Source organism: Calothrix sp. PCC 6303 (assembly GCF_000317435.1).
Classification (GTDB): Bacteria; Cyanobacteriota; Cyanobacteriia; order Cyanobacteriales; family Nostocaceae; genus PCC-6303.
This window is the reverse complement of the sequence record NC_019727.1, coordinates 1-80757: the sequence shown is the minus strand read 5'-3', so window position 1 is coordinate 80757 and position 80757 is coordinate 1. Positions and strand designations below refer to the sequence as shown.

At 39.4% G+C, this 80757-nt stretch carries 55 protein-coding genes and 3 pseudogenes; 33 read left to right on the top strand and 25 right to left on the bottom strand.

The window, feature by feature from the left end:
• Positions 1-181: 181 nt before the first annotated feature.
• The 4 genes and pseudogenes from CAL6303_RS28870 to CAL6303_RS27790 all read right to left on the bottom strand — a co-directional run bounded on the left by CAL6303_RS28870 (position 182) and on the right by CAL6303_RS27790 (position 11258).
• Positions 182-1848, bottom strand: a pseudogene (locus CAL6303_RS28870) (IS1634 family transposase).
• Positions 1849-2512: 664 nt separating this feature from the next.
• Entirely contained in the window at positions 2513-8764 is a 6252-nt protein-coding gene (locus CAL6303_RS27800; protein ID WP_015173939.1) for an AAA family ATPase, read from the bottom strand.
• Between the two features lie 96 nt (positions 8765-8860).
• Positions 8861-10291: a radical SAM/SPASM domain-containing protein gene (locus CAL6303_RS27795; RefSeq protein WP_015173938.1), complete on the bottom strand. Its 1431-nt coding sequence runs from the start codon at positions 10289-10291 to the stop codon at positions 8861-8863.
• 253 nt (positions 10292-10544) lie between these two features.
• Positions 10545-11258 (bottom strand): hypothetical protein, encoded by a 714-nt coding sequence (locus CAL6303_RS27790; RefSeq protein WP_015173937.1) that lies wholly within the window; start codon positions 11256-11258, stop codon positions 10545-10547.
• A 424-nt stretch (positions 11259-11682) separates the two neighbouring features.
• Between CAL6303_RS27790 and CAL6303_RS27785 the strand changes: the two genes are divergently transcribed.
• Together CAL6303_RS27785 and CAL6303_RS27780 are read left to right on the top strand one after the other, a co-directional pair.
• Positions 11683-12534, top strand: a complete 852-nt coding sequence (locus CAL6303_RS27785; RefSeq protein WP_015173936.1) for an SAM-dependent methyltransferase — start codon at positions 11683-11685, stop codon at positions 12532-12534.
• Between the two features lie 285 nt (positions 12535-12819).
• Positions 12820-14487, top strand: coding sequence for an IS1634 family transposase (locus CAL6303_RS27780; protein WP_015173935.1), 1668 nt, complete (start codon positions 12820-12822; stop codon positions 14485-14487).
• 242 nt (positions 14488-14729) lie between these two features.
• Here CAL6303_RS27780 and CAL6303_RS27775 read toward each other — a convergent pair whose 3' ends face one another.
• Positions 14730-17036 carry a TOMM precursor leader peptide-binding protein gene (locus tag CAL6303_RS27775; protein WP_015173934.1) on the bottom strand — a complete coding sequence of 769 codons (2307 nt, stop codon included), beginning with the start codon at positions 17034-17036 and terminating at the stop codon, positions 14730-14732.
• 1235 nt (positions 17037-18271) lie between these two features.
• Entirely contained in the window at positions 18272-19627 is a 1356-nt protein-coding gene (locus CAL6303_RS27770; protein ID WP_415748913.1) for an AAA-like domain-containing protein, read from the bottom strand.
• Positions 19628-20287: 660 nt separating this feature from the next.
• On the opposite strand from CAL6303_RS27770, the gene CAL6303_RS27765 reads away from it, so the two are divergent.
• The 12 genes and pseudogenes from CAL6303_RS27765 to CAL6303_RS27715 all read left to right on the top strand — a co-directional run bounded on the left by CAL6303_RS27765 (position 20288) and on the right by CAL6303_RS27715 (position 33507).
• Positions 20288-20809 carry a helix-turn-helix transcriptional regulator gene (locus tag CAL6303_RS27765; RefSeq protein ID WP_015173932.1) on the top strand — a complete coding sequence of 174 codons (522 nt, stop codon included), beginning with the start codon at positions 20288-20290 and terminating at the stop codon, positions 20807-20809.
• Positions 20810-21523: 714 nt separating this feature from the next.
• A complete protein-coding gene (locus tag CAL6303_RS27760; RefSeq protein ID WP_015173931.1) occupies positions 21524-23278 on the top strand; it encodes a peroxidase family protein in 1755 nt (584 codons plus the stop codon).
• Between the two features lie 137 nt (positions 23279-23415).
• On the top strand, positions 23416-23748 hold the full coding sequence (locus CAL6303_RS27755; protein WP_051036844.1) for a hypothetical protein: 333 nt from the start codon (positions 23416-23418) through the stop codon (positions 23746-23748).
• A 427-nt stretch (positions 23749-24175) separates the two neighbouring features.
• Entirely contained in the window at positions 24176-24598 is a 423-nt protein-coding gene (locus CAL6303_RS27750; protein WP_051036842.1) for a transposase, read from the top strand.
• Between the two features lie 150 nt (positions 24599-24748).
• Positions 24749-25660 (top strand): hypothetical protein, encoded by a 912-nt coding sequence (locus CAL6303_RS27745; protein ID WP_015173930.1) that lies wholly within the window; start codon positions 24749-24751, stop codon positions 25658-25660.
• 105 nt (positions 25661-25765) lie between these two features.
• Complete coding sequence (locus CAL6303_RS27740; RefSeq protein WP_144051164.1) at positions 25766-27700, top strand: GMC family oxidoreductase; 1935 nt, start codon at positions 25766-25768, stop codon at positions 27698-27700.
• Entirely contained in the window at positions 27697-29448 is a 1752-nt protein-coding gene (locus tag CAL6303_RS27735) for a patatin-like phospholipase family protein (RefSeq protein ID WP_158333195.1), read from the top strand. The genes CAL6303_RS27740 and CAL6303_RS27735 overlap by 4 nt, the downstream gene beginning before the upstream one ends.
• Positions 29449-29492: 44 nt before the next feature.
• Positions 29493-29909 (top strand): hypothetical protein, encoded by a 417-nt coding sequence (locus tag CAL6303_RS27730; RefSeq protein WP_015173927.1) that lies wholly within the window; start codon positions 29493-29495, stop codon positions 29907-29909.
• A gap of 45 nt (positions 29910-29954) precedes the next feature.
• Positions 29955-30743: pseudogene (locus CAL6303_RS31315) on the top strand (IS5/IS1182 family transposase); the annotation flags it as partial.
• A gap of 70 nt (positions 30744-30813) precedes the next feature.
• Entirely contained in the window at positions 30814-30957 is a 144-nt protein-coding gene (locus CAL6303_RS30570; RefSeq protein WP_015173926.1) for a hypothetical protein, read from the top strand.
• Between the two features lie 477 nt (positions 30958-31434).
• Positions 31435-32913, top strand: coding sequence for a peptidoglycan-binding protein (locus tag CAL6303_RS27720; RefSeq protein ID WP_015173925.1), 1479 nt, complete (start codon positions 31435-31437; stop codon positions 32911-32913).
• A gap of 225 nt (positions 32914-33138) precedes the next feature.
• The gene (locus CAL6303_RS27715; protein ID WP_015173924.1) at positions 33139-33507 is read left to right on the top strand and encodes a hypothetical protein; all 369 of its coding nucleotides are present in this window, start codon (positions 33139-33141) and stop codon (positions 33505-33507) included.
• A 66-nt stretch (positions 33508-33573) separates the two neighbouring features.
• Here the strand turns inward: CAL6303_RS27715 and CAL6303_RS27710 are convergent, their stop codons facing one another.
• A complete protein-coding gene (locus tag CAL6303_RS27710; RefSeq protein WP_015173923.1) occupies positions 33574-34548 on the bottom strand; it encodes a tyrosine-type recombinase/integrase in 975 nt (324 codons plus the stop codon).
• Positions 34549-35116: 568 nt separating this feature from the next.
• On the opposite strand from CAL6303_RS27710, the gene CAL6303_RS27705 reads away from it, so the two are divergent.
• The 7 genes from CAL6303_RS27705 to CAL6303_RS27675 all read left to right on the top strand — a co-directional run bounded on the left by CAL6303_RS27705 (position 35117) and on the right by CAL6303_RS27675 (position 43645).
• Positions 35117-35743 carry a hypothetical protein gene (locus tag CAL6303_RS27705; RefSeq protein WP_015173922.1) on the top strand — a complete coding sequence of 209 codons (627 nt, stop codon included), beginning with the start codon at positions 35117-35119 and terminating at the stop codon, positions 35741-35743.
• Positions 35744-35940: 197 nt separating this feature from the next.
• A complete protein-coding gene (locus CAL6303_RS27700; protein WP_015173921.1) occupies positions 35941-37173 on the top strand; it encodes a DNA cytosine methyltransferase in 1233 nt (410 codons plus the stop codon).
• A gap of 74 nt (positions 37174-37247) precedes the next feature.
• Positions 37248-37883 carry an Eco29kI family restriction endonuclease gene (locus CAL6303_RS27695; protein ID WP_015173920.1) on the top strand — a complete coding sequence of 212 codons (636 nt, stop codon included), beginning with the start codon at positions 37248-37250 and terminating at the stop codon, positions 37881-37883.
• A gap of 205 nt (positions 37884-38088) precedes the next feature.
• Positions 38089-40227 carry a GNAT family N-acetyltransferase gene (locus CAL6303_RS27690; protein ID WP_015173919.1) on the top strand — a complete coding sequence of 713 codons (2139 nt, stop codon included), beginning with the start codon at positions 38089-38091 and terminating at the stop codon, positions 40225-40227.
• Between the two features lie 21 nt (positions 40228-40248).
• Complete coding sequence (locus tag CAL6303_RS27685) at positions 40249-40743, top strand: hypothetical protein (protein WP_015173918.1); 495 nt, start codon at positions 40249-40251, stop codon at positions 40741-40743.
• A gap of 38 nt (positions 40744-40781) precedes the next feature.
• On the top strand, positions 40782-42413 hold the full coding sequence (locus CAL6303_RS27680; protein WP_015173917.1) for an McrB family protein: 1632 nt from the start codon (positions 40782-40784) through the stop codon (positions 42411-42413).
• The gene (locus CAL6303_RS27675) at positions 42410-43645 is read left to right on the top strand and encodes an McrC family protein (protein WP_015173916.1); all 1236 of its coding nucleotides are present in this window, start codon (positions 42410-42412) and stop codon (positions 43643-43645) included. Before CAL6303_RS27680 ends, CAL6303_RS27675 begins: the two co-directional genes overlap by 4 nt.
• 445 nt (positions 43646-44090) lie before the next feature.
• Here CAL6303_RS27675 and CAL6303_RS27670 read toward each other — a convergent pair whose 3' ends face one another.
• From CAL6303_RS27670 to CAL6303_RS27635, 7 genes are all read right to left on the bottom strand, one after another.
• Positions 44091-44975 (bottom strand): DUF4351 domain-containing protein, encoded by an 885-nt coding sequence (locus CAL6303_RS27670; RefSeq protein ID WP_015173915.1) that lies wholly within the window; start codon positions 44973-44975, stop codon positions 44091-44093.
• 502 nt (positions 44976-45477) lie between these two features.
• Positions 45478-47715, bottom strand: coding sequence for a hypothetical protein (locus tag CAL6303_RS28745; RefSeq protein WP_015173914.1), 2238 nt, complete (start codon positions 47713-47715; stop codon positions 45478-45480).
• A gap of 462 nt (positions 47716-48177) precedes the next feature.
• Positions 48178-48879, bottom strand: a complete 702-nt coding sequence (locus CAL6303_RS27655) for a hypothetical protein (RefSeq protein WP_015173913.1) — start codon at positions 48877-48879, stop codon at positions 48178-48180.
• 401 nt (positions 48880-49280) lie between these two features.
• Positions 49281-49718, bottom strand: a complete 438-nt coding sequence (locus CAL6303_RS27650; protein WP_015173912.1) for a hypothetical protein — start codon at positions 49716-49718, stop codon at positions 49281-49283.
• Between the two features lie 5 nt (positions 49719-49723).
• On the bottom strand, positions 49724-50017 hold the full coding sequence (locus tag CAL6303_RS27645; RefSeq protein WP_015173911.1) for a hypothetical protein: 294 nt from the start codon (positions 50015-50017) through the stop codon (positions 49724-49726).
• Between the two features lie 595 nt (positions 50018-50612).
• Positions 50613-50861 carry a hypothetical protein gene (locus CAL6303_RS27640; protein WP_015173909.1) on the bottom strand — a complete coding sequence of 83 codons (249 nt, stop codon included), beginning with the start codon at positions 50859-50861 and terminating at the stop codon, positions 50613-50615.
• Complete coding sequence (locus CAL6303_RS27635; protein WP_015173908.1) at positions 50858-51982, bottom strand: ParM/StbA family protein; 1125 nt, start codon at positions 51980-51982, stop codon at positions 50858-50860. The genes CAL6303_RS27640 and CAL6303_RS27635 overlap by 4 nt, the downstream gene beginning before the upstream one ends.
• 318 nt (positions 51983-52300) lie before the next feature.
• Between CAL6303_RS27635 and CAL6303_RS27630 the strand changes: the two genes are divergently transcribed.
• Positions 52301-52486, top strand: a complete 186-nt coding sequence (locus CAL6303_RS27630; protein ID WP_015173907.1) for a hypothetical protein — start codon at positions 52301-52303, stop codon at positions 52484-52486.
• Between the two features lie 1587 nt (positions 52487-54073).
• On the opposite strand, the gene CAL6303_RS30085 is transcribed toward CAL6303_RS27630, so the two are convergent.
• Positions 54074-54370 carry a hypothetical protein gene (locus tag CAL6303_RS30085; protein ID WP_144051160.1) on the bottom strand — a complete coding sequence of 99 codons (297 nt, stop codon included), beginning with the start codon at positions 54368-54370 and terminating at the stop codon, positions 54074-54076.
• A 92-nt stretch (positions 54371-54462) separates the two neighbouring features.
• On the opposite strand from CAL6303_RS30085, the gene CAL6303_RS27615 reads away from it, so the two are divergent.
• From CAL6303_RS27615 to CAL6303_RS27605, 3 genes are all read left to right on the top strand, one after another.
• Positions 54463-57609 (top strand): DUF3854 domain-containing protein, encoded by a 3147-nt coding sequence (locus tag CAL6303_RS27615; RefSeq protein WP_015173904.1) that lies wholly within the window; start codon positions 54463-54465, stop codon positions 57607-57609.
• 233 nt (positions 57610-57842) lie between these two features.
• Positions 57843-58097 carry a GNAT family N-acetyltransferase gene (locus tag CAL6303_RS27610; protein WP_051036839.1) on the top strand — a complete coding sequence of 85 codons (255 nt, stop codon included), beginning with the start codon at positions 57843-57845 and terminating at the stop codon, positions 58095-58097.
• A complete protein-coding gene (locus tag CAL6303_RS27605; protein ID WP_015173903.1) occupies positions 58094-58741 on the top strand; it encodes a hypothetical protein in 648 nt (215 codons plus the stop codon). The genes CAL6303_RS27610 and CAL6303_RS27605 overlap by 4 nt, the downstream gene beginning before the upstream one ends.
• A 165-nt stretch (positions 58742-58906) precedes the next feature.
• On the opposite strand, the gene CAL6303_RS28740 is transcribed toward CAL6303_RS27605, so the two are convergent.
• The gene (locus CAL6303_RS28740) at positions 58907-60589 is read right to left on the bottom strand and encodes a relaxase/mobilization nuclease domain-containing protein (RefSeq protein WP_015173902.1); all 1683 of its coding nucleotides are present in this window, start codon (positions 60587-60589) and stop codon (positions 58907-58909) included.
• A 261-nt stretch (positions 60590-60850) separates the two neighbouring features.
• Between CAL6303_RS28740 and CAL6303_RS27595 the strand changes: the two genes are divergently transcribed.
• On the top strand, positions 60851-61558 hold the full coding sequence (locus tag CAL6303_RS27595) for a DUF4145 domain-containing protein (protein WP_015173901.1): 708 nt from the start codon (positions 60851-60853) through the stop codon (positions 61556-61558).
• A gap of 2 nt (positions 61559-61560) precedes the next feature.
• On the opposite strand, the gene CAL6303_RS27590 is transcribed toward CAL6303_RS27595, so the two are convergent.
• Together CAL6303_RS27590 and CAL6303_RS27585 are read right to left on the bottom strand one after the other, a co-directional pair.
• Entirely contained in the window at positions 61561-61716 is a 156-nt protein-coding gene (locus CAL6303_RS27590; protein WP_238993849.1) for a hypothetical protein, read from the bottom strand.
• A 434-nt stretch (positions 61717-62150) separates the two neighbouring features.
• Positions 62151-62546: a plasmid mobilization protein gene (locus CAL6303_RS27585; RefSeq protein ID WP_015173899.1), complete on the bottom strand. Its 396-nt coding sequence runs from the start codon at positions 62544-62546 to the stop codon at positions 62151-62153.
• Positions 62547-62614: 68 nt separating this feature from the next.
• On the opposite strand from CAL6303_RS27585, the gene CAL6303_RS30565 reads away from it, so the two are divergent.
• The 4 genes from CAL6303_RS30565 (at position 62615) to CAL6303_RS27565 (ending at position 70099) form a co-directional block, all read left to right on the top strand.
• The gene (locus CAL6303_RS30565) at positions 62615-62890 is read left to right on the top strand and encodes a hypothetical protein (RefSeq protein WP_015173898.1); all 276 of its coding nucleotides are present in this window, start codon (positions 62615-62617) and stop codon (positions 62888-62890) included.
• A gap of 136 nt (positions 62891-63026) precedes the next feature.
• Positions 63027-64319 (top strand): ParM/StbA family protein, encoded by a 1293-nt coding sequence (locus CAL6303_RS27575; RefSeq protein ID WP_015173897.1) that lies wholly within the window; start codon positions 63027-63029, stop codon positions 64317-64319.
• Positions 64320-64411: 92 nt separating this feature from the next.
• Positions 64412-64822, top strand: a complete 411-nt coding sequence (locus CAL6303_RS27570; protein WP_015173896.1) for a hypothetical protein — start codon at positions 64412-64414, stop codon at positions 64820-64822.
• Positions 64823-65395: 573 nt separating this feature from the next.
• Positions 65396-70099 (top strand): DEAD/DEAH box helicase, encoded by a 4704-nt coding sequence (locus tag CAL6303_RS27565; protein WP_015173895.1) that lies wholly within the window; start codon positions 65396-65398, stop codon positions 70097-70099.
• A 99-nt stretch (positions 70100-70198) separates the two neighbouring features.
• Here the strand turns inward: CAL6303_RS27565 and CAL6303_RS27560 are convergent, their stop codons facing one another.
• On the bottom strand, positions 70199-70528 hold the full coding sequence (locus CAL6303_RS27560; RefSeq protein WP_255348468.1) for a hypothetical protein: 330 nt from the start codon (positions 70526-70528) through the stop codon (positions 70199-70201).
• Between the two features lie 208 nt (positions 70529-70736).
• Here CAL6303_RS27560 and CAL6303_RS27555 point away from each other — a divergent pair, with 208 nt between their 5' ends.
• Positions 70737-72392, top strand: a complete 1656-nt coding sequence (locus tag CAL6303_RS27555; RefSeq protein ID WP_015173894.1) for an ISKra4-like element ISCasp2 family transposase — start codon at positions 70737-70739, stop codon at positions 72390-72392.
• On the opposite strand, the gene CAL6303_RS28735 is transcribed toward CAL6303_RS27555, so the two are convergent.
• From CAL6303_RS28735 to CAL6303_RS27540, 3 genes are all read right to left on the bottom strand, one after another.
• Positions 72389-73423 carry a ParB/RepB/Spo0J family partition protein gene (locus CAL6303_RS28735; RefSeq protein ID WP_015173893.1) on the bottom strand — a complete coding sequence of 345 codons (1035 nt, stop codon included), beginning with the start codon at positions 73421-73423 and terminating at the stop codon, positions 72389-72391. The genes CAL6303_RS27555 and CAL6303_RS28735 overlap by 4 nt on opposite strands.
• A gap of 167 nt (positions 73424-73590) precedes the next feature.
• A complete protein-coding gene (locus CAL6303_RS27545) occupies positions 73591-74781 on the bottom strand; it encodes a ParB/RepB/Spo0J family partition protein (protein WP_158333194.1) in 1191 nt (396 codons plus the stop codon).
• A 4-nt stretch (positions 74782-74785) separates the two neighbouring features.
• Positions 74786-75559: a ParA family protein gene (locus CAL6303_RS27540; RefSeq protein WP_015173891.1), complete on the bottom strand. Its 774-nt coding sequence runs from the start codon at positions 75557-75559 to the stop codon at positions 74786-74788.
• 188 nt (positions 75560-75747) lie between these two features.
• On the opposite strand from CAL6303_RS27540, the gene CAL6303_RS27535 reads away from it, so the two are divergent.
• Positions 75748-76131: a helix-turn-helix domain-containing protein gene (locus tag CAL6303_RS27535; RefSeq protein WP_015173890.1), complete on the top strand. Its 384-nt coding sequence runs from the start codon at positions 75748-75750 to the stop codon at positions 76129-76131.
• Between the two features lie 242 nt (positions 76132-76373).
• On the opposite strand, the gene CAL6303_RS27530 is transcribed toward CAL6303_RS27535, so the two are convergent.
• Genes CAL6303_RS27530 through CAL6303_RS27520 form a run of 3 tightly spaced genes read right to left on the bottom strand, consistent with a single transcriptional unit; the run spans position 76374 to position 79555 of the window.
• Positions 76374-77345, bottom strand: a complete 972-nt coding sequence (locus CAL6303_RS27530; RefSeq protein ID WP_015173889.1) for an ExeA family protein — start codon at positions 77343-77345, stop codon at positions 76374-76376.
• A complete protein-coding gene (locus CAL6303_RS27525; protein ID WP_083866410.1) occupies positions 77335-78981 on the bottom strand; it encodes a DDE-type integrase/transposase/recombinase in 1647 nt (548 codons plus the stop codon). Before CAL6303_RS27525 ends, CAL6303_RS27530 begins: the two co-directional genes overlap by 11 nt.
• Before the next feature lie 4 nt (positions 78982-78985).
• Complete coding sequence (locus CAL6303_RS27520) at positions 78986-79555, bottom strand: recombinase family protein (RefSeq protein WP_015173887.1); 570 nt, start codon at positions 79553-79555, stop codon at positions 78986-78988.
• A gap of 469 nt (positions 79556-80024) precedes the next feature.
• On the opposite strand from CAL6303_RS27520, the pseudogene CAL6303_RS27515 reads away from it, so the two are divergent.
• Positions 80025-80684, top strand: a pseudogene (locus CAL6303_RS27515) (IS630 family transposase); the annotation flags it as partial.
• Positions 80685-80757: the final 73 nt, after the last annotated feature.

The following is an 80757-nucleotide window of genomic DNA, read 5'->3' as shown; positions in this document are numbered from 1 at the left end:
AGTAAAAAGTCAGGATGATGAAGAAATAGAATGCTGAATGAATATACTTTTAAAAATAAATAATCAAAGACAAAAAGATTGACCCATAAAATAGATTACGTAAGCACTAAAAATTTGAGGAGCAATTACTGCTCCTTGAAATTTCAATAAATTTTTATTTCCTGTCCAAATCTTGTTTAAGTTAAGAAAGTAAATAATATTTTTGACAAGATGAGGGCAGACAACTCAAAATAAAATGACGTTCTGATGTTAAATTAACAATTTGATTAAGACCATCTAACATTAAAAAATGAATTCCTTGAAAACATTGAAATACCCATCTTAATGTCGGAGATAAAGTTAGTTTTCCTAATTGATTCTTGATTCCGATTTTGATTCTTTTTAAGCTATTTCTCAGTTCCCTTTGACCAAGGTTATAGACTAGCAAACATAAAGACATTAAAAATAGCATAGTTTCGATTCTTTCAGGGTTTTCAAGAAAAAAACTATCTGCAAAAAACAAGGGGTCTTTTAGAAATCTAAATCCTCGTTCACAAGACTGTTGATTTTTATAAGTCGTAATAATTTCTTCTGGTTTTAATTTATCGTCGTCATTAACTAGGTTAGTTGCTAAAATAAACCTTCCAGCTTCCTTTCTTTGTATTTCTATTTCTTCGGGTTTTTCATAACTTACTCCTTCCATTTTATAAATAGTTTTATTATTTTTTGATTTACTTTCAATAAAATTAGCTTCTTTAATTTCATGGAATTTTAGCTTTTTATTGATACCTTTTAGTTTATATCGTGCTTGCTCTGGAGTTTCAAAATCTTCTCTTTTTAACTCTTTAAGCAACTTTTCAACTTTATCTTTTTCTTTTATTAGCTTTTTATCTAGCTTTTCTAAATCGCTATCTTTTCTTTTTTGACTTTCTACTATTAGCCAAATTTGTTTAATACCACCATAATTAACTATTTCTTCTTTCCACTTGTATCCGTCTAAATCTTGATATGTCTTTTTCTTCTTTTCTTCCGTTTCTATCTCCTTTTCTTCTGTTTCTATCTCCTCTATCTCTTCCATCTCCTCTGTATTTACAGACTGAACTAATTCTTGTGCTTTCTTAATCGTCATCGGCACTCGACTTATCCATTTTAAATTCTCAATTAATTTGAGATTCTCTTGGCTATATAATGCGCTGTCACAGACCATAATACTGTCAAAAACTATTTGTTTTTAAATTCTATTAAGATTTTTCCAAATACTGCTTTATCTGCTTCGTTCCCATCTCCTGCTCTCATTAATAATGGTATATCTCCATCACTACTCGTGATTAAATCTAAAACACATTGCTTTAAATCTGGTCTATGGTCACGAGAATATCCTTTGGTTATGAATATTGGTCTTTCTTTAGTGATTTCTTCTTCTTTTTCTTGATTCATTTCTCTTTTATACTTCCCGTGTAAATGAAATGAAGTTGCATCTAAATGTGAGTATTTTGTATCTATTTTAAATTTCTTAATTACTGATAGGACAATTTCTATAAATAAATTATTCAATCCATATTTATATAAATCATCCATGACTCTTCCAATTTTATCGTCGTTGAGATAATTACTTTCTACACCTTCTCCCAATAATAATTCAATTGCTTTATCATCAAAAAACTGCTTGAATAAATATAAAGGTCTTGATACAAATCCTAATCCATTGATTAAAACAGCTTTTACCAATACTCCTGCTGTAATCTTCTCACGGGAGTCTACTCCTAATTTGGAATTAATTGTTTCAACTATTCCTATTTCATCAATTAGCCCAGCTACTATTCCGAGATGATCTATATTTTTAATTTCTGCAATTGAAGTTGGTGACATTTTTACCTCTCAAATATTTTTGAGTTTTTTTAATTGTCTCACTTTTGCTATCTAAGTAATTTGGCACGATAAAACAATATATATTAACTTTTCTCAAAAGCTTGAAACCAGTATTAATCGCCTACGCAATTTTCTGTATACTTAATAACCTTTGGCTGATTCTTAATACTGTCTTACTTGAATTTTACGAGTATTTTTATTTACTCGTGCCAGAGAGTTCTAATGTAGCATAAAATGCTACATTCTGAAGTGCGGAATGTGGGTTGTAAATTTCCCCGCCGACTTACTTATAGCAATTGAGATCATTGAGACAATGAGGTGAGAAAATTTGATGCAGAAGCACATACGATGGCTAATAGGAGTAGCTTGTGGTGCTACTGTTGTAGTTTAGAGTCAAACATTGTGTTCGCAGTTAATATGTTAGCTTTGATGACTGATATTCTTGTGGATTGACATACAACGAGCAAACCTTCAATACATGCTCACAGCGGCTGGGTTGTGGAACTTTTACTTAGAAGCAGGGGCACTGGCGGCGCACCGCCGGCAATAAATGAAAGAAACAGTAATAGCAGGATATCTTTAGAATGTTTGAAAGACATAAATACATAGCTACTGTACACAACTTTACACTGTGATAAATTTTGCGCGTATCTTGTCTTTACCCCTAAATGTGCAAATCAACCCAACTGCGGTTAAAAATCAATTTATAAATACGGTTCTGGACTCTCAAAATTCCCTGCTGTTTGACTACTAAACCTGACAAGAGCAATTGCTTTTCTTCTGGGCTGTCAACGGCGATAACTTCTCCTTGGTGCAAAACTTGTCGAAAAATTTCTATTAGTTGAACAGACTTGTTACTTTTGAGAAGACGATCGCGGATGGTCCTCAAATGTTCTGGCTCATCCTGGGATTCCCAATTGTCTATTATATTCGTCCGCACTAAATTTTCAATCCAGGAGACTTCACCGCCATTGGGAATAGGAGATGAAGTATTACGGATGAGCTTACAGAGTTTTTGGGTAAGAAAAGGCTGCCCGTTCGTCCAGGCTAAGATTTCTTTAAGCACGGTTTGCGGATTGCTCACTTTTTCTGCCAATCCTTGCAGCAACGGTTGGGCTTCATGCTCTTTAAAGCCCTCCAGTTGAATAAACTGACCAATGTTAAAGGGGGTTGTTTGGATATTACTAATTAAATCTGAGGGGGTAGCGACACCAAAAAAAGCAAAAGTCAAACGCTGGTACTGTGGATTGAGACTGCGCTGGTTGTAGCAGTAGCGAATCAAGGCAAAAAAGTCATTAACTGCGAAATTCAAACTTAGGACACTATCAATTTCATCGATAAAAATGACCAGTTGTTTGGAGGGAATGTCATTTTCTATCCCGACTTCTACTAGCAGGACTTCTTCAATAAATTCACTCAACCTCTGAACTGGAGAAATATCATCTCGCTCTTTCCACCAAGCTTTTAGGTTAACTTTGCTTCGTAAACCTAAACGTCGCCCTAATTCAGAGGCTAATCCCTTATACCATTGATCCGGGGTAACATTTTCGCTGCCAATGCGGGTCATATCAATCGGCGCACAACAAACCCCTTCGTGCTGGAGGTAGTGAATCATGCGTACCATGAGACTGGACTTTCCCATCTGCCGGGGATTGAAAACGTAGCAAAACTCTCCGCGCTTCAAAGCTTTGTAGAGGTAACGATCTGCGGAACGCACTACATAAGTGGAAGCATCCATCTGCAAGCTTCCTCCCACTTGATAGTCAAAGGTGCTGGCTTGTTCGGTACTTCTAAGTAACTCGTTTTCAAATAGCAGTTCTGCTTGGGTGGCTTTGAGAATATCTAGTGTTTGTGACAGTTCTTGTGTGCGTTCTGAGACTTTTTGTTCTAGAGTCCGGCTATATCCTTCTATTTCATCTTTGGCTCGTTCTAGAGCAAGATTTTTGAGAGCTAGCTCTTGGGTATACTGAACCCGATCCGCTTCGGCTTGTTTGCGTTCGGTGATATCTTGAAAGGCAGCGATCGCATAGATAATTTGTCCCTTCTCATCGTAAACAGGGGTAGCTGATACTTCTAAAGGAATTGTTTTATCAACTTGGTGAATTTCTATATCATCCGTAGTCGTACTTTCGCCATTTAAAGCTCGTACAATGGGTTGTTGTTGAGTTGGGTATAATTGGTCTGTCCCTGCTAAATAAGCCTGATAAGTTTCGGTCAATCGATCATCTGTGGCTCCAGTTACAATTCCCTTGCCAAGGATTAGCTGGGCAGCCTGATTTGCATAGTAGGGTTCGCCCTTAGCATTAAGTGCAAAGACACCTATGGGCATAGCTTCTAAAAATTGAGCTAATCTTTTCTCGTTCTCATATAGTGCAACATAAAGTTGAGCATTTTGAAGAGAAATTGCGGCTTGAGAAGACAGGAGTTTTAGAACTTCTAGGCGATCAGGTGTAAAAGCACCAGTAGTCAAATTGTTTTCCAGATATAAGATGCCGTTAAGCTTGCCTTGATTGAGTAAGGGTGTGCAAAGAAGGGATTTAGGTTGAGTGGCAACAATATATGGATCACGAACAAATTGTCCCTCATGGGCAGCATCATTTAAAATTACGCTTTCCTGCGTGCGAGCAACATAGTTGATAATGGCAGATGACAAGAGGGGAAAGTTAGTGGACTCATCTACGAAGTCTACTGAAATTGATTGTAGTGTATTAACATTATCAGAATCTAATGTCCCTTCAGCTTCGATCGCCCATTTATTATCTTTTTCTAGGAGCAGAAAGCCTTTTTGAGCGCCTCCATTTTCAATTACAGTTTTCATCAACTTAGCCAGCAGTTGATCCAGTTTAATTTCGCTAGCTAATACTTGAGAGGCTTTGGTAACTGTTATCAGATCGAGTGCTTGTGGATTTGTACCACCACTAGATTCAGTTGTCTTAATGCTTTGGTCTGCTTTTCCTTTGTTTATATCCATTAGAAACTGTGGATACTCCGATTCTAGGGCTTTAACTTTGGCTTTTGCACCCCAACGAGAATAACAATGATGGGCATTTCTCAGATATAGTCGTCCTATTTCTTCTCTACCCAGAGAGAGATAAAATTCTGCTGCGCGTTCGTAAGCTATAGCTTCTTCGTGGATAAATTCATGTTTTTTAGCACCTTGAATTGCTTTTTCATACAATTCTTCTGCTTGCCAATTTTGTCCGAATACTCTAGCTTTTTCTGCTTCTACTAAGTCATATTTGTGCTGAAAATTTTCTGGGCAGTAGCTAGACCAGTTTTTCATATCTTCCTGGTTTTTTTCTACTAGCTTCAAAAACTTATTTTGTGAGTATACATCTAGAATATCATAATTGGCAAGCAGTGATAGAGAAGAGAAAAAATTATATTGTGATAAATTTAAGTGTGAACTAAGATATTCAACATAGTTTTCAATTTTCAATACATTACCAATAGCCGATTCGTATTCTTTAAAAATATAATGTGTAATTATTTTGGCGATACACAACCAACACAAAAGCCAAGTATTAGCCGTTTTTATACATTCCTCTTCTTCTTCTTGATTACAACCAATTACCAAGCAAAAGTTGTTTTCATACCCTTCAATTAAATTAATAGTGGTTTTTTCATATATAATTACAGAAGAGTAACTATATTCCTGTTTTAATTTCTTCATTAGCTTAGTATATTTTGTAAGCTCTTGAGAAACTTCTTCTAAGTGATACCCTCCAAAGAATTTAATAAGACAAAAACTTGCAGATGCAAAACAAGCATATTGATAATCCCCAGTCTCTAATCCCCTTTGAAAAGCCTTGATTAACCGTTCTAATGCAATATTATTTCTGAGGTAGTTCTTCCATTGATATATAAACGCATAGTAAATATGAATAACTAAAGTCTCTATTTCAGGAAGTTGAGATTCAGATAGTAAATTAATAGACAATTCTCCAAATTCATTACCTAAATGAATATCTCTCATTAAACCAATATTTTCTATTCCCTTACAGAGAAACGTTCCATAAAATATATAAGGACAGGGTGCTTGAGGAGGATTACCATATTTTAGACAAAGGTTAAGTTGAATTAAGACAACTTCAATATGCAAGAGAAAATTAGTGATTATTGTAGAGGCTATAATTTGTTGCAATAATGGTACAGCCCTTAATTTATATGGATCAGTCATTGGAGAGAGATTCGCTAAACTTTGAACTGGTACTTCTTTCAATAATCTATCTAGAAATATTTGTTCTTGCTTAATTTTCTCTTTTATTTTGCTAGGGTCTTGAGATATTTCTATACCTAGTTCTGCTAAAGCTTTAAGAGCAGTATCTATTGCTTTCTGCTCCTGGGATTTAGAATTGTATACTAGTATATTTACTTGATACACTTTTACTTTATCCAGAATTTCCTGCGTGTGTTGCAGAATAAATATGGAAAGCTCTTCTACTTCCTCAAATTTTGTATTTAAGTAAAGCACTTCAAGTGTTTCCAAATAAAGCTCTATAGTCAATTCATACTGGCTTTCCCAACTATTTTTTGTTAAAAGTTTTAATCCAGTCTCTAAATATTTTAATGCTGGTTCGTAAGCAGCTGATGCCTTGGCTTTTTTACCTACGTAAAGATTTAATTGAGCTAGCTCATCTTTTTCTAATTGGTCAGTGATTAGAGATGCTGCTTCATTAAGTTGATTGACAATATCAAAAATATTTTCCTCATTGTTATCTTTTCTCATATTCTTCAGCAGAAGTCTTCCAACTTGCAGATGAATGAGCTTCTTTTCTTCTTCTGCAATTAGGCTATAAGCCGCTTGCTGAATTCGGTCATGTAAGAATTTGTAGGGAATAACTGAAGGAAAACTAGGAATAAAATTAGAAGAGACGGCCGAAGAATCACTTGAAATTTCTTCTTGTTCCCAAAGCAAGGGAATTTTGTAATCATAACTCAGTGGGATAATTAACCCTTCCTGAAGAGCTGGTTGAATATCTTGAGCTATAGAGGTTTTAGATTTGTTTATAATGCTGGAGAGGAGTTCTATGTTAAATCTATTACCAATACATGCTGCCAACTTTAAGGCATTCCGAGTGTTCTCACTAAGTTTATTAATTTTACTAACCATCAAGTCTATGACATTATCAGTAATGCCTGTCTTTAGAATCTGATCAATATTCCAACACCATGAGCGTCCAGTATAATCAAACGATATAAGGTTTTCATCGTACAGAGATTTTAGCAGTTGAGTTAAGAAAAAGGGATTGCCCTGAGTTCTATTGGCTAGTAATTCTGCTAACGGTGTTGACATTTCTGTAGAACAAAGTAGTGTATCAGCAAGTAATAGATTTATTTGCTCTAATTTTAAGGGCTTTAGGCTGACTTCATTGACCCTAACACCTGCTTTTTTAATTGATTCTAACGTCAGAATTAAAGCATGAGTCGGGTTGACTTCATTATTTCTATAAGCTCCTATAATTAATAAATATTTGCTATCAAAATCGGTAATTAACTGTTCAATTAACTTCAGTGAAGGCAAATCTGCCCACTGTAAATCATCAAGAAAAATGACTAAAGGATGTTCTTGCTGACTGAAAACGCTAATAAATCTTTGAAAAGATAAGTTAAATCGATTTTGAGCTTCATTAGCTCCAAGTTTTTCAACAGACGGCTGTTTACCAATAATTTTTTCTAGTTCAGGGATTACGTCAATTATGACCTGCCCATTAGGTTCCAAGACTTCTAAAATTTTTGCTTTCCAATTTTCGATGTCTGCGTCAGACTCACTCAGAAGTTGACGGATTAAGTCCTGGAAAGCTGTGCTAATAGCAGCATAGGGAATATCGCGCTTGAATTGCTCAAATTTTCCAGTTATAAAATAACCTCGTTGCCTTACAATTGGTTTGTGAATTTCCTGAACTAAGGCAGATTTCCCAATCCCTGAATAGCCAGCAACCAATATCATCTCAGTGGTACCTTGGCTAACTCGCTCAAAGGTGTCGAGTACTTGAGAAACTTCTTGTTCCCGTCCGTAGAGTTTTTTGGGAATGTGAAACTTATCGGAAATATCTTGTTCTCCTAGTGGAAAAGGTAGAATTTGTCCCTGAATTTGCCACTGTTTAAAACAAGTTTCCAAATCAGCTTTTAGCCCCCAAGCACTTTGGTATCGTTCCTCTGGAGTTTTAGCTAACAACTTCATGATGATCTTGGATACCGTTAAGGGAATAGTAGGAATGAGTGTATGAGGCGGGTCTGCTTGTTGTGCAAGATGGCAATGAACCAGTTCTATTGGGTCAGTGGTTGCAAAGGGGAGTTGATGTGTTAGGAGTTCATAGAAGGTTGCACCAAGGGAATAAAAGTCACTGCGGTAATCTATTCCTCGATTCATTCTGCCAGTTTGTTCTGGTGCAATGTAGGCTAAAGTACCTTCTAGTTGATTTAAGTTACAAAGGGTTTGGTTTTCTTGGAATAAACGGGTAGAAATGCCGAAATCAATAATCTTCAGTTGTTTAGTTTCTGGATTATAGACAATATTGGATGGATTAATGTCTTTATGGATAATATTGGCTGCATGAATAGCAGCTAAACTTTCAGAGGTCTTAATGGCAATGATGAAAATTTCTTCTATACTAAACCTGCGTTCCGACATTAACAGTTTTAGGGATTTCCCGCCAAAATCCTCTAAGAACATAACTAGGCTATTTTCATATCGCTGTAAGTCGTAGGCTTTGATAATGCTATCTACGTTCAGATGTCGTATGATTTCATATTCCTGTTTATATCGAGTCAATTCTGAAGGAGTTGGGTAGTTCTCTTTCAGAATTTTAAGAATAATTGGTTGATTATCTCGCTTGAGATTAGCCCGATAGACTAGCGAATTATCACTTTCATATATCTTCTGACTAATGTGATATTCTGCTATCGCTCTCATACTAAGACTCCTAACTCACCAATCTCTTTCTTTCTGATTGTATGGTATGGCGTTTCTCGGAGTCATGAAGTTACAGCTTGATCTTAGATATTGCACTTAATTTGAAGATTTCTGTTCCCCCTTTTCCATTTTCTGTTGCCTAAAACCAGAGTGATAAATCTCGGTTACGGTGCTTGTCATAACCTCAAACCCATTTTTAGACTCTCTAGATAAAACCTGTGCCATCCATAGTTCGCAACTTTTACAGGCTGATCTATGTTCTAACTGGTTAAGGAGCAAATCTCGTCTAAGCTGCTTGAATAACTCCCCATGCCAAATCTCTTGTAATGTTTGTTGATTATAATCTCCTAAACTTTCAAGATTCTGATCAAAGCCCAATCTAAATAAGGTTTCAACACAGTAATAAATTCTGCCATCAGGTAAAACAGCCATTTCAGTAAAGGGAAACAGGCATGGCCAACGTCCCTGAGATTTTTTAAGATAGTGTTTTAGTGAAGCTTGTACAGTCTGGTTAGTTTTACCGAGGCGTGTATTATTTTCTTGATATTGGGCTACGTTATTGATAAATACGCCATCAGCTTTTGCAAGCCAACGTTCTCGGAATCTTTCTTCTTCATCTAATGTAACATTCTGATTTCTCACAAAAGATGTTCTTACATAACAGGGAATATCTAACTCATCCCGCAGCTTCAAAAAATTGAAGACATTTGTTTCAACTCGGTTGAGGTCAGCACCCCGAATTTTGAGATAGGTATCTGGATCTGCGGCATCAATGCTAATATCAATACTGGTTAAGCCTGCTTTCAATAACAACCTAGCTCGATTTTCATCTAGGAGTTGACCATTGGTCGTCAAATGAACTCCAGGAACCCCTTGCTGCCGACAAAGTTCGACAAATTTGACAAGGTTGGGGTGTAGCATTGGTTCTTCGACATTCCCAAGAATAATCATGATTTTTGCTTCTCCACAATCTTTGGCGAGACGCTCCATCATTTCCCAAGACATTGTTTTGTTGCTTTTAAAGAAGTCTGTTGTGTGAGTTAATTTCAGCGAAGTGCTGTGATAAGGACACATGACGCATTTGAGATTACAGGTATTGCTTACGACAACTCTGATATAGGATGGCTTTGCCGCTATTCCATAGAAATCACCAAAGTAATGTAGCTGCTCTTCAATATCAATTTGGGAAATTAGGGTAAATTGATTTAAAGCATCAAGGGTATTCTGCGCTATCTTGCCAGATTTCTGTAATAATTGCTTCTCAATATCTTCGTTATGATTTAACTTTTGAGGATACAAGTAGGCTAACGTAGGATAGGGTGGACATAAACCTAAGTCAGATGCAATTGGGATGAAAGGTCTGAAAGCTACCGCTTGCTCCCCAGATTTGATGGCGGTACAAAGTTTTTCTATACTTTTTGGATGTAAGGGGATATTATGGGGAGGAATTTCCAGTATCATGTCCCCCATTTCCCCCTCAAATTTAATTTGACTTGGTAACATTTTTTGGGGATCTTTAATAATCATAATTTTTACCTATTGATATCATCTATCTCTACCTTTCTCAGTGGCAATATCTATACAAAAACCCACAAGCAGTTCCTAGCTGTGGGTCAATCAATATTTAACTTCTAGCAATTTCCAACCTGGTGAGGTATGTTTTTAAAGCTGTTTCTTTTGCTAGAAAAGATTTAGGTGTATCTAAGTTGCTTAAGAAAACTTATGATAACGCTAAATCATAATTTTCCTAGCTTAGGGCTATAAGTTTCTAATGCCTTTCTTAAGTGGTAAAGGGTATAAGTTGGTTAGGAGGATATAGATCATTTTCATTTGAAATCCATCTTTCATAGATATCATTATCTACTCCAGGAGGGCGTATAGGAATTGGAATTATATATATATATTTCAACAGTGAATTTTCCTTTTCTATAACTATTTCAGGGTCAGTAAGTTTACCAAATTTTGTACCGCTAGTATCAATTTTAAATTCGTAACGTGCAAGATTATTTCCGTCTTCTAAGCCCAGTTCAGTAGAATTGAATATAGGAGAAAGGTATGTTTTTTCGTTACAAATACGATCTCGACCAAAGATTGTTATTAGCGCCTCAACAGATATTTCCGGTTTTTCTTCATTAATATGTAATCTGGGATCAGCTTTAAATAGGTCAATTAAAGATAGGCGAGGTAAAGATTGGTCAGTTAAAGATTGAGACGCGGGAAGCTTACTTTCGGTTTCAAATAGGTTAATTAAAGATTCAGACGGGGGATTCTCATCTGGTGTAGGACCACCAGGAACACCGGGACGACTTATATAGTTTGGAAAGAAACATTCGCTTAAAAGCTTTGCTATCTCCATTTTCTTTCTATCATTTTCTGTTGTTTTTGGGTTACGATCATATCGCCACCAAAATACAATGAGTTGAGAAATTATCTTACCCTGTAATAAAAAACGCTTGAAAAAATCTTCAGATTCTCTCCAATTTTGGGATTTCATTTCAATTTCCTATTTTCATAAATTTACTAAATGTTGAAGTGATGAAAAACCCTCAAATCACTCATCTCACAGAGAAATCATAACCAGTGATGCTCTTTAATTGGGTGCATTCTCAAATTCGATAACCTAGCGTGCAAGTGCGTTAAAGGAAAGCGATCGCATTCAAAATCAATATAAAGAAACAGAAATGTTTTTCAAAAACTGTTTAAGGCAATATTCCCTTATGGATGTAAGGAAAACTTGCGATTTCTTAGGGAAGGGTTAATAAATGACTAGGCAATTATGAAAAAATTAGGCTTTTAACTGTTAGTTAGAGAGAGTAAAACATTATCTCTAACTAATAGTTAAAATAATGAGCAATAAATAGCAAATTGCCTGTTATTGACATAAAATTACCATGATGAACTAATTTTGTCAATTATTTATGTTGAGTTCTGTGGGACTTACATCTCTATATGTTGCAGCAGCACGAGCCTATGAAACTGAGTATCGACAACGGCTATTTGTAGATACATACGCTCGGTCTTTTGCCGGTGACAGGGGGTTTGCACTGTTCTCAGATTTGAGGGCATTTTCTCCTGGGTTGTCAGCTAATGATCCACATCCTGGTATTTCTATTCGGACTCGTTTTTTTGATGATGCTTTACTGATGGCTGTCCATGAATTATCTCTCAAACAGGTTGTTATAGTAGCAGCCGGAATGGATGCCCGTGCTTTCCGCTTGCCCTGGATGGATGATGTTCAGCTATTTGAAGTAGATCGTCAAGAAATATTTCAATACAAAGAGCCTATCCTTCTAAATTTAAATGCTAGAGCAAAGTGTGTACGAAAGGTCGTAGTAACAGACTTGGAACAGGATTGGGCAAATGCTCTTACCAAAAATGGCTTTGACCGACATAAACCCGCAGCATTTCTGTTCGAGGGACTGATGTTTTACCTAAAACCTGCTACTGTGGCGACTGTGCTTGAGACACTACAAAGTCTTGCCTGTCCAGGTAGCTGGCTTGGGATGGACTTCGTTGAAGCAGAGCTTTTAAACTCTCCCTATGCACAACCATTTCTCTCTAAGCTCAGAAAACTGGGATGTCCTTGGCTTTTTGGTGTCTCCAATCCTGAGCAATTCATTTTGCAATATGGATGGCAGCCAAGGCAACCAAAGATTGTAGTTCTAGGAGAGGCAGAAGCAAACTACGCTCGTTGGGCTTCCCCTGTATCGAGTACAACCTCAAGTGTTTTTAATCACTATCTCGTTTCTGCCAGACGTATGAATTTCTGAGATGGGATAAGTTTAGTTTTAACCCACATTCCGCACTTCAGAATGTAGCATTTTATGCTACATTAGAACTCTCTGGCACGAGTAAATAAAAATACTCGTAAAATTCAAGTAAGACAGTATTAAGAATCAGCCAAAGGTTATTAAGTATACAGAAAATTGCGTAGGCGATTAATACTGGTTTCAAGCTTTTGAGAAAAGTTAATATATATTGTTTTATCGTGCCAAATTACTTAGATAGCAAAAGTGAGACAATTAAAAAAACTCAAAAATATTTGAGAGGTAAAAATGTCACCAACTTCAATTGCAGAAATTAAAAATATAGATCATCTCGGAATAGTAGCTGGGCTAATTGATGAAATAGGAATAGTTGAAACAATTAATTCCAAATTAGGAGTAGACTCCCGTGAGAAGATTACAGCAGGAGTATTGGTAAAAGCTGTTTTAATCAATGGATTAGGATTTGTATCAAGACCTTTATATTTATTCAAGCAGTTTTTTGATGATAAAGCAATTGAATTATTATTGGGAGAAGGTGTAGAAAGTAATTATCTCAACGACGATAAAATTGGAAGAGTCATGGATGATTTATATAAATATGGATTGAATAATTTATTTATAGAAATTGTCCTATCAGTAATTAAGAAATTTAAAATAGATACAAAATACTCACATTTAGATGCAACTTCATTTCATTTACACGGGAAGTATAAAAGAGAAATGAATCAAGAAAAAGAAGAAGAAATCACTAAAGAAAGACCAATATTCATAACCAAAGGATATTCTCGTGACCATAGACCAGATTTAAAGCAATGTGTTTTAGATTTAATCACGAGTAGTGATGGAGATATACCATTATTAATGAGAGCAGGAGATGGGAACGAAGCAGATAAAGCAGTATTTGGAAAAATCTTAATAGAATTTAAAAAACAAATAGTTTTTGACAGTATTATGGTCTGTGACAGCGCATTATATAGCCAAGAGAATCTCAAATTAATTGAGAATTTAAAATGGATAAGTCGAGTGCCGATGACGATTAAGAAAGCACAAGAATTAGTTCAGTCTGTAAATACAGAGGAGATGGAAGAGATAGAGGAGATAGAAACAGAAGAAAAGGAGATAGAAACGGAAGAAAAGAAGAAAAAGACATATCAAGATTTAGACGGATACAAGTGGAAAGAAGAAATAGTTAATTATGGTGGTATTAAACAAATTTGGCTAATAGTAGAAAGTCAAAAAAGAAAAGATAGCGATTTAGAAAAGCTAGATAAAAAGCTAATAAAAGAAAAAGATAAAGTTGAAAAGTTGCTTAAAGAGTTAAAAAGAGAAGATTTTGAAACTCCAGAGCAAGCACGATATAAACTAAAAGGTATCAATAAAAAGCTAAAATTCCATGAAATTAAAGAAGCTAATTTTATTGAAAGTAAATCAAAAAATAATAAAACTATTTATAAAATGGAAGGAGTAAGTTATGAAAAACCCGAAGAAATAGAAATACAAAGAAAGGAAGCTGGAAGGTTTATTTTAGCAACTAACCTAGTTAATGACGACGATAAATTAAAACCAGAAGAAATTATTACGACTTATAAAAATCAACAGTCTTGTGAACGAGGATTTAGATTTCTAAAAGACCCCTTGTTTTTTGCAGATAGTTTTTTTCTTGAAAACCCTGAAAGAATCGAAACTATGCTATTTTTAATGTCTTTATGTTTGCTAGTCTATAACCTTGGTCAAAGGGAACTGAGAAATAGCTTAAAAAGAATCAAAATCGGAATCAAGAATCAATTAGGAAAACTAACTTTATCTCCGACATTAAGATGGGTATTTCAATGTTTTCAAGGAATTCATTTTTTAATGTTAGATGGTCTTAATCAAATTGTTAATTTAACATCAGAACGTCATTTTATTTTGAGTTGTCTGCCCTCATCTTGTCAAAAATATTATTTACTTTCTTAACTTAAACAAGATTTGGACAGGAAATAAAAATTTATTGAAATTTCAAGGAGCAGTAATTGCTCCTCAAATTTTTAGTGCTTACGTAATCTATTTTATGGGTCAATCTTTTTGTCTTTGATTATTTATTTTTAAAAGTATATTCATTCAGCATTCTATTTCTTCATCATCCTGACTTTTTACTTTTTCCTTACTTGTAATCTTTTTGTACTTCAAATTGAAGTGCGGAATGTGGGTTTTAATTTTTACATCCACATCGGGAAAGGATTAAGTTCATCTTCTGTTAAGGTTTCTTTCAACCAACCCATTTTGACCGGAATATTATATAATCTCCCTGCACCTAACCGACTCCACCAGTGCCTCATCCCCGGAACAATTACCTTAGCTACTCTTAGTCCAATATCAGGACGAGTTTGATCTAAAAGCAGCATTTCCATACCGTTTTTCTCAACAATTTGTTGACACAACTGAATATCTTCTAAAAGATTATCACTGGCGATTTGAGGATAATTCACAGCGATTTTAGCAGCAACTCGCTCATCGGGAACTAGATAAGATTGATTTTTCAAAGTCGCAGTTGTCCACCAGTCTATAGCCAAGGGATCGGCTGATGGAGGATATTGGGTATTGCCATCGGCTTGTGTTAATAAAACGTTGGGCAAAATTTGGTTAACTTCCGTTAAGGCCCGACTAATAGCAATCTTGGCATCAAAATGAGCGCCATAACCCAAAACAATATCTTCTACTTCGCGATCGCTTCTGCGACTAACAGCAGCAAAAACTGGAATATTGAGATCGCTGGTAATATCTAAAACCCAAAGTTCCCGATTAATAGTTTGATAATATTGCTTCAGGCTTTGAAAATAAGGCTCGTCGAAACTATCTAAATGCACTTGCGGCTTTTGCAGGGAGTTATACCACCATAAGGCGACAGCATCACGCTCTACTAACTCCATAAACCCTTGCAGAATAGCTTCTTCAAGAGTATTACCTGCGGCACACCCATTGGAATCAGCCCAACAGTCGGGTTTATAATCCGGTTGATAGCCATAATAACAGTAAGCCGTTGGCAGATACTTAAATTCCGCGTTGGTTAAAGACCAAACAGGAGTCCAGTCAATTTCTCTTTCCTCATCAAATGGTTCTGGAACCTTTTGAAACCAGCCTTGATATGAACTGTTCCACTGCTCTCTATTTTGATATTGTTGTTGACTAAAGTTCATGCAAGCATTGGGGTGAATCGCTTTATGCCCTATTTGTTGGTAACTGCCTTTTTCTCTAATTTCATCCCCTTGAAACACCCCAGAATATCGCTCGATCGCTTCACAGAAACCGCTAGCTCTAGCTTGGGAATCAGTCCTACCTTTCCCTGCGCTTCTTCCCCCTAAATTTTGGCGCAAGCCGTTGAAATCGTCAAAAATACTGTGAAAATGATGTTTAGCAATGTAGTTATGAGTTAATCCATTCCCAGGAATTTTATTCAGTTCTCGCACAACCCCAGTAATGGGGCTAATATGATGTTGATATTTCCTGAGAGTTTCTTGTGGCGAACAAACACGGTGTCCTCCATCGACAATAAAGGTTTTCTGGCGGTGTTCTAAAATAAGAGGTAGAGGGTTTTTGGTTAACCCATTTACCATCTCTCCACAACTAGAACATTGAGGACGCTTCACCCAGCCATGATTTTGAGTTTGCAGTGCGATCGTATCGTAAGTGATTAGATTGCTTTCTAATTGTTTATTTTCCCCTTGCACAATCCATTTAAACACCTCTGTGGCTGCCATTCCTAATGCAGTTTGTACAGTAGATGCCAAAAATCCTAAAGGAGGAGCTAAAGATGGATAAATGGGCTTGTTTCTCTGAATAAATCCTTCAATTGGTCTATTATCTCGTAAACGCTTGGCTAAACATTCCCAACACCCAGTTTTTTTAGGATCTAATAAAGGGCCGAGCCAGACTATTGTTCCCAATGGTTTAACTAATATCCAGGGAGATTGCGATTTTAAAGCTTCTTGATTGAACTTATCTAGCTCAGGATTGAGATAATCATCGGTTAAAACTACTGTCAAATCACCTTTGTCTGCTACTTGAATTTGGAGAGACTCAAGCACAGCAATCAAGTCAGATGCAGCAACCGAACCTAATGCTTTTACTGCTACTCTAGTTGAGCGCAATCGTTGATGGGCTATGGTGGGAGTGATATTGAGATGATAACAAAAAATCTTTAAATGCGATGGCAAAGAGTGATCTGGTTTGACAAGATAACCCTTTTGTTCCATTTGGTACAAAGCATATTGGGCTTTAATACTGACATTGAGAACTTCTTGAAAAAAGGTAGCAGCTTCCTCAAAAGATTTTGGATCTTGCAGTAGCGACTGTTGAATGGTATCAATAATTTCATCAATACTTAGATTGCTATCGATTAAAGCAGCTAAACTACAAGAAAGCTGATCACTTAGCCAAATTGTCTCCCTCTCTGATAACAAAAATACTTGTTCGGGTTCTATAGTTGCAACAGAATAATAGGGGTTGAACTGTGGTTTATCTAGCATAGTTTTTATTCATTTATTGGGACTCATATTTAATTTTTGAAAAAACTCAGTACACCTTAATTTTTTGTAATCATTTTGGGTTGTGCTTTTTACCTCTTGTCTGTGTACGCAAACAATTTCAAGAATCAAACCGGATTCCTATATTTGACATCGCTAGTAACAGTAAATTAAAAAGTTTTTTCAAATAGCGATCGCTAATCATACTTATTGCTTTTTTGTTACCTTCAGCAGAGAATAATCCTCAACACCTATTTTTACGTTTATTTTCAACAAAGGGATTTAGATGACAAAAGAAATATGCGTTCGCCCTTGGCGTTGGCGCAGCCATCGCTCAATTCTTTATTTTATTTAGCATTCAAAGTTTGGGCTATATTTTTCTCTCCTCGTAGTAACAAAAGAAGGCTTATACCAATTTAATATAAAGCTGCTTAAAAGCTTGTAAATAAACTTATAGCAGAAAATAGATATTATCTACTCATTATGTAAATTGATCGAAAAATTGTTGTATGTAATACATACATTAGGCTATGGCTATGCGTAAATTTTGTAGAAAAGAAAATAGTTTTTTTTGAGTGTTGTTTTCAATAACTTCCAAAGCCTCTCTGTGACTTGAACCATATTTTGTCCAAATGGTCACGATATACTTCTTCTTCACTTAGGACAGGATATGCTTCAAAATTATAAATGGAGTTGAAAAACTTTAAAGCTTAATTACAGCAAGCAATACGGGCTTTATAGTTCAGTTGTACGTGTTCATGAGCGAGAGCAATAAAAACCAAGATATCGAGCGATAGCGAAGCGCCGACCTGTCGGTTCGCTTAGTCACTCAATTTTTGACCAAACATGTTTTTGAACCATATTGTGGGCGTTTTGAATCATATTTTGACCGAAAATTTCAAATTTTCGACGAAGTTAGTGTGTCTTGCTCTGCATTTTTTACCAAGTCCAAAAATAAAACTTTTGGTCACGATATGGTTCTCATTTGAAACACGCGGTCATAATTTGATTCATAATTACATATCAAATATTGGCTCAAAACCTTGATTTGACGTGAATTGTTGGTCACGATATGGTTCACAATTTGGTCATGCGAGGGGTAAAATCACACTCTCGCTCCGGTTAAATTAAGGAAAACGTGTTGGTTGAAGCTCTTGAACAATATTTTCTGGACATAGACAAAAGTATGACAATTCAAAGACGCAAGCACAGATTGAAGGTTTGAGTGTACATAATACTTAATTAGACAAAAATGTATTACATTCGCCAATAGTATCCATTAAGGTTGTCACGTAAAACTGCCGATACAACTTACAGCTTGGTATTACTTTATTTCCTAACTGTTTAATCAGCCCCATACTGCTTAACTTGTAAGCCACGATAGCCTCTAATTCTACTGGCTCAGTGGTACACATGACACAATTAAGGGATTTGGCTAATTCCGGCCGTTCTTGCAGTATTACCAAATGGTGTTGCAGGTGATGAGAATAAATTCCGGTGGCAGTTGGGGCAGTTTCCAGCAGATGCTCCAGAGTTATCTCCCTTTGACTAAGATGATAGATAGCAGTGTGTACTAGTGAGGGATGTCCCCCAATCATATCCATCAGTTGCCTAGCTTCATCACCATCTGACCAGTCAAGTTTGTAGCGTTGAGCTAACTGCTGCACCTCCTCCTTACTAAAAGCATTTAGCTGAATCGGCAGCCCTACATTAAAAGGGGATTGGTTAAGTTGAAGGGGAACGTAAATCTCCGTCGAGTGAACCACAATCAAGCGGAGCTTTTGCCAAATCGGCAATGTTTTGGCTTCTTCGTACCATGATCGCAACAAGGGTAAAAAATCTTTTGCCACTTGAGGATGCTCAAAAATTTGATTTACCTCATCTAACGCCAAAACGAGGGGAGTCTCAATTGATTTTAGTAGATACTCTTCAAAGTAGGAAGTACAGCTAATTTTGCTCCCCAGATCCTCATCCCAATATTCATCTAGCTTCGCTTCTAGCTGGAGCTGACGTGCAATGTTGGCACACAGCCAACGCAAAAATTGATTCAAATCACTCAAAATAACCTGATCAACTTGCTCCAGGTTCAAGCTGACAGTGCGGTAGCCCTGGCGTTTAGCAGAGTCAAGAATTCTCATTAACAGAGAAGTTTTGCCCATCTCTCTGGGTGCTTTAATCCGTACTAAGGCTCCTGGTTTTCTTATTTCTTGATAAACTTGCTCTTCAAGAGGAGCGCGTTCTAGGTAAAAAGGGGAAGCCAGAGGAACTGAGCCATTGGGATAGCGGGGCGAGGTATCCTGGTTTGCATCACTCAACTCAGAAATTTTAGGATTTTTATCTATAGTCTGGGATGAAACCTCAAAATCCAGATTTGCAATTTCTCTCCAGTCAAGTGTCAATTTCTGACAAAGTTCTTCAAAAGTCACATAGTCAACAGGCTTACCAGTCAGGAAGTTGCTGACTGTAGCTAGAGCGAATCCTGCATCTTCAGCTAAAGAGCGTTGGCTGGGAAAGCCGTTACGTATAAGTGCAAGTTTGGCTTTGTCAAGATAATTCTGCTTAACTCTAAGTGATCTGGGCATAAAGAATTTTATGACAACTATATGGATTGTACCAGTAACACAATAAAAGTCAGTCACAAGTCAGTAATTCTCAGGCGATAAGTCAGTATGCGGTGGGATTTAATGAATATATCAGGTTCAAAGCAAAGGGAAGTAAATATAAGTAAATACAAGTATAAGAATGTAAATATTTGTAGTTGGGATAAGGCAGAGAGAAGAGTATTTTACACTAGTTAAACTTTTTGTTTCTTCAGTTCCTTTTATGGTTAATAAACATTAAATACAATGTGATCAACGGCTATATCTTTTGTTCAGAGAGCTTTTAAACACATTATTTTAATGCCCTTGTACAACTGGATTTACACTAACTTAATAAGAATTAATGGTTGAAAATACTGTCTTTTTAATGCTTCTAACTAGTTAAATTTGTTTTTTCACCATAAAAATATCGGAAGAACAAACTTTTTTATACTGCGAGCGGTTAGATGTTCGCGATTAGCTAAAGCCTTAATAATCAACACTAATTGCGATTTCAGAAGTTTAATTTCTAGCCATTCTTAGTATAATATAGTTTTGTTTTTTCCCAGCACCTTACTGCTCCTTAAGTATTTTCGAGAATGCACTCTAAATATACGGGTTTGCAAGTAATGAAATCTAATCAGGATATAAACTTATTAAATATTAGGATATAGAATGCTCAATATTTTAATAAATGATGCTAGTAGTGAAACCCAAAATCTATTAATTAAATGCTTAAAAAAAGCAGGTTTTGAGATAATGATAGCGGAGAAAGATTTTGTGAAGGTTCATCTCATCCATGAGAAATTCCCTATTATCACTGAGAGTAAAACATCAAATAGTCAAGACTTTGTATTTCCATCCATTCTAAAACTGCATAAGGTCTTTGAGTTCATTGAATTGAATTATCATCAAAGTATTAGACTAAAAGAAGTAGCTCAAGCAGTTGGTTATTCCTCAGCTTATTTAACCGACTTAGTGCGAAGACTTACCGGGAAAACTGTCAATAATTGGATTATTGAGCGCCGACTAGCATCTGCAAGCTCCTTACTTTTAGAAACTAATGATTCCGTTGAAGAGATTGCTTTAAAAATAGGCTATCAAAATATCAATCATTTCTACTGTCAGTTTCGTGATTACTATAAAAATACTCCCCGTGCTTGGAGAGAGACACAGCGTTCTCATGCATTGTTATAACGGCATCAAAATATTACCTAAGTAGTTGTGCAAAATTAATTAGACATTCCGAAAACCTGAGAATATTGGCATTGCTTCGTTCCTAGCAATGACAATATATAATTAATTTTGCCTATGCACTTATTAACTGCTAATTAATCAACTAATATGGTTCTTCATTACTTGTTATGCTAAAAATGCTTATAAAATAGCTCATATTCCTTACGGGGCAAGAAAGATAGCTTTTAAACTTGGATTTTGAGCTTTTGGAATAAAATTAAGGTTAAAACTACCCAAAAGCTTTCCTATTCAAGGTAAATCCCGAATTATTGTTTCAATTTCAGCATAACACCTATGGAAGAGCCACTAATATATTATCTCAATGCGATACTAGATTATGTTATTTACTAATCTAGTATTTTTTATTTAAAGATTTATGGAAATCATCAACTCTCAAAATGAGGGGACGCTTAGAAAATATTAAATATTTGAGTTACATTTTGAGAAGAATCTAAAAATACTGAATATTTCATTATAATTTTATCGAAAAATAATTAATTATCAAGCCTATTTGCTCAAGATAATATATGTATATGGAAAAGAAAAGAGCGTTAGCAAACAAACTAAAAAACTCTTTTTACATCTGGAAAATTAAAGATTATTTCTCTGATTCTTCACTAAAAACTTTCCTTCAACTTCTGTTCAAGATTTAAGCACAATAAAGGAGATATTTCAATGTTTGGAATTCCTTGGCATAAGTTACCTACTCCCCTTGGATTATTAAAAGTAGTTCAATTTCGCGGTCGATTGCGTAAGAATAACCTTCAGGATACGTCGCAATTGGCGGATACTACTAAGCTACCTGAAACGATGAAGTGTCCTTATCATAATTATTTGAAGGCTCGCACTCCTGATGGTAGCTATAATGACCTCAAGCATCCAGAAATGGGGATGGTGGGAACTCGCTTTGGACGCAACATACCTTTGGAAGATGTCAAAGTTGATGAAGCAAATTTGCTAACGCCTAATCCTCGGACTGTTAGTCGGATGCTGTTGGCCAGAGAGGAATTTCAGCCTGCGACTATTCTCAATTTGCTTGCGGCTGCGTGGATTCAATTTCAAACGCATGACTGGTTTAGCCACGGTAATAACCAGCCAGATAACAAATTCCAGATTCCTATTGATGCGGATGATTCTTGGCCGCAAGAACACCGTCCAATGGAAGTGAGTAGAACTTTAGAAGACCCTACTCGTTCTGGAGATACTAAAAATCCTGCTACTTTTATTAACCACTGTACTCATTGGTGGGATGGTTCACAGGTTTACGGTAACGATAAGAAAACTATTGAAGAAGTTCGCTCCCGTGTCAATGGGAAGATGCGGTTAGAGGAAGACGGTTTTTTACCACTGGACCCAAAATTAGGAATTGACAAAGTAGGCTTTCCTGGTGCTTGGTGGGTAGGGTTAAGTATGCTGCATACCCTATTTGTTAAAGAACACAATACTATCTGTGACCATTTGAGCAAATTATATCCTGAGTGGAAGGATGATGAACTTTTTGACCATGCGCGGTTAATTAATGCTGCTTTGATGGCTAAAATTCATACAGTTGAATGGACTCCTGCTATTCTTCCCCATCCTGTGACTGATATTGCTTTAAATGCTAACTGGTGGGGAATATTAGGGCAACAAGTTAAAGACACTGTAGGACATATTGGTGATAGCGAGTTGCTGAGTGGAATCATCGGTTCGCCAACAGACCACCATGCTGCTCCTTATTATTTGACAGAAGAATTTGTGTCTGTATATCGGATGCACGCTTTAATTCCGGATGATTTCGATTTCTATTCGCTTAAAACCCGTAAATTACTCCATAAAAAATCTTTTCCTGAAGTCGCTGGTAGTAAAACTCGCGCTTTCATGGAAGAAGTTCAAATGTCCGATTTGTTTTACTCTTTTGGAATTTCCCACCCTGGGGCTGTTCGGTTACATAACTATCCCAAGTTTTTACGCCAACTGACCGGGGAACTCACGGGCGATCCAAATGGTGCTTTTGATTTGGCTGCTGTTGATATCCTACGCGATCGCGAACGAGGTGTTCCCCGTTATAATCGTTTCCGGGAGTTAATAGGTCGGGGTAAAGTTAAGAGTTTTGAGGAGATTACCAGTAATAAGCAATGGGCTAAGGAATTACGCGAAGTTTATAACAACAATATAGACAGTGTAGATCTAATGGTTGGTCTATATGCTGAGGATATCCCTGAGAAGTTTGGATTTAGCGATACTGCTTTCCGCGTGTTTATCCTTATGGCTTCTCGAAGACTAAAGAGCGACCGCTTCTTTACTAAGGATTATACGGCGGAGGTTTACACTCAGTTTGGTTTAGATTGGATTGATAGAAACAACTTAGTAACTGTTTTGAAACGTCACCATCCTGAATTAGCACCCGTTTTAGTTAATGTGACTAATGGTTTTAAGCCTTGGAAATAGTTAGCTTAGGACACGAAGAAGTAGGGGAATATTTTAATATTTAATATTTTACTCCTCTGTACGGGACAAAAGCTTGCAAAGTGTTAGAGGAAAAGGGTTTCATAAAAAATAAGAAATAAAAATAGCATGAAACCCTTATGAATCAGGTTAATCTAATACGGGAAAAATTACGACCACACTTGGGATGGCATGGAGCAAGATTAAGCTTTCTAGCAGGGTTTCTAATCGCGCTATTACGGGTTAGAACAGTAAATTTGAGCGATTTGGCAGCAGCATTTACAGGAAAAGCACTCCAGGATTCGCATTACAAGCGGTTACAAAGGTTTTTTAGAAATTTCGAGATAGATTATTCTGCGATCACTCACACAGTAGTCAATTTGATGAATATTCCTCAACCGTGGATACTCTCGATTGACCGTACCGAGTGGAAGTTTGGTGAGCCACTCCGTTGCGGGGGTTCCCCCCGTTGAAGGAAGTGGCGAACCCGCAAGGGTAAAACAACATTTAATATCCTAATGTTGGGAATAGTGCATCAAGGGATTGCATTTCCAGTTGTATGGTGTTTGTTGGATAAGCGAGGTAATTCTAACACATGTGAGAGAATGCAGCTATTTCAACGGTTTTAGGACTTACGCACTGTACAAAAGGCTATGTTGTGTATCAACGTAAATACGTTGTTTCAGGCTTTTGTAAATTACCCTTTCTTGGTTGCGATATGCCTTCGGCATTAAGCTCCGCTTATCGCATGGTGCGGAACAGAAAAATCAAGCTCAAAGCGTGGAAACCTATACCCCTATTTTGATTTTTCTGTCAATGCGTAAGTCCTAGGTTTTTAGAATATTTTCCCGAACAGAAAATCGATCATTTGAGCGCAGATAGGGAATTTGTCGGTCAAGATTGGCTTTGTTATCTGCTTGCAAACCCCAGTACTCAAAACTGTATTTCAAGACTTGCAACCAGGACAAACTAAAGTTTTACGTCGTCAGAGACGATTATGGGGACTTTGGCTATACGTTGCAGCTTTACGTCTTGAAGGATGGTTCTTTACTTGTTGTCGCCACTCAAACTGCTCCAAATAAAGCGATCACAGATTATGCTCATCGTTGGGGTATTGAGACATTATTCGGTATTTTCAAGACAAGGGGTTTTTGCCTCGAATCTAACCATCTTCAAGATTCTGAGCGTTTGAGTAAACTGATTGCTATTTTAACTTTAGCCTTATGTTGGGCTGTTTTAATTGGGGAATGGTTACATCAAAATAAGCCTCTTATGCTTAAAAGCACGGTCGTCGTAGTAAAAGTATTTTTCGTTATGGCTTAGATTTTCTTCGTTCTATTGTTCTCAATCTGTGACTCTAAAATGGGTAATTTTATTTATGTTATAAAATTTTTGTCCTGTACTTAGATTTCACTCTCCTACTTCCTCACAAAAGTCAACTATTGTTATAAAAACATCAAATTCAATCAAACAATGAAAGACTTAAATTCGATTCGTAAATATTGGCATAACGCTCAAGATAATGGTTCTTTACCTGAAGATTATCAATCCTGGAAAGCTCATAGAAAGCAAGAATTTTTGTGGAATGAAAAAATTATCAAATCTAAATATGACGAACTTCCTCCCTTAAAGAAAATAGATATTTTGGGTTTATTTTCAACCGCATTAAAATCAAAGATGGGTCGTCAATCCGACGAAGTAGAGGCAAATTGGAAAAAAACAATACACGCCCACGGGAGTGTAGCTAAAATTAAATTAGTCCCGACAGAAAATACATTCACAGGTTTATTTAAAGGTGCGTCATACGGACTTTTACGATTATCCGTAACAGGAGACCCAGCAGATAGAGGATTTGCTCCTGGTCTTGCACTCAAATTATTAGTCGATGGTCATCCTTCAGGTAACTTCTCAGCTTTAGTCTCTTTAACAGGACAAGGTAAAAATTATAATTTATTTGCGAACGAACTTTCAAATATTGTTCCAGTTGTTAAAGAAGTTGGACCAATTTTGATTAACTTAATTTTTAGTCGAGTTACAAAATATCCAACGAAGCTGTATTTAGAAGACTTAGCAGAAATTAATCAACAAGGGGAAAAAGAGAGTAAACCTTATTATCCTACACAGATTTTTCTCGTTCCCAATCCAAAGATTCAATTTCCCGAAACACCGCACGACTTTAGAAATGACCTTGCGACAATACCAGCGGGAACATTTTTATTTTCCATTTATGGTGTTGATTCTGAAGCGATGAAACAAATGAACCCAACAGAGTTAAGACAACAAGCTCAACTAATTGGGTTTATTGAAACAACATCAGAATTTGTATCATCATTTTACGGTGATAGCCAACTATTTTTTAGACATCAGCGTTTCCGCAATCGGTAATTAATAGTAGATAACAGGATTTACGCGGTTCGATTATTCCGTAACTTCTGCGTAAGTCCTAGATAAATTTAGTTCTAAACTTGATTGGATTAAGGTAATATGCAAATGTTAGAAAATCTAGAATTTGATTATATCGTTGTTGGTTCCGGTGCTGGGGGTGGTCCTTTAGCAGCAAATTTAGCTTCTTCAGGTTATAAAGTTTTGCTATTAGAAGCAGGTGGAGACCCCTTGCGCGACGAACAGGGCAAAGAACGCGAACGCTATACTTACTCAGTACCAGCTTTCCACGCTCGGTCAACAGAAGACGAGGATTTAAGGTGGGATTTCTTTGTCAAGCACTATTCTAATGAAGAACAACAACGCCGCGATTTAAAGTATGACAAACAATATCAAGGTATTTTATATCCCAGAGCCGGCACTCTTGGTGGATGTACTGCCCATAATGCAATGATTACAGTGTATCCCCACAACAGTGACTGGGATAAAATTGCCAGCATCACTGGCGACTCTTCATGGCGCAGCGAGAATATGCGAAAATATTTTGAGAGATTGGAACGCTGCGAGTATATTGACCGCCCAATTAATCCCAACGAAAACCCCACCCGTCACGGTTTTGATGGATGGCTAACGACTAATCGCGCCGATTTCAAGTTATTAACTGGCGATTGGCAGTTATTGAGTGTAATTATCAAGGCTGCTTTAACCACATTCCAAGAAAAGCGTAAAAATCCCTTAAGTCTGGTTTATAACTTATTCGATAGATTCTTTGATAATCTCAAAACTTTTTTCAGAGGTAGAAACGAAGACTCACTGGATTTTGTCGATGAACTTTTAGACCCTAATGATTGGGAAGTCGCGCAAAAAAGTTCTGAAGGTGTGTTTTTCATTCCCCTTGCTATCAACGGTGGTAAGCGCAACGGTACAAGAGAATATATCCGGAAAGTTGAAAGCCAGTTTCCTGACCGATTAATTATTAAAACCCATGCATTCGTTACCCAAGTCTTGTTTGGCGATAGCAATACTGCAATTGGCGTAGAGTACCTGGAGGGAAAACATATATACAGAGCTGACCCGAAAGCCGATACAGAAAATAACCCCCAAACGATACGCAGGGTATATATAAAAAGAGAAGTAATTCTTTCTGGTGGTGCTTTCAATACCCCTCAATTACTTAAACTATCTGGGATTGGACCGAAAGAAGAACTATCCGAATTAGGAATCGAAGTCCGCGTAGACCTCCCAGGAGTTGGTGCTAATTTGCAGGACCGCTATGAAGTTGGTGTGGTAAGTCAAATGAATGAAGATTTCCCTATCTTGGAAAATTGTACATTTAAAGAACCACAACCTGGTGAGGAAATAACTGACTCCTGTCTTCTCCAATGGAAAGCGACTAAATCTGGTGTGTACGCAACCAATGGAGCGGTAGTAGGTATTATTAAAAAGTCCCACGAACAGAGAAAAGACCCAGACTTGTTTATTTTTGGGTTGCCAGCATTCTTTAAAGGTTATTTTCTCAAATATTCAGAAGAAATTAGTAAAGCACAGAATATTTTTACTTGGGCGATTCTGAAAGCTCATACAAACAATACAGCAGGTACGGTAACTTTAAAAACAGCAGACCCTCGAGATGTCCCGGTAATTAATTTCCGTTACTTTGATGAAGGAAATGATGTCAAGCAAGAAGATTTGCAGTCTGTTGTTAAGGGAGTTGAGTTTGTCAGACGCATTACCAATAAAAGTAAGCTGTTTACAAAAGCCGAGTTACTACCTGGGAAAATTATTGACGAACCAGAGGAAATTAAGCAATTTGTAAAAGATGAAGCTTGGGGACACCACGCTTGCGGAACCTGTAAAATTGGACGCAAAGAAGACAGAATGGCTGTTTTGGATAGCAATTTTAGAGTATATGGAACGCAGAATTTGCGCGTAGTTGATGCGTCTGTTTTTCCTTATATTCCCGGCTTCTTTATTGTTACAGCTATTTACATGGTTAGTGAAAAAGCGAGTGATGTTATTATTAAGCACGCTCAAGGTAATTGATTTATTTAACTGAAGTCCGAGCGAAGAACATACTTGAAATCAAAAAAGATAAAAAGAAATTTATGCAAGATAAATCTCCTGCTTTTGAAATTGGTTTAGTTATGGCTGGTGCAGTTTCTGCTGGTGCTTATAGCTCAGGTGTTATTGATTTTTTAATTGAGGCTCTTGATAATTGGTATCAAGAGAAACAAATGCAACAGCAACTGCACGGCGAGGATTATTCTCAATGGGAAATTCCTTGCCATGATGTTATTATCAAAGCTATTTCTGGAACTTCTGCTGGTGGAATTACCGCTGCTATAACTGCTGCTTCTTTGTTTGATGACATTACACCTGTTACCCAATATCCAGGGGAGAAACCTGTAAATAATAAGTTCTACGAGGCTTGGGTACAAAAAATTGATATTTCTGAATTCTTGAAGACTAAGGATTTAGCCGATCCTAAAGCTCAATTCTTATCAGTTTTAGACTCTAGCATTCTTGATGCTATTGGTAAGGATGTTATTCATAGTGTTATTAATAACAAAAGCGCATTAAAAAAACGACCTTATTTCGCTGACCCACTTCAAGTTTATATGTGTGTCACCAATCTGCGTGGTGTTCCTTATACAATATCAACACAAGGAGCAGACCCTGGTATTAAAGGGCATAAAATGGTTCTCCATGCAGATTACATGCATTTTGCTTTAGGGACAAATACTGAAATTGTTGGTAATGCAATCGCTCTCAATCCAGATGGTAGTGATGCAAGTAAATGGCAACTAATGGTTCAATCAGCTTTAGCCAGCAGTGCGTTCCCAGGTGCTTTAGCGGCTCGTGATTTAGTAAGAGTTAGTACTGAGGAATACGAAAAGCGCTTGTGGAAAGTACCTACTTCGATTTCAACGTGTCAATATTACTCATATCGCTCTATTAGCCCAGATATATCATCAGTCGATACAGGTTCTTACCAATTCCTTGCAGTTGATGGGGGTTCACTTAACAACGAACCAATAGAACTTGTACGCTCGCATTTACAAGTTGATGAACAGCATAACTCTCGAGATCCACAACAAGCAAAATGGGCTACTGTTTTAATCGATCCTTTCCCTGATGATGTAGCAGCTGTAAATCCTGACACTAATTTACCCAGTATCATGTTGCGGTTGTTCTACGCTCTCATGGCTAATGCTCGGTTCAAACCTGAAGAATTAATTTTAGCTCAAGATGAAAATATCTACAGCCGTTTTTTAATTAGCCCCGTTAGAGAAAGCGATCGCTTAAAACCGTTAGCTTCTGGTAGTCTGCGTGCTTTTGGTGGTTTCCTGCACCCGAGTTTTCGCCACCACGACTATATACTTGGCCGCCGTAATTGCCAAAAGTTCCTCAAAGAATATTTTGTTTTATCAGCCTCTAACCCGCTATTTAATTCCTGGTCCCCAACACTAAAGAATAATCCAAAATGGCAAGTTTTCAAACAGAATAAAGATGAATCTTACTTTTTGCCAATTATTCCTCTAGTTGGTTCAGCAGAAAAAGAAATTGCCCTACCAGAGTGGCCAAGATATCCAAAAGAACAACTTAATTCCCTAGAAAAACAAATAAAAACTCGCTCGCAGGATATTTTTTCTCACCTTAACAATCACTTAGTTAACGATTGGTTACTCCACAATACCTTGAATTTACTCTGGAATTTTAAGCAAGGAATGTTAATCAAAAGAATACGAGCTTATATCGAAGACGAGTTAAAAAAGCGCGGACAACTATAATTCTTTGACTTGTATTTCTCTATATTTATTAGGAGCATTTTACCATGTTCGCCATTCTTATCGTCACCTTCTTCCTTGGAATTGTATCAGGTTTACGAGCATTTACGCCAATCGCAGCCCTTTTGATAACTCGCGGTGGTATTGTTGGTATTCTCTGTGCGATTGCTGCTTTTGCCGAATTGATCGGCGACAAGCTACCGTTCATACCTTCCCGCACAAGTTTACCTGCTCTTAGTTTACGTCTCTTTAGTGGTGCGTTTGTGGGGTCAAGTTTTTCTGGGAGACACGGTGCATCTCCTATCTTTGGTGGGATTCTTGGTGTTATCGGTTCACTAATAGGTACTTATGGGGGTCGTGCTGTACGGGTTGCTGCGATCGCTAAAATTGGTAATTTCCCATCTGCGATTCTTGAGGATGCGATCGCTGTTGGTTTGGCGGCATTTATCGTTACACGTTTTTGATCGGAATAGCTGAATCCGGGATAAACCTCGTCCATTACGACAATACCTTATCTACAGTACTTTATAGGGATGTCAAGCTATAGTAATGTTACCCCATTTAATGCATCAATGTTAGTTCATTTTCGTTCAAGAATAAATGTAGATTTGGTAAATAAAGTAAATAAGAGAATGGTTTTGAAGATGGAAGAAATGACATCTTTTCAACAGGAATCAGCAGCGAGTAAGATAGATATAGAGGATGTAAAAAAAGGATATTCAGAAGAAATCGAAAACAATGGGAAATTAATACTAGATGCGAGTTTTACACCGGGAGATATTAGTTATCCCAGAGATATAGAACTACTCAACCAAGCAAGAAAACAAATAGAAATAATCATATATAGACTGTATAAGCAACTGAAAGGCAGAGTAAAAAACAAACCGAGAACATATCGTCAAGTTGCTAGAAAAAATATTTAAAAATCGTAAAAAAACGTCGATTTTTGAATAAAGAGAGAAGAAAATAAATAAACAACTGAGATATATCAAAATAAATTTAGCTTATACTGATGAGTTAATCATCTGGGGAGGGAGTCTAGAAAAGTTAAGTAAAAGAGAATATAAAATGTTGTTGGTAGTTGGAGAAGTTTATCGCCAACAACTATGTTTGTACGAAGAGAATAAAACAAGTATAGACGACTGAATAGTAAGCATAAGCCAGCCACATATTCGCCCGATATTCAGAGGCAAAGCCGGCAAAAAGGTAGAATTTGGGGCGAAAAATCTGCAAGTTTTTTTAATGGTTATGTATTTTTAGATAAAATCAGTTGGGATAATTTTAATGAATCAGGAGAGGGAGCATCTCACCTTTGCAAAAACATGTGTAAATCAGGGAAGATAGTTACATTCTACAAGTACATCTACTATGACTCCTGAAGACTGCCAACGTCTGGAAGCCTGTTTGCTTGAAGCAGCAGAAATTCTTTATCGAAACACTCAAACTGAAGAACTGACAAGCTTTGAGAGTTTAGAAAAAGCTGTACACGGAGTTTTTTCAAAAATCAAATAGGATTCCTATATGAAGCTACATATAGTTGCTGAAAAGTAAATAATATAGAATACTATTTGATTTGGAAAAAACCTACTCATATCTCCGACTTATTTAATAAGTTGGAGATTTTGATTTTTATTCATGACTTACGCAAGCACTATTTGTCATTACAATCGAAACGTAGTTCAGGAAAGCAATACCAGAGTTTCTGATATTACCCTGCGGGAAGCCGCTGCGCGTAGACGCGCAGATCATAATGACGCAAAATCGTAGTTATTGTGTAAGTCTTATTATTATCTAAAAATAATGAATTATTATTGTTTCTTGCCGAAAAATAGTTAATTAGCAATCTGATTTCACCAAGATAATATATGTATATAGAAGGCAAAGAAGGTTAGCGAATCAGCTCCTCTTCCTTAAATATCTTAAAGCTTACCAAAATATTTTTTTCAGCCGTAACTTCAGTTTCAATAAAAATAAAAGGAGAAAATGATCATGAATACACATCCTAATGGTGTATGGATTTGGAATTTGTTAGAACTCGAAAATAACTACCTTGACAGCTTAGTTAAATGTCAGGTAAAGCGAGTCTACCTCAAAGTTTTTGATGGTAAAAGTAGACCAATGTTTTGGAGCCATCAATGTTCTCCAGAAATAATTAAGGAATTCACATCTCGCGGTGTCGAAGTTTACGGATGGGGATATCATTACGGAACTGATAATATCGTTGAACAGATATCAGCAGTAAAGCAAGCTCTTGATTGCAAATTGGATGGCTATATCCTTGATTTGGAAAAGGAAGTTGAAGACAACACCACTCACATTTATGTAGACAAACTTCTGTTTGAGCTTCGTCCTTTGGTTAAGGAAGGAACACTTGGATATACCAGTTTCGGTCATCCTGGACTTCACCCTAATGTTCCTTGGAAGATTTTGGATAAGTATTGCGATATAGCTTTACCGCAGATTTACTTTGAAAAATTCACTTTCAAGCCTACCACTTCACAAGAGGTTAAGGATTGCTTAGATGCACATCAACGCATAGGTTTGCAAAAACCAATTCTGCCAATTTGGGGTTCGGAAAGTGATACACAAAAGCCTGCTACAAAAGCAGAACTTCAAGATTATTTAAATAATTATCCAGGCTCATCAATTTGGCGTGTTCCTAATGCAGGTGAACGTGGCGAGGCGTTGAATTTAAAATATTCTGGCTTTTCTGCCTTTGAATTACCTACTCTTACCCGTTATCTTCGTCTAGGAGTTGAAGGAGAGGATGTCAAAGCACTGCAAAGAGTCCTGAATGCTAAAGGGTTTAATGCAGGAGAAGTAGATGGAGAGTTTGGTTCTCAAACTGAAGCTGCTGTGAAGAACTTCCAAAAAGCAACCAGAATTGATGTAGATGGGGAGGTTGGTTTACAGACTTGGACTGCTCTTGGTGGTAAATTTGATAACAAGCTGCCGCCAGACATTCGTGCTAAACTCGCTGACTTTGCTGAACAGGAAGCAGCTAAGGAATTGGTATGGAAGGGAGCAAATAGTGAAGCTGAGAAGTATCTCAAGCCTTTCCGCGAACCTATGCGTAGATTAGCTCATATTGGTTCAGAACCAGTCTTTTATAACTGGTGTGCTGCCTTTGTGGCTTATTGTTGTAGGGAAGTAGGAATTGAAATTCCAGATATTCCTAGTCAAGGATTCGATGCCACAATGGCTTTAGTTCAATCTTGGAAGTACTGGGCTAAAAAGAATGGGTATTGGTATCCAAAAGGAAGTATCACTCCTCAGCCTGGAGACATCCTTGTTTTTGATTGGCAAAGAAACAATTCACAACTAGATCACATAGGCATTGTTAGGGGATACGACAAATCTAGGAGTTCTGAGATTCAAACCTCTGAAGGTAATCACAGCGATGAGAATATTAGCGGTAACTTTACGCAAAACATGGCAAATGTCGCCGGATTTATCAGAATAGGTTGAATTACATTTACGCCACTCAGTCGCTACCTCCTTAAATTAGAGACGTAGCGACTGTCTTGAAAGTCAAGCGATCGCTCTGGATTGGCGATTGGATGAACAAATAGCAAACATCAATTGTCTTGGCTGTTTACTTAAAAATAGCCCTTTTCTCTTTGAATTAAAGCTTTAATTCAATTTGGAGTTTAAAAATAAGCGAACCCACAGTATTAACTGAAGGAAATTAAAATGTTAAATCTATTTGGTGCATTTGAATCTGGTTTTAAATTATCTGAAAAAGCACTTGATTATTTAATGGAATGGAATAATGAAGCTGAAATTGCTTCAAGTATTTCTAAAACAACACAACAAGTTATTGAAATATTGGTCAATGTACCTGGTATGACTATGGCTCATAGTAGAGATTTTCAAAGAGCAGTACCCTTGTTCACATTGAAAGATAAAACATTAGTTAAAATTTACATAAATCCGGCACAAGTAAAACACCTATTTTTAGCAGATTCCAACAACAAAATGATATTTGGCGGTTATGTAGGTTGGATGCATAACAAAAATTTAAATGAAGTTATCGATAATATAAAGAAAGTATATAGTTAACTGAAACATTCACGACTTCAGTACCGAACCTGGTAAATTTCAACCTCAACGATACGATGTAAATTGTTAAATCAAATCATCAAGCTGCCTAGTCAAAGCACCCTGCAAATCAACACGGTTATCATCATAAATAATCACAGTCCTGGGGTCAGAATGGCGGCTTAACTTTTGAGTAGCCCGAATATTACCATTATTTTGGTTCAACGCTTCGGTAATCGCACTATGCCTTACCCGGTGGGGACTCATCTGCTTTTCAATCCCCGCCAACTTACAATATTTAACAACAATTAAACGTATCGCTTCCCCAGTTAACCGATTCCCAAACCGTACCGGATCGAGGGAAATAAAAATGGGTTCATTAGGCTTATCAGCAGCATTAGATGCTTGCAACCAATCAGAAATTGCAGCAGCCGTTTTTTGAGAAATTGTCACCAACTCCCGTTCCCCATTGCGTCCCTTACCGCTAACCTCGATTTGACATCTGGCATATTTAAAATGCTTCACATCTAAACTGGGAATCTCCCCGCGCCGCAGGGCATTACTCCAAAGCAGCCGCATGATGGAATAATCGCGCTTCCCCCCCAGAGTCGAAGTATCGATCGCCTCAAATAGCTTAATCACCTCTGGAACCTCTATCCCCTTAGTATCCCGATAGGGTCTAACTTTCTCATTTTTAATCACTTCCAGGTCGTAATTGCAGATGTCAAAAATCTGCCCCATTTCCACCAAAGACTTAATCGCGCTGATTCTGCGGTTAATTGTCGCTGGCGCTAAACCTTGCTCGAAAAGATGGTTGCGGTAGGCAACCACCACCGAAATTGCCTGGGTTTTTGATAGCCCTAAAAATTCGCGGGCGAGGTCGGATGTTAATTCACGACCGGGAGCAATGAGACTAAAGAAATTCCGCAAGTCATGGGAATAAGCCCTGCGGGTGTGTTCCGACCGTTTTTGCGTCAGTAACACTTCGAGAATTTGTTTACTATCGCTCTGTGTAATTGCACTGACATAGGTAATAGAGCGGAGGGTGATGATACCAGACATAGACGAAAACCGTTGATTTAGGCGGGTTGTGCGCGTTAAGAGCTTGTTAAAACGTACATTCTCACAATCACTTTACATTACAATCGACCTTATTTTCCCCTCGCGTTGGCTTTTCATCGCAATTAATCCGCAGTCGTAATGATTTTGCTTTTTATGGGTTTAAAGTGCTGCTAGATTGGTAGGAAGTCACAATCAGTAGACCGAAAAGTTTTCCAGAACTCTTACCAGTCGTTTATTTGAGTTGAGGAACACAATTTGTCGTAATCCTGTTATAGTCCGCTTTTCAAGGGACGGACGTTCTTGATGGGTTAAGAGTGCAATGCAAGCGTAGGCGCAGCCCGTCGTAGACATCGCGACGTTCAACCCCAAAACGTCGGCTGAAACCCTTATTCTTTCGTCAACTTACAAAAGTTTTCAATCTACTGACAATGCAATTCTCTCGCGCATTACTCTGCATTAAAAATGGTCGATTGAACAATCTGACTTTTCCCGATCCAATTCCTGATACTCTGATATCAATGCTATCAAGTAGATAGCGTGATTCATTGCTAGCAATTGCGATATCACTATGTCCGACGAGAACAAACCCAGCCAAATGTTGCGCGTACCCACTCCTTTAATTGATGCGGTGAGGGAATTATCCCGGTTGCATCGACAGGGACGCACAAGGGAGGTGCTTTCTGGGTTGGATGATTTGATATTTACCTTGGATGATGGCAGTGGTAGTCTCCAAAATTCTGCCTCTCAAACTATATCGGAGATTTGCGATACTCGTTTCGAGTCGCTATGCGATCGCTTGGATAATTTAGAATCCCAACTGTCGGGTTCTTCAAATAGCAATGAGGTTCCATCGACTAAACGTATATATGATTTAGAGCAAAAAATCGATTCTATAAATAATCGGCTAGCACAATTTGCTGAGGCAATTATCCAGATTCAAAGTAATATTAATAATCAACCTCGGCGAAGTAAGTCATACTATGGCAATTCTTATAATCAAGGGCAACCTGTTAAGTTTCAGCCCATTACAGAAGAAAGTTTGGCTTCAAGGTTGGGGGTAACTCCAGAAAGTTTACGCAAGGAAAGGGAAAGTCAACCCGCACCACTTTTTTTTGCTTGGTCTAAGCGCAAGGATACTTCTGGTATTGGCTGGGAATTTAATGATAAAACGGGATTATATCATCCGATTACTTGACAAAAATGAAAACCATTGCTTCCAGCTATACAATAATTTAAGTGAGTGAAGGATAATTAGAGTGATTTAATCTCAACATAAATTTAGATATTTGATAGATAATTTTCATTCCCCAAAAAAACTGCTATATCATAAGTTGGGTTAGAAGAAGATTTTAGAGAAATATGTTTTACAATATCCGCTTCTAAATTAAAAAAGTGAAATCAGTAGAGTTATTTACGGGTGCTGGAGGTTTGGCGATCGCAACAGCTAAGGCTGGCTTCCATCATTTAGCACTCGTCGAACGCGATAAGCACAGTTGCCACACCATTCGGGAAAATCAACAGCGCGGGGTATCTGTTGTTAGAGATTGGTGCGTCCATCAGATGGATGTGGTGGATTTCGATTTTTCTACTGTTGGTGGGGAAATAGATTTATTGGCTGGTGGTCCACCCTGTCAACCGTTTTCGATTGGTGGTAGGCATGGTGCCCATCTTGACGAACGGGATATGTTTCCCCGGTTTTTTCAAGCGGTGCGGGAGTTACGTCCCAAAGCCTTTTTGATTGAGAATGTGCGGGGGTTGCTGCGTCAAAATTTTATCAATTATTTTGAATACATTACGTTGCAGCTCGCCCATCCCGAATTACAGCCCAAACAGGATGAGTCCTGGGTTGACCATTTGGCACGCTTGGAACGCCATCACAATAGTGGTGCTAGTGATGACCTTGGTTATCGGGTTACTTTTAGGTTGCTGAATGCGGCTGATTATGGTGTACCGCAGAAGCGGGAACGGGTTTTTATCGTGGGTTTTCGTGACGATTTGAATGCTAATTGGTCTTTTCCCGAACCAACCCACACCGAAGAAGCTTTGATTTGGCACAAGTGGGTGACGGGTGAGTATTGGGAGAAGCACGGTATTTCTAGTCATGACCGTCCAGAAATACCAGCGAGATTGCGATCGCGTCTACAACGATTTGGAGCAAATTTGTTAGGTACGGTAAGCGAAGCTATCCCGAAGGGAATCGCCTCTCCCTGGTGTACGGTCCGGGATGCTATTTCTGACTTGCCACCGCCTGAAAACGTCGATCTAGCGGCATCGATACCCAACCATGTTTACATACCGGGGGCGAGAAGTTATCCAGGACACACTGGTAGTCCTTTGGACGAGCCTGCGAAAACTTTGAAAGCAGGGGTACATGGTGTTCCTGGTGGAGAGAATATGCTAGCTTTGCCTTCTGGGAAAGTGCGTTATTTTACGGTGCGGGAGGCGGCAAGATTGCAGACTTTCCCCGATGATTATTATTTTCCCTGTACCTGGGGTGAGTCGATGCGTCAAATTGGTAATGCGGTTCCCGTTACCCTTGCTTATATTATTGCTGCCAGCATCCGCAACCATTTGCAGGAACTGACAGTTGGGAAAAAAGTTGTCAGTCGTTCGGGGAAAATTTGAACTTAGTTGCTTGAAAATTTGCACTCATTGGCAGTTGGCAGGAAGATGATAGGTGCTGTCTAGTTTTAATTATCATGCCCTTAGAGGTTTTTCAGGCACCTGCCACTTTACGCGACCAATTAATTGAGTTTCAATCTAGACAGCAATGCCATCCTCTCACCGAACTGGAAGATTTTAAAGAAGAGTTGGCTGGCTATGTGGGTATCTATTTACTTTATTACAGGGGAGAATTTCCCTTGTATTCAGGTATTCGGGTTGCGAACCAAAATTCTTGCTGTATGCCGATTTATATTGGCAAGGCTGAGAATCCAGGCAAGCGTACTGGTAAGGGAAGCGTTGCGGGAGGGTTAATTGGGCGTTTGCGGGAACATCGCAGTTCCATCCGCCAAACCACAAATCTTGATGTTGCGGATTTTGATTTTACGGTGTTGGCGATGGCGGTTGATTTGGTTGCTTGGGGGGAAGCTGTTTTGATACGGCACTTCCAACCCCTATGGTGCAGCGTTATTTCTGGCTTTGGTATCCATGCACCCGGTAAGGGACGAGGGGCACAGATGCGTTCGATGTGGGATGAAATACATCCCGGACGGTTGTTTGCGGTACAGTTACCAGGGAATCCGGTTACAGTTGGGAGTTTGCAAACCCAGGTAGGACAACACTGTCAGAATTTAGCGGTGCGGTTGGGGTGTCCGGTGGAGGATGGGGGTTAAAAGAAGAAGCAGATGCATCGATTTCATTCATTTATCTGGCAATTAGATGGGAATACGTTTATGTGAAGAGAAATTATGTCATTTTTATGATGCCGTTGCGTTTGGCTTTAAAAAGGAGTGGAGTGTGTAAAAAACCACACTGGAAACAAACAGGGATTTACCATTAAATCAGAAAGCTAAAAATAACTGTTCAAGGCAACTAAAAGTGACAACTGACGCACAAATCAAAATTGAATCGATAGATAATTATTCTCAACACTTAGCAACAGTCATAAAACTGTGGCGAGCGAACTCAAAAACACTTGGTAACTTGCCCAAAGGAGCATTTGAGGAACGAGCAGCGCATCGTCAAATCCTTGTAGCGCTTGATTCTGAAGGTAGCTGCGTTGGGTATCTATTATATCGACGTTCGCGGGACTGGTTTGCGATCGCTCATCTATGTATCGATCCAGATTGTCGGGGTAAGGGAGTAGCCAAACAACTTGTTGATCGCCTCAAGCAAATAACAACATCTTCTCGCGGAATTAGGCTCAGTTGCCGTCGAGATTATAACCTACAAGGAATGTGGTCGAGCTTTGGTTTTATTGCCTGTAAGGATACAGAAGGTAGGAGTAAAAAGAAGAAAACAATTCTTACTCGCTGGGTATTTGAACACAATCCCCTTCCTCTATTTTCTACAATGATTCAGCAACAACTTGAGTCTAGGTTGTGTGCTGTAATTGCTCCTGATATTTTCTGGGATTTATATACTCTTAAAAATGACGATTCGATTGATAGTGAAGAGGGAAATATATTACTAGCTGACTGGGTACAGACTGAATTGAATTTGTGCATAAATGATGAAATTTTGAATCAAATTAACCGAATTGATAACAGTCAAGAGAGGGATAGTCAGCGTTGTTTTGCAGAATCTTTTACTTGCTTACCTTGCAACAATCAAAGATTGGAGGATAATTTCAATCTTTTACAAGAAATAATCATCAGATATAATTTGAAAATTCATGAATCTAACTTACGTTATATTGCTAGGAGTATCACATCCGAATCTAATGTATTTTTAACTAGAGATAAGCAATTATTAGACTTAGCAGATGTAATCTATGAAAACTTTAGGTTTTCGGTTATTCATCCTGAAGAACTTATTTTGCGGCTAGATGAACTGAGGGATAAACCTGACTACCAGCCTGTACGTCTTTCTGGTACATCCTTAGAACAAATACAGGTTCAAAGTGGACAAGAAGAATTTTTAGCTAATTATTTTCATAACTCTAAATTAAAAGAGAGTCAAGTAGAGTTTCAGCAGAAATTACGACGTTATTTAGCTGAACATAATAAATTTGAATGTGTTGTTGTGAGAGAGTCTGATACTAGTACATTTGCTTTAATTGTGTATGGAAAGCAGAAAAAACATGAACTAGAAATCCCGATACTTAGAGTTGGAAATCATAATCTCTCGTCTACTCTTGCACGTCACATAATTTTTAAATCTATATTGAAATCTGCTAGCGAACAGCGACATTTTACAAGAATAACTGACCCATATCTAGAAGATGCTGTTACCGAAGCTATTCAAGAAGATGCTTTTGTAAAGGTTCTGAATGGGTGGCTGAAAGCAAATTTATCGGTTGTAAAAACTTCCTCTGAATTATCAGAGTATATTACTAGTTTAGTCTCTAATTTTGGAGATGAATATGATTTTATTAGGAAACTTGCTAATAATCTTAATAACGAAAATATAGTTATAGATGCTCAATCATCAGTAGATATTGAACGATTTCTTTTTCCGGCAAAAATTACTAATTATGAAATTCCTACCTTTATTATCCCTATTCAACCTAGATGGGCTTCATGTTTATTTGATGAACATTTAGCGAATCAAATGCTTCCTTTGGATGGATTTGGAGCTAAACCAGAATTAGCATTTAATCGTGAAGCAGTTTACTATCGAGCCATAAGAAACTCTAGGGGATTAAATGCCCCTTGTCGAATTCTTTGGTATATTAGCGAGACTCAACGTGAAGGTAAAGGTAAAGGTTTTTACAATGTCCGTCATATTCGTGCTTGTTCTTATGTAGATGAGGTAATTATTGGTAAACCCAAAGAGCTTTACCGACGTTTTCAAAGATTAGGAGTTTATCAATTAAGTGATGTTGAAAGTATATCAAAAGATAGAAAAACTGGAAATATTATGGCAATTCGCTTTAGTAATACAGAATTATTTAATAATCCTGTATCTTATCAAGAGTTACAGCAAGTTTTGAATAAAGATAATTTGTTACTTGTCTCTCCCAATAAAATTAATAAAGAGTCATTTATAAGGTTGTATAATTTAAGAAATAGATAATTTTATATGTAAAAATTTATCATGCCATGCAACATACTTTTAATCTCAATTAAGCCTGAGTATGCCAATAAAATTTTTGAGGAACAAACTAAACAAGTAGAATTACGTAGAGTGCGAACTCGTGTGAAAACAGGAGATATTGTTATTGTGTATGCATCATCTCCTAAAAAAACTTTTTTAGGCTTTTTTGAAGTAAATTTTGTTGTTGAAAAAAAAGCTTCAAAAAATGGTTTAAAAGAATTCTGGGAACAAGTTAAAGACCATGCTGGTATCAAACGCAAAGATTTTTACAAATATTATGAAGGAGCATCAGTCGCAGTAGGGATTTTTTTTATAAACGCCAAAAAATTTGAAAATCCTATTGAATTGCATCGTTTAAAGGAGAAAATATCTTACTTGCGTCCTCCTCAAAGCTATCGTTATCTTAATGAAACAGAATATAAAACTATTATGCTTCTAGGTGGAGAAAATTCATATATTATGGCAAACAAGCAAACAACTAATATTAACTATTAAGGTGGATTTTCTCTTGCTATTGTATGAGCGACAAGCAAATGAGTATAAATAAACTATATAATGACCGAAAGGTTTTTATTTCAGAGAAAAATAACGAATTTATCAAATTATTTAAAGAATTTATTAGTTCTTATCCTTATACCCAGGATGGATTACGTCATCAGAAGGTATACCATGAGCAGCGCCAGAAAGCAAGGGAGAATTTTCAGGCAATTGTTTCTGCCAATGAGTCTGGAGAAGATATAAATGAAATAGTTCTGCTACAACTTCTCCCCTATGCACAAACAATTAACAATAGTAAAAGAAATGTTTGGATTCATCATGCCCCGGCAATCACCAAAGATATTAGAGAGTGGTTTGAAGGTGCAGGTTGGACAAAAGTAGAAGACTGGTCCAAAATAGCTCAAGCAATTTTTAATTTCGTTTGTCGCTGTAATAATTACCCTAATCAATTGGCAGAAGCTTGTAAGGAGTTTTCAAAATTAGATTATAGTAAAGGCTTCCAAATAGGGATGCTCACACCTATCCTGAATGCACTTCGACCGGATGATTTTTTGTTAATCAATAAGAAATCACGACCAGTTATCAATTACTTTACAGGAGAATCTCATAATCAGAAGCTAACAGATTATCCAGCTATTAATGCGATAGGAAAAACATTAATTGCAGAATTGGCTCCTCATATGCGTCAGTCTGGTATACCATCTATGCGAGATGATGACTTATTTGATATGTTTTGTCATTGGTTGGTTGCTGTTAAAAAGTATGATTTTATTGGTAAGGAAAGCCCGCCAATGGATGAGGTTAGCGAATTTACTTTTGATGTTGAAGCAATAGAAATGCAACCAGAATATTCCCTCAGTCAATGTGCATTGGATACTGGAATCGAAGAGAAGACGCTTGAAAACTGGTTAAAGGCAATAGAGCGTAAAAAGCAGGCGATTTTCTACGGACCTCCAGGCACAGGTAAAACATATGTTGCCCAAAAACTGGCTAAATATTTGGTTGGAGGTAGCAATGGTTTTGTGGATATTATCCAATTTCACCCTGCTTATACTTATGAGGACTTCGTACAAGGCATTCGCCCACAACGAATTGATGGAGAACTTGATTATCCACTAGTTAATGGACGGTTTCTCGATTTTTGTGAGGAAGCATATCGCCGTCAAAGTATATGCGTACTGATTATAGATGAAATAAACCGTGCCAATGTTGCCCGCGTTTTTGGTGAGTTGATGTATTTGTTGGAGTACCACAACGAAAAAATACCTTTGGCAGCAGGTGAGCTGTTTAGCATTCCCACAAATGTACGAATTATCGGCACAATGAACACGGCAGACCGCTCAATTGCGTTAGTAGACTATGCCCTTCGTCGTCGCTTTGCTTTTATTCCTCTGTGCCCAAACTATGAGATTCTGCGCTGTCGTCACTTAGATAGTGGTTTTCCGGTGGAGAAGTTGATTCAAAAGCTGAACGAGTTGAACAAAGCAATTAGTAATCCCCACTTCGTTGTGGGTATCAGCTATTTCCTGCGAGATGACTTAGTTGACCAAATTGAGAGTATTTGGCAACTTGAGATTGAGCCATATTTGGAAGAATATTTCTTTGACCAGCCTAGTAAAGTTGAACAGTTTCGCTGGAACGAAGTCAAGAAGGAAATTGACCTATGAGTGTAACATCGCCACAAATAATAGAGTTAACTGAGTACGTTCCAAAGTTATTGCCGCGATCGCTGCTTTCCGATGCGGTGGGAGAAATGTTGTGGCGTGATTATGGTAATCAGGTGAATGTGGACTTCCCTTCTCCAAAAACAGGCGATCGCTGGCGACTAACTGCTCAAGGATGGGTTGGTCATATTCCCTTAACAAGTGAAAATCACATTGCCCTGCGTCCCAAAGTCAAGCTAGGTAATCTTCTGGGAATGCTGGAGTATGCCTATGACCTCAAAAGTTTTCACTTTTTGGAGGGACTGGTTGATTGCCAAACTTTGGAGGAATTTTATGAACGGCTGGCTGATATTTTTGCTCGTCGCATTTTTAACCGAGGTCGTCAGGGTTTTTACTGTGCTTACATCCCCAAGACAGAACATTTGCCTTATGTTCGGGGACGTATTGATATACGACAGATGGTGACTCGACCGTGGGATACTAATATCCAGTGCCATTATGAAGAACATACCGCAGACGTTGAAGAAAATCAAATTCTCGCTTGGACGCTTTGGTGTATTGCTCGTAGCGGTTTGTGTACGGAACGGGTAATGCCAACGGTGCGCCGTGCGTATCATTTACTACAGGGATTGGTGACATTGCAACAATGCAATCCGAGAACTTGTATAGGACGACAATATAACCGCCTAAATGAAGACTATCGTTCCCTGCACGCGCTTTGCCGCTTCTTTTTGGAACATATTGCACCTAGTCATGAAACAGGTGCAAACGCGACGTTACCCTTTTTAGTTAATATGTCGCAACTTTACGAACGCTTTGTGGCTCTTTGGCTGAAAGCGCATCGGGAAAAGGCACTAAAAAGGCAAGCGTTAGATATCCAGTCCCAAGAAAGAGTTTATTTAGGTCAGGCTCAGACATTATACTTTGACATTGACTTAGTAATCTATGATACAGCAACAGGGATAGCCAAATATGTTTTAGATACAAAGTACAAAGCTGCTGATAAACCAGCTTCTGGTGATATTAGTCAGATGGTTGCCTATGCGGAAGCGAAAGGATGTCAGGAGGCAATTTTAATTTATCCAACACCCTTGGCAGAACCGTTGAATATCAAAGTTGGTAATATTCGAGTTCGCAGTTTGACTTTTTCTCTTGCAGGAGATTTAGAACAGGCGGGTTATGATTTTTTACAGAATTTACTGGGTGTTGATATTTTGGCTCTTGTTGGGGAATAGGTGAATAAGCACTCAACACCTTTAACCTGCATATAAAAAATTGCTATACAGCACTTTGCGCGACTAACTGGTACAGTAACAGCAGTGAGAAAAATAGTTTTGGAGTTGCTGGCTTGAGCATAAGAGGACTCCTAGTGACAACAGTTGTACTACTGCCAAAATATTTTTCGGTGAAAACTTCCTGATACAGCACTTCCGGCAGCTATGAGGTACATCCTAAAAGCTGAAAGCGATGATAGGAGAGGAGTAAGGAGAAAAACTATATTGCATAATAGCCGGAAGCGCTGTAATCGGAGAGGTCATCCCCAACTTTTCTACAATTTAACTAGTTTAGGGACTTGCAATTAAATAATATACCGATATACCAATCAGACTTTACCGTTTTATACTGGATTCAGAGTTTTCATCTGGTACTTTATTTTGACGCTAGTCCCTTGCCGATGATTTATCCTTCTTGTTGATTCAACCAAGCTTCTAAATCGGCAACACCAGAAAAGTCTAACAATGCCTCTCCTAAATTCTCTAATTGTTCGATCGATAGTCCTCGAACTCGCTCGATTAATGATGCATTAATTTCACCAATACGGCAATTGAGCAAACGCAGAATTAAACGTTGCTCTCCTGACTGTATAGCTTGTTCTTTGTCTCTTTGATAAAGTGGTTCCAATCGCATAATTAACTCCCTGTCCTCTTCTTCTAATTCTTGATTTACTCTCAAATTTTCGCGCAGGTTATAAACTAATTCGAGTGTTGCTTGCTGGTATGGATGATTTAATGGTAGCGCTTGCAGCTCGACAATGGCTTGTTCCTGAACCCTTCCCCTACCCAAAACCCTCAACCATAACGTTTCTGGTGTGAGCGGTAGTTGGTGTATGGCAACAATTGCTGTCCGTAAGGCATCACCTAAAAAGTATACTCCAGGAACAAATTCCTCTTTTCGGTTAACGTTAAAGCTGGATAATATTGCTGGAGATGCAGTTGGAGTCAGAACCCACAATTTGGGTATTGTCTCTTCTTGGAGTTTGGTTTTGTTTCCCTTAGCTTCCCGTCGCAGTTCGGCTTTGACTTCTAATAATTTCACTATGCAATCGCAGATTTCATCGCTAGAAGCAGGATTGCGAAATGGCTCTAATATTGCAGGATATTCGGCAAATCTTCCCAGCAACCCTAGCAGTTGTAAATTAGCGGTTTGTCGCGCTGAAGGAGTAAATAAAACATCTATTTCTTTAATCTCTCCAGAAACTTTTTCTGATGGCTTAACTTCTCCATAATCTTTTAGTAACTCTTCAAGGTAGTCTTTGGCGAATTGGTCATGTATAAAGCGCGTCATTTAATTTGATTGCTGAATTTATCTAGATGCAACTAATATTATTTTACCTGTTTTTATACATTTTAATAATGAACAAAATGTATTTTAATTACTTGTATTCAGTTGCTCTTCCTTGTAAGAATATAATTGTGTTCCCGCGATGCATGGCGGGATAGAGATGCATGTTAAACACAATTTAATCAATAAAAATAATGTAGTTTTAACTAACACTCATTCGTCACTTGAAGCTGACTTCATACCACTGCCAGTAAATTCTAAATATGCTTGCTGCTTTCTAGTTATAAACGAAGTGTCGATTGTTTCTCTAATATTGGATATGTTTGTTTAAGATATTGATATTATCCGGTGGAGCAATTGTTATTTTGAAGCTTTATCGGATGTCATTTATATCCATGAACGCGACGTTCCTGTTCCCAGGTTCCCACCGTTCCCAATGCTGGGAACCCTTGGGATTGCGTGGTCAAGCCCCACTATCTAATCTTGGGAACGCTTGGAACAGTCATTAGCTTTTATTAGGTAAAAGGTAGCCTTCTTTTTCATTACCATTCAATCTTTGCTCTATAACTAACTTAGATAATGCGGCTCTCAATGTTCCCCTACCAGGATTCTTTAATCCCCAATCTCGCTCCCAAGATTTATGCTTTCGGATTGCTTCAAACGACACTGGGAACGCAGAAGCTTTTGCAACTAGTTCCAGAATGAGACTCAAAAATGCCTCATCAATTTCTGACTCAAAGTCTACTTCTGGCACTGATAATTTCCAGAGATTCTCTAAGGATTCAACTGTTGCACTGCGGTCAACTTTAATTGTTTCGCATATATCTTCCCCAGATGATGAATTATCAAAATTAGGGTTATTATCCACCAATTCCGGGAAGAAAGTAAGCAATGTTCTAGCGGGGTCAGGTTGACCATTAACGGGATGCTTTTCTGTTTTTATCCAATCAGGTAAAACCCCAATTTCGCCCCCTTTAACAGCCTTATCAAAGCTATCTGGGTCAGCTAAAAAATAACGCCCTGTAGCCACAGAAATTCTCTTCAATGCTGACACTTGAATGCTGGTAGATTCACAGCCAATAAACGATACTCCCGATTTAAAAGTATCTGCCATACCATTGGTATTTTTACCAACCCAAGTTGATAAATGCTTGCCATGCAAGACAACAAAAATTTGAGCGCCTTTCTTACTAGCACGGGTAAGTATGTATTTGACCATCCATTCTTTTTGGTCATCGGTTAAATAACCAGATAAAGCAACTGCCTCATCGATAACCAAAATTACATCATCGTATTCCCCCTGAGTCGCGTTATCCATTTTTTTGAGATACTTAAATAACGCTTGGGCGACCTTTGCATCTGCCTCAGAACCATCTAAATTATGCCAATTCAAACGGCATAATAACTTGTCGCATTTGAAAGGGTAGATGTCATCCCCAGCCGTGAAATAGTGGATTTTGGTTTGGGGATTAAGCGCGAAGCTGAGAATAGCCAGGATAGCCATTAGGGTTCCCTTTCCCCCGCGTTGATTACCTGCGATCGCAGAAATTTGGTCTTGGATGCACTTGGCGATATCAAAACCACCCTCAGTCAAGGCTTTGATAATTGCCTCTGCTCTGGCTGTGAGTGGCAGTTTTAATAACTCGTCCCGGTTTGGTGTTGTTGGGTTGTGTGGGGACTTTTGTAAATCGTGGATATTTTCTGGGGATAACTCATTGGTTTTTCTCGATGCTAAATCGTTAATATCGCTCAAGGATGAATCATTGGTTTTTCTCGATGCTAAATCATGGATATTTCCTGGGGATAAATCATTGTTTTTTCTTGATGATAAATCGTTAATATCGCCCAAAGACGAATCATTGATGTTTCTTGATGCTGAATCGTTAATATTCCCCAAAGACGAATCATTGATTTTACCCGGTGGTAAATCGTTAATCCGTCCTGGTGGTAGGTCAATAATGCGGGGTTGTTGCTGTTGGGATTGGTGTTGAATCAGGGCATTTACTTGCTCAAAGTCCGTGCGGGGGTCAACTGTGACAATTTCTAAATGCTGTTTCAAGGTCTTGGCACTGGGCAAGCTTCCCCGATACTGCTCGAAACAATCCAATAACCAACGATAGGCATAGAATTTCTTGCCAGAGTCAACAATACTCAAATAATCGGTCAATTCCTGCTTAAATTCCCTCAACATGGCGTATTCGGTACGCTCCATCCGTTCCATGTGGGAAAGTAAATCTAATAAGTCATCCTGGTTGCTAAACCATTCTTCTCGTGCCTCGGCATCACCCATTGCACTGAGAAATTCCCAGAAGCTGCCACGAATAAAGGGAACGGGGGCAAATTTATGGGTGGCGTTGTTGTCTTTGGCAACTGTCCAAATATAGGAACCAAAGCCAATCAATGCCGCAATGGGTGCTATGGGACTGGTAGCGTAACAAACTGCCCCCACTGCACCACCAGCCAAAGTGATTAATTTGGCTAAATTCATGCTTGCCCGTCCTTCGGTTGCACGGCTGAGTAATTGGTCTTGTCGTTCCTGTAACCATGCGGCAACGTTTCCAGCTTCCAGATGTTCGATGCTGGGATAATTTTCTCGTAGCCGTGCGGTTTCTGGTGTGGTTAATTGGGGTACTGGGGGTTTAATAGGTGTTACGCCGCTTTGATTGTCACTTTGACCATCCCCAGTGGCAGGTTTTGGTGAGAAGTGGGGATTGGAGTCTGGTTGATGGTTGATGAAGTCCATTATTGTCACCCTCATAAAAGTCGCGGGCATTTTGATTCAGTCTCGTTGCTTTTGATGATTGACTAGTACGTCAAGGCAGTAGTGAGTAGGCAGTAGGCAGTGGGGAAAAGCCGTTTATTACTAGGCTTTTCAGGGTTAAATAATGGTCTGGTTATTTACACCGTGCTGTACTAGTCTCGTTTCTGGTTATTTATAGCCGTCAAAAAATGCGGTGTTGCTGATTCAAACGATGAACTTGTCTCTCCCAAAGTCCCAGAGAGTAGGAGCTTTAAATACTTGTTTTTTATCTTCAGCAACACCAAAAATGCGAACCGACAGGTCGGCGCTAAGTCCCAAGGGGACAGACTACGCCAACGCGATCGCATGGAGTCTCCGCATAATTGCGAACCGACAGGTCGGCACTGAGTCCCAAGGGGACACGCTACGCGAACGCTATCGCACACCGCAAAACCAAAACTATATTTACCGTTTACTGTGTTTCCACAAATTCCAACCAATTTCCCCTGCCATCATGGTGGCAAAGTTATAAACTATACACCCCATGACTTGACCAGGGTCTGTAAAACCAAAGGGATTACGACTGTAGAAGGTGGTGACAAAATCTAACGTCCAAATCAGTAGAGCAATTAAGCCACCTGAATGCCGTTCCCGCATACCCGCCCTTTTATAATCGCCCCAAAGTGCTTTGGTTAGGTCAATTGATCCGGAAGGTTTGGAGGGAAGGGAATATTGTTTAGATTCGTCAAATTCCGTCTTGGCAAGGTTAGGTTTTTTACCTCTGAGGGTTTTCGCCTCGGCTTGTTGAATGCACCAAGAAACTACGATAGAAAGCCAGAATAGGGGATTAAACCACACGGTTAACCAGCCAAACCAACCTATCCAACCGCGTTCAAACCACGGAAACATTGGTGTTCCTTGAAACAGGGTTTGCCAGATTCCATCGGCGGAGAGGACAACGCCACCAGCAAACATCAACATCCCTAGAATTTTCGCTCCTGATGTGCCTGGTTGTACGAATTGAGACATTATCGCCCCAGCGAACTGGAAGGGGATAGAAATAATGTCTACGACCCATTGGGCAATGATTTCGATGTATTCGCTTACCCCCTTTTTCTGTTCCTCTTTCTTGCTTTGGGATGCGTCTTTTTCTCCTAATGCTGACATTTTTTACCTCCTTACTGAGTGGGTTACTTATTGGAGATATTGTTTTAAAATCCCTACCAAACTGATGAATTGTTGGAGGCATTTTTATCTCCTTACTGAATAGGCGAGTTGTTGGGGATATTGTTTTACTTCCTTACTGAGTGGATTTTTGATTAAAGATACAATTTATACTGGCTTTTTCTGGCGAACCATTTTTGCTTTACTTTGCAAATGCCTTTTTCTGCTTCTTTTTGGGTAAGGAAGGATGCGTTTTGTCACATCACAACTAGACAATTTATACCTGGCTCAAAAATGGGTGAATCATTGCAGGTATTTTGATTTCCTTACTGAGTAAATGCACAATTGCAGAGATAATTTATACTGTTGATTCGCCAGTGAATCATCACAGGATTTTGATTTCCTTACTGAGCAGGTGAATTATCGCAGGCATTTTTATACCAATGCTTCCAATACCATTGGCGGTTTTCTATCCGTCCAATACAAATCCCCGCAGAATCGTATACATAAACGGTTTCGTCCTCTAGATAGCCTGTGATATCGGGGTTGGGGTTGCGTTTGGGATTGTCGAAGTAGCGGCGGATTTTAAGTTTTTGGTGGGTGGGTAATATTCCCGTGCGCTGTAAGGTGTCTGCGGTTTCTTTGCGTTGCTGGATTCGTTCTCGTTCGATTTGTTCGCTGGTTCTGGTTTTGGAATAAGCGATCGCAGCATCCACTTCCATTTCTGAATTTTTATTAAATGCCTGGTATTGGGCAGGTAATTTCAGAAATAGGGGGGACGCAGTTAGAAATAAGCTAAACAACCCCAAACTGGCTTGTAGTTGGTATTTATTGCGTCCCATTGTTCCTACTTGCTGTGTTTGACTTGGTTGACTAAGGCTTCGATTAGACCTAAGCGATCGCTTTGTTGAAGTTCCGAGTTTGAGCGTTCTACAGCTTCTTCTACTCCTTCGGTTAAATCCTCAATTTCTAATGCTTCCTCAAACTCCGCACACAATTCTTCAGCGAGTTTGTAAATCATCCAAAGTCGGTCTGCATTGTTCAATTCCTGTAATTGTGCGCCCCAAACTGACTGCATCTGGGCAAGCAATCCTTCGTCACCTGGGGTGTAGTTGGTGTAATAGCCTATTGGTTTTGACATGGTTTAAAATCAAGCTTGTTGTGTATTTTCGTTTTGCGGCGATAGATGCACCCCTTTATTGGGTATCAATGAGGCGATGTCTACTCTTCAAGAGGCTTCCAACGACAAGCTGCGGGAGCATCTACGCTTTCTTACTTGGCGGTAGGGCGTTAGCGTTCCCACAGCGTAGCTGACCGTTGGCGAAGCTGCTCCGAAGGAGCTAGGTATCGCTCTCAAAATAAACTCAATTGAACTGTTTTATCTGTAACTGTCGTATTGCGTGTTGCACGTATTCCCTCAACTTCATAACAACAACTAGTAAGCTTGTTGTGGTTTAGCTTCAAATCAGCTTTGATTTTTTGACCTGCAAGCGGTCTGAAGTGGTACGAGGAGTGCTTAATGCTGCCATCTTTATACAGATAGCGATACAAGAAACCATTTATTTGATACACGGCACTTTTACGCAGCAATGTGCTGTCCCATATATGAGTTACTTGGCTCATCCGTTTAGCCCTCTGTTTCGATGTCCCTTTTTTTCTGCATGTCTTGTTGCTGGCTCACTTTCAGTTTTTTCTAAGCGTAAGCTTGATTAATAAATCGGTTAGTTTGCCATCCCTCACTTGCTTTGATACCCTTTCACCATTGCAGCGATCGCGTTTTTATTTGCCTCCACTACCTGAGTTTTAGGCGGTTCGGCTTTTGGCTGGCTTGAGGCTTGTCTATCGCTCTCAAACTGGAAAATCAGTTTTTCTACTGCCCCTGCTAGTGCCTGCGGTGGAACGTCAAGGGGTAAGCCAGCCATTTTGCAAACTTCTTCGGCTGCAAAGTAGCTAATGGTAATTCGACGCGAGGCATAATTACTCATTTACTGATGTCCTCCAAAGTAATTTCAGTTAGCAGTTTTAATCCTTGAGCGTTGATAAATTGAGGTTCTGTGAGAGTGACAAAACCTATGTCCGTCAGTCTTTCCTGTGTGAGAGGCAAACTTGCACCCCCACCCCAACACACAAGGTATTGAGCTTGGTCTAAATACCCGCTATTGGTGACAAAGTTGGCGAATTTCTCTATCCTGGTGTCCCACCATGTTTGCAGGCATTGTTCATACTCGGTTTTAAATACTTTTCCAGTCAGATGGTTGCCCCCATAAGTAAAGGTTCCGGCTAGGATGCCTTGGTTTACCAGGTTGGGAGAATGTTTCACATCTTTTCTCAACAAGCTTGTCCCGTCGTTGCGCTTATCCAATGTTTCTGCGATCGCTCGATGTAATTCGCCGCAACCACCTTCAATTAGATGTCGGTCTATGACTGCGCCACTGCCGTTAAAGATGGTAATTAACCAGGTTGAGGAACCAATATCGAGGGCGATGGCAATTTCTGAAGCATCCAGGTGCAAGGATTGATTGCCAAACAAACAATAGGCGATGCTGCCAAATCCTTCTGGATAAATGCCAGTAATGGCAATTTCTATGGTTTTGGTGACTATTTCGCGGCTAACTGGGTCTTTGTGTTGGAAGGTGTGACCTCCCCGTACTTTGCGTTTAATATCTTCTTCCCATTTTTCAGGGTTGTGGTTGCTTAAGCTAATCCACAGTTTTGACCCATCCGGCACGTTGAGAATAGCTAAATCAGCCAGAATGCTCTCTAGCGCTAATTCTGCTTTTAAGGCTTTGTTTTCGTGCAATAAGGTGTGGTCGGCTTGTGCGGTGGCTGCTGTTCCCCAAAAATATTGTTTTTCCTTGAGGTCCGAGCGAGAACCTTCGACGTAGCGCACCCACGCTCCCGAATTGGCAATGGTTTCATGGTGGTTAATATTACGATTCCGCAGGAGTGAGTAAGCGGCGGGTACAACAACTGTCATATCGCCGTAAATTGCTTTTCCGTAACCTGCACCGGGGTCTTTACCGCTAATTAGTTCGAGCGAGCGCAAACTGGCACAATAGCTAACGCTAGCTAGCCAGTTTTCTGAATTTGAATATTCGACTGTCATGGTTCATATTTTCCGTAACAATTCTTTAAATTCTGGCTCCGACCAGCGTAAAACCAACTGCAACGTGGTTGCAGCCTGGAATGTAATTGGTTGTCAAACTTTGTAGGGGGAAGTTTCCTCCTGCAAGATTTGATGTCAAAAGCCTGTGATTGGTAGCCTCAACGTCACTTTCTAGCTTCTATTGCCTTTGTTGTGTGACTTTTTTCGGCTGTTAGTGATATTATATCCAAAAGGTGAATCACCTGTAAACACTATGACTCATTAATGGCGTAAAAACATTAAAGGTTAAATAATTAGGCATAGTTCATTAGTTTGACTATGCCTTCAAAGAAACCGCAAATGACAATTCGCGTTGAGGAGGATGAATACCAATACCTAGAGGAGTGGGCTAAAGAAGAATTTTTAAGCCCAACCCAACTAGCAAAAATCATCATCAAACGTGCGATCGCCAACAAAAAAAAAGAGAAAGCAGCTAATTCAGGGAGGTATGAACAAAGTATGTAGGCAAGGGCTATCGTCTTTGAAATAGACCTATGACAACTGAAGCCAGCAAAGTCCAAAACCATTTAGCAGACCAAGAAGCCTATTAATTTATCATCCACAGATGCTTGTTTGTTGAATGCCATCCCAGAAGCCTCGTATAACACTGCGACTAGACCAAGAGGATATTGACAACCTAGAGAAGTGGGCTAAAAAAGAATTTTTGACAGTACCCCAACTAACACGGGTGATAGTCAAAAAAGCCATAGCCAACTATTTCAAGATAAATCACGAAGAAAGTGTAGATAAATGAATGTAATGGATAAGTCATAGTCTTAGTAACGTTAAGACAGTGGCTTAATTCCTACGATTCATTTAATTTAATGATTTTTAATATAAATGTGAGGTCAGTTTTATGGCGAAAACCTAACAGGAATGATTGCGGAAAATGCAACAAATATAAATATTTTGGCTATTTGTGTAATTGTGTATATTACACCTTTTTCTTTTGGCTCGATCAAATCCTTATAATCCCTAAAAATCTCCAAAATTAACATAAATTAACGCTTGCCAATTTTAAAACTGGCATCAATTTTGGCGTTAAATCGCTTTTATTTTTAGGGTAATAAGAGCGCTCTTGTTATTAGGATTATTAGCCGTTTTCATCTTCATCTGGAGAGGGAAGTATCAACGAACACTAATTACAAATACTAACTATACGGAATCTTAAAAAAATTTACCTTCTCTGGATCGATAAGTATGAATATGTACTAAAATCTGAAGTTATACAAACAAATGCGTTGTGGTATCTAAGAGTTTTCTTGTATTGCCATCACATGCGAAAGATACACTTATCTTATTTTTGTATGTATTTTAAAGCATTTACAAGGGCTGCCGTGTAGATTTAACTGCACCTTCCTTTCCCCGTCGTTAAATGCACTCAACAATGATTCGTGAATCTTGACCTCCGGGAGTATTTCCCGTACCACTACCCTGCGGGAACCTCTGCGAGGAACGTGGAAGCAAGCTACACGCAGCGTGCCCAAAGGGCTTAGTTTTGTGGACGAAGACCGTCCCCACAGACTTCTCTTCGTGGCAAAGTTCACGTCAAAGGCGAAATTTGCTGAATTTAACATTTATGTGGAGGTGATTATTACGGTTGCTTGGAAGTCCAGACAAAAAATGCCGCCTATGAAGAGCAGCATCTTAGGTGGATAAAAGCATCCACAACATTTAACTTAAGTTTATTTTTATCAATTGAATTAGGAGCGGAGCAGAGTTACTCTCCATTAACCTGACAGTGCCATTAAGTTTGCCGACCGAAAACACTGAAAAGGCTATGAGTTGAGAGGCAACATCGTGCGCCGTAGTGGGTATGTAAACCCATTACGCATAATCTTAGCATTGTCGTTACCAAGTTTCTATCACTTTTGACATAGTTTCATATAAATTTTGGTGAGCTAACCAAAACCTTGACTCTTTCTGAACTTTTAACGGTAGTCAAGCATCCGACAAAACAGCGATAGAACTAGAATTTCAGACAAGCGAAAGCGCACACTCCCTCCAAAGACCGCCACACAATACCTTTGGAGAATAGCCATGTACGCCGATTCATCGAAATCTCATCATCAAAACGTCGTCGAAACCGTTTCCCAATATCTGGAAACCCATGTCATACACAGCTTTGACTGGGAATATGCCAAAAAACTCCAAGTCGGGGATAAAACCTTCCCGATATTGAACACGCAACTTGATTGCGATCGCACTTGGCAACAACGCCCTTGTGCCAAGAACAGACGAGAGCGATCGCACTCGTCTGTTAACGTTTAGCACCATTAAACGCCCCAAGTGGGCATTACATCGAGTCGTAGAAAAATTAGAAGGCTGACAGAAGTTACTAGCTTCCATCAGCCTCGCCCCAAGTGGGCATCAAATAATCCAATTTGACCTAATTCTACTACGGCTCTCTCAGAAAAACCACACATCCGAGAGAGACTTTCATGGAATCTTTAACAAACACTGCCTCTAACCAAGAAAACAAAGTAAATAATTCTCAATCCTCCGCAGTTATATCTCCTAGCGAAAAGCTGCGGTTGCGCTTAAATAGCAAGCATTACGAGCAATGCACCGTCAATAGAGGCTTATTGCCAGAATGGATTGAAATTAATTGCCGCAGCGTTGACATTTCATCGGCATCAGAATTATTAGGGTACACAGCAAAATCATCTGGTATCTGGCTCGAAGGTACAAACTACCAAGGACAGTTACGTCCTGATAAACCTTGGAGAAGCGACAATAAATCCAACGAAAAAGCTCCAAAATATCGCAGTCCTCGCGGCGAATATGATGTCATGCTGCCCATTCATCCAGTGATAGCAAATTATTGGGATGACTTAGAGGCATTAAAATTATTGTGCTACACCATTGACGGACATCCCTGCTTGGTGCTAACAGAAGGATTTTTCAAAGCGATCGCTGGATGTTCCCACGACCTACCCACCATTGCCCTCCTGGGGGTAGAAATGGGTTTAACACCAGCCAGTGCTGACCCCCAAGGTAAGCGTTACCTTGTTCCTGGTCTAGAAAAATTTGCTCGTGCAGGTTTTGGTTTTATCCACGCATTTGACGCTGACTGTGCCACAAACTCAAACGTAGTCATGGCTCAAAGAAAGCTGGTTAACCAAATTAAAAAATTTAAAGTACCGCAATACATCGTTACGGGGTTGTGGGAAGTTGATGAATCGTTTCAAAATAAAAATAAAGGTATGGACGATTACATCATGAATCATGGGGCGGATAATTTTAAACGAGAAATCCTGGCTAAAGCCGTGAATATTGAAAGGTGGGAGAAGTTATTCGAGTCTTCGGGTTCCTATGTTAACCAACAAAAAATAACTCCCAAAATTGCCATGCAGATACTAGCAGACCGTTATCGACACGAGTGGAAATATGATGCAGAACGCCAGGTATGGCGCAGGTGGAACGGAAAAATCTGGGAAGCAGAACAGGAGCTAATTTTCACCCAGGTGGTTTACCGCGCACTCGAAGAAATACCCAATATTAATTATGGTTACTTTTCCTTTATCGAAAATACAGTCAGGTTCCTCAAAAGCGAGCTAGTAGACAAGCATTGGCAAACCTTTAATCGCATGGAGTGGATTGCTTTCAACGATTGTGTCTATGAGGTGAAAACAGGTAAAACTCACCCACATGCCCCTGGATTTGGGTTTATTTCCGTCCTTGAACATAATTTTCCCAAATTGGTAGCAATTGACCCCACAAGCACCTTACTCGACCAATTACGAATTAACGCCCCCAACTTTTACGCCTGGGCTATGTATTCCCAAAAAGGCGACCCGCTAAAAGTTATGAAACTACTAGCGATAGTTAACGGTGTCATCAAATTCCGGTTTGTTGACCTCCAGATGTTCGTCCACCTCCAAGGTGTCCCTGGTTCGGGTAAAGGGACTTACGCTCGACTTTTAGAAAAGGTAGTTGGGAAGCCCAATCACACCAGCGCCAAACTTCACAAGCTGGGAGACGACAATGTGATTGCCGCAATCATTGACAAACAGCTAGTTATCTGCCCAGACGAGAAAAAACGGACATGTGATTTTTCCGGGTTGCTCAGTCTCACTGGCGGTGACAATATCCCCTACATAGCCAAATACAAACCACAAGCTAACGGCAAATTCTACGGCACAATCGTGGTAATCAGTAACTCCAACCCATTTGTTGGGGATGTCACGGGCATAGACCGCCGCCTTTCCCTGGTAACATTTGATGAATCATTGCCCATCAGGGATACAGATGTGGAGAACAAAATGCAAGCGGAAGTCCCAGAATTGACTGCGCTTGCCTTAAGAATGCCCGACCAACAGGTGACGAATTTGATCAAAGGGGAGGGGGATGCAGCAATTCCAGATTTTAAACGCCAACAGTGGTTACACAAGACTGAAAATGATTCGGTAGCGTTGTTCATGGAGGAAATGTTAATTCCTGCTAGTCCTGACAAATTCGTCATGTTGGGTGGTAAGGGGGACGATGCCAGGACTTTGTACGGTGCCTATATTCGGATGTGTGACGAAAATAATTCCAAGTCTCTGTTTACCAAAAACAATTTCCGAGGACATTTGCTCGAACTGTGCCGTGAGATGGGATGGCGTTCCGTGAGAGAAGCGAGGCAGGGTAATGGCTGGAGGATATATGGGGTGCTGTTAAGGGAGGTATCTGATACAAGTTCTCGGATTAGCGATCGCTTAGGGGAGTGTAGGGAATGTAGGGAGTGTAAACCAGGTGTAGACCCTAATCGAGACCTGAAACCCTTGTTCAGTAAGGAAAGTGTAGGGAATGTAGATAATTTTATGTCTGATCTATTATCCAAAGAGAATCAGATATCTCATCAACTACGACAAGAAAATAGTCGTGAGGGGAATGTTACATCTCCAATATCATGTGAAGAAAATAATCGTGAGGGGAATGTTACATCTCCAATATCATGTGAAGAAAATAATCGTGAGGGCAATATTCCATCTTCAATGTCGCGTGAAGAAAATAATCGTGAGGGCAATATTCCATCTTCAATGTCGCGTGAAGAAAATAGTCATGAGGGCAATATTCCACCTCCAATGTCGCGTGAAGAAAATAGTCGTGAGGAGAATATTACATCTCCAACATCGCGTGGAGAAAATAGTCGTGAAGAGAATCTTACATCTCCAATAGTCTACACTCCTACACATTCCAGTCAGGGAGAGGATTTGAGGTCTGCACAACCAGAAAAACAGGTCTACACTGCCTACACTGAGACGGACGCTGCTACCACTGAATTAAGCAATCACAGCCCGTCACTACTGGAACAAATGCTTGAGGCGTGGGACACACAAGTTGTGCTGGGTAAATTGGTGCTTTCTGCATCTGAGACGGAGTTGGAAACCGCCACTGCTCAATGTACGCTATCGGAAATAGCCTATATAAAAGAGGCTGCTAATTCTGCATGGCGACCTGGCTTAAACCGGGATGCCGATTACATGGGCAAACGGGTTGAAATCATGCAAGCAGGGCAGAGTCGAGAAATTACAGTAAAAACTCAAGCAGGTAGTTTAATAAAAGTGAAGCGCGGTAATCTGCGTCCCTGGCTTGGGTTGTGAGAATTAAACCCCATACATTTGGTGGTTCTCAAGATGGAAAAGAAGGTATAAGCTGTTTCACATCTAAGTAAGTAGGCGGGAATAAACACAACTATGTAACGTAATGTAAATTGGGATCAAAGTCTTACCCCAACTGCCTACTGCCTGCTCATAACTATGATTTTCAACGCCGACCTACTTAGTTTACATAGTGTGACAGGCAAGAATGCTCATCCCACAAGAGTTTAATCTTTTTGGATAATACTGCACCGTGGAATCGTTCTACCATCAATTACCCTCCTATTTACAAAGGTGTTGGTGGTAACTTAATTGACTTTGCTGTTGTTCGTAGCAACGAGTTGGGATATCAAGGACGTATTGGACTCCACGCCCTTCCAGGCGCAATCGCATTTTACAAAAAGCTTAAAATAGGATTACTTGATTGTGGTCCCGACCCCGATGAACCCGATAACTTAGTTTACTTTGAAACCTTACGTAGGAAATTATGACCCAATCTATACCAAGTATAACTAATGATTTGCTACAAACGCAACGGTTGATGGAACTAATCGAAGCTGAAGATGCTGCCAATGGGGAAGTTGGTTGTGGGATACCGAGCGATAAACTTTCTAAGTATTTAGATAACCGCAGTATTAATATTAATGGCGAAAATTTGAGGCAATTACTCCGCGAACATCTAGGGCATATTCTCACGGAACGGGATTTTGATGCAATTATTTCCCAAGTTAGTCGCCACATCTGTTCGATGGTTGCCGAATTTAACGAATCGATATCCAATGTCCTACAGACAAGCGAAGTCGATGGCGATATCATCGAACATATCTCCAACACCGAACTTAAAAAATATTTCCAATCGGAATTAGAGGAATTTTTAAGCAAAGATTTCATCGAACAAATTATCCAAAGAACTCACTCAATAATTCATCAATCCGTACTTCAACCCCGTCATAGTTGGTTAAGTCCAATTTGGGTATTTAAAGGTAGTGAAAAACTTTATATTGCTTCTTCTGCAACGCTCCATCTCGCAATTGAAAATGTCAAAGCACAATACCCCCATATCGTGGGAGAATTGGAAGTAGTAAAAGTAGGTGGTATTCTAGCGCCAAATCAAGTAGTTGAAGTTGATTATTAGTTAAAAGAAAACTCGAAACTCTCGTGCTAAAATTCATGCGACTTGTCAACACTATTCAGTGCAGGTTGATAATTGCTTGTTGAAATTTCTCTTTCCAAGACTTGGTGATTTGATATTGCTGTTCGTTTTTAATCATGCTTTCTAGTTCTGTCTCCTTATTCCCAGCTAATATTCAATTCCTCGATTTTTTTGGCGCTTTTGAAGTTCGATGCGCTCCGCAAGTATTCGTTGCAAATCTAAAAATCTCTCCAAATCAGATTCGGTCAAACCAAATCCTTGAGGTGGCGAACTGTTGTCCACGGATAGCGCAGCAATCTTTTCACCACTTTTGCGCGTTAGCGTTAAGATGTTTTCCTCCAATGTAATGCTGTAGTGATTACCCTCAATATGTTGAGGTCGTTTTTGCATTTGCCAAAATAGTTGGATGGTAGGAGCGATTTTGGTAGCATATTCGCTCTGAATAAGGTTTGTTTCCTGGGCAGCAGTTGGTTTATTCTCTTTAACAAGTTGTTGGTCTGTTATTTTAACCGCAATTGCTTTATCATCTTTACTTTTTTGTTGGTTAGCTCTTTGACTAACAGTTGTTTTATCATCTTTATCTTGCTTTTGCTTATTTGAATGCTCGGCATTTAATTTGTAATGTTTATCTGGCTGCTGGCTATTTCCCTGGTCAGCACTTAATTCGTTATTAAAAAACTGGTGGCTATTTGAGCGCTCGGTATTTAATTTGTAATGTTTATCTGGCTGATAACTATTTTCTTGGATGGCACTTAATTCGTTATTAAAAAACTGCTGATTATTTTTATCAAAGTTATTAAATTCGTCATCAAAAACCTGCTGCTGGCTACTTGCGTCAAAGTTCCTAAACCCATCATCTACTTTTTTATGGGGAGCAGACAGTTTTACCAACAGCCCCAATTGTGCTGTTCTCAATGCTGCCATATCCCTTTCTGCCTGATAATCCACACCCCGTCGCTGGAGCAATCCGGGGAAACTATAAGCCTTGCCCAATTTCCAACCAGCCACCTTTACCCCATTCATGGAATAAGCGATCGCGTCTTTAAATTTCCCCTGGGTGCTAAAGCTAGGATGTACTGTAATATCCTGTTGTTGGAGTCGGGTAATTAGTTCGGTGACAGTGGGTTTGTCTTTAGTTGCTGCGTCGATAGCATCGGCTAGCAATTGGGTGACGGGTGGTTTACCGCTAAAATGATGTTTCTGTTTTTTAGTTTGGGCACGGCGATCGCGGTAAGGACTCCCTACAGGAATATCGTCCACAAGAGGTTTTGTTTCAGGAGTATCGCAAACGGTTGTGTCAATTCCCGATATCTCTTGAACTTTCTGTGCTACTTGTTCGTTGCTACAGGGTACTTGTTCCAAGCCAAATTCTTTCTCTAATTGCCGCACTACCACTTCGCTGCGACGGTAATCCCAGGAGTCGGGTACAACTGACCCATCCATGCGAATCCGGCTGGCAATTATATGGATGTGTTCGTGGTTTGTGTCGTGGTGACGGGCAATTACGTACTGGCTTTTGTGCAGCCCATCCCCCAGGAATTCCATCCTTTTTAACCAGCGCTGGGCAATATCCGTGTATTTTTCATCATCTAAATGCTCGTGGTATTCCCCCTGTGGGTGAGATGCATCGCGGTGGGGGATGGACAAAATTATGTGACCGCAAGCCCGTTGGAATTTCGGTCGCATTCGTCTGGCTGCGCTAAATTCCTTTGCCAATTGTCGGGAATTATACCCACCCATGTTGCTGTCAATAATTTCAGCTTCTTCTTTTTCCAGTACGTAGTCGAGGGTGGAACGGAAACTGCGGTTTTTTAATTGGTTGGCAATCACTGGTAAATTCCCCAAAAGGAGTAACTACGAGGTATTAAGCCGAGTATCCATCTCAAAGCCTACAACATTGACTAAAAAGCTTTGCTATATATAAGCTTGAGCGTTTTTGATGTGAATTTATAATTTATGCATGAATACTACTTTTGATGATAACAGTGAGCCTGTTATAGTCAAATATCATTAAACTTAATCGTAAAAATCGAAATAGTGAAGCAAACTACAGAATTCTTAAGGTGTAGACATTGTGGAAATTTCGCTCCAATGAATATTGTGGCTAATTATTTTCTGCTTACGGAACCTGAATCTGTCTATGAATATTCTTATTATCCAGAAGAATGTGGCGACCCTCATACGAATAAGATAAATATCGAGTATGCGGTAGAGTACAACCCTAATGATTATGATGATGCACCAAATGCGGGGTGCGATTATAGCTTACTACTTTGCCTAGCTTGCAAAGAAGTAACGTTACGGAAGTCTTGTCAACACGATTTTATGGATTCAGAAACCATTGAAATGGGAATTGAAACTCTGTATCCACCACAAGGTTTGGAATTATCTTACTTACCTTCTGCAATACAAAAAGCATATAAAGCAGCATTAAAGGCAAGAAGCATTAATGTTGATGCATATGCAATTCTTCTAGGGAGTACTTTAGATATGGTCTGTGAGGAACGTAAAGCAGAAGGAAAAGATATATACGAAAAATTAAAATTTCTAGCTGAAAATGGTGAAATTCCAAACAATTTAGTGGAAGTTGTTCACAAAATTCGACAATTACGCAATGTTGGCGCTCATGAGCCTTTTAAGGGACTGACCAGTAAAGAAATTCCTATCTTGGATGATTTAATTAGGGCAATTTTAGAGTACCTTTACATCGCTCCAAATTTAGCAAGAAAAGCAGTAATGCATTTAAAACGTATAAAAGATAAAAAGTCTAAGCTTGAAGATGGTGAGATAATGTTTTAATCTTAAAACTTTCCCCGCTCTAAAGGTTCTCCAGACCAACCCCCAATTACTTCCTCAAAAAAACCAGGCATCCAGCCCAATGTTTGGGGTGTTTCTACTTGTACGGATGATTTTAGTGGTTGAAAAATTACCATAACTTCTAATTCTTCGTTCGTCATTCCAACAGGAACGTCGAGATGCAAAATGCCATCAGACCCCACACGGGAGACTACCTTAATAGGGGTTCAGCCGGGATACGCGCAAAACAGGACACGTTGTAAATAAATGTTGCGAAACGTGTTTTATTGATTTACCAACTTGCCCATAAATGGTATTGGGGCAATCAAAGTTTTGCACGCTAAAATCAACTTTTCACCCCTTTCAATTCCTCAAGCTTGCCCATAAACAATCATTTTTGGAGATGTTCTCAAATTAAGCCGATACCAAAGTCATGGCTCGAAACAACGAAATAACAATGGTTTCGGCAATTAAAGTTAACGAAACTTTACAACGTGTCCCATTTTGCTGGTATTCCGGCTATACCCCTAATACTTTGCATGTGTCTCTCCTATAAAAACAATAATTTACCTAATTATGTGCGTTTTCTACAATGTCAATCCTCCTCCTCATCATCTGTAACCCCACATTCCAACAACTGCATCTGGGTTTCTCGAATCGCAGCATTTAACCGATCGACCAAGTTTTGCAATCGTCCCGCATCCACATTTGCTCCCCTTCCCGACTTTACCGCTCGATTAACAGCCTTAGCAATTTGATTCAGATTAACGCCGATCGCGTTTAATTCCTCGTACAATTTCCAATTTATCTGTGGGGGTGGTGGTGGTTCTACAACTTGCCGTCTCAGGGCTGCACGGCGGATAAATTCCGTCACCGATACCCGCGCATTGTAGGCTTTCTGCTTCAATTGCTCGTACTCGTCCTCCGCAAATCGCACCGGATGCGTAATTTTTCTGGAAACACCGTCGTCCCTTTTGGTCTTACTACCCATAACAGCTAACCAAACTGTGCTACAAAGCCTCGCAGAGCCAGCCGTTGCCGTCGTCCCCCAGGGACGTTATGCGCGTACAGCGCATAAAGGCAACATGGCTGGCGTTCAACCCGCGCCCTGCCCACCCACAGGCTAGCTCAAAAACACTGCCTCGGACGAATTTTTCTGCCGTAAATGTTGTTAGAAACAATATAGAAAATGGCAAAATTAGCGATTCAGACAATGGTGTAGATATTACACTTTTAAATTATCTCCAAATTTACCCAATTTTGATTAAAAAAAACCTTGTCACAGCCCAGGCACAAATAAAATATTCTTTTTCTCTATCGAATAAATCCTTGTAGCACAGCTATAACCAGGTTTTACCGATATTCTTGTGCTATTAGTTATTGAAATAAAATTAACTTTTTTAACAAAATTCTTTTTCACTTATAAATGAGTAGTTAAAAGAGTATAAGTACAGAAAAATCATGATTTTTTATGTCAAAGGCGTGCAATCTTTACCTGGCAGTGGATGTTGGGGGTTCTCAAACCAAGATTATTTATCAATTTTCAGATTGGAAATCTCCCGAATATTTATTGATGTCCCCCGGTGTCGAACAAATTAGCAAATCCGATTTGAAACGCTACTTCGACCAGTTAGGGTGGGTTGGCGCTCCAACTCCCCAGCAACAGGCTTGGTTGGAGTGGAAAAGTAACATTTTTGTGGTAGGAGATTTTGTCAGCGAGTTCGCCCCCCAGGATAGAATTTTTGAACGCAAGTACGAAAATGCTCTGTACAAGGTACTGGCTGCGGTGGGAACAATCTTGTCCAAGCACAATATTGGTAAAAAGCGCCGGGGGAATCCAGAATCTTTAAAGGTAAATCTCAACCTGGGTTTGCTCCTACCCTGGAACGAATACAACGACCGCAAACGCTTTGAAGAACAGTTGGAACTGATGCTCAAAAGTTTGAAGTTTCGCGGACAGTCTTGGGATGTTAATTTATCCCATTTCGAGTGCCGTCCCGAAGGTGGGGGTTTAGCTGCCATCCGAATTAAACAAAATGGTTTGGATTGGTTGCAAAAGCATAAAGTCGCCGTGTTGATGTTTGGACATCGGAATGTGACGGCAATTTATTTTGATGCTGGTGCCATTAAACGGGGTGATAGTCCCCTGTTAGGTTTTTCCACCTTTCTTGATGACGTATGCAGTCGGGTAAGTGGTTTGGAGCGGGATAAATTGGCAGCAGCTATTTTTGAGGGCTTGTACCAGAAAAGCTCCCAGGTTTATAGAGATGAATGTACAGTGCATCCCGAATGGGGTCAAATGGAAGCGATCGCTTCTTTGGCGACGGCTAAGGATGAAAGTTTGAAAGCATTGGAACGAGAGGATATAGCCCAAGCGATACAATTGGCGATACCCAGTTATTGGAACCGAATTAAAAAGTGGTTGGATAAAAATATTCCCCACCTACCTTCGGAAGTGATTGTTGGTGGAGGAGCGGCAGCATTTTTGGAGCCGGAATTGGAGGAATATTTTAACTGCAAAGCCGATACTAAGTATGGCGCACCTACACGTCAAAGTGGAAAAAGAGCATCGGCATATACTAGTCGAAATTTTCGTGACCATGCCAATTTGGTTTGGGTTGAGGATATTCAAAAGCAAATTGAGAATTTGTTTGAATTTAATTGGCAAGATAGGCGACAACAATCTGTGCGCTTGATTGATTGCTTTGGAATGTTTGACCAATTGAAAGATATGGTTGCAGAGGCAGAAAACGCTAATTCTTAAAAACTAGAAAATGTTTTTGTAATGCGGAGGTAGAAAACGCCGATTCTTAGCAACTAGCAAATGCCAAAAATTAGGAATACCAAAAATAGAAAATGCCAAAAAATAACAGGGTACGTAAAAGTTTAAGTTTCCGTCTTCAACCTTACGAGGGAACGCCACTTGCAGAGGTAGCCGATTATCTCAACGGTTTAGATAAGGAAGAAGCAACTCGGAAAATAGGGGAGATTCTGGTGATGGCTTTTCTGCCATACGCACGCTTGGAAGCTAATAAACCTACGTCGAATAAGTTAAGTTCTACTTTTTTGATAGCACGAGATATGGCGGATAAGCATTTTGGTGTGATGGCGCTGGCTTTGGGGTTGGATGCTGTGTATGCTGTTGCCACACCGTTGACGATTGCTGGTGGTAGCTTGAAAGAGGTATCTAATCAGGTTGAGGAAGAGGATTCCAGTTTGATTGAGGGAAAGGTGACGGCTACTGAGATAGGTAAACTTTTTGGTTAATTGCCTCTTGTTGGTAAGTGCGAGGGGAGAGTAAGGTAGGAATGTTTGATAATCAGTAAGTCTGTGCGATCGCTAAATGTGTTAATGCTCTTCAGCCACTCTCGCTAGCTAAAAATCGAACGTGATTTTTAGACCTCATATAGCAAGCTGGTTTGAGGCTTTATTTTCGTTCCAAATATAAAAATTATCACTTTTTAGCAAAAAGCTTTTATAGTAAGACTTCTAGATTATTATCTTACCGAAGTGATGGAAGAACGCGATCGCGTATCTCCGTAATATATCGTTGTTGGCTTAAAAATTAATACCTCTATCTTCAAATAGTATTAATTAATACATTTTTTCGAGAGTATATATTTAATCTGTTAGGCTATAAAGCCTATAGATAATCAAAGTCAGTATTTTAAAGTACAATAATGTATTTAAATCAACTATAAATACATTAAGTCCTCTAGTATTTATGGCATTATTTAGTTGTGCAATTATTTTTATAGTATTATATTTAACATTTTATACAGATTTTTCTGAGTTAAAGACTTGTATCGTAAATCTGATTAACACCAAAGAGTATATTTAATGGAAGAAAGGCGAAAAATCACTAAGTTTAACAGAATATCAAGCTGGTTATCAGACTCAGTTAGCGAATCTGAAGATAAACGATATATACATCGACTGATAAAAGAAAATCTAAGCCAACGAGATTTAATTCTTGATGAATTAATATCAATAGTTCAAAAAGCTCATGATGATGCTCGATATCGCCTTCGTAAATTAGCAGGAAATTCTCTTGCACCATTTGAAAATAGCTCTGCAATAGACCCAACTGAAGGTTATCCCGAACGTCTTCATCTCCAATCTCTTAAGGGGTATTTTGGAGAGATATTTGCAGGAATTATCGCAGAAAACTTTGCTCCTTTTGGTGAAGAGGACTGGGAAGTTCCTGTTTTCCTTTTTCGAGTGCATGTTGTTGAATTTCAACATTTAGAGTTTTTAAATCAAACAGGAGAAACGGCAAAAAAGCGACCTGGACGTACAGGTGATGATTGTCTTGCTTTTCGGCGTAACAGTGAAGGAGTAATTATTAGTTCTTTGGCTTGCGAAGCTAAATGTACAGCTAATCATAAAACTAACATGATTAGCGAGGCGCATGAAAAAGCAAGTGCAGTTAATATAAAGCCAGTTGATATTCCACAACTAATTGAAATATTGCAAGATTATGATGATATTGTTTCAAATGAATGGGTTAATGCTCTACGGGTTTTGTGGTTACAGAAAGTTAAGAAAAATTATGAACGTTGCGATTTAGTTAGTTATATATGTGGTGAGCATCCTAGTGCAAAGAGACAAAGGAAAGCCTGGATATCTACCGACAAAGCGCACGAAAATTATACAAGTGGAAGAAGACTCGAAGCTGTTGAAATCCATCTTCATGATGTTGAGAATCTTATTAAAGCAGTATATGTTCCACAAACAAGTATCATACTTTCAACAAATGTTTCCGCCCAGATAGTTCAAGAACCAGATGATTTGGAGGTTACAAAGGCAAAATCTGATGTCATAGTAGAAGGAGAAAGTCTGCAAAATGAAATGGCTCAACCAAGTAACGAGGTCATTGCTTTAGCGACAGAAGTACAAAATAGTTTGGCGGGTAGCACACTGACACCAGCGATCGCAAAACTTTATAGCCAACATACCAGACTTCGCGCAGGAACAGATGGATTAAAAGGGTGGCGAGAAGATGAAGCAGGTGAGCGATTAAATGATGCTATACGTCTTATAGAAGCTGCATTTATAAAGCGAGAAGCTGGAGAAACTGATTGGCGTAACGGGATGCTACGTGCTGGCGAGATATTTGAATGGTTATCTCATCCCCAACTAAACCCAAATAATTTACCAATTCGCTTATTAGCAGCAGCTATATATGAACTTGCTGGTTATCCCGCTAGGGCTGCTGGTTTACTTAATGAAGACGCAATAGAAGGAATCGAGTCAGAAATTTTGCGTTCTTTACTAAAAGCTGATTTTCCCAATTTGTTACAACTACTGACAAAACATTGGACAACTGCACTATCTTTAAATGTACAAGCTGACACTAGCCTTTTATGGGATGATACTGATACACAATCTCATAAATTTAACGAGTATATTGTTAACCAAACTGCTAGTTCTCTAGGTATTTTATGTGCAGAAATGCGCTGGGGAAATGAGCCTAGATTAGAAAAAGCCATTGAGAAACTTTCTAGCATTGCTAAGGTACTTCTTCACGGGCATGATACTTATTCTTGGCTTTTAGGAAAATTGTGTGCTGAAGTAACTTCGGTATATGTAGAAACTTCTCTACGAAAAAATATAGAAGCACTTTCTTCGACTATTACTCAAAATGGCGGCGATTTTTTGGAGCGTTATTTGCGGCAAAGCTACCAAAATCGTAAAGCTTTAGCATGGCGTTCTCAAATTTGTGGAATTGAGCGACTAGCAACAGCAGAATCATTTGCACTTTGTACCCCTACAGGTTCTGGAAAAACAAGGATAGCTGAAATAGCTATTTTGCAAAGCTTATTTTTTAAAACAAACAATTCTAACAATTTGAGTAGCCCTTTTCCTTTGGTACTTTACTTAGTACCAAGTAAAGCACTAGCTACAGAAGTAGAATCAAATCTTTCCCGTGTTTTAAATCGTACTACTAATAAAAATGTCATAGTCACAGGTTTATATGGAGGGACTGACTGGGGTCCAACGGATGCATGGCTAACATCAGATAAGCCAACAGTTTTAATTTGTACTTACGAAAAAGCGGAAGCTTTAATGAAATTTTTAGGACCTCTATTTATCCGTAGAGTATCCCTTATTATTATTGATGAAGCCCACGCAGTTCAATTTGATGGAAATAAAGATTCTTTGCAAAAAGCTGAGAATAGAGCTTTACGTTTAGAATCACTGGGTGCAAGACTATTTACTTATGTAGAACAAAATCACAGTCGAATTATTGCGCTATCTGCTGTTGCTTCAGAAACAGAAGGTGCATTAGCAAGCTGGATAGAAAATCAAACCAACGCTAGCCCCGCAAAGACATATTACAGAAGTACACGCCAATTAATAGGGCGGCTTGAATGTAAACCAGGAAGAGGATTTGAAATACGCTATGACTTACTTGATGGTAGACGATTAGAATTTCAAGAAGGTGGTGAAAATAATACACCTTTTATTCCACGTCCTTTTCAAGCATATCCCCCTGCTGGCAAGTTAGAAAGAGAACAAAGTCCTGGAAAACGGCTTCGTCCCTATCTTTTTTGGGCTGGTATGCATCTAGCTGCACCAAATGAAAAAGGACAGCAACGAGCAGTACTGATTTCAATAACACAGCAAATTGGCGGATATGCTGAAGATTTTCTAAATTTATTAAAGAAAGATTGGGCAAATGTACAAAAGCCTCTATTCTTTCAAGTGCCTTTAGAAGCAAAAAAAATTGAGCTTTGGGAGAAATGTTTACAGTCTTGTGAGGACTATTTTGGTAAAAATTCCCGCGAATATCAATTACTAAATAAAGGTATTGTTGTACATCATGGAAAAATGCCTGGTTTAATGGCTAGATTACTCATCGATTTAATAAATGAGAGAATCATACATCTCGTTTTAGCTACTTCTACGCTTTCTGAAGGCGTTAATCTTCCTTTTGAAACAGTACTAATTCCCAACTTACAACGCTGGTCAAGAAATGATGAGAAATATGTAGATATTAATTCTAGTGAATTTAGTAATCTAGTTGGTAGGGCTGGGAGACCTGGATTTGGAACAGAAGGACGTAGTTTAGTTATCTTACCAGCAACAGAATCTATAGAGCAAATAAAAGACAATAAGGAAAGACAAAAGTCAACAAAAATTCGTAATCAATATCGTTCCCTTGTAAATGATTTAACTATACAAGATAACCCTAGCGACAAAATATATAATCCCCAAAGTCCCTTAGCGCAATTATTACTTAATTTAGAAGAACAATGGCGACATATTTCTCTTCCTAATTTAGAAGATATTTTGTTTACTTTACCAGAAGCAACTTTCGGCGAAAATAATTTTTATGATGATAATTTCATAACCTGGCTGGAACAAACAGCACCACTTTCTTATGGTAATAATCTTTCTGAAGCAGAATCATCAGCTATTGAAACTTTAGATTCATTAGATAGTATTTTACTAGCCGTTATTGTTGAAATCGAGCAGCTAAAAGCAAAAGATTTAAGCCCTAATGAGTTAGAAGAACAACTACAAAAAATTTGGCAACGAAGCTTTGCCCATTACGCTAGTATCGAACAAGAAAGGTTAGGAAACTTATTTATTAAACGCGGGAAAGCACTAAAAACAGAAATTTATAGAGATGTTTCGCAACGTCGGCGCTTATATCGCACTAGTTTACCACCCCGTGATGGAAATCAACTTTTAACTCTTTACCCTAAACTCAAAGAAATATTTAATACGGGTGGAGATTATGCTATTTGGACAGTAGAGCAACGCTTGAAGTATATCGAAAATATAGTTAGTAATTTAGCTACTTTATCTAAATTCAAACTTGAAGAATCATCTGGCAAGATTTCTTGGAATGAAATACTAAGGTGGTGGCTTGACCCTAATACAGCAGCTAAAAAGCCTACAGCAAAGCAAGTTTCAAAATGGCATTCATATATTAGTCAAAATTTTACATATCGGTTTAACTGGGGTTTAGGAAGTATTATTGCACTTGCAATCGATGAAGCTTTTGGTGGTGAGTTAGTTGAATCATCCCTCGAAAATTGGTCACAAACCGGACTACCTTGGATTGTTTTTTGGATGAAAGAACTTATTGTATGGGGAACTTTAGACCCAGTAGCTGCATATTTGCTTGCTAAAGTAGAAGATGTAACAACTCGCAAACAAGCTGAGGAATTAGCGCAAACTTACTACCAATACATTAGCGAGCGAGAACTAGAACCAAATGAATATCTTAATGCGGTCAACATTAGAAATTGGACAGAGCAATCATTTTCCGATGTTGAACGACATTTACCAACCCCCAAACCTCCCAAGAAAATAGATGTCAATTTGCTTAAAGATTTCAGCAAAGCTCCAAGTAAAAATTGGAGGGTAGTACCAGTAGAGGTTGGGAACGAAATACAATGGTTTGACCTAGCAGGAGTTCCATTAGCAATTTGCCAGAAGCCTGAAAATTGGCAACCTGATTTTTTAAATACCTATGACTTTACACTAGATGCGGAAAATCGAATTGTTTCGTCAAGGGTTTATGTTTGATTTTCCAAAAAATGCAAGAACAAAAGTTCAGTAAATTCCTGTCCCTAATTAATTCCACTGTTTTGAGGATTTAACAGTGTTGAGCAACTTATAAAATAATCAGTCATTAATATTAGGCTCATCCAGTAGTTTTTCAATATCACCCAACAATTTTTCCAACTTCTTGCGCTTTTTGACATCATCCCATACCTTCGCTTCCTTAAGCCGCTTACCGATATTCGCAACCCGTTGGCTAGCAACTTTTTCTGGTGATATTTCTTTCTTCTCAGATGATTCCAACCCTTGAATTATCTCTTTGATTTGAGTTAGCGACAGATTTTGATTTATAGTTTCATCAAGTAACTGCGATCGCTGTGACTCTAATTTGACTCGTGCGATCGCACGGGCTTTGGTATACTCGATTGTCCCCGATGCCAATGCTTGTTGAATATCACCAGGAAGGTTTAATAAGGGGAGACGATTTGCTCGGAATGATTCGGCGGAAAGCCTACCAATAGAAGCAAATACATTATTTACTATCTCAATATCTTTTGGGAGAATAACATTATCCGCTTTGGGTGCGACTCTTTTAGTAGCACAAGGTATGGTATAAGAGTAATAGGAGACAAGTCAACCAGAGTAATGTTTCAGTCCAAAAATGAAACAGATGCATCCTTGCTTGTCAAAAGATAAAAACGGGAATAAGTACGGACGTATGCAAGCATCTAGATCAAATCCAGGGATGTTTTGGGAAGAAGCACGAGAACTATTTGAAGAAATAGTTGGTTGGCTGGACTCAGATAGTATTTGTGGGTTGGAGCATGGAGAAATAGAAAGTAAGTTGCTTGATAATGGATATGAACTACTTAGAAGGCTGTTACAAGGATACTTTGATAAGCGTAGCCAAGACGAAACGGATTCTGAGTGGGTAGGAAAAGACCAAGCCAAGCGAACGCACAAGAAAAAATTGTCAAGGAAATTAACAACAATATTTGGCACAGTAATCGCAAACCGAATCGGTTACGGAGGTAGAAAGATAAACACCCTATTTCCATTAGATGCAGAGCTAAACCTACCAGCAGAACAATATTCTCACGGATTAAGACAACGAGTAGCAGTGGAAGTAGCTCGTTCAGGATTTAGGGAAACAGTGGATATTATCGAAAAAACAACAGCAGCCAAAATTGGTAAACGGCAAGCAGAAGAACTAGCGTACCAGAGCGCTGTCGATTTTGATGATTTCTACACATATCAACAGGCAGAAGCGGTACAAGTTGAGGAAATAGGAGAAATTGTTGTAATCAGTGCAGATGGGAAAGGTGTGATTGTGAGCCACTCGACACGGGCTGTGCCCAGTGTCGAAGTGGCGGTGCGTACAGAGGATTTACGTCCCCAAACCCAAAAACGAGCGCAAGCTTCCAGCAAGAAGTTAGATAAGCGTTTAACCAAAGGAGAAAAGGCCAATGCCAAACGAATGGCAACGGTAGCTTCAGTTTACACAATCAACCCGTTTGTTCGTACAGTTGAGCAAATAGTTAACCCATCCGATGAGGATAAGAAAATAAAGCGTCCTAAACCTATTGGGAAAAGGGTTTGGGCTTCTGTTGCCAAGGAACCAGAAGTCGTCATTAAAGAGGCTTTCGATGAGGCATTGCATCGTGATCCAGATCGGCAAAAACGCTTTTGTGCCTTGGTCGATGGTAATAAGCAACAATTATCGTTGATGAAGAAATTTGCCAAAAAACATCACCTCGAACTGACTATTGTCCTGGATATTATCCATGTGATTGAGTATTTGTGGAAAGCAGCATTTGTATTTTATTCCAGTACGGATAAACAAGCCGAAGCCTGGGTTACGAAACGTTTGAAGTCTATCCTTGAGGGGAAATCCAGTGATGTTGCTTCTGGGATGCGAACAAGCGCGACAAAACGTAAACTCACACCCCAAGAACGCAAACCTGTGGATAACTGTGCCAGATATTTGCTCAACAACCGCGAATATCTCAAATACCATGATTATTTAAAAGCTGGGTTGCCAATTGCTACCGGAGTTATCGAAGGTGCTTGCCGTCATCTGATTAAAGATCGGATGGATATTACTGGTGCCAGATGGAGTCTAGCTGGTGCCGAGGCTGTTTTACGGCTTCGTTCTTTGTATATTAGCGGGGATTGGGATAAGTATTGGCGCTTCCATTTACACCAAGAGCATAAACGCAATCATCTTGCTCTGTATCAAGGTGCAATTCCCTTGATGAAGCGAGTTGCTAAAGCCCGTTGCCCTATTACCCCTTCACCCCTTCCAATACCTGTCTAAACTACATTTCCTGTCTTACTAAAAGAGCCGCACTCATCCGCTTTTTTGCGGTTGGCTTTTTCTATGCGGTTGAGCAGGCTGATTACTTTATCCTCAGTTGTCTTTAACTGCAACGCCAATAAATTTAAAATCCCAATAGTTTCTTCATAGACATTCAAATCTTCGCGTTGGAGGTTTTCGATTAAGCGGCAAGCACGAGTGGTGGTATCGTCCATCTCACGCACAAGAACGGGTACACTGGTTAAACCAGCAATTTGAGATGCACGTAATCGTCGTTCTCCAGCAATTAACTCATAATTTCCCCCACTGAGAGGACGCACCAGCAGAGGTTCTAAAATGCCAAACTCCTTAATCGAATGAGATAATTCTTCTAATTTCTGCCCGTCAAAGTAACGTCGGGGTTGTTCGTCAGGAAGTGTAATTAAATCAATGCAAACGGTATCGCTGGTTGTGCAAGTTTGTTCTACCAGTTTGGCTTCTGCTGCTAAAACAGTGACAGTTACATCATTGTAACTATCTAAAAACTTTAAAGCTTCTCGAAGCGAGTCGGTTTGTTGATGGATTGCTGTATGAATTGCACGGTTTAGGGCTTGTGAACTTTCAATGTAAGCTTTAACTACGTCAGAAAATTGATTTGAGCGATGGTCGAAGACCGGGCTTTGCCCATCGCAGTTTTCTTTAACTGGATTTTGGGCATTAGCTATCCAACTAAAAACCCATTTGCTAACCAGCACGGCGAATTCTGGGCTACACCATTGACCACAATTGATTGCTACTTGAGGATGTCCCCATGTACCTTGTGTCGTTTTATTATTACCACCCTTATGCACTTGAACAAGCCCATTTTTCCCCGATACGGGAATTCCCGTATCGGCAGAAAGCTTATCTATAAAAGCTTTTGCCGTACTAAGCCTTAAATAATCATTGAGTTTTCTGTTTGAGGCTTGAGCCATTTTCGTGAGATTGATATAGCCATCCTCACGACGTTGCCCAATCTGCGAATCATTGACTTTGTGAAGTATGATGTTCATGTGCGTTAGCTCTATAACGTACTGCCCCTGGGGATTTCGGCTGTTAGCGCAGCCACCCACGAGGGGTTTTATTATTTTAAGCTAAATAGTTACACCATCGATCGCATTTCTTTAAGGCAAACACAATTATCTTCATGGTGTTGACCAACTTGTAAAATAATCAACCATTAACACGCTTGTTCATCAAGAAGCTTTTCAATATCACCCAATAATTTTTCTAACTTCCTGCGCTTTTTGACATCATCCCATACCTTCGCTTCCTTAAGCCGCTTACCGATATTCGCAACCCGTTGGCTAGCAGCTTTTTCTGGTGGTATTTCTTTTTGCTCGGATGATTCCAACCCTAGAATTATCTCTTTGATTTGAGTTAACGACAGGTTTTGATTTATGGCTTTATCGAGTAACTGCAAACGCTCTGGCTCGGATTTGACTCGTGCGATCGCACGGGCTTTGGTGTACTCGATTGTCCCCGATGCCAATGCTTGTTGAATATCACCAGGAAGGTTTAATAAGGGGAGGCGATTTGCTCGGAATGATTCGGCGGAAAGCCTGCCAATTGAAGCAAATACCTTGTTTACTATCTCAATTTCTTCTAGGCGAATAACATTATTCGCTTGCTTCTTCCTTTTTGAGGGAGTAACGTTATCTGCTTTTTTATCCTCTGACTCATCATTGTGGCGAATAACATCGTCCTCTGACTCATCATTGTCATGGCGAATAACGTTATCCGCTTGTTCTTTACTGTCATGGTGAATAACATTATCCGTTTGTTCTTTACTGTCATGGCGAATAACCTTATCCGCTTTTTTGCGGTTGGCTTTTTCGATGCGATTCAGCAGGCTGATTACCTCATCCTGAGTCATTTTCAACCGCAACGCTAGTAACTCCAAAATCCCGATAGTTTCCTCATATGCGTTCAAATCTTCGCGCTGGAGGTTTTCGATTAACTGTACCTGCTTGACAGTCTCGTCATCCATTTCCTTGACGATACATGGCACTTCCGAAAGCCCTGCAATTCCTGCGGCTTTGAAGCGACGTTCCCCAGCGATGAGTTCGTAGTAACCATCATTTAACGGACGTACGAGCAACGGTTCGAGTATACCTAGCTCCTTGATGGACTGGGCGAGTTTTTCAAGCTTTTTCGGGTCAAAATACCGTCGGGGTTGGTTTGGGTCTAATTTAATTTGCTCTCGATCAATTGTATTGCTGGTTTTATTTCCTGAGATTTGCTCAGAAAAATCGGACGTTGTTGGCACAGAGCTTTGTTCGGAAAAATCAGAATCTTCACCACCAAACATTAAATCAAGCGGCTTGGTGTGTTTGAGTTTTGCATTGTATGCTATGTCTTTCTTGCTCACGATTTTACGGTTTTACTTCAAGTTTTTCTAATTCTTTAGCTATTTTTTTCATCACTTTGACAGCTGCGTGGTTTTTATCATACATAGCAAGTGGTATTCTGCGCTCGGATGCATCGGCAAAAGCGATGGATTTGGGGATGGCAGGGTATATAGTCGCTACTTGGGAAAGTTGTTCCTGTACCGCAGCAAGGGTACGGGTTTCCTGTGCTGTACGGCTATCTAACATCGTAGGAATAAACCCAGCGATTTGGAGATTTTTGTTGAGTTTTTTCTTAACACGGGCGACGGTATCCAATAGTAGGTCAGTACCGAGGAAGGATTTAAACTGACATTGGATGGGTACAAGCAAATGTGTGGCAGCAGTTAAACTAACGATACTCAAAATACCAAGTGATGGGGGACAGTCGATCAGAATAAAGTCGTAATTATCCTTTATGGGTGTAAGCGCTTCAGCGAGACGATATTCCCTAGCAGTTGCGGCTGGTAGTAGGAGTTCGGCAGCACTGAGGTTGATATTAGTAGGTGCAAGCTGCATTCCGTGGATTTTTTCGGGGTAAATAAATAATGCTTCCTCGTCAATGATGGCGTTGTAGATGGTTTTTTCTTGGGTTTCGGGGTCTATGCCTAAGAAATTGGTAAGGCTTGCCTGCGGGTCCATATCAACTAGTAGGACTCGGCGTTTGTTGGCAGCAAGGTGATAGCCCAGGTTGTGGGTTAGAGTGGTCTTGGCAACGCCCCCGGATTGGTTAAATAAGGCAATGATGCGGGTTTTGCTCACGATTGTTGATGCTCAAATTTTTGCGGTGTAGGGATAATTATAATGAATGCGGATAACGTTATCCGCTATCGGACAAAATGAATTTAATGAAACTCTATATACAAGTGACTAAGTAAGTCGGCGCGAAAAAACCAAACTATGTAAAGATAAGTAAATACGGAGAATGCATCTACCGAGGGAAACAATATATGGGCGCTCGTTTAAGGGTGTTTCTAACTCATAAGCAAGACAAAACTCTATTAAACCTGAGAACTGTGGATGTACCACAGAAAGTCAAAGACCGAGCAGAGGTAGTCAGGTTAAATGCACACGGGTGGTATGTTGAAAAAATAGCTGCTCATTTTAACTGGACTCCACAAACAGTAAGGGAAGTTTTGCATAAATGGCAAAAACTAGGTTTAGAAGGGCTTTGGGAGCTACCAGGTCGAGGGGGAAAAACCAAGTATAAGGAAGAAGATATAGTTTTTTTGGAAGAATGCCTTAAAAAAGAACCCCGTACATACAATAGTCTTCAATTAGTTCAAAAACTTAAGAGCGAAGCTTGCGCGACGACAAGTCGTTCGCAAAGTTGAATTGAGTCCCGACAGGTTAAGACGGGTACTTGTAACGACCTGCAATTATAAACGCTCAAACCTGCAATCAAGGCATTTCCAAACCAGGATTAACTGCAACTATAATTGCGCTTCAACCAGGATTAATTGCAACTGAGCCAGGATTAAATGCAACCAACCTGCAATCATCTGTTTCAACCAGGATTATTTGCAACTATAAATACGAACAAAATACTTCCATTTTTATTACATTTTCAATCCGCTCAAAGTGGCAGTCCTGCCGCTAACATTTGCTCCTGTAATTCACGCGATCGCGCGGGGTCAAGTTGCCCGCGAAACAGCAATTTAATTTCAGATGGTTTGGTATTAAACTGTTCCGCCAAGCCCCTGACATCGTAACCATGCCGGGTTAAGGTGGGTTCCAAATCGTCAATTTGCTTCGACAAAACCGACTCCACAATCACCGTAGTAACAGGTTTAACAGCGACTCGGTACGCAGCCTCCAAAGCTAGTGTCAAATGTTGTTCGATTTGTAGTGGTGTCCTTAGACGGGTAGCCAGTAATTCAATAGCTTCTACCTCCAAGATTTCATCTATGGGAGTATCCACCATAGTACATTCAGATACCAGCCATTCAATATATTCTCGTTGACTGCCAACCATGCCCTCCAAGGAAAAAACCGTTGACCGATACCCAATTTCTTCCATAGTTGGACGGCGCAAATCATTTTTGAGTTTGGGATGACCAGCTAATACCACCGAAAGTGTGCCACCACCATCCTCAACTACTTCGATTAAACGTTTGAGTCCCGTCAAAGTACTGTAGTGTAGGTCATGAGCCTCATCAACAAACAGTGCCACTGGCTTTTTACCTTTTCTAATCAGGTCGCGCAGTTCCCGTTCCCGTTTTTCGCCGTCTTTTGGGATTTTAATTTCCTTGTCTGTGGATAAATCGTAAAATAAGGCAGCAATAAGTGTTGGTAGCGTTGCCCGGTCTTTATCAACAGAAAGGGACTTTGAGACTAAAATCTTGCCTTCCTTCTCCAAAACTTCAAATAAACGTCGTAAAGTAGTTGTCTTGCCACAGCCAATAATTCCCGTGATGGCAACCAACTTCCCTGAATGGATGGCAGATTTAATATCCTTAAACATTTGCTTTTGGTGTTCCGTCTCGTAGTACCCAGCCTTGGGAAACTCTCTAACCAACCGAAAATGTTCCATGACTTCAGTAAGCATTTTGTTCTCCTCCCTTATTTGAGTGGAAATACAAACGCACTCTTTCAATAATCACTTTTTTAATTAAAGTCTCAGCTAGCAACGTATCAATAAACGCCAACTGTTCGGTGGATAATTTAGCCAACGGTTTGGCGAGATAATCGGAAATCGCCAGTTTAGCCAGCAATACAGTGGGATAAGTAAATTCTTGGTATGGGTCGGGGTCATTAAAAGGTGTGACAGTTGGCGTAAGTTCCTTGTACTTATCTACTAGAAATTGTAAGTCCGCATTTTTGTCTAAAGCTGTTCGTGGCAAGCCCAACTTTTTAGCTAAATCGGCAATTTTATCTGCCCGTTCTTCGGTTTTAGTTTTTTTGAATTTACGGTAGCGGTGTAGGGGAATGGGACCATCAACTGGGTAAAATGGTCCATAGCGTTGGTCGTTAAACTCTACGTACAATTCGTTATCAAATAAACCCCACCACAGCACAACAGTTTCCCCTGCCAAGTCAGGTTCTACCTCGTAAGCCACGCCCTCTACGGATACCCTAGCATCGGTTCCCACTTTCCTCCGTTGTGGCTCGCGGGCATAGGTACAAAAGCGCTCCCAACTGCACATCTCGCGTAGGGGAGACTTGGGCGTATTTCGCAACCAATCTTCCATCCGCGAATGTGGTTCAAGTCGGTGTGGTTTATCGTTGTAATGCAATAAATACTGACGCAACCACAAGTTAGCTTCAACGTCGCTTTCCGGTTCGTGAAAGTGATACAGAGTTTCGTGAGCTTCTTTAACCGTCCGAAAAGGTCTTTCCACTTTACCCTTGGAGCGAGCTGTTACCCTGCGACCATCTTTGCCCGCAGGCATATGCGTGACCAGCTTGATTTTCAAGCAATCCATCACATTTTGGAATACATGGCTTTTAGCAATTGGTCCATTGTCGGTGTAAATCATCTCTGGAATCCCATGAAAGGGAAATCCATCGGTTGTTTTCAACGTCATCGCATTAAATAAGAAGCGTAATGCAGCTTCCACATTCTCCCCATAAACACAGTGATATTCCTGGTAACATACGCCACTACGGTCATCGACAATGCTATACAGCATCAGTAGTGGATTGCCCTTACCCGATTCCACCCATGATGGCTGTTTTACGTGCTTAAGGTCGGATGGGCTGAGGTCGAAATGCCAACATTCATTGCTGTGATTCGCCTGAAAACGTACCGCAGGAGGTTGCCTGGTCATACGTTCAGTGTCATACCCCCAGGTTTTCAAGTAATAATTGACAGTGCTTCTAGTTAACGCGCCTTTGGGCGGTTGGACAAAACCATCAGGTGTTTCCATTCCAAATTCTTCCAACAGTTCAATTGCCCGGACTGTGGAGATATGTCGCCCTTTTTTATTACTGGTACGGATTTTCATCGCTGCAATGACCTCGCAGTAACGTTCCATTTCAGTCATGGAAAGTTTTCTGGGTGTCCCGCTATCTGAGCGATTTATAGATTTTGGGCGTGATGAGTTACGCAAAGCCCGATACAAGGTATCGGTTGACACACCATACAGTGCTGCTGTTTCTTCAATGAGAATTCGACGCTCTTGGCAACGACTAGGCAAACCATCGAGGCGGTGGCGTAAATTGATGAGTGCCTCTGTCGGGATTTGCTTATGTAACATGTTCAGTTTCTATCTCTGCAACATAGTTGTAGAGCGTTGGTTTGGAGATTCCCATCAACTTACATATTTCAATAATGGTGTGTTGTCTTTCGGTATACAGTTTTACTGCTAATTGACGTTTAGCTGGGTCAAGGGCTTTTGGTCTACCTCCCCTGTGACCGCGCTTACGCGCTGCCATAAGTCCAGCAGTTGTGCGTTCCGAGATTAGGTTGCGCTCAAATTCAGCCAATGCACCGAACAAATGGAAAATCAACCTACCGCTGCCCGAAGTAGTGGTAATGGATTCTTGCAAGCTAGAAAGCCCAATCCCTCGTTTATCTAAGGTTTCCATCGTTTCAATCAAGTCTTTGAGCGACCTTCCTAAGCGGTCAAGTCGCCATACCACCAAGACATCACCAGTCCGCGCTACCTCAAACGCTAATAAAAGTCCAGGTCTTGCGGCTTTTGCGCCACTGATATGGTCTGTGTAAACTTTCTCACAGCCAGCTTGCCGCAAAGCATCCATTTGCAGATCCAAATTTTGGTCTTCAGTTGAAACTCGCGCATAGCCGATCAACATATTTTAACCCTAACAAGTAAAAGAACTCGTTACCTAACAGGATATGTTGCCTTTGATATAATTACCGAGTTTCGTTACCAAACTTGATTCCATTTTTGGTTCTGATTGATGGTGGCAATACCAGTAAAAAAAACGGTCGTTTTTTTACCTTATAGTTGCAGATAATCCTGGTTGAAATTTAAATACTTTTGTTTGTAAGTTAGGGCATTTTTTTAACAAACTACTAAACTACCGCAAAGCTCGCCACCGGGGATACTCCCCGTGGCAGACTTTGCGTTTGACGAGGCTTTCCGCTAGTTGCAAATAATCCTGGTTGAAACCGATGATTGCAGGTTGGTTGCATTTAATCCTGGCTCAGTTGCAATTAATCCTGGTTGAAGCGCAATTATAGTTGCAGTTAATCCTGGTTTGGAAATGCCTTGATTGCAGGTTTGAGCGTTTATAATTGCAGGTCGTTACAGGTACTCAAAAAAAGGGGGTCATTTGGAAGCGAGCTAGAAAAAGCCATAAGGGGAAACAAGACCCAAAAACCAGAGAAATTAAGCAAGCAGACCTAGATATGTTGCAACTGTCTGCTGCCACTGGAGAAATAGATTTGAAATATTTGGATGAATCAGGTTTCTGTATGTGGAGTGAGCCAAGTTACACATATTACCAACGAGGGGAGCAAAAATGCTTAGAGCAAACAAAGCGTCGTGGTCGTAGATTAAGCATTATAGGACTTCTTCAACCTTTAATAAGCTTTGTTTACGGTTTAGTTATTGGCGGAGTTAATCGTAAATCTTATATCCAAATGATGGAATTTGAAGCCCAAGAGGCGGAGAAAGTTGGACGTATAAGAGTAATAGTGCAGGATAACGGTCCGATACATCGATGCAAGGAAGTTCAACAGTTATGGACAAAGTGGGAAAGTCAGGGTTTATACATCTTCTTTTTACCTAAATATTGCTCTGAGATGAACCCAATTGAATTAGAGTGGCAACATCTTAAAAAAGATGAGCTATCGGGACAAATGTTTGACGACGAGTTAGACCTTGCTTATGCCGTAATGAATGGGGTTAAAGCCAGGGGAGAAACAGGAAAATACAGTACAGAACGTATTAAATTTAACTCACCGCCTTGCTCTTAACCTTTCGTTACATAGTTGTAACCCACATTCCGCACTTCAATTTGAAGTACAAAAAGATTACAAGTAAGGAAAA

Coding starts and splice junctions, on each gene's coding strand:
- CAL6303_RS27800 (WP_015173939.1), bottom strand. CDS start 8,764: ATGAGAGCGATAGCAGAATATCACATTAGTCAGAAGATATATGAAAGT.
- CAL6303_RS27795 (WP_015173938.1), bottom strand. CDS start 10,291: ATGATTATTAAAGATCCCCAAAAAATGTTACCAAGTCAAATTAAATTT.
- CAL6303_RS27790 (WP_015173937.1), bottom strand. CDS start 11,258: ATGAAATCCCAAAATTGGAGAGAATCTGAAGATTTTTTCAAGCGTTTT.
- CAL6303_RS27785 (WP_015173936.1), top strand. CDS start 11,683: ATGTTGAGTTCTGTGGGACTTACATCTCTATATGTTGCAGCAGCACGA.
- CAL6303_RS27780 (WP_015173935.1), top strand. CDS start 12,820: ATGTCACCAACTTCAATTGCAGAAATTAAAAATATAGATCATCTCGGA.
- CAL6303_RS27775 (WP_015173934.1), bottom strand. CDS start 17,036: ATGCTAGATAAACCACAGTTCAACCCCTATTATTCTGTTGCAACTATA.
- CAL6303_RS27765 (WP_015173932.1), top strand. CDS start 20,288: ATGCTCAATATTTTAATAAATGATGCTAGTAGTGAAACCCAAAATCTA.
- CAL6303_RS27760 (WP_015173931.1), top strand. CDS start 21,524: ATGTTTGGAATTCCTTGGCATAAGTTACCTACTCCCCTTGGATTATTA.
- CAL6303_RS27755 (WP_051036844.1), top strand. CDS start 23,416: ATGAATCAGGTTAATCTAATACGGGAAAAATTACGACCACACTTGGGA.
- CAL6303_RS27745 (WP_015173930.1), top strand. CDS start 24,749: ATGAAAGACTTAAATTCGATTCGTAAATATTGGCATAACGCTCAAGAT.
- CAL6303_RS27740 (WP_144051164.1), top strand. CDS start 25,766: ATGTTAGAAAATCTAGAATTTGATTATATCGTTGTTGGTTCCGGTGCT.
- CAL6303_RS27730 (WP_015173927.1), top strand. CDS start 29,493: ATGTTCGCCATTCTTATCGTCACCTTCTTCCTTGGAATTGTATCAGGT.
- CAL6303_RS30570 (WP_015173926.1), top strand. CDS start 30,814: ATGACTCCTGAAGACTGCCAACGTCTGGAAGCCTGTTTGCTTGAAGCA.
- CAL6303_RS27720 (WP_015173925.1), top strand. CDS start 31,435: ATGAATACACATCCTAATGGTGTATGGATTTGGAATTTGTTAGAACTC.
- CAL6303_RS27715 (WP_015173924.1), top strand. CDS start 33,139: ATGTTAAATCTATTTGGTGCATTTGAATCTGGTTTTAAATTATCTGAA.
- CAL6303_RS27710 (WP_015173923.1), bottom strand. CDS start 34,548: ATGTCTGGTATCATCACCCTCCGCTCTATTACCTATGTCAGTGCAATT.
- CAL6303_RS27705 (WP_015173922.1), top strand. CDS start 35,117: ATGTCCGACGAGAACAAACCCAGCCAAATGTTGCGCGTACCCACTCCT.
- CAL6303_RS27695 (WP_015173920.1), top strand. CDS start 37,248: ATGCCCTTAGAGGTTTTTCAGGCACCTGCCACTTTACGCGACCAATTA.
- CAL6303_RS27685 (WP_015173918.1), top strand. CDS start 40,249: ATGCCATGCAACATACTTTTAATCTCAATTAAGCCTGAGTATGCCAAT.
- CAL6303_RS27680 (WP_015173917.1), top strand. CDS start 40,782: ATGAGTATAAATAAACTATATAATGACCGAAAGGTTTTTATTTCAGAG.
- CAL6303_RS27675 (WP_015173916.1), top strand. CDS start 42,410: ATGAGTGTAACATCGCCACAAATAATAGAGTTAACTGAGTACGTTCCA.
- CAL6303_RS27670 (WP_015173915.1), bottom strand. CDS start 44,975: ATGACGCGCTTTATACATGACCAATTCGCCAAAGACTACCTTGAAGAG.
- CAL6303_RS28745 (WP_015173914.1), bottom strand. CDS start 47,715: ATGGACTTCATCAACCATCAACCAGACTCCAATCCCCACTTCTCACCA.
- CAL6303_RS27655 (WP_015173913.1), bottom strand. CDS start 48,879: ATGTCAGCATTAGGAGAAAAAGACGCATCCCAAAGCAAGAAAGAGGAA.
- CAL6303_RS27650 (WP_015173912.1), bottom strand. CDS start 49,718: ATGGGACGCAATAAATACCAACTACAAGCCAGTTTGGGGTTGTTTAGC.
- CAL6303_RS27645 (WP_015173911.1), bottom strand. CDS start 50,017: ATGTCAAAACCAATAGGCTATTACACCAACTACACCCCAGGTGACGAA.
- CAL6303_RS27640 (WP_015173909.1), bottom strand. CDS start 50,861: ATGAGTAATTATGCCTCGCGTCGAATTACCATTAGCTACTTTGCAGCC.
- CAL6303_RS27635 (WP_015173908.1), bottom strand. CDS start 51,982: ATGACAGTCGAATATTCAAATTCAGAAAACTGGCTAGCTAGCGTTAGC.
- CAL6303_RS27630 (WP_015173907.1), top strand. CDS start 52,301: ATGCCTTCAAAGAAACCGCAAATGACAATTCGCGTTGAGGAGGATGAA.
- CAL6303_RS30085 (WP_144051160.1), bottom strand. CDS start 54,370: ATGGAAGCTAGTAACTTCTGTCAGCCTTCTAATTTTTCTACGACTCGA.
- CAL6303_RS27615 (WP_015173904.1), top strand. CDS start 54,463: ATGGAATCTTTAACAAACACTGCCTCTAACCAAGAAAACAAAGTAAAT.
- CAL6303_RS27605 (WP_015173903.1), top strand. CDS start 58,094: ATGACCCAATCTATACCAAGTATAACTAATGATTTGCTACAAACGCAA.
- CAL6303_RS27595 (WP_015173901.1), top strand. CDS start 60,851: ATGAATATTGTGGCTAATTATTTTCTGCTTACGGAACCTGAATCTGTC.
- CAL6303_RS27590 (WP_238993849.1), bottom strand. CDS start 61,716: ATGACGAACGAAGAATTAGAAGTTATGGTAATTTTTCAACCACTAAAA.
- CAL6303_RS27585 (WP_015173899.1), bottom strand. CDS start 62,546: ATGGGTAGTAAGACCAAAAGGGACGACGGTGTTTCCAGAAAAATTACG.
- CAL6303_RS30565 (WP_015173898.1), top strand. CDS start 62,615: ATGCGCGTACAGCGCATAAAGGCAACATGGCTGGCGTTCAACCCGCGC.
- CAL6303_RS27575 (WP_015173897.1), top strand. CDS start 63,027: ATGTCAAAGGCGTGCAATCTTTACCTGGCAGTGGATGTTGGGGGTTCT.
- CAL6303_RS27570 (WP_015173896.1), top strand. CDS start 64,412: ATGCCAAAAAATAACAGGGTACGTAAAAGTTTAAGTTTCCGTCTTCAA.
- CAL6303_RS27565 (WP_015173895.1), top strand. CDS start 65,396: ATGGAAGAAAGGCGAAAAATCACTAAGTTTAACAGAATATCAAGCTGG.
- CAL6303_RS27555 (WP_015173894.1), top strand. CDS start 70,737: ATGAAACAGATGCATCCTTGCTTGTCAAAAGATAAAAACGGGAATAAG.
- CAL6303_RS28735 (WP_015173893.1), bottom strand. CDS start 73,423: ATGAACATCATACTTCACAAAGTCAATGATTCGCAGATTGGGCAACGT.
- CAL6303_RS27535 (WP_015173890.1), top strand. CDS start 75,748: ATGGGCGCTCGTTTAAGGGTGTTTCTAACTCATAAGCAAGACAAAACT.
- CAL6303_RS27530 (WP_015173889.1), bottom strand. CDS start 77,345: ATGCTTACTGAAGTCATGGAACATTTTCGGTTGGTTAGAGAGTTTCCC.
- CAL6303_RS27520 (WP_015173887.1), bottom strand. CDS start 79,555: ATGTTGATCGGCTATGCGCGAGTTTCAACTGAAGACCAAAATTTGGAT.